113 protein-coding genes and 2 pseudogenes (1 of these 115 only partly in view) are annotated in these 110,569 nt (G+C 69.5%); 64 read left to right on the top strand and 51 right to left on the bottom strand.

Going from position 1 to position 110,569, the window contains the following annotated elements; genetic code table 11:
* Positions 1–222: 222 nt before the first annotated feature.
* Entirely contained in the window at positions 223–591 is a 369-nt protein-coding gene (locus ACL03I_RS19270) for a DUF3817 domain-containing protein (RefSeq protein ID WP_355075568.1), read from the top strand.
* Between the two features lie 61 nt (positions 592–652).
* Positions 653–1,501: a tetratricopeptide repeat protein gene (locus ACL03I_RS19265; protein ID WP_355075969.1), complete on the top strand. Its 849-nt coding sequence runs from the start codon at positions 653–655 to the stop codon at positions 1,499–1,501.
* Between the two features lie 279 nt (positions 1,502–1,780).
* Here ACL03I_RS19265 and glgB read toward each other — a convergent pair whose 3' ends face one another.
* From glgB to ACL03I_RS19245, 4 genes are all read right to left on the bottom strand, one after another.
* A complete protein-coding gene (gene glgB / locus ACL03I_RS19260) occupies positions 1,781–3,934 on the bottom strand; it encodes a 1,4-alpha-glucan branching protein GlgB (RefSeq protein WP_412806603.1) in 2,154 nt (717 codons plus the stop codon).
* Positions 3,931–5,934 (bottom strand): alpha-1,4-glucan--maltose-1-phosphate maltosyltransferase, encoded by a 2,004-nt coding sequence (locus ACL03I_RS19255; protein ID WP_412806602.1) that lies wholly within the window; start codon positions 5,932–5,934, stop codon positions 3,931–3,933. Before ACL03I_RS19255 ends, glgB begins: the two co-directional genes overlap by 4 nt.
* Positions 5,935–6,035: 101 nt before the next feature.
* On the bottom strand, positions 6,036–6,677 hold the full coding sequence (locus tag ACL03I_RS19250) for a LysE family translocator (RefSeq protein ID WP_412806601.1): 642 nt from the start codon (positions 6,675–6,677) through the stop codon (positions 6,036–6,038).
* Positions 6,678–6,820: 143 nt separating this feature from the next.
* The gene (locus tag ACL03I_RS19245; RefSeq protein WP_355075574.1) at positions 6,821–7,264 is read right to left on the bottom strand and encodes a hypothetical protein; all 444 of its coding nucleotides are present in this window, start codon (positions 7,262–7,264) and stop codon (positions 6,821–6,823) included.
* A 262-nt stretch (positions 7,265–7,526) separates the two neighbouring features.
* Between ACL03I_RS19245 and glgP the strand changes: the two genes are divergently transcribed.
* The 3 genes from glgP to ACL03I_RS19230 all read left to right on the top strand — a co-directional run bounded on the left by glgP (position 7,527) and on the right by ACL03I_RS19230 (position 12,268).
* The gene (gene glgP / locus ACL03I_RS19240; protein ID WP_412806600.1) at positions 7,527–10,100 is read left to right on the top strand and encodes an alpha-glucan family phosphorylase; all 2,574 of its coding nucleotides are present in this window, start codon (positions 7,527–7,529) and stop codon (positions 10,098–10,100) included.
* 108 nt (positions 10,101–10,208) lie between these two features.
* Positions 10,209–11,570, top strand: coding sequence for an NCS2 family permease (locus ACL03I_RS19235; protein WP_379254103.1), 1,362 nt, complete (start codon positions 10,209–10,211; stop codon positions 11,568–11,570).
* Between the two features lie 164 nt (positions 11,571–11,734).
* Entirely contained in the window at positions 11,735–12,268 is a 534-nt protein-coding gene (locus tag ACL03I_RS19230; protein ID WP_355075579.1) for a DoxX family protein, read from the top strand.
* Positions 12,269–12,347: 79 nt separating this feature from the next.
* On the opposite strand, the gene ACL03I_RS19225 is transcribed toward ACL03I_RS19230, so the two are convergent.
* Positions 12,348–14,396: an ATP-dependent DNA helicase gene (locus ACL03I_RS19225; protein WP_355075581.1), complete on the bottom strand. Its 2,049-nt coding sequence runs from the start codon at positions 14,394–14,396 to the stop codon at positions 12,348–12,350.
* A 57-nt stretch (positions 14,397–14,453) separates the two neighbouring features.
* A complete protein-coding gene (locus ACL03I_RS19220; RefSeq protein WP_412806599.1) occupies positions 14,454–15,020 on the bottom strand; it encodes an isochorismatase family protein in 567 nt (188 codons plus the stop codon).
* Positions 15,021–15,203: 183 nt separating this feature from the next.
* On the opposite strand from ACL03I_RS19220, the gene ACL03I_RS19215 reads away from it, so the two are divergent.
* A complete protein-coding gene (locus ACL03I_RS19215; RefSeq protein ID WP_355075585.1) occupies positions 15,204–15,395 on the top strand; it encodes a hypothetical protein in 192 nt (63 codons plus the stop codon).
* A 2-nt stretch (positions 15,396–15,397) separates the two neighbouring features.
* Here the strand turns inward: ACL03I_RS19215 and ACL03I_RS19210 are convergent, their stop codons facing one another.
* Entirely contained in the window at positions 15,398–16,708 is a 1,311-nt protein-coding gene (locus ACL03I_RS19210) for a nicotinate phosphoribosyltransferase (protein ID WP_355075587.1), read from the bottom strand.
* A 123-nt stretch (positions 16,709–16,831) separates the two neighbouring features.
* Here ACL03I_RS19210 and clpS point away from each other — a divergent pair, with 123 nt between their 5' ends.
* The 10 genes from clpS to rdgB all read left to right on the top strand — a co-directional run bounded on the left by clpS (position 16,832) and on the right by rdgB (position 24,211).
* Positions 16,832–17,182 carry an ATP-dependent Clp protease adapter ClpS gene (gene clpS, locus ACL03I_RS19205; RefSeq protein ID WP_039796380.1) on the top strand — a complete coding sequence of 117 codons (351 nt, stop codon included), beginning with the start codon at positions 16,832–16,834 and terminating at the stop codon, positions 17,180–17,182.
* Positions 17,183–17,204: 22 nt separating this feature from the next.
* Complete coding sequence (gene aosR / locus ACL03I_RS19200; RefSeq protein WP_355075589.1) at positions 17,205–17,774, top strand: oxidative stress transcriptional regulator AosR; 570 nt, start codon at positions 17,205–17,207, stop codon at positions 17,772–17,774.
* 61 nt (positions 17,775–17,835) lie between these two features.
* The gene (locus ACL03I_RS19195) at positions 17,836–18,900 is read left to right on the top strand and encodes a P1 family peptidase (protein ID WP_412806598.1); all 1,065 of its coding nucleotides are present in this window, start codon (positions 17,836–17,838) and stop codon (positions 18,898–18,900) included.
* A 111-nt stretch (positions 18,901–19,011) separates the two neighbouring features.
* Positions 19,012–19,431, top strand: coding sequence for a M67 family metallopeptidase (locus ACL03I_RS19190; protein ID WP_355075591.1), 420 nt, complete (start codon positions 19,012–19,014; stop codon positions 19,429–19,431).
* 33 nt (positions 19,432–19,464) lie between these two features.
* Positions 19,465–19,737: a MoaD/ThiS family protein gene (locus ACL03I_RS19185; RefSeq protein WP_355075593.1), complete on the top strand. Its 273-nt coding sequence runs from the start codon at positions 19,465–19,467 to the stop codon at positions 19,735–19,737.
* Between the two features lie 8 nt (positions 19,738–19,745).
* Positions 19,746–20,708: a cysteine synthase gene (locus ACL03I_RS19180; RefSeq protein WP_355075595.1), complete on the top strand. Its 963-nt coding sequence runs from the start codon at positions 19,746–19,748 to the stop codon at positions 20,706–20,708.
* A gap of 65 nt (positions 20,709–20,773) precedes the next feature.
* Positions 20,774–21,490: a rhomboid family intramembrane serine protease gene (locus ACL03I_RS19175; protein WP_355075597.1), complete on the top strand. Its 717-nt coding sequence runs from the start codon at positions 20,774–20,776 to the stop codon at positions 21,488–21,490.
* A 69-nt stretch (positions 21,491–21,559) separates the two neighbouring features.
* On the top strand, positions 21,560–22,324 hold the full coding sequence (locus ACL03I_RS19170; RefSeq protein WP_412806597.1) for a cyclic nucleotide-degrading phosphodiesterase: 765 nt from the start codon (positions 21,560–21,562) through the stop codon (positions 22,322–22,324).
* A gap of 505 nt (positions 22,325–22,829) precedes the next feature.
* Positions 22,830–23,600: a ribonuclease PH gene (rph, locus tag ACL03I_RS19165; RefSeq protein WP_355075601.1), complete on the top strand. Its 771-nt coding sequence runs from the start codon at positions 22,830–22,832 to the stop codon at positions 23,598–23,600.
* Positions 23,600–24,211, top strand: a complete 612-nt coding sequence (gene rdgB, locus ACL03I_RS19160) for an RdgB/HAM1 family non-canonical purine NTP pyrophosphatase (protein ID WP_355075603.1) — start codon at positions 23,600–23,602, stop codon at positions 24,209–24,211. Before rph ends, rdgB begins: the two co-directional genes overlap by 1 nt.
* Positions 24,212–24,215: 4 nt before the next feature.
* Here the strand turns inward: rdgB and ACL03I_RS19155 are convergent, their stop codons facing one another.
* The 4 genes and pseudogenes from ACL03I_RS19155 to ACL03I_RS19140 all read right to left on the bottom strand — a co-directional run bounded on the left by ACL03I_RS19155 (position 24,216) and on the right by ACL03I_RS19140 (position 27,875).
* Positions 24,216–24,581: a DUF3817 domain-containing protein gene (locus ACL03I_RS19155; protein ID WP_397077039.1), complete on the bottom strand. Its 366-nt coding sequence runs from the start codon at positions 24,579–24,581 to the stop codon at positions 24,216–24,218.
* The gene (locus ACL03I_RS19150; protein WP_412806596.1) at positions 24,578–25,051 is read right to left on the bottom strand and encodes a transcriptional regulator; all 474 of its coding nucleotides are present in this window, start codon (positions 25,049–25,051) and stop codon (positions 24,578–24,580) included. Before ACL03I_RS19150 ends, ACL03I_RS19155 begins: the two co-directional genes overlap by 4 nt.
* A 424-nt stretch (positions 25,052–25,475) precedes the next feature.
* Positions 25,476–26,351 (bottom strand): annotated as a pseudogene (locus ACL03I_RS19145) (oxidoreductase).
* 114 nt (positions 26,352–26,465) lie between these two features.
* Positions 26,466–27,875, bottom strand: a complete 1,410-nt coding sequence (locus ACL03I_RS19140) for a lipase family protein (RefSeq protein WP_364430138.1) — start codon at positions 27,873–27,875, stop codon at positions 26,466–26,468.
* Between the two features lie 162 nt (positions 27,876–28,037).
* Here ACL03I_RS19140 and ACL03I_RS19135 point away from each other — a divergent pair, with 162 nt between their 5' ends.
* The 5 genes from ACL03I_RS19135 to ACL03I_RS19115 all read left to right on the top strand — a co-directional run bounded on the left by ACL03I_RS19135 (position 28,038) and on the right by ACL03I_RS19115 (position 33,881).
* Positions 28,038–28,697, top strand: a complete 660-nt coding sequence (locus ACL03I_RS19135; protein WP_355075611.1) for a TetR/AcrR family transcriptional regulator — start codon at positions 28,038–28,040, stop codon at positions 28,695–28,697.
* 55 nt (positions 28,698–28,752) lie between these two features.
* The gene (locus ACL03I_RS19130) at positions 28,753–30,786 is read left to right on the top strand and encodes an MDR family MFS transporter (RefSeq protein ID WP_355075613.1); all 2,034 of its coding nucleotides are present in this window, start codon (positions 28,753–28,755) and stop codon (positions 30,784–30,786) included.
* Positions 30,787–30,849: 63 nt separating this feature from the next.
* The gene (locus tag ACL03I_RS19125; RefSeq protein WP_412806595.1) at positions 30,850–31,494 is read left to right on the top strand and encodes a PadR family transcriptional regulator; all 645 of its coding nucleotides are present in this window, start codon (positions 30,850–30,852) and stop codon (positions 31,492–31,494) included.
* Positions 31,495–31,676: 182 nt separating this feature from the next.
* On the top strand, positions 31,677–32,879 hold the full coding sequence (locus tag ACL03I_RS19120; RefSeq protein ID WP_412806594.1) for an FAD-dependent oxidoreductase: 1,203 nt from the start codon (positions 31,677–31,679) through the stop codon (positions 32,877–32,879).
* Positions 32,880–32,957: 78 nt separating this feature from the next.
* Entirely contained in the window at positions 32,958–33,881 is a 924-nt protein-coding gene (locus tag ACL03I_RS19115; RefSeq protein ID WP_412806593.1) for a LysR family transcriptional regulator, read from the top strand.
* A gap of 12 nt (positions 33,882–33,893) precedes the next feature.
* Here the strand turns inward: ACL03I_RS19115 and ACL03I_RS19110 are convergent, their stop codons facing one another.
* The gene (locus ACL03I_RS19110; protein WP_412806592.1) at positions 33,894–34,685 is read right to left on the bottom strand and encodes a helix-turn-helix domain-containing protein; all 792 of its coding nucleotides are present in this window, start codon (positions 34,683–34,685) and stop codon (positions 33,894–33,896) included.
* Between the two features lie 86 nt (positions 34,686–34,771).
* On the opposite strand from ACL03I_RS19110, the gene ACL03I_RS19105 reads away from it, so the two are divergent.
* Complete coding sequence (locus tag ACL03I_RS19105) at positions 34,772–35,215, top strand: hypothetical protein (RefSeq protein WP_397279139.1); 444 nt, start codon at positions 34,772–34,774, stop codon at positions 35,213–35,215.
* Positions 35,215–36,231 (top strand): zinc-dependent alcohol dehydrogenase family protein, encoded by a 1,017-nt coding sequence (locus ACL03I_RS19100; RefSeq protein WP_355075973.1) that lies wholly within the window; start codon positions 35,215–35,217, stop codon positions 36,229–36,231. The genes ACL03I_RS19105 and ACL03I_RS19100 overlap by 1 nt, the downstream gene beginning before the upstream one ends.
* Before the next feature lie 3 nt (positions 36,232–36,234).
* Here ACL03I_RS19100 and ACL03I_RS19095 read toward each other — a convergent pair whose 3' ends face one another.
* Positions 36,235–36,957 carry an HNH endonuclease family protein gene (locus ACL03I_RS19095; RefSeq protein WP_355075622.1) on the bottom strand — a complete coding sequence of 241 codons (723 nt, stop codon included), beginning with the start codon at positions 36,955–36,957 and terminating at the stop codon, positions 36,235–36,237.
* A 531-nt stretch (positions 36,958–37,488) separates the two neighbouring features.
* On the opposite strand from ACL03I_RS19095, the gene ACL03I_RS19090 reads away from it, so the two are divergent.
* Positions 37,489–38,511, top strand: coding sequence for a haloalkane dehalogenase (locus ACL03I_RS19090; protein ID WP_412806591.1), 1,023 nt, complete (start codon positions 37,489–37,491; stop codon positions 38,509–38,511).
* Positions 38,512–38,575: 64 nt separating this feature from the next.
* Complete coding sequence (locus tag ACL03I_RS19085) at positions 38,576–39,436, top strand: RNA polymerase sigma factor (RefSeq protein WP_412806590.1); 861 nt, start codon at positions 38,576–38,578, stop codon at positions 39,434–39,436.
* Positions 39,437–39,453: 17 nt separating this feature from the next.
* On the opposite strand, the gene mmuM is transcribed toward ACL03I_RS19085, so the two are convergent.
* The gene (mmuM, locus tag ACL03I_RS19080; protein WP_412806606.1) at positions 39,454–40,356 is read right to left on the bottom strand and encodes a homocysteine S-methyltransferase; all 903 of its coding nucleotides are present in this window, start codon (positions 40,354–40,356) and stop codon (positions 39,454–39,456) included.
* A 49-nt stretch (positions 40,357–40,405) separates the two neighbouring features.
* Positions 40,406–41,068 (bottom strand): phosphate signaling complex PhoU family protein, encoded by a 663-nt coding sequence (locus tag ACL03I_RS19075; protein WP_412806589.1) that lies wholly within the window; start codon positions 41,066–41,068, stop codon positions 40,406–40,408.
* Positions 41,069–41,589: 521 nt separating this feature from the next.
* Between ACL03I_RS19075 and ACL03I_RS19070 the strand changes: the two genes are divergently transcribed.
* The gene (locus ACL03I_RS19070; RefSeq protein ID WP_412806588.1) at positions 41,590–41,985 is read left to right on the top strand and encodes a nitroreductase/quinone reductase family protein; all 396 of its coding nucleotides are present in this window, start codon (positions 41,590–41,592) and stop codon (positions 41,983–41,985) included.
* A gap of 69 nt (positions 41,986–42,054) precedes the next feature.
* Positions 42,055–43,146: a calcium:cation antiporter gene (locus ACL03I_RS19065; protein ID WP_356966917.1), complete on the top strand. Its 1,092-nt coding sequence runs from the start codon at positions 42,055–42,057 to the stop codon at positions 43,144–43,146.
* A gap of 117 nt (positions 43,147–43,263) precedes the next feature.
* Here ACL03I_RS19065 and ACL03I_RS19060 read toward each other — a convergent pair whose 3' ends face one another.
* Both ACL03I_RS19060 and ACL03I_RS19055 read right to left on the bottom strand, forming a co-directional pair.
* Entirely contained in the window at positions 43,264–43,644 is a 381-nt protein-coding gene (locus ACL03I_RS19060) for a DUF5313 family protein (RefSeq protein WP_364430103.1), read from the bottom strand.
* Positions 43,641–44,132 (bottom strand): MarR family winged helix-turn-helix transcriptional regulator, encoded by a 492-nt coding sequence (locus ACL03I_RS19055; RefSeq protein WP_356966920.1) that lies wholly within the window; start codon positions 44,130–44,132, stop codon positions 43,641–43,643. The genes ACL03I_RS19060 and ACL03I_RS19055 overlap by 4 nt, the downstream gene beginning before the upstream one ends.
* 116 nt (positions 44,133–44,248) lie before the next feature.
* Here ACL03I_RS19055 and ACL03I_RS19050 point away from each other — a divergent pair, with 116 nt between their 5' ends.
* Complete coding sequence (locus ACL03I_RS19050; protein WP_364430098.1) at positions 44,249–45,250, top strand: DUF418 domain-containing protein; 1,002 nt, start codon at positions 44,249–44,251, stop codon at positions 45,248–45,250.
* Positions 45,251–45,252: 2 nt separating this feature from the next.
* On the opposite strand, the gene ACL03I_RS19045 is transcribed toward ACL03I_RS19050, so the two are convergent.
* The 5 genes from ACL03I_RS19045 to ACL03I_RS19025 form a co-directional block, all read right to left on the bottom strand.
* Positions 45,253–46,455, bottom strand: coding sequence for an MAB_1171c family putative transporter (locus tag ACL03I_RS19045; RefSeq protein WP_412806587.1), 1,203 nt, complete (start codon positions 46,453–46,455; stop codon positions 45,253–45,255).
* A gap of 2 nt (positions 46,456–46,457) precedes the next feature.
* Positions 46,458–47,015 (bottom strand): hypothetical protein, encoded by a 558-nt coding sequence (locus tag ACL03I_RS19040; protein WP_412806586.1) that lies wholly within the window; start codon positions 47,013–47,015, stop codon positions 46,458–46,460.
* Positions 47,016–47,018: 3 nt separating this feature from the next.
* Entirely contained in the window at positions 47,019–47,462 is a 444-nt protein-coding gene (locus ACL03I_RS19035; protein WP_355075641.1) for a hypothetical protein, read from the bottom strand.
* A gap of 167 nt (positions 47,463–47,629) precedes the next feature.
* Entirely contained in the window at positions 47,630–48,793 is a 1,164-nt protein-coding gene (locus ACL03I_RS19030; protein WP_412806585.1) for a cytochrome P450, read from the bottom strand.
* A 71-nt stretch (positions 48,794–48,864) separates the two neighbouring features.
* A complete protein-coding gene (locus ACL03I_RS19025; protein ID WP_067802986.1) occupies positions 48,865–49,059 on the bottom strand; it encodes a heavy-metal-associated domain-containing protein in 195 nt (64 codons plus the stop codon).
* Between the two features lie 113 nt (positions 49,060–49,172).
* Between ACL03I_RS19025 and ACL03I_RS19020 the strand changes: the two genes are divergently transcribed.
* From ACL03I_RS19020 to ACL03I_RS19010, 3 genes are read left to right on the top strand one after another with little or no spacing between them, the layout of a single operon-like run.
* Complete coding sequence (locus tag ACL03I_RS19020; protein ID WP_356966932.1) at positions 49,173–49,610, top strand: hypothetical protein; 438 nt, start codon at positions 49,173–49,175, stop codon at positions 49,608–49,610.
* Positions 49,611–49,633: 23 nt separating this feature from the next.
* On the top strand, positions 49,634–49,789 hold the full coding sequence (locus ACL03I_RS19015; protein ID WP_086006372.1) for a DUF6131 family protein: 156 nt from the start codon (positions 49,634–49,636) through the stop codon (positions 49,787–49,789).
* Between the two features lie 9 nt (positions 49,790–49,798).
* A complete protein-coding gene (locus ACL03I_RS19010; protein ID WP_355075646.1) occupies positions 49,799–49,972 on the top strand; it encodes a CsbD family protein in 174 nt (57 codons plus the stop codon).
* A gap of 97 nt (positions 49,973–50,069) precedes the next feature.
* Here ACL03I_RS19010 and ACL03I_RS19005 read toward each other — a convergent pair whose 3' ends face one another.
* The 3 genes from ACL03I_RS19005 to ACL03I_RS18995 all read right to left on the bottom strand — a co-directional run bounded on the left by ACL03I_RS19005 (position 50,070) and on the right by ACL03I_RS18995 (position 51,683).
* Entirely contained in the window at positions 50,070–50,798 is a 729-nt protein-coding gene (locus ACL03I_RS19005; protein WP_355075648.1) for a VIT1/CCC1 transporter family protein, read from the bottom strand.
* A 58-nt stretch (positions 50,799–50,856) separates the two neighbouring features.
* Positions 50,857–51,231 (bottom strand): hypothetical protein, encoded by a 375-nt coding sequence (locus ACL03I_RS19000; RefSeq protein ID WP_379254129.1) that lies wholly within the window; start codon positions 51,229–51,231, stop codon positions 50,857–50,859.
* Between the two features lie 62 nt (positions 51,232–51,293).
* Complete coding sequence (locus tag ACL03I_RS18995) at positions 51,294–51,683, bottom strand: PPOX class F420-dependent oxidoreductase (protein ID WP_412806584.1); 390 nt, start codon at positions 51,681–51,683, stop codon at positions 51,294–51,296.
* Positions 51,684–51,839: 156 nt separating this feature from the next.
* Here ACL03I_RS18995 and ACL03I_RS18990 point away from each other — a divergent pair, with 156 nt between their 5' ends.
* Positions 51,840–52,820 carry a sigma-70 family RNA polymerase sigma factor gene (locus ACL03I_RS18990; protein ID WP_412806583.1) on the top strand — a complete coding sequence of 327 codons (981 nt, stop codon included), beginning with the start codon at positions 51,840–51,842 and terminating at the stop codon, positions 52,818–52,820.
* 65 nt (positions 52,821–52,885) lie between these two features.
* On the opposite strand, the gene ACL03I_RS18985 is transcribed toward ACL03I_RS18990, so the two are convergent.
* Both ACL03I_RS18985 and ACL03I_RS18980 read right to left on the bottom strand, forming a co-directional pair.
* The gene (locus ACL03I_RS18985; RefSeq protein ID WP_412806582.1) at positions 52,886–54,832 is read right to left on the bottom strand and encodes a UvrD-helicase domain-containing protein; all 1,947 of its coding nucleotides are present in this window, start codon (positions 54,830–54,832) and stop codon (positions 52,886–52,888) included.
* Positions 54,833–54,968: 136 nt separating this feature from the next.
* On the bottom strand, positions 54,969–56,042 hold the full coding sequence (locus ACL03I_RS18980) for an AraC family transcriptional regulator (protein WP_356966943.1): 1,074 nt from the start codon (positions 56,040–56,042) through the stop codon (positions 54,969–54,971).
* A gap of 34 nt (positions 56,043–56,076) precedes the next feature.
* Here ACL03I_RS18980 and ACL03I_RS18975 point away from each other — a divergent pair, with 34 nt between their 5' ends.
* Positions 56,077–57,582 (top strand): flavin-containing monooxygenase, encoded by a 1,506-nt coding sequence (locus ACL03I_RS18975; RefSeq protein ID WP_412806581.1) that lies wholly within the window; start codon positions 56,077–56,079, stop codon positions 57,580–57,582.
* A gap of 20 nt (positions 57,583–57,602) precedes the next feature.
* Here the strand turns inward: ACL03I_RS18975 and ACL03I_RS18970 are convergent, their stop codons facing one another.
* Positions 57,603–58,415 (bottom strand): DUF1460 domain-containing protein, encoded by an 813-nt coding sequence (locus tag ACL03I_RS18970; protein WP_412806580.1) that lies wholly within the window; start codon positions 58,413–58,415, stop codon positions 57,603–57,605.
* A gap of 165 nt (positions 58,416–58,580) precedes the next feature.
* Here ACL03I_RS18970 and ACL03I_RS18965 point away from each other — a divergent pair, with 165 nt between their 5' ends.
* Positions 58,581–58,958, top strand: coding sequence for a hemophore-related protein (locus ACL03I_RS18965; protein ID WP_355075664.1), 378 nt, complete (start codon positions 58,581–58,583; stop codon positions 58,956–58,958).
* Positions 58,959–58,997: 39 nt separating this feature from the next.
* Here the strand turns inward: ACL03I_RS18965 and ACL03I_RS18960 are convergent, their stop codons facing one another.
* Positions 58,998–60,161 (bottom strand): sensor histidine kinase, encoded by a 1,164-nt coding sequence (locus ACL03I_RS18960; RefSeq protein ID WP_355075666.1) that lies wholly within the window; start codon positions 60,159–60,161, stop codon positions 58,998–59,000.
* Positions 60,158–60,814: a response regulator transcription factor gene (locus ACL03I_RS18955; protein WP_355075668.1), complete on the bottom strand. Its 657-nt coding sequence runs from the start codon at positions 60,812–60,814 to the stop codon at positions 60,158–60,160. The genes ACL03I_RS18960 and ACL03I_RS18955 overlap by 4 nt, the downstream gene beginning before the upstream one ends.
* Positions 60,815–60,927: 113 nt before the next feature.
* On the opposite strand from ACL03I_RS18955, the gene ACL03I_RS18950 reads away from it, so the two are divergent.
* Positions 60,928–61,338: a nitroreductase family deazaflavin-dependent oxidoreductase gene (locus ACL03I_RS18950; RefSeq protein ID WP_355075669.1), complete on the top strand. Its 411-nt coding sequence runs from the start codon at positions 60,928–60,930 to the stop codon at positions 61,336–61,338.
* Positions 61,339–61,384: 46 nt separating this feature from the next.
* Here ACL03I_RS18950 and ACL03I_RS18945 read toward each other — a convergent pair whose 3' ends face one another.
* Genes ACL03I_RS18945 through ACL03I_RS18935 form a run of 3 tightly spaced genes read right to left on the bottom strand, consistent with a single transcriptional unit; the run spans position 61,385 to position 63,988 of the window.
* Positions 61,385–62,377 (bottom strand): hypothetical protein, encoded by a 993-nt coding sequence (locus ACL03I_RS18945; RefSeq protein WP_364430051.1) that lies wholly within the window; start codon positions 62,375–62,377, stop codon positions 61,385–61,387.
* Complete coding sequence (locus ACL03I_RS18940) at positions 62,364–63,668, bottom strand: hypothetical protein (protein ID WP_412806579.1); 1,305 nt, start codon at positions 63,666–63,668, stop codon at positions 62,364–62,366. Before ACL03I_RS18940 ends, ACL03I_RS18945 begins: the two co-directional genes overlap by 14 nt.
* Positions 63,665–63,988, bottom strand: coding sequence for a hypothetical protein (locus ACL03I_RS18935; RefSeq protein ID WP_412806578.1), 324 nt, complete (start codon positions 63,986–63,988; stop codon positions 63,665–63,667). The genes ACL03I_RS18940 and ACL03I_RS18935 overlap by 4 nt, the downstream gene beginning before the upstream one ends.
* Positions 63,989–64,393: 405 nt before the next feature.
* Between ACL03I_RS18935 and ACL03I_RS18930 the strand changes: the two genes are divergently transcribed.
* The 4 genes from ACL03I_RS18930 (at position 64,394) to ACL03I_RS18915 (ending at position 68,788) form a co-directional block, all read left to right on the top strand.
* Positions 64,394–65,470: a sugar ABC transporter substrate-binding protein gene (locus ACL03I_RS18930; protein ID WP_355075677.1), complete on the top strand. Its 1,077-nt coding sequence runs from the start codon at positions 64,394–64,396 to the stop codon at positions 65,468–65,470.
* A gap of 71 nt (positions 65,471–65,541) precedes the next feature.
* A complete protein-coding gene (locus ACL03I_RS18925) occupies positions 65,542–66,315 on the top strand; it encodes an ATP-binding cassette domain-containing protein (RefSeq protein ID WP_355075679.1) in 774 nt (257 codons plus the stop codon).
* Positions 66,312–67,550, top strand: a complete 1,239-nt coding sequence (locus ACL03I_RS18920) for a sugar ABC transporter permease (protein ID WP_364430040.1) — start codon at positions 66,312–66,314, stop codon at positions 67,548–67,550. Before ACL03I_RS18925 ends, ACL03I_RS18920 begins: the two co-directional genes overlap by 4 nt.
* Before the next feature lie 29 nt (positions 67,551–67,579).
* Positions 67,580–68,788, top strand: coding sequence for an ROK family transcriptional regulator (locus ACL03I_RS18915; RefSeq protein ID WP_355075683.1), 1,209 nt, complete (start codon positions 67,580–67,582; stop codon positions 68,786–68,788).
* Between the two features lie 5 nt (positions 68,789–68,793).
* Here the strand turns inward: ACL03I_RS18915 and ACL03I_RS18910 are convergent, their stop codons facing one another.
* Positions 68,794–70,041, bottom strand: a complete 1,248-nt coding sequence (locus tag ACL03I_RS18910; RefSeq protein WP_412806577.1) for a phthiocerol/phthiodiolone dimycocerosyl transferase family protein — start codon at positions 70,039–70,041, stop codon at positions 68,794–68,796.
* 226 nt (positions 70,042–70,267) lie between these two features.
* Here ACL03I_RS18910 and ACL03I_RS18905 point away from each other — a divergent pair, with 226 nt between their 5' ends.
* The 7 genes from ACL03I_RS18905 (at position 70,268) to ACL03I_RS18875 (ending at position 75,745) form a co-directional block, all read left to right on the top strand.
* Complete coding sequence (locus tag ACL03I_RS18905) at positions 70,268–70,954, top strand: crotonase/enoyl-CoA hydratase family protein (RefSeq protein WP_412806576.1); 687 nt, start codon at positions 70,268–70,270, stop codon at positions 70,952–70,954.
* Positions 70,955–70,960: 6 nt separating this feature from the next.
* Positions 70,961–71,542, top strand: a complete 582-nt coding sequence (locus ACL03I_RS18900) for a TetR/AcrR family transcriptional regulator (protein ID WP_364430029.1) — start codon at positions 70,961–70,963, stop codon at positions 71,540–71,542.
* Positions 71,543–71,829: 287 nt separating this feature from the next.
* Complete coding sequence (locus ACL03I_RS18895; RefSeq protein WP_412806575.1) at positions 71,830–73,182, top strand: flavin monoamine oxidase family protein; 1,353 nt, start codon at positions 71,830–71,832, stop codon at positions 73,180–73,182.
* Between the two features lie 58 nt (positions 73,183–73,240).
* Entirely contained in the window at positions 73,241–73,690 is a 450-nt protein-coding gene (locus ACL03I_RS18890) for a universal stress protein (RefSeq protein ID WP_355075693.1), read from the top strand.
* 60 nt (positions 73,691–73,750) lie between these two features.
* Positions 73,751–74,245, top strand: a complete 495-nt coding sequence (locus ACL03I_RS18885; RefSeq protein WP_412806574.1) for a fluoride efflux transporter FluC — start codon at positions 73,751–73,753, stop codon at positions 74,243–74,245.
* Positions 74,242–74,610, top strand: coding sequence for a fluoride efflux transporter CrcB (gene crcB, locus ACL03I_RS18880; protein ID WP_355075697.1), 369 nt, complete (start codon positions 74,242–74,244; stop codon positions 74,608–74,610). The genes ACL03I_RS18885 and crcB overlap by 4 nt, the downstream gene beginning before the upstream one ends.
* A 133-nt stretch (positions 74,611–74,743) precedes the next feature.
* Positions 74,744–75,745 carry a cation diffusion facilitator family transporter gene (locus tag ACL03I_RS18875; RefSeq protein WP_356966975.1) on the top strand — a complete coding sequence of 334 codons (1,002 nt, stop codon included), beginning with the start codon at positions 74,744–74,746 and terminating at the stop codon, positions 75,743–75,745.
* A 44-nt stretch (positions 75,746–75,789) separates the two neighbouring features.
* Here ACL03I_RS18875 and ACL03I_RS18870 read toward each other — a convergent pair whose 3' ends face one another.
* Complete coding sequence (locus ACL03I_RS18870) at positions 75,790–77,208, bottom strand: amidase (protein ID WP_356966977.1); 1,419 nt, start codon at positions 77,206–77,208, stop codon at positions 75,790–75,792.
* A 229-nt stretch (positions 77,209–77,437) separates the two neighbouring features.
* Between ACL03I_RS18870 and ACL03I_RS18865 the strand changes: the two are divergent.
* The 3 genes and pseudogenes from ACL03I_RS18865 to ACL03I_RS18855 form a co-directional block, all read left to right on the top strand.
* A pseudogene (locus ACL03I_RS18865) lies at positions 77,438–78,547 on the top strand (FUSC family protein); the annotation flags it as partial.
* 399 nt (positions 78,548–78,946) lie between these two features.
* A complete protein-coding gene (locus ACL03I_RS18860) occupies positions 78,947–79,399 on the top strand; it encodes an SRPBCC family protein (RefSeq protein WP_355075977.1) in 453 nt (150 codons plus the stop codon).
* Positions 79,400–79,430: 31 nt separating this feature from the next.
* Entirely contained in the window at positions 79,431–80,084 is a 654-nt protein-coding gene (locus ACL03I_RS18855) for an SDR family oxidoreductase (RefSeq protein ID WP_355075703.1), read from the top strand.
* A gap of 1 nt (position 80,085) precedes the next feature.
* Here the strand turns inward: ACL03I_RS18855 and ACL03I_RS18850 are convergent, their stop codons facing one another.
* Complete coding sequence (locus ACL03I_RS18850; RefSeq protein ID WP_412806573.1) at positions 80,086–81,339, bottom strand: cytochrome P450; 1,254 nt, start codon at positions 81,337–81,339, stop codon at positions 80,086–80,088.
* Positions 81,340–81,445: 106 nt separating this feature from the next.
* Here ACL03I_RS18850 and ACL03I_RS18845 point away from each other — a divergent pair, with 106 nt between their 5' ends.
* Positions 81,446–81,916 carry a winged helix-turn-helix transcriptional regulator gene (locus ACL03I_RS18845; RefSeq protein WP_356966983.1) on the top strand — a complete coding sequence of 157 codons (471 nt, stop codon included), beginning with the start codon at positions 81,446–81,448 and terminating at the stop codon, positions 81,914–81,916.
* A gap of 245 nt (positions 81,917–82,161) precedes the next feature.
* Here ACL03I_RS18845 and ACL03I_RS18840 read toward each other — a convergent pair whose 3' ends face one another.
* Positions 82,162–83,385, bottom strand: a complete 1,224-nt coding sequence (locus ACL03I_RS18840) for a L,D-transpeptidase (RefSeq protein ID WP_412806572.1) — start codon at positions 83,383–83,385, stop codon at positions 82,162–82,164.
* A 194-nt stretch (positions 83,386–83,579) separates the two neighbouring features.
* Between ACL03I_RS18840 and ACL03I_RS18835 the strand changes: the two genes are divergently transcribed.
* The 4 genes from ACL03I_RS18835 to ACL03I_RS18820 all read left to right on the top strand — a co-directional run bounded on the left by ACL03I_RS18835 (position 83,580) and on the right by ACL03I_RS18820 (position 86,615).
* Positions 83,580–83,984, top strand: coding sequence for a GNAT family N-acetyltransferase (locus tag ACL03I_RS18835; protein ID WP_412806571.1), 405 nt, complete (start codon positions 83,580–83,582; stop codon positions 83,982–83,984).
* Positions 83,985–84,056: 72 nt separating this feature from the next.
* On the top strand, positions 84,057–84,353 hold the full coding sequence (locus tag ACL03I_RS18830; protein ID WP_355075713.1) for a DUF6285 domain-containing protein: 297 nt from the start codon (positions 84,057–84,059) through the stop codon (positions 84,351–84,353).
* A complete protein-coding gene (locus ACL03I_RS18825) occupies positions 84,350–85,345 on the top strand; it encodes a phosphotransferase family protein (RefSeq protein WP_412806570.1) in 996 nt (331 codons plus the stop codon). Before ACL03I_RS18830 ends, ACL03I_RS18825 begins: the two co-directional genes overlap by 4 nt.
* 7 nt (positions 85,346–85,352) lie before the next feature.
* Positions 85,353–86,615, top strand: a complete 1,263-nt coding sequence (locus ACL03I_RS18820; protein ID WP_412806569.1) for an acyl-CoA dehydrogenase family protein — start codon at positions 85,353–85,355, stop codon at positions 86,613–86,615.
* A 6-nt stretch (positions 86,616–86,621) separates the two neighbouring features.
* Here ACL03I_RS18820 and ACL03I_RS18815 read toward each other — a convergent pair whose 3' ends face one another.
* Positions 86,622–87,296, bottom strand: coding sequence for a class I SAM-dependent methyltransferase (locus ACL03I_RS18815; protein ID WP_412806568.1), 675 nt, complete (start codon positions 87,294–87,296; stop codon positions 86,622–86,624).
* Positions 87,297–87,410: 114 nt separating this feature from the next.
* Between ACL03I_RS18815 and ACL03I_RS18810 the strand changes: the two genes are divergently transcribed.
* Positions 87,411–87,575: a hypothetical protein gene (locus tag ACL03I_RS18810; RefSeq protein WP_355075720.1), complete on the top strand. Its 165-nt coding sequence runs from the start codon at positions 87,411–87,413 to the stop codon at positions 87,573–87,575.
* A gap of 48 nt (positions 87,576–87,623) precedes the next feature.
* Here the strand turns inward: ACL03I_RS18810 and glpD are convergent, their stop codons facing one another.
* The 3 genes from glpD to ACL03I_RS18795 are packed head-to-tail and all read right to left on the bottom strand — an operon-like array spanning position 87,624 to position 91,723.
* Positions 87,624–89,303, bottom strand: a complete 1,680-nt coding sequence (gene glpD, locus ACL03I_RS18805) for a glycerol-3-phosphate dehydrogenase (RefSeq protein WP_412806567.1) — start codon at positions 89,301–89,303, stop codon at positions 87,624–87,626.
* 51 nt (positions 89,304–89,354) lie between these two features.
* Positions 89,355–90,875, bottom strand: coding sequence for a glycerol kinase GlpK (gene glpK, locus ACL03I_RS18800; protein WP_412806566.1), 1,521 nt, complete (start codon positions 90,873–90,875; stop codon positions 89,355–89,357).
* A gap of 38 nt (positions 90,876–90,913) precedes the next feature.
* Positions 90,914–91,723 carry an MIP/aquaporin family protein gene (locus tag ACL03I_RS18795; RefSeq protein ID WP_412806565.1) on the bottom strand — a complete coding sequence of 270 codons (810 nt, stop codon included), beginning with the start codon at positions 91,721–91,723 and terminating at the stop codon, positions 90,914–90,916.
* A 257-nt stretch (positions 91,724–91,980) separates the two neighbouring features.
* On the opposite strand from ACL03I_RS18795, the gene ACL03I_RS18790 reads away from it, so the two are divergent.
* The 3 genes from ACL03I_RS18790 to ACL03I_RS18780 are packed head-to-tail and all read left to right on the top strand — an operon-like array spanning position 91,981 to position 95,199.
* A complete protein-coding gene (locus ACL03I_RS18790; protein WP_379254154.1) occupies positions 91,981–92,745 on the top strand; it encodes an IclR family transcriptional regulator in 765 nt (254 codons plus the stop codon).
* A gap of 48 nt (positions 92,746–92,793) precedes the next feature.
* Positions 92,794–94,311: a glycerol kinase GlpK gene (gene glpK / locus ACL03I_RS18785; protein WP_356967001.1), complete on the top strand. Its 1,518-nt coding sequence runs from the start codon at positions 92,794–92,796 to the stop codon at positions 94,309–94,311.
* 48 nt (positions 94,312–94,359) lie between these two features.
* The gene (locus tag ACL03I_RS18780) at positions 94,360–95,199 is read left to right on the top strand and encodes a DUF72 domain-containing protein (protein ID WP_412806564.1); all 840 of its coding nucleotides are present in this window, start codon (positions 94,360–94,362) and stop codon (positions 95,197–95,199) included.
* A 43-nt stretch (positions 95,200–95,242) separates the two neighbouring features.
* On the opposite strand, the gene ACL03I_RS18775 is transcribed toward ACL03I_RS18780, so the two are convergent.
* The 4 genes from ACL03I_RS18775 to ACL03I_RS18760 form a co-directional block, all read right to left on the bottom strand.
* Entirely contained in the window at positions 95,243–95,791 is a 549-nt protein-coding gene (locus tag ACL03I_RS18775; RefSeq protein ID WP_364429979.1) for a YceI family protein, read from the bottom strand.
* Positions 95,792–95,862: 71 nt separating this feature from the next.
* Positions 95,863–96,468, bottom strand: a complete 606-nt coding sequence (locus ACL03I_RS18770; RefSeq protein WP_412806563.1) for an FMN reductase — start codon at positions 96,466–96,468, stop codon at positions 95,863–95,865.
* Entirely contained in the window at positions 96,465–97,559 is a 1,095-nt protein-coding gene (locus ACL03I_RS18765; RefSeq protein ID WP_412806562.1) for an LLM class flavin-dependent oxidoreductase, read from the bottom strand. Before ACL03I_RS18765 ends, ACL03I_RS18770 begins: the two co-directional genes overlap by 4 nt.
* A gap of 102 nt (positions 97,560–97,661) precedes the next feature.
* Positions 97,662–98,909, bottom strand: a complete 1,248-nt coding sequence (locus ACL03I_RS18760) for an alpha/beta hydrolase fold domain-containing protein (RefSeq protein WP_412806561.1) — start codon at positions 98,907–98,909, stop codon at positions 97,662–97,664.
* Positions 98,910–99,254: 345 nt separating this feature from the next.
* Here ACL03I_RS18760 and ACL03I_RS18755 point away from each other — a divergent pair, with 345 nt between their 5' ends.
* Positions 99,255–99,623 carry an Rv3235 family protein gene (locus ACL03I_RS18755; protein ID WP_355075741.1) on the top strand — a complete coding sequence of 123 codons (369 nt, stop codon included), beginning with the start codon at positions 99,255–99,257 and terminating at the stop codon, positions 99,621–99,623.
* 9 nt (positions 99,624–99,632) lie between these two features.
* Here ACL03I_RS18755 and ACL03I_RS18750 read toward each other — a convergent pair whose 3' ends face one another.
* On the bottom strand, positions 99,633–100,418 hold the full coding sequence (locus ACL03I_RS18750) for a DODA-type extradiol aromatic ring-opening family dioxygenase (RefSeq protein WP_355075743.1): 786 nt from the start codon (positions 100,416–100,418) through the stop codon (positions 99,633–99,635).
* A gap of 92 nt (positions 100,419–100,510) precedes the next feature.
* Between ACL03I_RS18750 and ACL03I_RS18745 the strand changes: the two genes are divergently transcribed.
* Entirely contained in the window at positions 100,511–100,960 is a 450-nt protein-coding gene (locus ACL03I_RS18745; RefSeq protein WP_412806560.1) for a MarR family winged helix-turn-helix transcriptional regulator, read from the top strand.
* A gap of 1 nt (position 100,961) precedes the next feature.
* Here the strand turns inward: ACL03I_RS18745 and ACL03I_RS18740 are convergent, their stop codons facing one another.
* The gene (locus ACL03I_RS18740; protein WP_412806559.1) at positions 100,962–101,864 is read right to left on the bottom strand and encodes a cutinase family protein; all 903 of its coding nucleotides are present in this window, start codon (positions 101,862–101,864) and stop codon (positions 100,962–100,964) included.
* Between the two features lie 220 nt (positions 101,865–102,084).
* Positions 102,085–102,684 (bottom strand): TetR/AcrR family transcriptional regulator, encoded by a 600-nt coding sequence (locus ACL03I_RS18735; protein ID WP_412806558.1) that lies wholly within the window; start codon positions 102,682–102,684, stop codon positions 102,085–102,087.
* 108 nt (positions 102,685–102,792) lie between these two features.
* On the opposite strand from ACL03I_RS18735, the gene ACL03I_RS18730 reads away from it, so the two are divergent.
* Positions 102,793–103,812, top strand: a complete 1,020-nt coding sequence (locus tag ACL03I_RS18730; protein ID WP_412806557.1) for a crotonase/enoyl-CoA hydratase family protein — start codon at positions 102,793–102,795, stop codon at positions 103,810–103,812.
* A gap of 103 nt (positions 103,813–103,915) precedes the next feature.
* Here the strand turns inward: ACL03I_RS18730 and ACL03I_RS18725 are convergent, their stop codons facing one another.
* The gene (locus ACL03I_RS18725) at positions 103,916–106,483 is read right to left on the bottom strand and encodes an MFS transporter (RefSeq protein WP_412806556.1); all 2,568 of its coding nucleotides are present in this window, start codon (positions 106,481–106,483) and stop codon (positions 103,916–103,918) included.
* Between the two features lie 9 nt (positions 106,484–106,492).
* Entirely contained in the window at positions 106,493–106,990 is a 498-nt protein-coding gene (locus tag ACL03I_RS18720) for a MarR family winged helix-turn-helix transcriptional regulator (protein ID WP_355075754.1), read from the bottom strand.
* Between the two features lie 134 nt (positions 106,991–107,124).
* Between ACL03I_RS18720 and ACL03I_RS18715 the strand changes: the two genes are divergently transcribed.
* Positions 107,125–107,934 carry an APH(3'') family aminoglycoside O-phosphotransferase gene (locus ACL03I_RS18715; RefSeq protein WP_412806555.1) on the top strand — a complete coding sequence of 270 codons (810 nt, stop codon included), beginning with the start codon at positions 107,125–107,127 and terminating at the stop codon, positions 107,932–107,934.
* A 5-nt stretch (positions 107,935–107,939) separates the two neighbouring features.
* Here the strand turns inward: ACL03I_RS18715 and ACL03I_RS18710 are convergent, their stop codons facing one another.
* On the bottom strand, positions 107,940–108,263 hold the full coding sequence (locus ACL03I_RS18710; protein WP_355075979.1) for a YbjQ family protein: 324 nt from the start codon (positions 108,261–108,263) through the stop codon (positions 107,940–107,942).
* 360 nt (positions 108,264–108,623) lie between these two features.
* On the opposite strand from ACL03I_RS18710, the gene ACL03I_RS18705 reads away from it, so the two are divergent.
* Both ACL03I_RS18705 and ACL03I_RS18700 read left to right on the top strand, forming a co-directional pair.
* The gene (locus ACL03I_RS18705; RefSeq protein ID WP_364429950.1) at positions 108,624–109,298 is read left to right on the top strand and encodes a hypothetical protein; all 675 of its coding nucleotides are present in this window, start codon (positions 108,624–108,626) and stop codon (positions 109,296–109,298) included.
* Between the two features lie 110 nt (positions 109,299–109,408).
* Positions 109,409–110,569 carry the 5' portion of a lipase family protein gene (locus ACL03I_RS18700; RefSeq protein ID WP_412806554.1) on the top strand. It continues 114 nt past the right edge of the window, so the window shows 1,161 of its 1,275 coding nt (coding positions 1–1,161); its start codon is at positions 109,409–109,411; its stop codon lies beyond the right edge, outside the window.

Below are 110,569 nucleotides of genomic sequence, written 5' to 3'. Positions count from 1 at the left end.
CCCCCCCCCCACCCCCCCCAGTTATTTCGTGGGGTGAGCCCCCTCGCGGTTCCGGTGGGGGGCCGGGCTCGCGTGTGCGCGGCCGCCGCGTACGCGACGAAGGAGCAAGCGGCGGTCGCGCAAACGCGAGCCATAAGGGGCCGCGAACACGCGGCGCCGCAGGCGCCGCAATTAGACACAGCTCACTACGACAGCCTGTAGTGCATCCGGCAGAATGGGCGCATGGGCAATGTCTTCGACCTGAGCACGGTGGCCAAGCGGTTTCGTTTCATCGCGGTGCTCGAGGCGATCTCCTGGCTGCTGCTGATCATCGGCATGGTGTTCAAGCGGATTCCGGAGCCGGTGCTGTGGCCGGTCAAGGTGTTCGGCATGACGCACGGCATCGTGTTCGTGCTGTTCGTCATCACCGCGATCGTGGCGGCGCGCGAGCTGGGCTGGAACGTCAAGACCACCGTCCTCGCGCTGCTGTCGAGCATTCCGCCGTTCTGCACGGTGCTGTTCGAGGTCTGGGCGGTGCGCACGGGGCGATTGGGTGAGCTGAGCAACGCCGGTTCGGTCGAGTCCGGGGCGCCCGCATCCGCCACGTCGTGACAAACTGGAGGTCGTGAATCGACCAGCCGCACGCCGTCCTTCGCCCGCTGTCGCCGCCGCCATGTCCGGCGCGGTCGATCTGTCCAGCCTGAAGCAGCCCGCCGGTGGCGGGGGCGCTCCGGCCGGTGGCGACTACGCGGTATCCGAGGCCGATTTCGAGACCAAGGTGCTGCGTCGTTCGATGCAGGTGCCGGTGGTGGTCGTGCTGTACTCGCAGCGCAGTCCGGGCAGCGTCGAACTGGTGCGAACGCTGGAGCGACTGGTGGCCGCCGACGGCGGCAGCTGGGACCTGGCGATCGTCGAGGCCGAGGCCAACATGCGCATCGCGCAGGCGCTGCGGGTGCAGGGCATCCCGACGGTCATCGCGATCGCGGCAGGGCAGCCGCTGGCCGATTTCGAGGGCGCCCAGCCGGAGCCGCAGGTGCGGCAGTGGCTGAACGCCGTGGTCGACGCGGTTGCGGGCAAGCTGGAGGGTGGCGGGGAGCCGCAGCCGCAGGCCGAGGACCCGCGTTTCGCGGCGGCCGAGGCGGCGCTCGAGCACGGTGACCTGGCCGGCGCCGAGGCGGCGTACCAGGCGATTCTCGACGCGGAGCCGACGAACGACGAAGCCAAGGGCGCGCTGCGTCAGCTGCGCTTCCTCGCGCGGGCCCAGGAGCTGCCGGAGTCGGCGATCGAGGATGCCGATGCCGACCCGTCGAACGTCGATGCCGCGATTCGCGCCGCCGATCTCGAATTGTTCCAGCAGCGGCCCGAAGCGGCCTTCGATCGGCTGATCGGCGTCGTCAAGCGCACTTCCGGCGACGAGCGCACCAAGGCGCGCACCCGCCTGCTGGAGCTGTTCGAGCTGTTCGATCAGGCCGAGCCGTTCGTCGTGGCCGCGCGCCGCAAGCTGGCCGCGGCGCTGTACTGAGCCGCCGCGCGGGGCGGTCCGCGAACCAGCCGGCCGCGTCACCGCCCCTGGTTGCGCCCAGGCGTCGGGTATCCGATCCGGGGCGGTGTTGTGACCGACCTGCGCTACCGGTCGCGATGACCATCGGTCGCCGCTCATAGGGGGCGTCCGCCGAGTCTGCTCTGGATTCGCGCATCGGACTCGGGTCTCGCACCGAGGCGTCAGCTGCTCACCTGAGTCCGTGCTTCGGGGACCGGCGCACGTCGGGGTCGGGCAGGGCTCGGTTCGCCGGGCGACTCGTCAGGCGGGGCGCAGCCAGACCGCGCCGTGGGGTGCGAGCGTCACGGTGGCCGAGGCGGGACGGTCGTGCCACGGCTCGGCGCTCGCCGTCACCTCGCCCAAGTTGCCGAGACCGGAGCCGCCGTAGTCCGCGGCGTCGCTGTTGAGGATCTCCAGCCATGAGCCCGCGTGCGGCAGGCCGATCCGGTACGCGTCGTGCGCCGACCCGGAGAAGTTGTAGACGCAGGCGACAACGGAGCCGTCGGAGCCGTAGCGCAGGAACGCCAGCACGTTGTTCGCGCGGTCGTCCGCCTCGATCCAGGCGTAGCCACCGGGTGTGGTGTCCTGGCTCCACAGGGCGGGGTGGGCGCGGTAGACGGCGTTCAGGTCACGCACCAGCGTGGTGATGCCTTGGTGCAGCGGGTTGTCCCGTTCGTGCCAGTCCAGACCGCGATCGTGTGACCACTCCCGGAACTGGCCGAAATCCTGGCCCATGAACAGCAGTTGTTTACCCGGGTGGGCCCACATGTAGGCCAGCAGCGCCCGCACGCCCGCGGCTTTGGCGAAATCGTCGCCCGGCATTCTGGTCCACAGCGTGCCTTTGCCGTGCACGACCTCGTCGTGGCTGATCGGCAGCACGTAGTTCTCGCTCCAGGCGTAGACCAGTGAGAAGGTGATCTCGTTGTGGTGCCAGGAGCGGTGCACCGGGTCGCGGCCGAGGAACCCGAGGGTGTCGTGCATCCAGCCCATGTTCCATTTCATGGTGAAGCCGAGACCGCCGACGTCGATGCCGCGGGTGACGCCGGGCCAGGTGGTGGACTCCTCGGCGATCGTCACGACCCCGGGGTGATGCCGATGCAGCGTCTCGTTGAGGTCCTGCAGGAAGTCGACGGCCTCCAGGTTTTCCCGGCCGCCGTGCACGTTGGGCTCCCACTGGCCTTCGGCGCGGGAGTAGTCCAGGTAGAGCATGGAGGCGACCGCGTCGACGCGCAGGCCGTCGATGTGGAATTCCTCGACCCAGTAGCGAGCGTTGGCGATGAGGAAGTTGCGTACCTCGTGCCTGCCGAAGTCGAACACGTAAGTGCCCCAGTCGAGTTGCTCGCCCCGGCGCGGGTCGGCGTGCTCGTAGAGCGGAGTGCCGTCGAATCGGGCCAGCGCCCACTCGTCGCGCGGGAAGTGGGCGGGGACCCAGTCCAGCAGGACGCCGATGCCCGCCGCGTGCATGCGGTCGACGAACGCTCGGAAGTCGTCCGGGGAACCGAATCGCGCCGTCGGCGCGTAGTAGGAGGTGACCTGGTAGCCCCACGAGCCGCCGAACGGATGCTCGGCGATGGGGAGCAGCTCGATGTGGGTGTATCCGGTCGCCCGCACGTACTCGGCGAGTTGGTCGGCCAGTTCGCGGTAGCCGAGGCCGGGCCGCCAGGAACCGAGATGCACCTCGTAGACGCTCATCGGGGCGCGGGTGGGATCGGTGGCCGCGCGCTGCCCGAGCCAGGCGCTGTCCTGCCACACGTAATGGCTTTCGGTGACCACCGACGCCGTGGCCGGTGGTAGTTCGGTGGCGAATGCCAGCGGGTCGGCGTGATCGACGGTCCGCCCGTCGGCGCCGTGCACGCGGTATTTGTACTTGGCGCCCGGCCCGACACCCGGGATGAAGACTTCCCAGATCCCGGACGACCCCAGCGCGCGCATGGGCGCGGTGGTGCCGCTCCAGCCGTCGAAGTCCCCGATCACGGTGACGCCGCGCGCGTTCGGCGCCCATACCGCGAACGACGTGCCCGCGACGTCACCGTCGAGGGTGCTGTAGCGGCGCGGGTGCGCCCCGAGCACGTCCCACAGGCGTTCGTGGCGGCCTTCGCCGATCAGGTGCAGGTCGAGTTCGCCGAGCGTGGGCAGGAAGCGGTAGCCGTCGGCGCCGATGACGGTCTGGCCGCCGGGGTAGGTCGTCACGACGCGATAGTCATCGATCTCCGGGTACGGCAGCACCGCGGCGAATACGCCGTGGCCCACGGACTTCAGCACGTGGTCGTCGCCGCCGACCCGCACCGACACGGTTTCGGCGTGCGGGCGCAGCACCCGCACGGCGGTGCCGTCCGGATGGGGGTGTGCGCCGAGCACGGTGTGCGGGTCGGTATGGGTGCCCGCCGCGAGCAGCATGAGGTCGCGACGTTTCATCGCAGCGTCCTGCGGTAGGACAGCTCGGTGCGAGCCTGCTGGGACACCGGGGGCAGGGCGATGATGTGCGCCACGGCCCGCGCGGGGTCCAATCGCACGTAATTGGTTTGGGCCCAGTGGTATTCCTCGCCGCTGACCTCGTCGTACACCACCGGGTGGTCGTGCCACTCGCGGCCGATCGCGGGCAGGTCGAGCGAGAGCATGCCCCATTCGGCGCCGAAAGGATTGAGATTCACCACGACCAGCACCGCGTCGCCACTGGCGGGATCGAGCTTGGAATAGGCGATCAGCGCGTCGTTGTCCACGTGGTGGAAATGCAGGCAGCGCAGCTGTTGCAAGGCGGGGTGGGCCCGGCGGATCTCGTTGAGCCGAGTGAGCCAGGGTTCCAGCGATTCTCCGCGCGCCAGCGCCTCGGCGAACGGGCGCGGGCGCAGCTCGTATTTCTCCGAATCGAGGTACTCCTCGCTGTCCGGGCGCACCGACTGATGCTCGAACAGCTCGAAGCCGGAGTAGACGCCCCAGGTGGGCGCGAGGGTGGCGGCCAGGACGGCGCGGATGGCGAACATGCCCGGCCCGCCGTGCTGGAGGCTCTCGTGCAGGATGTCCGGGGTGTTCACGAAGAGGTTCGGGCGGGCCTCGTCGGCCTTCGCGGCCAATTCGTTGCCGAACTCGGTCAGCTCCCATTTGGCCACGCGCCAGGTGAAATACGTGTAGGACTGGCTGAATCCGCGCCGGGCGAGCCCGTAGAGCCGGGCGGGGCGGGTGAACGCCTCGGACAGGAAGATGACGTCCGGGTCGGTGCGCCACACGTTCGCGATCAGCCACTCCCAGAAGTCGGCGGGCTTGGTGTGCGGATTGTCGACGCGGAAGATGTTGACGCCCAAGCCGATCCAGTGTTTGACGACGCGCAGCACTTCGGCGTAGAGGCCGTCGGGGTCGTTGTCGAAGTTGACCGGATAGATGTCCTGGTACTTCTTCGGCGGGTTCTCGGCGTAGGCGATGGTGTTGTCGGGCAAGGTGGTGAACCACTCGGGGTGCGCCTCGACCCACGGATGATCCGGCGCGCATTGCAAGGCGAGGTCGAGCGCGACCTCGAGGCCCAGTTCCCGCGCCGCCCTGACGAACTCGGCGAAATCGGCTTCGGTGCCCAATTCCGGATGCACGGCGTCGTGACCGCCGTGCCGCGAGCCGATGGCCCACGGCGAGCCGACGTCGCCGGACTCCGCCGTGAGCGCGTTGTTGCGGCCCTTGCGGTTGACCTCGCCGATCGGGTGGATCGGCGGCAGGTACACCACGTCGAAGCCCATGGCGGCGATGCGCGGAAGGTCCTTGGCCGCGGTGACGAAGGTGCCGTGAACCGGCTCGCCGGTGGCGTCGCGGCCGCCGGTCGAGCGCGGAAAGAACTCGTACCAGGAGCCGTAGAGCGCGCGGTGCCGCTCGACCAGGACGGTGTGCTGCGGCCCGCGGGTGACCAGGTCGCGCAGCGGCGTGGCGCGCAGGATCCCGGCGACCTCCTCGGTGAAGGCCGGGGCCACCCGTGCGGGGAGTTGCTCGTCACCGCGCAGCGCGGCGGCGACCGCGCGCAAGCGCTCGAACTGTTTCTTCGGGACGGCCTGCGCCGCGCGGTCGAACAGGCGGGCGCCCAGCTCGAGATCGTTGGCCAGATCGACGGCGCTCTGCCCGACGGCAAGCTTCGCCTCGATCGCCGATCGCCAGGTCGCGATCGGATCGCTCCAGCCTTCGATCCGGTAGGTCCAGGCTCCCGGCGTGTTCGGTGTGAAGGTCGCGTTGAAGACGTCGGGCTCGTAGTCCGGCGTCATGCGGACGCGGGCGGGTCGCGACGCGCCGGGGGCGCGCACGACGAGTGTGGCGGCGACGGCGTCGTGCCCCTCGCGCCAAACCACGGTGCGCACCGGGAATACCTCGCCGACCACCGCCTTGGCGGGCCGGCCGCCTGGGATGGACGGGGCAGTGTCATCGATAGCGATGCGGCCGGTCACGGACCCCAACCTACCGGCAACCGGCCTTTCGGACCGGACCAGCCGATTTTTCGTGCACGGTTCCTGGCCTCTCACGGTGGCGGGCCAGCTGGGCATTCGCCTCAGCGTGCGTCGGCGGCGAGGCCCAGGCCGAGCGCGACCAGCACCGCGCCGAGCGCACGCTCTACCCGCTGCCGGATACCGGTGCGGCGCAACCAGGCGCCCGCGCGGTCGGCGGCCAGGACCACGCCGACGCACCACGCGGTGTCGATCACCAACTGGATCAGCGCCAGGATCACCATCGTGGGCAGCACCGGCCCCTCGGACGGAAGGAATTGGGGAAGGATTGTCAATCCGAAAATCGCCGCCTTGGGGTTGGCCGCGATCGAGATCAGCGAGGCGCGGAACGCGGCGGCGGGCGTGTGACCCGCCGGGAGCATCCTCGTCATCGCGCTGCCGAACTCCTCGCTACCACGGGCATTCCGCCACGCCTGCACGCCGAACCAGATCAGGACCAGCGCGCCGATGACGTGCACGGCCGTGTTCATGGCGCGGTTCGCGACGAGTAGGACGGACAGTCCCGCCCCGCCCGCCAGCGTCCAGCCGAGTACGCCGATCTCGTTCCCGGTCACCGCCGCCAGGCCCGCGGTGCGGCCGTCCCGCACCGCGCGCTGCAGGAACAGTGCGGTCGCAGGCCCGGGCAGCGCGGCGATGAGCAGGCAGGCCGGAAGGAATTGCGGAAGAACGTCGACCCAGTGCGGCATCAGCCGATGCTGTCATCCCGGTCCTGCTCGGGCTACCGATTTTCCCGCTTTCGGAAGCGAGGTGCCCGGGTGGCCACAGACGGGGCTCGCTCGTCCACTGGGTGGCCACCCGGGCGCTCAACTCGACATGCCCGAACCGTCGATCAGGGCATGACCATGCACGCGAAGCCGAGGTTCATCCCGTTGCCCACCGTCATCACCGGTGAAGTCCAAGCGGGCGTGGCGCCTTGTGTCGCGGAAATGGTGTGTTGCCCGGTCGCCTCGGGGATCCAGACCGTGGTGGCCTGGCTGCCGACCACCGGTGCGGGGTTCGGTGAGAAGGTGCCCCCGGCACTGTCGGCGAACTGAACCGATTCGGTCGAGGGATTGTTGTCCACCGTCGCCGTCACCCGGTACTGGCAGTTGGTTCCGTAGTTTCCGAAGCCGAAACTGGTGCCTTGGGCCGGGCTTGCGGTCGCCGTCGTGACCGCCGCGCCGGCGGCGGGTGCGACGAGAACGAATGCCGCCGCGAGCGCTCCGAACCCTGTGATCGCTGCTCCAGCGCGCGACCAGCGCCGATCGCGGGCGCGATTTGGGTGTGCTGTCATCCACATCTCGATCACTCCCGTACTGATTCGGTTGGTGCGGCCGGTTGGTCCGCACAGCTTGTGGGTTTGCCCCGCGTTCCGGAGTTCACAAGCGAGCGCGGGTCTCGATCGGGTAGCGGGCACGGGGGTGCCGGTGTGCGGCGTGTGGCCGTTCCGTGACGATGAAGAGCGTTATGCTGCCGGGAAACACGCTGGTCGGAAGGTTGTTCCTGGCCGTGGTCGGGCAGGGCGCCTCCCGCGGTCGGCGTGTAGGTTCTACCCAATGAAGGCATTGCGTCGTTTCACCGTCCGTGCCCATCTGCCCGAGCGCCTGGCCGCCCTGGGGGAGCTCGCCACGAATCTGCGCTGGTCGTGGCATCCGCCGACGCAGGACCTGTTCGCCGCGCTCGATCCCCAGCGGTGGCAGGAGATGGGGCACGACCCGGTCCGGATGCTGGGCGAGGTGCCCGCGGCGCGGCTGGACGAGCTTGCCGCCGACCCCGGCTACGTCGCGCGTGTGGACTCCGCGGCGGCGGACCTGCGCGAGTACTTGGCCGCGCCGGGGTGGTTCCAGCGCCGGGCGGGCGAGGAAGGGGTGCGGGGCATCGCCTACTTCTCGATGGAGTTCGGCGTCACCGAGGTGTTGCCGAATTATTCGGGCGGCCTTGGCATTTTGGCCGGAGACCACCTGAAGGCCGCCTCCGACCTCGGCCTGCCGCTGATCGGCGTGGGATTGCTGTACCGCTCGGGCTACTTCCGGCAGTCGCTGACGACGGACGGCTGGCAAGCCGAGCACTATCCGGCGCTGGATCCGCAGGGCTTGCCGCTGCGGGCGCTCACCTCCGGCGGTTCGCCCGTGCTCATCCACGTCGCGATGCCCGACCGCAGGGTGCTGCGTGCTCGGGTGTGGATCGCGCAGGTCGGCCGGGTTCCGCTGCTGCTGCTCGACTCCGACATCGCCGAGAACGACCCGGAGTTGCGTGCGGTGACCGACCGGCTCTATGGAGGTGACCAGGAGCATCGCATCCGTCAGGAGATTCTCGCTGGCATCGGCGGTGTGCGGGCGGTGCGCGCGTACACCGCGTCCGCCGGACTGCCCGATCCCGATGTGTTCCACATGAACGAGGGCCACGCGGGTTTCCTCGGCGTGGAGCGGATCCGCGAATTCGTCGCGGCCGGGCAGGATTTCGATTCCGCGCTCGCCGCCGTTCGGGCGGGCACGGTGTTCACCACGCATACTCCGGTCCCGGCGGGCATCGACCGGTTCCCCATGCCGATGGTGCGGCGTTATTTCGGCGGCGCGCTCGGGGAATCCGAATCCGCTCTGCTGCCGGGGCTTTCGGTGGACCGGATCGTGGCTCTCGGCCGGGAGGCCGATCCGTCGGTCTTCAACATGGCGCACATGGGCTTGCGCCTGGCGCAGCGCGCCAACGGCGTGTCGAAGCTGCACGGCGAGGTGAGCCGGTCCATGTTCGCCTCGCTGTGGCCGGGCTTCGACCCGGCCGAGGTGCCGATCGGTTCGGTCACCAACGGTGTGCACGCCACCACCTGGGCCGCGCGCGAGTGGGTGGACAAGGCGCGCGAACACATCGGCGCGGAGCTGGTCGAGGAGGGGCGCGGCTGGGAACGGCTGCGCGACGTCGATCTCACCGAGTTGTGGTCGACCCGCAACACCCTGCGCGGCATCCTCGTCGAGGAGGTGCGCCGCAGGCTGCGCGTGTCCTGGTTGCAGCGTGGCGCCGCGGAGGCCGAACTCGGCTGGGTGAACGGCGTTTTCGACCCCGATGTGCTGACCGTCGGGTTCGCCCGGCGAGTGCCGACCTACAAGCGCCTCACCCTGATGCTGCGCGATCCGCAGCGGCTGCGCGCCCTGCTGCTGGATCCGCGGCGGCCGATGCAACTGGTCGTCGCGGGTAAGAGTCATCCGGCCGACGACGGCGGCAAGGCGCTGATCCAGCAGGTGGTCCGCTTCGCCGACGATCCCGAGGTGCGGCACCGGATCGTCTTCCTGCCCGACTACGACATATCAATGGCTCGCTACCTGTACTGGGGCTGCGACGTCTGGCTGAACAATCCGCTGCGCCCGCTCGAGGCCTGCGGCACCTCCGGCATGAAATCCGCGCTGAACGGCGGGCTCAATCTCTCCATCCGCGACGGCTGGTGGGACGAGATGTACGACGGCGAGAACGGGTGGGCCATTCCGACCGCGGAGGGCGTCCGGGACGAGCACCGCCGCGACGATCTGGAGGCCGCCGCGCTCTACGACTTGTTCGAGCGTGCGGTGGCGCCGCGTTTCTACGAGCGCGACGCGTCCGGGATGCCGGTGCGCTGGGTCGAGATGGTTCGCCACACGTTGCAGACCTTGGGGCCGAAGGTGCTGGCTTCCCGGATGGTCCGCGACTACGCGGTGGAGTACTACGCTCCCGCCGCCGCGGCGTCGCAGCGGGCGACGGCCGACGATTTCGCGGTGGCGCGCGCCATCGCCGAGTACCGCCACCGGGTCGAGTCGGCGTGGCCCTCGGTCAAGGTGATCCAGGTGGACAGTGCGGGGCTGCCGGACACGCCGGTGATCGGGGCGCGGCTGTCGCTCACCGCGCGGGTCGAGCTCGGTGGCTTGAGCGTGCCGGACGTGGTGGTGCAGGCGGTGCTCGGCCGGGTCTCGTCGACCGACGATCTCTCCGACACCACGACGATCCCGATGACGCACGTCGGGTCCGACGCGGGCGCCGAGCTGTTCACCGTGGACACGCCGCTGCCGCTGTCCGGCGCGGCCGGGTACACCGTGCGGGTGCTGCCGCACAACGATCTGCTGGCCTCCGACGCCGAGTTCGGACTGGTCTCCGCTCCGAGCGCTTGACCCCGGTGGCGCCGGTCACGGTGGCGCCGCCGTGGGTGTCGCGGGCAGTGAACCGTCGGCTACCGTGCCCTTGGCCCGCCCCGAATCGTTCCTGTACTGGAGTCACCCATGGTCACCGACGTTCTGCACCGGACCCGAGGACGCCTCGACGGATACTTCGGGGTTCGCTCGACCGGCTCGACCGTGAAGCGCGAACTCATGGCGGGCACGGTCACGTTCCTCGCCATGTCGTACGTCCTCGCGGTCAACCCCGCCGTGCTCGGCGATCAGGGCGCGCTGGGTGACAAAGGCATCCCGATGCAGGCGGTGTTCACCGCGACCGCTGTCGCCGCGGTATTCGGCACGCTGGTCATGGGGCTGTGGGCGCGATATCCGATCGCGCTCGCGCCGGGCATGGGACTCAACGCCTTCTTCGCCTACACGGTGGTGCTCGGCATGGGGATTCCCTGGCAGGTCGCGCTGTCGGGCACGTTCCTGTCCGGCGCCATCTTCTTCGTCCTGGCGGTGACGCGGATTCGCGAACGCATCCTCAACGCGATCCCGATGCAATTGAAGCTCGCCGTTGGCGCCGGCATCGGACTGTTCGTCGCCTTCCTCGGCTTGAAGAACGCCGGGATCGTGGTGAACAGCGAGGCGACGCTGGTCACCCTGGGCGACTTCACCAAGGGCACCACCTTGCTCGCGCTGTTCGGGTTGCTGGTGACCGTGGTGTTCCTCGTGCGCGGCTGGCACGGCGCCGTGCTCTACGGCATCGTCCTGACCACCCTCGTCGGCATCGTCAGCGGCTTGGTCGCGCTCCCCAAGGGCTTGTTCGCCGCGCCGCATGGGCTCGAGCAGACCTTCGGTCAGGCGATCGTCCATCTGCCCGACGCGTTCACCGGCCAGATGGTCGTGGTGGTGCTGACCATGCTGTTCGTCGACTTCTTCGACGCATCCGGCACGCTGATCGGCGTCGCGAACCAGGCCGGGCTGCTGGACGCGAACGGTAAGTTGCCGCGCGCGGCGAGCGCGCTGGCGGCGGACTCGGTGGGCACCATGGCGGGTGCGGTCATCGGCACCTCGACCACCACCGCCTACGTGGAATCGACCGCGGGCGTCTCGGCGGGCGGACGGACCGGGCTGACCGCCGTCACCACGGCGGGCTGGTTCTTCGTGGCCATGTTCTGTTTTCCGATCTTCGCGGTCGTTGCGGGCTCCAGCGAGGTGACCGCGCCCGCGCTCATCGTGGTCGGCATCCTGATGGCCCGATCGCTGGGGCAGATCGACTGGAACCGCCTGGAGTACTCGGTGCCCGCGTTCATCACCATTGTGATGATGCCGCTGACGTACTCGATCGCCAACGGCCTGGCCATGGGGATGCTGCTGTACCCGGTGGTCATGGCGGCCAAGGGCCGCGTCAAGGATGTGCATCCGGCGATGTGGGCACTGATGCTGGTGTTCCTCGGCTACTTCTTCTTCCTCGCGGAATGACTTTCCGCTCGCCCGAGCGCTGAACCATCCTTCCCGCCCGACCGTGGAATAGACCGAGAGGTTGGGTAGTTGCCCCCGTTCGTGCGATAATCGGACCGCAGTCCGCTTTCTTCGCCGAAGTAACGATCATGTCCGGGAACGACAGCGCAGGGATGAGGACCACCATGACGATCAAATCCGTACTCGACAGAACCGGAACCGATTCCGAGCTGGACCGAATCGCCCCCGACATCGGCCTGCTGGTCGTGCGAGTCGTCTTCGGCGGCCTGCTCGCGGCGCACGGCGCGCAGAAGCTGTTCGGCTGGTGGGGCGGGCCCGGTCTGCAAGCCAACGCCGACGGCTTCGAGAAGATGGGCTACAACCCGGGCAAGGTATTCGGGACGCTGGCGGGGTTGAGCGAATTAACCGGCGGCCTCCTCTTGCTGCTCGGTCTGCTGACGCCGCTGGCCGGAGCGATCGTGCTGGGCACGATGATCAACGCGATCAACGCCACCTGGGCCGGTGGCCTGCTGGGCGGTTACGAGATGGGTCTGCTGTTCGCGGTGGTCGGCGCGGCGCTGCCCTTCACCGGGCCGGGTAAGTTCTCGTTGGACGCCGGGCGTCCGTGGGAGCGACACGGATTCGTGTGGGGTGTGGGAGCGCTGATCCTCGCCGTCGCCGCGGGCGTGCTCACGCTGATCCTGAAGTGGGTGCTCTGAGCCTGCGGCGCAGACGGATTCGCGGCGCTCGCGTTGCCGGCCACGCTGTTCGAGGTGGCGTGGTGGCCGTGCGCCGTTGTCACACCTTCGCCGCGGCGGCCAGCCTGCTCAGTGCTTTTACCACGACCTCAGGGTCGGCCGTCTCCCAGTACGGCGGCAGCGACGCGCGCAGGTATCCGCCATAGCGAGCGGTCGCGAGGCGGGAATCCAGGATGGCCACCACACCGCGATCGTCGACGCTGCGCAGCAGGCGGCCGGTGCCCTGCGCGAGCAGCAGAGCCGCGTGGTTGGCGGCCACGGTCATGAAGCCGTTGCCGCCACGCATCTCCACGGCGCGTTGCCTAGCCGCCAGCAGCGGATCGTCCGGGCGGGGAAAAGGGATGCGGTCGAGGATCACCAGACTCAGCGACGGTCCAGGCACGTCGACGCCCTGCCACAGCGACAGCGTGCCGAACAGGGAGGTCTCCGGGTCGTCGGCGAACTTGCGGACCAACGCGCCCGTCGCGTCCTCGCCCTGGCACAGCACCGGTGTGTGCAACCGTTCGCGGAGTGCGTCGGTGGCCGCGCGGGCGGCGCGCATCGAGGAGAACAAGCCGAGGGTGCGTCCGCCCGCGGCCGTGATCAGTCGTTCGATCTCGTCCAGGTAGGCAGGTGCGAGCCCGTCGCGGCCCGGCGCGGGCAGGTGTTTGGCGACGTAGAGGATGCCGGACTTGGCATGGTCGAACGGTGACCCGACATCGAGCGAACTCCAGCGCACGCTGTCGGCGTCCGACGGCGCCTGCGCCCCATTCGCGGTGGCCGGGTCGGTGCGATTGCCCGACTGCGCGGGCAGGCCCCAGGTGACCGCGAGGCCGTCGAACGAGCCGCCGATCTGCAACGTGGCGGAGGTGAGCACGACGGTCGCTGCGCCGAAGAGCCTGCTGCGCAGCAGCCCGCCCACCGACAGCGGCGCCATCCGCAGCGACCGGCGCACGACGCCCCGGATCTCGTCGGCGGCCAGCCAGATGACGTCGCGGCGGGCGGCGGGATCGGGCTCGTCGAACGCCGTCAGCGCGCGGACCGCGCTGTCGTGCACCTCGTCGAGCGCGGCCAAGGCCATGGTGCGGGCGGCGGAACTCTCCGGGTCGCCCTGCGCGGTGGTGCTGCCAGGGGGCGCGAGCGCGGTGCGCGCGTTCCACGCGCCGTCGCGGACCAGGGCCAGTACCGGGGCCACGCCGTCGGGCAGGGTGTCCCACCGGGCGGCGGGCAGCTCGTCCAGCACGGTGTGCCAGGCCTCTGCGGCGCCCTCCAGGCGGTCGACCTCCTGCTCGTCGATGAGCTTGGCGCAACGCCGGGCTGCCGCGCTGATCGCGGCGGAGGTCAGTTCGGCGGTGGCCACGCCGGTGACCCGGTCGACCAGCTCATGCGCCTCATCGATGACCACGACGTCGTGTTCGGGGAGCACCTGGATGCCGCTGATCGCGTCGATGGCCAGCAGCGCGTGGTTGGTCACCACCACGTCGGCCTGCGCCGACTCGGTTCTGGCGCGCTCGGCGAAGCAATCCTGGCCGAAGGAGCAACGCGACTTGCCCAGGCATTCCCGCGATGACACGCTCACCTGCCGCCAGGCCCGATCGCTCACGCCGGGAGCGAGTTCGTCGCGGTCGCCGGTGTCGGTGTCGGAGGCCCATTCGTTGAGCCGTTGCACTTCGCGACCGAGGCGCGAGATCGCGAACGCGTCGAACAACTCCGCTTCGGCGGGCTCGTCCGGTACGGCGCTGTTGATCTTGTTCAAGCACAGATAGTTGTTGCGGCCCTTGAGGATGGCGAACTTCGGCGTGCGTCCCAACGGGCCGCTGAGCGCCTCGGCCAAGCGCGGAAGGTCACGGTCGACCAGCTGACGTTGCAGCGCGATCGTGGCCGTGGAGACCACCACCGTGCGGCCGGTGCGCACGGCGTGGCGCAGGCTCGGCACCAGATACGCCAGCGACTTGCCGGTGCCCGTGCCCGCCTGCACGGCGAGATGCTCCTTGGTATCGATCGCGTGGTCCACCGCCGCGGCCATCGTCACCTGCCCGGCGCGCTCCTTGCCGCCCAGCGCGTGTACGGCGGTAGCCAGAAGATCGGATACGGGGGGCAGTTCGGGCACGCCAGCAGCCTACTCGGCGCCTCCGACAGGGCAGGGCGGTCGCGGAGACCGGACGGTCTATCGGGTGATGCCGCCTTCCAGGTCGACGCCGGCCCCGCGCATGCGGTCCAGCGCGAGGGCGACCGTTTCGGGTGCGACTCCCGCGGTGAGATCGAGCAGGACGCGGGTGTCGAAACCCTCGATGCGCGCGTCCAGCGCGGTGGCGCGCACGCAGTGATCGGTCGCGATGCCCACCACGTCGACGGCGTCGACGCCGCGGTCGTGCAGCCAGTCGGCCAGCCCGGTGCCGTCCTCGGTCGTGCCCTCGAACCCGGAGTAGGCCGCCGAGTACGCGCCCTTGGAGAAGACCGCATCGATGGGTTCGGTGGTCAGGGCGGGGTGGAAGTCGGCGCCCTGCGTGCCGACCCGGCAGTGCGGCGGCCAGCTGTCGATGTAGTCGGGCGCGTCGGAGAAATGCGCACCGGGATCGACGTGATGATCGCGGGTGGCCACGATCGCGCCGTAGTTCGCCGCCGCGAGGTGCTCACTGATCCGGGCCGCCACGGCGGCGCCGCCCGCGACCGCGAGCGAACCGCCCTCGCAGAAATCGTTCTGGACGTCGACGATGATCAGTGCCCGGGTCATGGCGACCTCCCGCGATGTGGCTGAACAACTGTTTCAGATTCTGCCGCTCGGTCGGACGCTCGTTCAGCCGACTCGCGGGAAATTCACATGCGCGCGATGTAAACGCGGCCTGCGCCCACGGTGATTACCGGGTGCCCCTTTCGTCGGCGGCCGGATGCGCCGCCTTCCAGCACGGAGACCCTCATGAGCCCTGCCAAACTGTTCCGCAGCGTAATCGTCGCCACCACCGTGTTCCTGGCGGTCTTCTTCCTGCTCGGCTCCCGCCCCGCGGAGCCGTCGGCTTGGGTGTGGTTCGGGATCACCGGAGTGGTGTTCGCGCTGCTCTTCGCCGCCGGGCTGCGGCTGGTGACCCGCGTCGACGAGCGCAGGCGCTGACCTCAGACGAAGGTGGTCACCACAGCGGGTTCACCCGCCGACAGCTTGAGGCCCTCCCACGGCAGGCTGATCAGTCCGCGCGCGACCAAGTCGCGGCTCTCGGCGAGGGTGGGCAGGTCATCGACCTGCTTGCCCTCCCGGATCAAGGGGACCAGCAGCTCACGGGATCGGAAGCCGTTGCGGGGCGGCATCGGCCCCGCCGCCGGATAGACGATCTCCTCGACGATCGTGCCGGTGTCGCGGGCCAAGCGGAGCGCCTTCTTCGTACCGCCACGAGACTGCTTGTGACTGCTGCGTTTGGCGACCGGCACCCCTTCGACTTCGACCAGCTTGTAGACCATCCCGGCCGTCGGCGCGCCGGAGCCGGTGACCAGGGCCGTTCCGACACCGTAGACGTCGACCGGCTCGGCGCGCAGCGCGGCGATGGCGTACTCGTCGAGATCGCCGGAGACCACGATGCGGGTCTTGGTGGCCCCGAGCGCGTCGAGCTGGTCGCGCACCTGCCTGGCCAGGACACCGAGATCGCCGGAGTCGATCCGCACGCCGCCCAGCTCTGTTCCCGCGACCTCGATGGCCGTCGCGACGCCCCTGGTGATGTCGAAGGTGTCCACCAGCAGCGTCGTCCCGACTCCCAGCGTCTGCACCTGGCTGCGGAACGCTTCGGCCTCGTGCGCCCCGTCGGGGCCGCTGTGCAGCAGGACGAACGCGTGCGCGCTGGTGCCCGCCCCCGGGATCCCGTAGCGGCGCACCGCCTCCAAGTTCGAGGTGGCGTCGAAACCGGCGAGATACGCGGCGCGCGCGCAGTCCGCCGCGGCCAGCTCGTGGGTGCGCCGCGAGCCCATCTCGATCATCCGGCGGCCGCCCGCGGCGCTGACCATCCGTGCCGCGGCGGCCGCGATCGCGCTGTCGTGATTGAGAATCGAGAGGACCAGCGTCTCCAGCACGACGCATTCGGCGAAGCTGCCGCGCACCGAGAGGATCGGGGAGCCCGGGAAGTACAGCTCGCCCTCTGGGTAGCCGTCGATGTCGCCGGTGAATCGGTAGTCACGCAGCCAGTCCAACGTCCGCCGATCCGAGAACGAGGCGGCGACGGACAGTTCCGCATCGCCGAACCGGAACTGCCGCAGCGCGTCGAGCACCCGGCCGGTACCCCCGACCACGCCGTAGCGGCGACCGTTTGGCAAACGTCTAGCGAACACCTCGAAGGTGCACTGCCGATGCGCCGAACCATCGGCGAGCGCCGCGGCGAGCATGGTCAGTTCGTACTGGTCGGTCAGCAGTGCCGTGCTGGTCACGCCGTCACGCAGGTCCACGCTGTCACTGTAGACAGAACGGTCGGCTCACGCCGTCCGGCATCGGCCCGGTGAACCGGCGAAAACCCGAATCGGGGCTGCGTGGGTGTTGTTTATCCGGTGTCGAGTCGTACCCTTGACCCTATGGCCTTGTGCAACACAGTCCGGGGTGACGTCGTTGTGGACGCCGCGAACGCGACATTGTCGGCGGCACAGGCGACACCCGAAGCGGTGGAGTACACCGAGATCCTGGAGGCGGAGGACCGCCCGTGGGTGACCGTGGTCTGGGACGATCCGGTCAATCTCATGCACTACGTCACGTATATCTTCCAGAAGCTTTTCGGTTACAGCAAAGCGAAGGCGACCGAGCTGATGCTCAAGGTCCACAACGAGGGCAAGGCGGTGGTCTCGTCCGGTTCCCGCGACAAGATGGAACACGATGTTCAGCGGCTGCACGCCGCCGGACTTTGGGCCACCATGCAGCGGGACGACTGACCAGCGCGACTACCCTGACGCCGTGCGCAAGTGGAGCAGGAAGAACTCGCTGAGCGGTCTCAAACTGCGATCCGAAATGGACGCACGTGAGGCCAACGTGCTTCGGTCCCTGGTCGGTGCGGTCTCCGGGCTGCTCACCGAGCGCGCCGGGTCGGCGCCCGACGACGACTTGGCCGCCCTCACCGGACTGCGATCCGGCAACACCGTCCCGCCGGAGGATCCGCGGCTGCGCAGACTGCTGCCGGACTTCCACCGCAACGAGCCCGGCTCGCCGGACGCCGAACGCGCCGACCTCAACAGCGCGCTGCGCGGTCTGCACGAGCCCGACATCATCGACGCCAAGCTGGCGGCGGGCTCGGTCGTGCTGGACACCGTGCCGAGCGCGGGCGGCAAGATCGTCATCACCCCCGAGCAGGCCGACGCGTGGTTGACCGCGCTCACCGACGTGCGGCTGGCGCTGGGCACGGTGCTGAACATCGATGCCGACACGCCCGACCATCTCGATCCCGACGATCCGCGCGCCCCGCACCTGGACGTGTACCACTGGCTGACCTGGATGCAGGACTCGCTGCTCCAGGCGCTGGCTCCCTGACCGGCCGCGCTGCGATGATCGGCGCGAACCGACCAGCAGTCCCGCGCCGTGAGGAGTACCGATGGTGAATGCCGAACCGGGTGAACGCAACTCGCTCGCCGATGTGCCCGGAGTACTGGTCGGTCATCATCACGTCCTCGATCCGGACGCCACGCTCGGTTCCGGATCGGCGACGGGATGCACGGTGGTGCGCGTGCCGGGCGGCGCGGTGGCGGCGGTCGACGTGCGCGGCGGCGGGCCTGGTACCCGTGAGACCGATCTGCTCGATCCGATGAACACCGTCCGGCAGATCGACGCGATTCTGCTCACCGGCGGCAGCGCCTTCGGGCTCGCCGCGGCCGACGGCGTGATGCGGTGGCTGGAGGAGAACGGCGCGGGCATCGTGATGGACCCGGCGGACCCGAGCCGGGTGGTGCCCATCGTCCCCGGCGCGGTGATCTTCGATCTTCCGGTCGGCGCGTGGGACATCCGTCCGACCGCCGAGTTCGGCTACCGGGCCGCCGCGGCGGCGGACGTCGACTTCGCTCGCGGTTCGGTCGGTGCGGGCGTCGGCGCGCGCGCCGGTTCGATCAAAGGGGGGATCGGCACGGCGAGCATCGTGCTGGGTGATGGCGTGGCCGCGGGAATCACCGTCGCGGCGCTGGTCGTGGCGAATCCGGTCGGCTCGGTGTTCGATCCCCGCACGGGGTTGCCGTGGGGGTGCGGCACCGATGGGCCCGGCTTCTTCGGTCTGCGGCAGGCGACCCCGGAGCAACTGGCGGCGGCGAACGCGCTGCCGGTGAAGGGCACCGTGCTCAACACCACGATCGGCGTCGTGGCCACGGACGCACCGCTCGATCCGGCCGGATGCAAGCGCGTCGCGGCCACCGCGCACGACGGGCTGGCCAGGGCGATCCGTCCCGCGCACTCGCCCCTGGACGGGGACACCCTCTTCGCGCTCGCCACCGGAACGGCGGAGGAGGGCGGCGACTTGCCGTTGCCGCCCGCCTTCCCCGCCGATCTGCTTGTCCTGGACCAGATCTGCACCGCCGCCGCCGTCTGCGTCGAACGCGCCATCGTCGACGCGATCCGCTCGGCGCACCCAGTGGCGGGCATCCCGGCCTACAACGACCTGTTCGGTGTTTGAACAGGCGATGCCGGGAACCGGGGGACCGGGCGACGTCGCCGGGGGAATAGCCGAATATCCTGGCTCGTTGTCGACTGCGATGGGTCGGCGTTGTGGAAAGGTGTGCGACTCGTGCTGGTGATCAGGGCCGACCTCGTGGAGGCGATGGTGGCGCACGCGCGCGCCGATCACCCCGATGAGGCCTGCGGTGTCATCGCGGGGCCGGAGGGTTCGGATCGTCCGGAGCGCTTCATCGCCATGGTCAACGCCGAGCGTTCGCCCACGTTCTACCGCTTCGACTCCGGCGAGCAGTTGAAGGTGTGGCGCGCGATGGACGACGCCGACGAGGCGCCGGTCGTCATCTACCACTCGCACACCGCCACCGAGGCCTATCCGAGCCGGACCGACGTGTCGTACGCCTCCGAGCCGTTCGCGCACTACGTGCTGATCTCAACCCGCGATCCCGAGCGGCACGAGCTGCGCAGCTACCGGATCGTCGACGGCGAGGTCACCGAGGAGCCGGTGCGGATCGTCGACGCGTACGAGAACTAGACCGATGCCTGTTCGCGAAACCGAGGAGTACCCATGCCGGTAACCGTCTCCATTCCGACCATCATGCGCGGCCTCACCGGAGGTGAGAAGCGCGTGCAGGCCGAGGGCGCCACGCTGTCGGCGCTGATCGACGACCTGGAGGCCAACCACCCCGGGCTCGCCGAGCGCCTGCTGAAGGACGGCAAGCTGAACCGCTACGTCAATATCTACGTCGACGACGAAGACGTGCGCTTCGCGGGCGGGCTGGCCGCCGAAGTGCCCGAGGACGCCAGCGTCACGATCCTGCCCGCCGTGGCCGGAGGCTGACCCGTCCCGTGGCGCGTTACGAATCGCTGATCGCGACTCTCGGCAATACCCCGCTGGTCGGGCTGCGCACCCTGTCCCCGCGATGGGACGGTGACGATCACGTGCGGCTGTGGGCCAAGCTGGAGGATCGCAACCCCACCGGCTCGATCAAGGACCGGCCCGCCCTGCGGATGATCGAGCAGGCCGAGGCCGACGGGCTGCTGCGGCCCGGTTGCACGATTCTCGAACCCACCAGCGGCAACACGGGCATCTCGCTGGCCATGGCGGCGAAGCTCAAGGGATACCAGCTGGTCTGCGTGATGCCCGAGAACACCTCGGTGGAGCGGCGGCAGTTGCTCACCATGTTCGGGGCCAGGATCATCGATTCCCCGGCCGCGGGCGGCTCCAATCAGGCCGTCGCGCTGGCGAAGAAGATCGCCGCGGAGAACCCCGATTGGGTGATGCTCTACCAGTACGGCAATCCGGCGAACACGGCGGCGCACTACGAGACGACCGGCCCGGAAATTCTGGCCGACCTGCCCGAGATCACCCATTTCGTCGCGGGTCTCGGCACCACGGGCACGCTGATGGGGACCGGCCGCTTCCTGCGGGAGAAGGTGCCCGGCATCGAGATCGTGGCCGCCGAACCGCGTTACGGCGAACTGGTCTACGGCCTGCGCAACATCGACGAGGGATTCATCCCCGAGTTGTACGACGAGAGCGTGCTGACCACCCGTTTTTCGGTCGGCCCGTACGACGCGGTGAAACGCACCCGCGAACTGGTGCTCGAAGAGGGCATCTTCGCCGGGATCTCCACCGGCGCCATCCTGCACGCCGCGCTCGGCGTCGCCCGCAAGGCGGTCAAGGCGGGCACGCGCGCCGACATCGCGTTCGTGGTCGCCGACGGCGGATGGAAATACCTGTCGACCGGGGCCTACGACGGCACGCTCGAAGAGGCGGAAGAGCGGCTCGACGGCCAGCTCTGGGCCTGATTCCCGGCCGCGCCGGTACCCTCGGTGAGGCGGGGCCACGTCCCCGCCACGGCGAGGAGGTGGCCATGACCGGCGCGGGACTCGGGCCGTCGTTCGACCCTGATCGGCCGGCTGCGCTTCGTGCGCAATTGGGCAAGCCCGCCGGTGTGCCCACAGCGCCCGCCACCGCGGGCTTCGCCGCGATCAAGCAACTGTGGCTGCGGGCCGGCGTGCTGATCGCCGGATTCGTGGGGGTGCTGTACGGCGTCGAAGGGGTCGACACCGCCGTCGGTGGCCGGCTCGACCACGCGGGCATCGAGCCGCGCCGCGCCGACGGGCTGACCGGCATCCTGTTCGCCCCGTTGTTGCACGGCGGCTGGCCACATCTGATCGGCAACACGCTCCCGGTACTGGTGCTCGGCTTCCTGGTCCTGGTGACGGGCATCGGCCGCGGGCTGGCCGCGACCGCGATCATCTGGCTGGGGGCCGGGCTCGGCGTCTGGCTCACCGGGGCGACGGGGAGTACGCATATCGGCGCGTCGTCGCTGGTGTTCGGCTGGCTGACCTTCCTCATCTCCCGTGGCTGGTTCGCGCGCAACGTCGGGCAGATCGTGCTCGGTCTCGTGGTGCTGGCCCTCTACGGGTCGCTGCTGTGGGGCGTTCTGCCGGGACAGCCCGGAATCTCTTGGCAGGGGCATCTATTCGGCGCGTTGAGTGGATTGCTGGCCGGCTGGGTACTCTCTGGAGATGCACGACGAAACCGCCGCGGGGACCGAGCCGGAATCGGCGCGTCGCCGCGGTGACCGGGCGGCCCGCCGGAGATGTGGGGGGATCCTTTCTTGAGTGAGAATTCCGCGTGGCAGCATGGGGGAATGCGCCTTACCGTCCTCGGGTGCTCGGGCAGTGTGTCCGGCCCGGACTCTCCCGCGTCGGGTTACCTGCTGACCGGCCCGGACATGCGGCCGACGGTGATCGATTTCGGTCCGGGAGTGCTCGGCGCGTTGCAGCGCCACGCCGATCCCGGTGAGGTCGACATCTTCCTGACCCATCTGCACGCCGACCACTGCCTGGACCTGCCCGGTTTGCTGGTATGGCGCCGCTACCACCCGACGCCCCCGGAGGGCAAGGCGATCGTGCGCGGCCCGTCGGACACCTCGTTGCGCATCGGCAACGCCTCCGCCGAGGTCGGCGGCGAATGCGACGACTGGTCCGATGTGATCGACATGCGGCCCTGGGTCGAAGACGAGTCCATCTCCTTCGGGCCGGGTCACACCGTCACCGCGCGCCGGATGTACCACCCCCCGGAGTCCTACGGTCTGCGGATCGTCACCGCCGCGGGACGCACTTTCGTCTACACCGGCGACACCGCACTCTGCCCTCAGGTCCACGAACTCGCGCAGGGCGCAGACATCCTGATGGCGGAAGCGTCCTGGACCCACGACCCGGCGAATCGCCCTCCCGGCATCCACCTTTCGGGCACCGAGGCGGGCCGGATCGCCGCCGAGGCAGGCGTGAAGGAACTGCTGCTCACCCACATCCCCCCGTGGACTTCCCGCGAGGACGTGATCGCCGAGGCGAAAGCAGAGTTCACCGGCCCCGTGCATGCGGTGGCTCCGGGCGAAACCTTCGATCTCTGACCGAATCCCGGGTAACGCCGGGCATGACGCGAACTTCACGAGCGGAACCGCGTCACCGGCCTTGTACAGCACACCGGTCTGCCGAATGACGCGCCGATCCCCGAGTCCGTACGTCCCCTTCGACGACCGATTCGCGGCCTGACTCGACCCGGGTGCCGACCATCCCGCGCAACCGTGACAGGCCTCGCCGATCCGCGTTCCCGCTCGCGGTGCGATAACGGCGGTATCCGCGTGCGGAACCACGGCGGGCACACGGACCGAATTTGCGCCGCATCCGCTCAGCCATGGGTAGCGACCGTCGTCCCCAACGCGCCCAGCTCGCCTCAACCACGGGTTTCGAGCGAAGCGAGAACGAGCATGCGCCGTTCGCGGCCCGGCTCGCGTTTGCGCGACCGTCGCGTACGCGACGAAGGAGCAAGCGGCGGCCGCGCAAACGCGAGCCATGAAGGGGCCGCGAACACGCCGCGACGAAGTCGCGGCAAATTGAACACAGTAGGCTGTGGCCGTGTCGAGACGAGCCGATGGCAGGGCGGACGATGAGCTCCGCGAGGTCCGGATCACCCGTGGTTTCACCACGCATCCAGCTGGTTCGGTGCTGGTGGAGTTCGGGCAGACGCGGGTGATGTGCACCGCGAGCGTCACCGAGGGGGTGCCGCCGTGGCGGCGTGACTCCGGGTTGGGCTGGCTCACCGCCGAGTACGCGATGTTGCCAGCCGCGACGCACACTCGCAGCGGGCGGGAATCGGTGAAGGGCCGGATCGGCGGACGGACCCAGGAGATCAGCCGTCTGATCGGCCGCTCGCTGCGCGCCTGCATCGACCTCGCCGCGATAGGGGAGAACACCATCGCCATCGACTGCGATGTGCTCCAGGCCGACGGCGGTACCAGGACGGCCGCCATCACCGGCGCCTACGTGGCGCTGGCGGATGCCGTGACCTATCTCGGCGCGGCGGGCGCGCTGGCCGACCCGCAGCCGATCTCCTGTGCGATCGCCGCGGTGAGCGTCGGCGTGGTCGACGGCCGGGTGCGGGTGGATCTGCCCTACGAGGAGGACTCGCGCGCCGAGGTCGATATGAACGTGGTCGCGACCGATACCGGAACGCTGGTGGAGATCCAGGGCACCGGCGAGGGCGCCACCTTCCCGCGCTCCACGCTGGACAAGTTGCTCGATGCCGCGCTCGCGTCCTGCGAGCAGTTGTTCGTCGTGCAGAAAGAGGCGCTGGCGCTGCCGTATCCCGGCGTGCTTCCCGAGCCCGCCGAGTCGAAGAGGAAGTGATGACCCGCCGTCTGCTGGTGGCCAGCCGCAACACCAAGAAACTGAACGAACTGCGCCGCATCCTCGACGAGGCAGGCATCGCCGGAATCGAGATCGTCGGATTGAACGATGTTCCCCCGTACGACGAGGCGCCCGAGACCGGCGCGACGTTCGAGGAGAACGCGCTGGCCAAAGCGCGCGACGGCGCCGTGGCCACCGGATTGGCTTGCGTCGCCGACGATTCCGGTATCGAGGTGGACGCGTTGAACGGCATGCCGGGTGTGCTGTCGGCGCGCTGGTCGGGCAAGCACGGCGACGACGCGGCGAACAACGCGCTGCTGCTGGCACAGCTGTCGGATGTGCCGGACGAGCGGCGCGGCGGGCGGTTCGTGTCCACCTGCGCGCTGGTGGTGCCCGGCGGCGCGGAGACCGTGGTGCGCGGCGAATGGCCCGGCTCGATCGGGCGGAAGCCGGTGGGCGACGGCGGTTTCGGCTACGACCCGCTGTTCGTCCCGGAAGGCGGCGATGTCACCGCGGCCCAGTTGACGCCCGCCCAGAAGGACGCGGTGTCGCATCGCGGGCGGGCGCTGGCCCAGTTGACGCCCGCGCTGGCTGCGCTCGCCGAAGGCTGACGCCTCAGACGCCGAAGGTCTGCTTGACCTGCTTGGCGTTGACGTGTTCGACGAAGAACGACAGCAACGGGATGGTGCCCGCGAGCAGGGTGCCGACGGTGCGCAGGACCGGCCAGCGGACCTTGACCGCGAGGTCGGCGGTGACCAGCAGGTAGACGAAGTACACCCAGCCGTGCACGACCGCGATCCAGCTGGGGGTGGCCACGTCGAAGCCGTACTTGGCGATCATCTCACCGGTGAGCAGCAGCAACCAGAGGCCGGTGATCCAGGCCAGCGCCCGATAGCGCAGCAGCGCCGGACCGATCTTGGCGGCGTTCCCGGCCCTGGCCGGGGCAGCGGTGGTCTCGGTGGAATTCTCGCTGGTGGTCAACCGGCGCTCCTCTCGCGGGTGTGCAGGCCTGCCGTGCGGACCTGTTCTTCGATGTCGTCGGCGTGCAGCGCGGCGAGGTATCGGTTGTACTCGGCGAGCACGGGGTCATCATCCCGGACGGCCTTCGGGCGCTCGGGCAGCAGTCCCGCCGGGAGTTCGGTCGGCGCGATCGGCTTCGCGGCGCGCTTGGCTGTGGGTGCATCGCGCCGCGAAGCCGCGGCGGACTCGTTCTTTTCCTCTGGTTCGCCTGCCTCGCGTTCCAGCCGCACGAACCGGAAGTAGGCGAAGACGGCGAAACCCGCGAACAGGGGCCACTGCAGCGCGTAGCCGAGATTCTGTGCGGTGCCGGTCGCGGACTCGTACCGTTCCCACTGCCACCAGGCCAGCCCCAGGCAGCCCAGCGCGGCGACGATCACCAGCGCGATGAGGGCCGGGCGGTTGTGTGCCGAGCGGCGGGGTGAGGCGGACACGGCTTCTACGGTACCCGTTCTACTACGCGGGCCGTAGAACAAGGTGCGCCGTCCCGCGCCTGCTGTGACCACGGTCATCGAGGCGACGAACGGTGCGGAGCGGACCGGCGCTCGGGGCGGTGTCGGATGCCGAGACGAGCGGCCGCGCGCCCGCTGCCGGATGTGGCTTCCGATGTGGCAGCGGGCCGCTGCAAATCACGCAGTCGTCACGAGTGGTGCCGCTCGCCGCCATGTGGCAGCGCGCATCGGGCGTCCGCTCCGGCGCGTGCCACCGAGCGCGCGGCCGGACTCCGCCTGCGGTGAACTCGACGAGTCGGCCCGGTTCGACCGCAGGTGCCGCGCGCACGACGCGGACCCTTCCGGGCGCATCGACAACCGGGCCCCCGGCGTGCAGTTGCCGCTGACTGCTCCGGTGTTGCTCCGCTCAGAACGAGTAGGTGACTCCGGTCTTGCGCTCCGACTCTGCCCACAGCCGCTGCCACAGGTCCTTGTTCTGCGACAGGCGGGTGGACGACGAGGGTTTCACCGGGCCCTGGCTGCCGAAGAGCCGGGTCGGGCCCCAGTAGGTCTCGGGATCGGCGTCCGGCATGGTGGCGGCGAACAACGTCGAGTGCGCGGCCTTGGCGGGCGAGTGCCCGATCAGGCGGATGAACGGCTTGGCGATGTGGTCGAGCGGGGTCTCGGTGTGCGCGAAGAGGTCGGTGGCCGAGACACCGGGGTGCACCGCGTAGGAGCGCTTGCGGGAGCCGGATTCACGCAGCCTGCGCTGCAGTTCACGGGCGAACATCAGATTGCACAGCTTGGCCTGCGCATAGGCGAGATTGCGCTGGTAGCGGCGCTTTTCGTAGTCGAGGTCGTCGATCCAGAGCTTCGGCGTCTGCTTGTGCGCGATGCTGGAGAGGGTGACCACCCGATCGGTGATCCGGTCCAGCAGGAGGCCGGTGAGCGCGAAGTGCCCGAGGTGATTGACGCCCCACTGGGTCTCGAAGCCGTCTTTGGTTCACGAGAACGGGATGTTCATCAGGCCGGCGTTGTTGACCAGGACGTCGAATTCGCCGCTGTCGTCGGCGAACTTGCGCACCGAGGACAGATCGGCCAGGTCCAGTTCCGCCACACGGACATCGCCGTCGATGCCCGCGGCGACCTCTTTCGCCTTGACCGCGTTGCGGCAGGCCATGATCACGGTCGCGCCCTTGGACGCCAGGACTTTCGTGGTGACGGCGCCCAAGCCGCCGTTCGCGCCGGTGATGACAAAGGTGCGTCCCGTCTGGTCCGGGATCTCAGCTGGTTTCCACGCCATGCGCCAACCTTACTCTGGAGTAAGTTTCCGGGGAAGATATCGGCATCGATCGTCTCAGACGCAAGGGCTCGTGTCGCGGAACGCGCCCGCGACACGAGCTGTCGGCCGGGTCGTTCAGCGGCCGCTGCCGATGGGTTGCCCGAAGGCGGCCGCGAGTACGGCACCCACCGTGTCGCTCCACACCTGCCAGGTGGCGGGGTCCAACGTCATCGAGCCGACATCGGTGATGGTGACGCCGCCGGCCACCGGCGCGCCCGCGAAGCGGTCCTTCAGCCACAGCAGCGCGCGCGGTGCCGCGATCGGGTCCAGAGTCAGGTGCTCGCTGAAGTGGTCGCGGATGTACTCGACCCGCGCGCCCGGGTCCTCGGCATAGGTTCCGACGAGCTCGTTGACCGGTCCGACCGGGATCAGCCAGTCGGCATTGGCCTGGTACATCAGCATCGGCATGTCCGGCACGGCCTTGCCGAGCTTCGTCTTGTGCAGCACGTCGGCGACAGCGGGGTCGGTGAAGGGATTCTTCGCCAGCATCCCGAGGTTGTCGGCGAACGGGAACAGCGCGGCCTGGTAGCTGGCGCAGAGTTGTTCCTTGCCCGCGATCATGAGCTTGCCCAGGCCGTTCGCGTTCTCGTCGAGGAATTTCCGCAGCTCGGGATATTCGCGCGAGACGCCGAGCGCGCCCGCGAAGATCAGCCCGGCGGAGAGATTGCCGTTGGCCATCCGCAATGCGGCCGACAGGTCGGCGGGGATGCCGCCCTCCGCGGTGCCGACCACGTTGAGTTCGGGTGCGTAGTCGCGCTTCAGTTCGGCGGCCCAGCCGGTGGCGATCGCGCCGCCGGAGTAGCCCATCATCCCGACCCTGGTCCCGGTCCCGGACAGTTGCATCGGTGCGAAGTTCTCCGCGGCGCGAATGCCGTCGAGCGTGATCCGGCCCGCCAAAGGACCTGCGGCGTAAGCCGAGTCGGGCCCCTGGTGGTCGGGGATCACCGCGGCCCAGCCTTGGGCCAGTGCGGCCTGCACCTCGAGGAACTGGGCCGCCACCAGGGTGGAGCCGGTCAAGGTCGCGGGGATGGAACCCATCTGGAGTTGATACGACGGCATGCAGTAGTTGCCGGTCGAGTCTTCGGCGATCTGGTAGGAGAACAGCGGCCGGTCGGCGACGTAGCCGCGCGGCTTGATCACCGTGGCCACGGCGGGGATGGCCTCGCCGCGGGAGTTGGTGGAGCGGTAGGACAACTGCCAGGCGTCCACGTTCACCGGGAGCAGCGACAGGTTCGCCAGATTCACCTGGCGTGCGGCGATGATCTGGCCGGGGGACAAGTCGGTGTAGGTCTGCGCGGGCGGGCGATAGAACGCCGGGTCGAAGCCCGGCGGCAGCGGCGGAAGGGGGAACGGCAGTGCGGGCTGGACCACCGGATCGTCCGGCGCGGGCTCGGCGGCTGCCGAGGCGGGGAGGAAGGGCAGTCCCACCGCCACCACGGCGAGCGCCGCGAGCAGCTTCGGTGCGTGCTTGCGCGAAATGACCACGCGAGAACCTCTTCGTTCTGTGAGCCACATTTGTGAGCCCCATCGGTTTCAGACTGGACCCGAGTATGCGGCGTCATGACCCGGATCACAAGTACGAATCGGGCGGCGGCCAAGGCATGCGGGGTAGTTCGTGGTCGCCGGGATTTCGCTACGGTGAGAGATATGACGGCGACAGTGGGCAGGCAATACGGCGGGCGTGCCGTCGTGGAGCGGAAAGCCGAGCGGCGTCAGCGGTTCCTCGACGCGGCCACCCGGATCTTCGCCGAGCGCGGTTACGCCGATTGCTCGCTGGCCGACGTATGCGCCGCCGCGGGTCTGTCCAAGCGTCAGTTCTACGAGGAGTTCCAGACCAGGGAGGACGTTCTGGTCGCCGCATACGACCGGATCCAGAACGAGGCCGCCGCGGCCGTGGTCGCGCGGATGGACGCGCTCGACCCGCGGTTCGACCTGCGCGCCGCGATGACCGCCGTGGTGACCGCTTATCTCGAGTCGATCGGCGCCGATCCCTACCGCGCCAAGGTCGCCTTCATCGAAGTGGTGGGCGTGAGCGAACGGATGGAGCGGCACCGCCGCGAACGCAGGCACGCGTGGGCTTCCGTGCTGGAAACCCACGTGGTTCCGGTGGTTGCTCCCGGTTCGCGGGTGCGCGGCACGCCGGGGTGGGGGGCGAGCGCCTTGATCGGCGCGATCAACGGGCTGGCGCACGAGTGGGTGCTCGCCGATCCGCGTCCGTCGGTGGCCGAACTCGTCGATCTGCTCGTGCCCATCGCGATGTCGCTCATCGAGCGGCCGGAGGAAGCGCCGGAGGGCGAACCCGGCTGATTCGCTGCCGTGTCGCTGGATATCCATCGACGCGGCAAAAGCCCATACTGGGCTGATGGCCGGTTCGGTTGCTGTCGCCGCGGACCCTGTTGCCCCGATGGGCAGGGCCAAGACCAACATCGTATTCGGCACCATCGTGCTCGGCATGCTCATGGCGGCGCTGGACCAGACCATCGTGTCCACCGCGCTGCCCACCATCGTCGCCGACCTCGGCGGGGCGGGGCACATGGCGTGGGTGGTCACCTCGTACCTGCTCGCCGAGGCGGTGGCGACCGCCCTCGCCGGAAAGCTCGGCGATCTGTTCGGCCGCAAGCTGGTGTTCCAGATCAGTGCGGTGATCTTCATCGTCGGCTCGATGGTCGCAGGCCTGGCGAACGGCATGCTGGTGCTGGTCCTCGCTCGCGGGATCCAGGGCTTCGGCGCGGGCGGACTGATGGTCACGTCGATGGCGCTGATCGCCGACATCATCCCGTTGCGGCAGCGGGGTAAGTACCAGGGCGCGCTGGGTGCGGTATTCGGCGTGACCACGGTGATCGGTCCGACGCTGGGCGGCCTGTTCACCGACCACGCCAGCTGGCGCTGGTGCTTCTACGTCAACGTGCCGGTCGCGGTGGTGATGATCGCGTTGGCGGCCCGCACCATCCCACGGGTGCGCGCGGCGGCCAGGCCGATCATCGATTACCTCGGCATCGGCTTGGTGGCGCTGGGCGTCTCCTGCCTGATCCTCGGCCTGGAATGGGGCGGGCAGCAGTACGCGTGGGGCTCGCCGACGATCGTCGGCCTGTTCGCCGCGGCGGCTTTCCTGCTCGTCACGTTCGTCGGGGTCGAGTTGCGCGCAGCGGAACCGATGCTGCCGATGGGGTTGTTCCGCAGCCGGGTGTTCACGGTGTGCTCGATCCTCAGTTTCATCGTCGGCTTCGCCATGCTCGGCTCGATGACCTACCTGCCCGCGTATCTGCAATACGTCGACGGTGTTTCGGCCACCATGTCGGGTGTTCGCACACTGCCGCTGGTGGTGGGCCTGTTCACCACCTCGATCCTGTCCGGGCAGGTGGTCGGCAAGACCGGCCGCTACCGGTACTTCCCGATCGCGGGCACGTTGGTCATGGCGCTCGGCCTGTACTTGATGTCGACGATGGGCCGGACCACCGGCACATTGCTGGAGTCGCTGTACATGCTGATCCTCGGCCTGGGTATCGGACTGGCGATGCAGGTGCTCACCATCGTCGTGCAGAACACCGTGCCCTACGCCCAGCTGGGTACCGCGACCTCCGGTGTCACGTTCTTCCGCACGCTCGGTAGCGCCTTCGGGACGGCCATCTTCGGCACGCTCTACAGCAACCAGATCGGCCCCAACCTCGCCGCCGCGCTGGCTCAGGTGCGCGTGGTGCCACCCGGGGTCGCGGCGGACCCGCAGGCGTTGCGCGCGTTGCCCGCCGAACAGTCGGCGCCGATCATCGATGCGTACGCGGACTCGATCGATTACGTGTTCTTCTGGGTCGTTCCGATCGTGTTGGCCGGATTCGTGGTCGCGTGGTTCCTGCCCGAGGTGCCGCTGCGTGACAGCGCGCGGGCGGGGGCGGGCGATGTGGGCGAAGGGTTCTCGGTGCCCGACTCGCCCGATCGGCTGGTGCAACTGGAACGCGCCATCGCGGGCACCATGCACCGAGCGGGGGCGGAGGATCCGATCGGCGCGCGCATCCTCGCCGACGCGGACAGCGACCTCACACGCGGTGAGGCATGGGCGCTCGGCCAGGTGTATCTGCGCGACCGGGTGCGCGGTGACGCCACGCTGGCCGGAATCGCCTGGGCGCACCGAGTGCCCCAGGAGGTGATCGAGCCGATCTACGACCAGGTCGGCGCGGAGGGCTATCTGACGCGAGAGGGTAAACGCTTGCGGCTCACCGATTCCGGTGCGGCCGAGATGGATCGGATCAAGGCGGCCTGGCGGCGCTGGCTCGACACCAGGCTCGACGACTGGAACGAGGCCGACCCGGCCGATCGCGCACTGCTGGATCAGGCGCTGACGAACATCGCCACGAAGTTGCTGGAGGACCACGCGCGCGAGCAGGAAACGGTGCCCGCCTGACCGCTCTTGCGGTCGATTACTCGTAGACGTATATTCGTAGACGAGTAAGAAGGAGGTGCCGCGATGAAGAAACGCAAGGTCGACAACCTGTTGGCGCTCGCGGTGCTGTCCGTGATCGTCGAGCGCCCCATGCATCGCTACGAAATCGCCCAGACCCTGCGTGACCGGGGCAAGGACCACGACATGGCGATCAAATGGGGTTCGCTCTACACGGTCGTGCAGAACATGGCCAAGGTCGGGTTCCTCGAGGTCGTCGGCAGTGAACGGGCGGGCGCCCGTCCCGAGCGAGTCATCTATCGGATCACCGACGAGGGTCGCGCCGAGATGGCCGATTGGACCAGGGAACTGCTGTCGACTCCGGAACCGGAACCGCACCGGTTCGTCGCGGGGCTGTCGATTCTCGCTGTGCTTCCGCCCGCCGAGGTGGTCGAACTGCTCGCCACCCGCCTCGAAGCGCTGGATCGAACCATCGAGACCGTACGTCGTGAACTCGGCGAACTCGCGGGCGCGTTGCCGCGACTGTTCATCGTCGAGTCCGAGTTCGGACTGGCGATGCTCGAAGCCGAGGCGGCGTGGACGCGCTCGCTGCGCGCGGAACTGACCGAGGGCACCTTCCCCGGACTGGCGCAATGGCGCGAGTGGCACGAGCGCGGCGCGCTGCCGGCGGAGGTCGCCGAAATGGTGGAGAGGGGGATGGCCGAGGACTAGCCGAGAAACCGGGCCCGGCGAAGGTGCGGCAACACCGCCGCCGGGCCCGATCGAACAGTCTCGAACCGCGCCCGCGAACGCGCACCCGGCTACAAGGCTGGCAACCACAGGATAACCGGGTGGGTGGCGCGTGTGTCGGTCCGGGAACCGAAACCCGTATCGCACGAATCCTGGAGACACCCATGTCCACAACACGTACCGCCCTGGTGATCGGTGGCGGCATCGCCGGCCCCGTCGTCGCGACGGCCCTGCGCAAAGCGGGCATCGACGCCCGCGTCTACGAGGCCTATCCCGGCCCTTCCTATGGCATCGGCAGCGGACTCGGGCTCGCGCCGAACGGCGTCGCCGCGCTCGACATCATCGGGGCGGGCGACCCGGTCCGCGCCATCGCGCTTCCGGTCCGCAACATGAACATGTCCGTCGGCGCGAAGGTGCTGGCGATGCCCGGCATCCCCGATATGCCGCCGCTGCAACTGGTCGATCGCAGCGAGCTGCACCAAACGCTGCACCGGCACGCGGTCGCGGCGGGCGTTCCGTTCGAGTACGACAAGCGCCTGGTCGATGTGCGCGAAGACGCGTCGGGCATCACCGCCCAGTTCGCCGATGGCGGCACAGCCACCGCCGACGTGCTGATCGGCGCGGACGGCATCCGCTCGCGGGTGCGCACGCTGATCGACCCGAAGGCGCCCGGCCCCGACTACACCGGCATGCTCGGCTTCGGCGCGACCACCGAGTGCGACGCCGACATCCCCCCGGACACCATGACCTTCGCGTTCGGCAAGCGGGCCTACTACCTGTACTGGCCGCTCGGGGACGGGCGGGTGGCATGGGGAGCGAACCTGCCGCACAAGGAGTATCTGTCGCTCACCGCGGCGCGGGCGGTGCCGAGCGCGCACTGGTTGCGCATCTTGCGCGAGGTCTACGGCGACGACACCCCTGGCGGCGAGCTCGCTCGGCGCACCACCGAGGAGCAGTTGGAGGTGGTCGGCGCACTGCACATCATGCCGCCGGTGCCGCACTGGTATCGCGGGCGGATGGTGCTGGTCGGCGATGCGGTGCACGCTCCGTCCAACAGTTCCGGTCAGGGCGCGTCGCTGGCCATCGAGAGCGCCGTGCAGCTGGCCCGCTGCTTGCGTGATCTGCCCGCTCCGGAGGCGTTCGCGGTCTACGAGCGCTTGCGGCGCGAGCGGGTGGAAGGCGTCGCGGCGCGCGCGGCGAAGATCAATCACAGCAAGACGCCGGGGCCGGTGGGACGCAAGGTCATGCAGTTGCTCATGCCGGTCATGGCCAAGACCGTGATGAAACCGGAGAAGACCATGGGACCGGAGCAGCGCTACCGGATCGACTGGGACGCTCCCGCCGAGCACGAGCTCGCGTCGGTCTGAGTCGGCCGGAGGTCCCTCGGGTCCGAGCGACCCGGGGGTCCTCCGGTGCGGCTATCGGCGGCGGAATAGAGTTGCGTGGTGAGCGATAGGGATTCCGATGGAAATCTGGATCTGAACCAGTTGCGCACCTTCCTGGCCGTGCACCGGGCCGGTTCGATCACAGCCGGGGCGCGGCTGGTCGGCTTGTCCCAGCCGACCGTGACCGGCCAATTGCAGGCGTTGGAGAAGCGGCTCGGCGCGCGACTGTTCGACCGATTGCCGCGCGGCGTCGCGCCGACCACGGCGGCGACCGAGCTGGCGGCGCGCATCGCCGCGCCGCTGGACGCGCTGGACACCGTGGCGGGTCCGGTCCACCGGGCCGAACCCGCGCCACAGCCCGCCGTTCGTCTCGCCGGACCCGCCGAGTTCCTCGCGGTGCACGGGCTCCCCGCGCTGGCGCCACTGGTCGAGCGAGGGGTTCGACTGGCGGTCCACGCGGGGCTGACCGACGACTTGCTCGGCGGGCTGCGGGCCGGGCACTTCGACCTGGTGGTGTCGACGGTCCGGCCCAGAGGCCGGACGGTGGTCGCCGAACCGCTGGGTGACGAGGAGTTCGTGCTCGTCGCCGGGCCGCAGGTCGCCGCGCGCGTCGACGGCGACCTGTTGCGGACCAAGGGCCCGGTCGCGTTGTCCGATGTTCCGCTGGTCAGTTACGCCCCGGATCTGCCGATCCTGCGCCGGTATTGGCGGCACGTCTTCGGCGTCCGGCTCGCCGCCGAGGCCGCGGTGGTCGTCGCCGATCTGCGCGCGGTCGCCGCGGCGGTCGCGGCGGGCGCGGGGATCAGTGTGCTGCCGCGATATCTCTGTGCGGCCGAACTGGATTCGGGATCGCTCGTCGCGCTGTTGGAACCGGAGGACCCGCCGATCAACACGGCATTCCTGGTGCGTCGGCCCGGACCCGCTGTTCGCCCGCACGTCGAGCTGGTCCGTCAGCGGCTGACCGCCGCGGCGCTGCACTGGTGAGCGCGGGCCCGCTCAGTATCGCGCCGCGCGGTCGCGCAGAATTCGCGCGGTCCGCTCGTCGCTGGGCAGGAACGCCTCCAATTGCAACTCGGCGAGCGTGACGTCCACCGCGGTGGCGAAGGAGGTGAGCGTGGTGATCAAACGCAATTCCCCTTCGGCGCAGCGCAGGCGCAGCGGCACCGCGAAACCGAGATGGTCCGGTCCCGGTTCGGCCTGGGGCAGATACGTCTCCAGCTCGGCGATCAGCTCGTCCAAGGCGGGATCGGGGCTGCGGGCCATCCGGTTGCGCAGCGCCTCGGTGACGTGCCGTCCCCATTCCGGCAGGTTGACCACGCGGGCGGCCAAGCCGTCCGGGTGTAGCGCGAGCCGCAGCACGTTGACCGGCGGCTCCAGCAGCCACGGCGCGGCGCCCTCGGTGAGCACCTCGAAGGCCGAGTTGGCGGCGAGCAGGACGCCGTGCGGCCGGACCACCAGCGCCGGGTAGGGCAGGTGGCCGTCCAGGATCGCCCGCAACGCCTCCAGCATCGGCGCCAATTCCGCGGTATCGAGCGCCGATTCGGGGAAGACCGGCGCGTAACCCGCGGCGAGCAGCAGTCCGTTGCGCTCACGCAGTGACAGCTCCAGTGATTCGGCCAACCGCACCACCATCGTGCGTCCGGGGCGTGAGCGGCCCTGTTCCAGGAAGCTGAGATGACGCTGCGTGGTGTCGGCGCGGATCGCGAGATCCAGCTGGCTGACCCGTCGCAGCGTGCGCCAATGCTTGAGCTGCCGGGCGAACCCGGTGGACTCGGCCGCCGTCGTCATGGCAGCAGTATCGGGCGTCGGGCGGCGGCTTCGCCATACCTTGCGGGGAATCGCACAGGCTCCGAACGACGGCAAGACTCCGTCCCATGAGCAATCAACTCGATGCACGGGAACTGTCCCGATTCGCCGATCGCTACATCGCGCTGTGGAACGAATCCGACGCGCAGGCCAGGCACAAGCTGATCCGGGAACTGTGGTCCGAGGACGGCGCCCAGGTGCTGGTGGATCCGCCGCAGGAGATGCGGGAGGCGCTTGCCCGACTGTCCTTCCCGATCCCGACCGTGGAGATCCGCGGCTACGAAGCGCTGGACCGGCGCGTGGATCGCGCCTACGAGGAATTCGTCGCCCCTGGTGAGCACGTGTTCGTACCCAAGGGGCAGGCGGTTCGTCTGTCACTGAACCTGATCGGCCTGACCTGGCACATGGTGACGAAGACCGACGGGGCGGTCGTCGGCGGCGGATACGACGTCATCGCGCTCGACGACGCGGGCCGGATCCGGTGGGACCACCAGTACATCGGTGTCGCGTGATGCGGGCCGTCGCCTACCATCTCGACCCCGCGCGCGGGGCGGACGCGCTGACCGTCGCGCCGCAGGAGATGCCAGAGCCAGGGCCACGCCAAGTGGTGATCCAGATGCTGGCGGCGTCACTGAATCGTCGCGATCTCATGTTGCTGGACGGAACGTATCCGCTGCCCGCGACCCCGGGCGTCGTCCCGCTCAGCGACGGTGTCGGCGCGGTGATCGCCGTGGGCGAGGAAGTGACGCGCGCCGCGCTGGGCGACCGGGTGACCGCCTCCTACTTCGTCCGCTGGATCGACGGGCCACAGCGCCAAGCGCACGTGGTCGAGCAGTACGGCGCCACCTATCCCGGCATGCTCGCCACGTACGCGGTGCTGGAAGAGGATTCGGTGGTGCACGTGCCCGACCATCTCACCGACGTGGAGGCCGCCACGCTGACCTGCGCCGGAGTGGTGGCGTGGGCGGCGCTGACCACGCCGCTGCCGGTGCTGCCCGGCGAGACCGTCTTGACCGTCGGCAGTGGATCGGTGGGCCTTTTCGGTGTGCAGCACGCGAAAATGCTGGGCGCTTATGTCATCTCGGTGACCTCGAGCGCGCGAAAGGCCGAGCGGCTGCGCGCGCTGGGAGCCGACGAGGTGATCGATCGGAGCCGGACACCGGACTGGGAGCTGGCCGTGCTGGACCGCACCGGAGGCGACGGTGTGGAACACATCCTCGACGCGGTGGGCATGCCGACCCTGGCGAAATCCGTGCGGTCGGGCGGATACAACGCGCGGATCACGATGATCGGCGCGTTGCCCGCCACCGACGCGCCCGTAGGCAACCCGTTCGGGACGTCGTATCTGTCGATTCGCCGCATCGCGGTGGGCAGCCGGACGCAGTTCGAGGCGATGAACCGAGCGATCACCGCCCACGGGATGCGTCCCGTCATCGACCGCGTGTTCGCGTTCGAGGAAGCCGAAGCGGCCTACCGGTATTTCCGCACCGGAGACCCCTTCGGGAAGGTGGTGATCGAGTTCCCCTAGGACTCAGGGGCAGGCGGTGAGAATCCGCGTCATGGCGTCCTTTTCGGCCGCGGTGACCCAGAGTTGGTAGGCCGTCTTCACCTGGATCTGCCTGGTCACGTAGGCGCAGTGGTAACCCTTGTTCGGCGGCAGCCAATCGGCCGCGTCGGAGTCGCTCTTGGACTGGTTGGTCGGACCGTCCACGGCCTGCAGGTTCAGCGGGTCGTTGGCCAGATCGCGGCGGCGTTCGGCGGAAAGCTTCTGTGCGCCTTTCTGCCACGCGTCCGAGAGCGCGACGACATGGTCGATCTGCACGTCGTCGGAGGACTTCGTGCCGCGCTTGAAGTCGATGGTCTTTCCGGTGTAGAAGTCGGCGAGCGTTCCGGTCGCGACGATGCACTTGCCCGACTTGAACGTCACGTCGGTCATGTCGCGCTGGAGGATGTCGTTGCGGGTGTCGCAGCCGTTGTTGCCGCCGGGCACCGAGACGTTGTCGGACCAGGGCGGCCCGAATTCGTCACGGCTGTATCCGGTCTTGGGCGCACGGTCGGCCACGCGCAGCGCGTTCAACAGCGCGAGCGCGTCGCGCGAGGGAATCGGGGCGGGCGCGTCGGCGCAGGCCCGTCCGCCGGAACCGCAGCCCGACGCGGTCGACTGGCCGGGCGGAACGGTTGTGCAGGAGACCAGTCCGATGGAAGTCGCCACCATGATGCCGATCAGAGCCAGCCGTTGCACTGTGGACTTCATCGAACTTCCTAACGCCGAATCCACTTGAAACTGTAACCGGCGAAAAGGTATCCAGTGACCGGCTTCGCGCAACCGATCGGCGCGTATGAGATTCGGCACAGCTGGCCGGTAACGGGCCGTGCGCCAGAGCTGCCGAGCCGGAGAACGGGGCCGCCCCCGAATCGCCGTGCCGGCGCCGATTCGGGGGCGGTGATCACGAGGAGGCCGGTGGAGCCGCGCGGTTGTGCGGATGGTTGTCCACTCCGAAGCCCGCACTGGGACGACACCACGGGGCTGATGAGGGGGAGGTCCCGAGGTGTCGAGCCGCGCCTGCTCCGGACTCACTCGTGATGATCAGGGGTGATCGATGTCCGGCGGGCGCCGGTGACCAGGGAAGCCGCTCTCCGGTTGCAGCACGCATCCGCTCCGTCTCGATCACGCTTTGTTCTACGTATCAAGACAGTAGATAGATGCCGCGCGAATTGGCAAGTTCGTTCGCACGGTTCGAAAAGTTTCTCAGCCGATCTTCAGTTTCGGCCACACATCTACTGCATGAGTACGGATGTATCCGAGAGTTGCCGCCCTCGCGACGACCGGTTCGACGGGCCTGTGACGATGCTCACTCCACATCCGGTCACAGGCGGTGTGATTCCTGTGTCCAAACGGGTGCAGGCGAAAAGCCGGACCCGAAAGGACCACATCATGCCCACCGTCGACGTCATCGACTCGTTCATCAACTACCGCGACACCGGTGCGGGAGAGACCCCCGTCGTGTTCCTGCACGGCAATCCGACCTCCTCGCATCTGTGGCGCAACGTCATTCCGCACGTGGCCGACCGGACCCGAGTGCTGGCGCCGGACCTGATCGGCATGGGGGAGTCGGGCAAGCCGGACAGCGCCTACCGTTTCACCGATCACGCCGCCTACCTCGACGCCTGGTTCGACGCGCTCGGGCTGGACCGAGTGGTGCTGGTCGGACACGACTGGGGCGGCGCGCTGGGCATGGACTGGGCCGCGCGGCATCCCAGCCGCGTGCGCGGGATCGCGCTGATCGAAACGTTCCTGCGGCCGATGCGCTTCGACGAGCTGCCTCCGCTCGGCGCCGAGCTGTTCCGGAAGTTTCGCTCGGCGGAAGGGGAGCGGATGATCCTGGAGGAGAACATCTTCATCGAGTTCAACCTGCCGAAGGGCGTCGCCGACCTGTCGCCCGAGGACCACGACGTGTACCGGGCGCCGTATCCGACCCCGGCCTCGCGCAAGCCGCTGCTGGTGTGGCCGCGGGAGTTCCCGCTGGACGGCGAGCCCGCCGACGTGGTCGCCCTGGTGCGGAACTACGACGATTGGGCGGCCGCGACGCCCGAGGTGCCCAAGTTGCTGATGGCGTTGGAGAACGGCGTCGGGCTGGGATCGGCGGAGGCGATCGACTGGGCCGCGAGCACCTTCGCGAGCGCCGAGGTCGTCGCGATCCCTCCGGCCGGCCACCACGCGCCGGAGGATCGGCCGGACGAGATCGGCCGGGCGGTCGCGCAGTGGCTCGATCGGCACGCCTTGGTCGGTGCCGCCGCTCGCGCGTGATCTCGGCCGCGATGTGACCCGGCAGTGCTTGCGCCGACCGCGGCGCGGGCCGAATGATGGCCGGATGAGCACGGAGCACGAGCGGGTCGCGGCGGACGAGAAGGCCATGGTCGCCAGCGCGGTCGCGGGCGACCGGGACGCCGTCGCCGAGGTGGTGCGCCTGTTGCAGGACCCGCTGTACCGGCTGGCGCTGCGCATGGTCTGGCGGCCCGCGGAGGCCGAGGACGCGACGCAGGAGATCATGGTGCGCGTCCTCGATCATCTGCACACCTGGCGCGGCGAGGCGAAGCTGCTCACCTGGGCCTACCGCATCGGCGTCAACCACCTGCTGAATCTGCGGCGGCAGACCCCGCAGGAGGCCGCGGAACTGAGCTTGGACGCCTACCGGGACGGACTGGCCGACGGTCTGTCGGAGGCGGACTATCGCGGACCGGAAGCGGTGCTTCTAACTGCCGAGGTGCGGCTCACCTGTAGTCAAGGCATGTTGCAATGCCTGGCCCGGGACGAACGGATCGCGTTCGTGCTCGGCGACGTGTTCGAGCTGAACTCCACCGAGGCCGCCTGGATCCTCGACATCACCCCCGCCGCCTATCGAAAGCGGTTGGAGCGCGCCAAGAAACGGCTCGGGAACTTCCTGAACTCGACCTGTGGCCTGGTCGACCCGACGGCGTTCTGCCGCTGCTCACGCCGCGTGGACAAAGCTCTGGCGCTGGGACGGGTCGACCGGAGCCGTCCGGTGTACGCGCGCCATCCGGTCAGCGCGGGCGGGCGCACCGCGGCCGAGGCCGAACGGCAGATGATCCGGCTGCACGACGCGGCGTCGGTGCTGCGCGCGCATCCCGACTACGCCGCGCCGCAGGCGAAGATGGACGCGATCGCGGGGCTGCTCGGTTCGGGGCGTTTCCCCATGCTCGAGGAGACGTGAACCCGCCGCGTCGGTGATCAGCCCGGTGCTTCCGCGTCGGGTGAACCGGTGGCGGGTGAGGTTCCTCGTAGTTCCGTTACCAGGCGTGTGATCTGCGCGGGGCCGACCCGGCAGCAGCCGCCGATGATCCGTGCGCCTCGGGCGAACCAGTCCCTGGCTTGCCCTGCGGTGAACCGGGTGGGGCCGGTCCAACGGCGGCGCGCCGCATCCCAGTCCTCACCGCTGTTCGGGTAGGCGACCACGGGCTTGCCGGTTCCCGCGGCGAGTTCGACCGCGGCGGCGACATCGGCGGGCGCGCAGCAGTTCACGCCGATCGCGACGATCGAGTCCGAGCCCGCGGCCACCGCGAAGGCGTCGGTGAGCGGTTGCCCGGCTCTGGTGCGCGCGCCGTCGACGGTGTAGCTCAGCCATGCGGGCACGCCGAGGTCGTTCACCAGGTCGACCAGCGCTTCGGCTTCGTCGACGTCGGGGACGGTCTCCAGGGCCAGCAGGTCGGCGCCCGCCTCCGCGAGCACCTCCATGCGCGGTCGATGCCAGGCCCGCAGTTCGGCCACGGTGCGCCCGTAGCGGCCACGGTATTCCGATCCGTCCGCCAGCGCGGCGCCGTAGGGGCCGACCGAGGCGGCGACCCAGCGGCGTCGATCAGCGGTCTCGGCGTCGCACGCGGCACGAGCCAGCGCCACGCCACGTCGCCACAGCTCCACCGTCTGCGCCTTGGTCAGCCCGCGCGCGGCGAAGCCATCGAAAGAAGCCTGATAGGTGGCGGTGGTCGCGATGTCGGCGCCCGCCCGGAAATAGGCTTCGTGCACGGACCGGATCGCGGCGGGATCGTCCACGAGCAGACGGGCCGACCACAACGCGTCGGACAGGTCGTGGCCGCGCGCCTCCAGCTCGGTGGCCAGTCCACCGTCCGAGATCAGTGCCCCCGCCGCAGTGTCGAACAGCACGGCTCCACTGTAGGACGCGGATTCACTCGTCGTCGGTGGGCTGGGCGGTCGGGGGTACCCCGGTGTCGAGGAAACGGATGAGCCGGTCGATGCGCGCGGTGTGGTCGGCACAGCGCTCCAAGTGGTGTCCCAGCAGTGCGTTGTCGATCGCGACTTCGGTGGACGGCTGGGACGCGGGGTCGCGCAGCGCGGAATGCAGTTGCCGGTGCAGCGTTTCCATCGAATGGTCCGCGGGCGTCTCCTCCTCCGGCAGCGGGTGCCGACCGGCGACCGCTCGCCCGGCCGAAGACGTACGCTCGGCCGCCAGCTTGCCCATCGCGGCGAGGATGTCCAGGATGGGTTGCTCGGCAGCGTGTCCGGGGTGACTCTGATACACCTTGTCGGCGACCCGGCTGGCGAGCCAGCCGATGCGGGACAGCTCACCGGCGATCTGGATCGCGGTCACCACATGCCGCAGGTCGCGGGCCACCGGAGCCTGTAGCGCCAGTAACACCACGGTGCGCGCCTCGCAAGCGCCGTACATCTTCTGCAACTGCTCGTCGAGCGCGAAGACCTCGTATGTCGCGGTGAGGTCGGCGTCGACGAGCGCGTCGGTGACACGCTCGACGGCGTCGTGGGCCAGCGTGCACATCAGCGTCAGATCATTGGTCAACGCGATGAGCTCGGCAGTGAACTGGGTGCGCACCGCCAAATTCTCACCTATCGACCGGGGCGGGGTCGATTCCTTGTCGGATGTTCTTCGGTAACGACATCGCCTCGACATGCCGTCGCGGACGGGAACGCTGGACCACGCGCGATCGCTTCGCCAGCAAAACGACGGGAAAATACAGTTGAGGCAGTGCTTTTCGCGGCCGGAACACGATGGCGGATCGGGCGCACCGGCGCGCGCGACGGCGGGCGGCACTCGCGCACGCATGCCGGCCGGGGCAGCGGAGGAGATGCATTGCCCGATCGGGGATCTATGGCGCGCATCACATTGCGCTGTTGCGGCGCATGGCGACTCGCGTGGTTGCTCGTCGCGTGCCCTGTTCGGCTCCGTGCGGCGGCGTGGACGGTCGATACTGCGCGACGTGATGGGCGGGCGTTTGCGTCCCGGTTCCTGTGGCTGCCGCGGTCCGCCGCGTGCGGGTCCGTGCCCTGGTCAACGCCCGAATCGCACACGCGGCGAAGCCAGCCGACGGGTGCGCCCGGTGTTACGGTCGCGGCATGCCGAACTTGCGCGATATCCAGCATCGTGTGGTGACGACGTTCCAGCGCCGACTGGGCAATCCGATCCTCAGTACGCTGCCCGGGCAGACTCTCCTGGAGACCACCGGCCGGGTGAGCGGTCAGCCGCGGATCACTCCGATCGGCGGACGAAGGATCGGCCGGGAATTCTGGCTGGTCTCCGAGTTCGGCGAGCGATCCCAGTATGTGCGGAACATCAAGGTGGACAATCGAGTCCGGCTGCGGCTGCACGGCCGCTGGCACGCGGGCACCGCCCACCTGCTGCCCGACGACGACCCGCGTGCCCGGTTGGCGGCCCTGCCGCGCGCCAACAGCGCGGCCGTCCGGTTGGTCGGCACCGACCTGCTCACGCTGCGCATCGATCTGGACGACTGAACCCGCGGCGGGGCGGGGACATTGGTCGCCTGACCTGGATGCGAGCGATTTGCTGGGACCATGGTGGGCATGATCCGTCTGTTCATCGCCCGTTGGACCGTGCTCGTACCATTGCTCGCCGTCGTCGCCCTCGCGGTCACCTGGGGCCGAAGTCTGCCCGGTGTCGCGGTGACGGTTGTGGTGGTGGCGTTGATCGGGGCGGTGCTCTCGGCGGTTCATCACGCGGAGGTGGTGGCGCGCCGGGTCGGTGAGCCGTTCGGCTCGCTGGTGCTGGCCATCGCGGTGACCGTGATCGAAGTCGCGCTCATTCTCACGCTGATGACCCAGGGCGGTGACAAGACCGCGACCTTGGCCCGCGACACGGTCTTCGCCGCTGCGATGATCACCTGCAACGGCATCCTCGGTCTCTGTCTGCTGGTGGGGGCGTTGCGCAGGCGCGTGGCGGTGTTCAACGCCGAAGGCACGGGTGCGGCGCTGGCCACCGTCGCGACGCTGGCGACGCTCAGCCTGGTGTTGCCGACCTTCACCACGAGCAAACCCGGCCCGGAGTTCTCGCCCGCGCAGCTGGCCTTCGCCGCGGTGGCCTCGCTCGCGCTGTACGGCTTGTTCGTGATGGTGCAGACCGTGCGCCATCCGGACGACTTCCTGCCGGTGGAGGCGGACGGCGTCGTCGCCGAGGACGACGAGCGCGTCGAGCCGCCCACCGTGCGCGACGCCGTCACCAGCCTCGGTCTGCTGCTGGTCGCCCTGGTCTGCGTGGTGGGGTTGGCGAAGGTGGTCTCGCCCGCCGTGGAATCGGCGGTCCAGTCGGCTGGTCTGCCGCAATCGGCGGTCGGCGTGGTGATCGCGTTGCTGGTGCTGCTGCCCGAGACGATCGCCGCGGTGCGGGCCGCGCGCCGCGACCAGGTGCAGATCGGTCTCAATCTGGCGCTGGGTTCGGCCATGGCGAGCATCGGCCTCACCATTCCGGCGATCGCCGTGGCCAGCATCTGGCTGGACGGCCCTTTGGTGCTCGGCTTGGGGGCGACGCAGATGGTGCTGCTGGCGCTGACCGTCGTCGTCGGTGGGCTGACGATCGTTCCTGGGCGGGCGACGCTGCTGCAGGGCGGCGTCCACCTGGCCGTGTTCGCCGCCTTCGTCGGCCTCGCCGCCAGCCCCTAGCGGGCGGCTCAGACGAGCGCCTCGACCGGTCACCGCCGAATCGGTGCGGCGCCAGCGGTGCGAACACGGGGACGCCGGACGGGCGACACCCCGCCTCGGTGGTCGCGAGCCGCGCGCTCAGTGTGGGTGCTGAGCCGCGTATCTGGCTCGTTCCAACGCTCGGCGCCGCGCGCGCTGCGGATTCTCCAGATCCGCGGGCAAGCCGTGCTTCGCGAGCCGATGCGCGCGGTTCATCGGCATGAAAGCGATCGTGTAGAACAGGGCCAGCAGCAGCGCCAGCAGGACCATCGCGCCGCGCAGCCACAGCTCGCCGGGGAAGAGCAGGAACACCGCGAACAACGGTGTGAACGGCACCAGTCCGCGCAGCACGTGCCGGGTGGCGGCGAACCTGCCGGTCAGGTCGTCGCGCACCCACTCACGCATCGAATCGGGCAGGCGGCGGCCGAAGGCGTAGCCGATCCACTGGATCGGACCGGGCCGTCGTTGCTCTCGGGTCATGACCGGGCTCCTGGGTTCGAGGACGGGGCGTGGGGCTCGGCGAGCACCGACCGGCGGGCCGCCTCGTTCACCCGGGTGAGGACATCGCGCAACTGCTCGAGGTCGGCCAGGGTCACGCCGAGGCGTTGGACGACGGCGGGCGGTATCCGCTCGGCCTTCGCGCGCAGTTCGGCTCCGGCCGGGGTCAGGTTCACCACGAGGTTGCGCTCGTCTCGGCTGTCGCGTTCGCGACTGATCAGTCCGGCGGCTTCGAGGCGTTTGAGCAGCGGGGACAGTGTGGGGGAGTCGAGCTGGATGGCCTCGGCGATCGCTTTCACCGACATCGGCGCCTCGCCCCAGAGCGCCAGCATCACCAGATACTGCGGGTGGGTGAGCCCGAGCGGTTCGAGCAGCGGACGGTAGACGGCCAGCACCGCGCGATTGGCCACGGCCAGCGCGAAGCACACCTGCCGGTCCAGGCGCAGCGGATCCTCGATCTCGGTCTCCATCGGTCCTCCTTGTCCTCCCTTAAATTAGCGCATGAATAGTTAGTGCGTTAATCAATGTGGGCGACATCTCGGCGCGAGATACCGGCTTCGGGGCCGCCGCTGGATACCGTGAATCCATGCACCACGACGCGGGTCCGCTACGCATCGAGGAACTCGACGCGGTTCGTGGCTTCGCGCTGTGCGGCATGCTGGTGGTGAACATCTGGCGGATCACCGACATCGCGGCGACGGACGAATCGGGCGTGGTGCTACCGATCCGGCACACGCTGTCGGTGGTGTTCGAGGGACGGTTCTTCCCGATCTTCTCGTTCCTGTTCGGAATCGGCTTCGCACTGCTGCTGGACAGTGCCGAGGAACGGAGCGAGCGCCCGCGACTGGTCCTGATCCGCCGCTTGCTCGCGCTCGGGGTGATCGGCCTGGTCCATCAGCAGTTCCAGCCGGGTGAGGCGCTGCTGCCGTACGCGTTGGCCGGGCTGGCGATCCTGCTGCCCGCCTCGGCGCTGCCGAACTGGGCGGTGCTGCTGGCGGGACTGGTAGGGACCTTCGGCGTGGCGCTGGCCCTCGGCGGCGGGCTGGCCCTGGCGCCAGGGTTGTTCCTGCTCGGCCTGGCCACCGCGCGCGCCGGGATCGTGGACACACTCGATGAGCGGGGCTGGCAGATCGCCGCGGTCTTCGCCCTCGCCCTGCCCGCCGCGATAGTGGCGGGCAGGTGGGAATACCGCACGCCGTATCTGGAGCTGTGGTCCACTCCCGCCGTGGCTGTCGCTGGTCTACTGGGCGCGCTGGCCTATGTCACCGGGCTGCTGCTGTTGCTGCGCATCGAGCCGGGCCAGGTACTGGCGGAGGTGTTGCGGCCGCTGGGTCGCCTGGCTTTGACCAACTACGTCGGCGCCACCGCGCTGATCCTGCTCGCGGCACCGCGTCTCGGCCTGTCCGGCTCCGGCAGCTACGCGGCGGTGCTCGGGTTGGCGGTCGGGATCATCGCGGTGCAGGCGGTGTGCAGTGCCGTGTGGTTGCGGTTGTTCGAGTACGGCCCGCTGGAATGGGTGTGGCGTTGCGTCACCTGGTGGACCGTGGTGCCGATCCGGCGGACGCGCGTGCCGAGCCGCCCGTACTGAGTTCAGCGCGGGGCCGCCGGATCGCCGGTGTTATCCAGCTCGGCCAGGGTCGCCGAAACCAACGGCCCCGTCTCGAATTGGACGGCGACCTCGACCAGCCAGGCCGACTCGGCGGCCAGCGTGGGTCGACTCGGTTCACGGAACGACTGGTTGTCGCCGGTGGGCGGCAGACCGAGCCGGTGCGCCCGTAGCGCCGCGGCGATGCGGGCGGCCTCGATCGCGGCGGCTCTGCTGCGATCCGGGATCGCCAGTTCGGTCGCCAAGCGCTCGGCGATCGCCACCGCTTCGGCGGACAGATGCGGTCGCAACCGCAACAGCCAGTCCCGTATCTCGATCACCCTGCGGTACACCCGATCTCGGGCCGCCGTGCCGCGCCGGTCCGGCGGATGCGCCAGTTCCGGGTCCACCTCGCGCAGGGCCAGCCACAACGGGCGCAGCCGCGGCAGCGCCCGCAGCCGGGCGGTGGTGTGCAGCAGCCACGGCCCCAACGAGGGGCACAGGTAGCCGACCAGCATGACGGTGGCGCCCAGGCTCGCGAACGCGGGCGCGATATCGGTGTTGAGGAGACGCAGATCGATACCGGCCCACGCCGCGCCGATCGCGATCACCTTGCCCACGCTGTAGCCGAGCGCGACGGCGCTGCCGAGCGCGAGCAGCCGCAGGCCGCGGCGCAACCAGATTCGATCGACCTCGCCCATCCACCGGCGGCACAACACGATGATGCGGATCAGCGCCGCCGAGTAGACGGTGAGGTAGACGCCGAGGAACGCCACCGCCAGCGGGACTTTCGCGTAGTGGTCGTCGAAGTCGGTGGGATGACTCTCGTCGTGCACCGGCGCCGCCGTGAACAGCGCCGCCAGCACGACGGGCACGAGCACCGGCGGGACGAGCACGCGCCGTGCCGCGCTCGCGTCCGGTTCCCGCTCCGCCACCATGAACCCCGTCCAGACCACTTGGGCGAGCACCGCGCCCGCGATGGCCCCGTACACCACCAGAGACGCCAGGTTGGGCACGCCGGAGACGTCATCGATCCAGGTATAGGTGCGCGGCACAGCCGCTTCGAACCCGATGCCCGCCGTGAGGATGGCGAACGCGACCGCCCAGCGCGCGGGGTTGCCCGGGTTGCGCAGGGCCAGACCGGTTCGCCACAGGAACGCCGCGAAGGCGAAGACGCCCACGCCGCCGTACACCAGCGCGAACCACATGCTCAGCTCTGCCCCGGCCCCAGCGCGTCCAGCAGTCGGCGCGCGGCGACCGGCGCGGAATCGGGCAGGACCCACTCCTCCCGTGCCGTCCACTGCGTGATGTGGTGCGTCATCAGCATATTCGCGAGGTGTTCGGCCTCGCGTTCCTGCGGCTGCGCGTAGCTGGTGCGCCCGAGCATGCGCCGCACGACCGCGGGGTCGATGTTCGGCGCGAGCAGCCGCACGGCTTCCGCGCCGCGCACGTCGACGGTGCGGTGGCCGGCGAGCAGATGGCCGAGTTCGTGACAGACGATGTGATCCTGATGCATCTTGGAGGTGTTGCGCTGATAGGCGATGAAATCGATCGCGTCGGTGACCAGCAGGCCGCCGGTGAGGCCGGTGACCGGGAAGCTCTCCGGGCGCAGCCGCAGGGGACGGGCGCGCCGCTCGGCGACGGCCTCGGCCAGCTCGCCGACGGTGAACCGGCCGGTCAGTCCCATGGCGCGCAGCTCCCGGCGCAGCCAGCGACGATCCAGCACCGGCTGGTCACCTCCGTCCTTGCTCCAAGCCGCGATCCGCATCGCTCACCCGTTGTGCTCGTTCTCGATGCGTCGCAGGATGTCCAGCATCGCCAGCACCGATTCAGCGCGGACCGTACCCTGTTGCAGCCCGTCGCGCAGCACCAGTTCGAGTACCTCGTGTTCGGCATTTCCTTTGAGCGCGTTGATCAATGCCAATTCGCTGCCGCGCGCTGCCGCCAGTCGCGGGTCGGTGAACGGATCCAGGCTGTCGAGCCCGAAGTAGCCGCGCAACACCTCCAGCGTCTCGTAGGACGGGTTCACTGCCTGCCCGGTGCGCAGCTTCCAGAGGTAGTTGGCGGACAGGCGCGTTCCGGTGGTGCGGTGGATGTCTTCGGCGAGCGCCCGGTGGGTGATCTCCTGCGGTCGCCCGTCTTTGCCTGCGGGCGGGTGTATTCCGTTGATGAGCGTGTTGAGAGCCCGTGTAAACGGGTGTAAGCCGTCCCCCATATCAGCGTGTCTCCTGTGGTTGACAGGGCCTGTGGCGTAGATCATACTCGTCCCTGCTCCGCCAGCACATGCCGGTGTGGTCGCCCTCGAAGGGGCGTCGGCCACGAGAGGCCCGGCATCCCAGAGCGGTAGCAGGTGGGGCGATCATCGTCGCTCGCCCCATTTCATCAGAGCCGCACCGGTAGTGTCAGTGGTCCGCGATGGCGGAAACCGGAGCGCCAGGCGATCTCTCGTTCGTCCACCGCGAGCGCCGCATCCGGCCATCGCGTGAGGACGTGCTCGAGAGCGGCCGCGGTGAGGGTGTGTACCAGCGCGTTCCCCAAGCAGGCGTGCATGCCGTAGCCGAGCGCGAGCTGGTCCGCGCGGTCCCTGGCGAGGTCCGGTACCGCTGGGCGCGGGAAGATTTCGGGATCGTGGTTGGCCGATGCCAGGCACAGCAGTACCGTCTGTCCCGCGGCGATCGTCGTGTCGCCGATGACCAGGTCGGTGGTCGCGAAGCGCGGTCCGGCCAGCACCTGCGGGGAGAGGTGCCGCAGCAGCTCGTCCACGGCTGATCGCTTGTCGCCCAGGGCGTACCACGTCTGCCGCAGGCCCGGACTGCCGAGCAAGGTGAGCACCGAACCGGCGATCAGATCGGCGAGCACTTCATACCAGACGAACAGCAGGTAGAACAGCAGCCCGGTCAGCTCAGCACCGGTCGGCGACCCGCAGGCCCGGTGTGCGCCTACCCAGCGCCCCAGCGCGGTGTCGGAGCGCGGTGCCCGCGCGGTGGCGTCCGCGATGATCGCGAGCATGGTGGCCAGGGTGTCGCGGGCGCGCGGTGGTGCGGCCGACGGCAGTAGCGTCGAATTCGCCCAGCCGCGAAGGCGTTCGGCAGTGTGGTCGTCGAGGCCGAGTAGTTCGCCCAGCACGGCGGCGGGAAGCGGCACGGCAAGACGCTCGACGAGATCGACGGTCTCGCCCGAATCATCCTCGTGCAGCAGCGAATCCACCAAGCGGGGCGCGCGGTCGGTCCACTCGGCCAATCGGCGTGGCGACAACTCGGAGGTCACCAGACCGCGCAGGCGTGCATGGTCGGCCGGCGCGGCACTGAGCATCGCGTCCAGCGGTGGCGGCACCGAGAAGCCCCGGTAGTCGTCTCCCTGGGCATACCGGACCCGAGTGGAGAGCCGCTCATCCAGCAGCCCGGCCCGTACGTCGCGGTATCGCGTCACCAGCCAGGCCGGTGGCCCATCGGGCGTGCGAACGCGGTGAACGCCCCCTTCGATGCGCAGTCGCTCGAGCGTGGGCCACGGGTTACGGGCGAAGTCGGAGTCGAACACATCCGTCACTCGCCCATCATCCCGCACTGTGTCCTGGGGACGGTGGCTGCCGAGGGCTGCCGGTGCGTGCTGCGCGCCGATCAGGAGGCGGCGGCTCCGGTCTGCCGGATCGCGTCGAGGACTTCACCGTAGGTCAGCGTGGTCGAGTTCACGAGCGCGCGCTCCGAGGCCACGTCGATGTCGACGGAATCGATACCGTTGACGCCGCGCAGTGACGATTCGATCGCGGACGCGGACTCGCGGGTAACGTTGTGCAGAGTAACCGTGTACGTCATGTAATTCGCATTGACCGATCGCGCTCGCTCAAACTTTCCTTTCCGTCCCGTTTGATCGTGGAGACCCCGGGAATAGCCGGGTTGTCAAACGACTCGACGCAACAGGGATTGCCATGATCATCATCATCGGGCTCATCGCCTTGATCGCGGCCGTGATTATCGGAGTGGCCGCGGTAGTGGGCAACACCGGCCCCGCTCAGCAACTGACGAGCGATTTCGCGGTATTCGACTATCACTTCCACGGTTCCACCGGAGCACTGTTCGGTTACGGAGTAACGCTCGGTGCGATCGGGGCGTTCGGACTGGCCCTCGTCCTATCCGGCGCCTGGCGGGTCACCCGCCGCGGCGTGGCCGCGCGTCGTGAACTCGCACAGTCCCGTCGCGAGATGGCGGCGGTGCGGCGCGATCTGGCCGCAGGCACTACCGCGCCGGTGGAACGCACCTCGCAGGAGCCGGCTTGGCGGCGGTGGTTGCGCACAGGCGGTTCGGGTACTGCCCGCACCGATCGCGGCGCCACGGTATCGACCTCGAAACCCGTGACCGCGAAATAATTGAGAAGAAAAGGAATACGACAATGATCATTCTCGGCCTCATCCTCCTGGTCTTGGGTTGGCTGCTCGGAATCGGGCTGCTCACCACGGCGGGCATCATCGTGCTGATCATCGGGCTCGTGCTGCTGGTGGCCGGTTCGGTGGGCCGTCCGGTGGGTGGCCGCCGCTGGTACTACTAGGGATTCCGCATGAAGTTCGAAGATCGCCTCGCGCATCAAGTGCAAGCGACCAGGGGCAGCGTGAAGAAATTCGTCGGCCGTGCGACCGGCAACTCCCGGCTGGAGGCCGAGGGGCGGCGGGAGCAGGCCCGCGGCAATCTGAAACGCGCCGCGGACAAGGTGCGGGACGCGTTCAAGCGCTGACCGCGCACCGCTCGACCGGTGCCGGGCGAAGGCCGATGGCCTCCGCCCGGCATTGTCGTGTTCTCGCGAAGGAAAAGTTCGAATTCTCGCGTGCGCGTCAGACTCCGGCGATTCCGGCGAGTTGTCCGATGCCGTAGGTGACGGCCATCGCCAGCGCGCCGCCGAGCACCACCCGGACCACCGCCCGGCCACGGGCACTTCCCCCCAACCGGGCGCTGACCGACCCGGTGAGCGCGAGCGCGGCGAGCACGGCCGCGAACGTCACCGGAATACGCGCGTCGACCGGCGGCAGGAGGATGGCCAGCAACGGCAGCAGCGCGCCGAGGGTGAAGGCCACCGCCGAGGAGAACGCCGCCAGCCAGGGGTTGGTCAGCTCGGCGGGATTCAGGCCCAGTTCGGCCTCCGCGTGCGCGGTGAAGGCGTCGTGCGCGGTGAGTTCCTCGGCGACCTTGCGCGCCGTTTCGGGCGTCAGCCCTTTTGCCTGGTAGATCCCGGTGAGCTCGATCAGCTCGTAGTCCGGCTCGTCGCGCAGCTCCCTGCGCTCTTTCGCCAGCAGAGCCCGCTCGGAATCGCGCTGAGTGCTGACCGAGACGTATTCGCCCACCGCCATGGAGATCGCGCCAGCCGTCAGACCCGCGATGCCCGCGGTGAACAAGGCCGGTGTATCGGTGGTGGCCGCCGCGACGCCGACGACCAGACCCGCGGTGGACACGATGCCGTCGTTCGCGCCGAGCACACCGGCGCGCAGCCAGTTGAGTTTGGACGCGAAGCCGTTGCCGTGCGGTTCGTGCGGATGTGCGCCGGAGGCGTCGGTCGTGCGATCCATGAAACGCACCCTAATCACCACCGTGTGACGCGGGCGGGAATCGCGACAGCTCGAACGGTTAAGCGCGGGGTTGGCGGGGAACCGCCAACGGATGCGGCGGCATCGTGCGGTGGATGATCTGGAGAATCAGCAGGAACAGCACCGAGAGTCCGGCGGTGGTGAAATCCCCGACCAGAACCGCCAGTACGGCGAACGCGCCGAACACCGGAAACTCCAGCACGGCGCACCAGCGCAGGATCCGCAGCCGCCTGGCGTTGGCGGCCAGCCGTTGCACACCGTCGTCGATGATGGTCAGCGCCGTCTCGTAGCGCACCATGCCGTCGCCGACCTGGACGAACATGTGCACGGCCTGGTCGCGGCTGAGCTCGCCGAGCCAAGCCCGGTCGATCAGCCGCTTGCCCTCCTCGGCGACCTCCTTGATAACCGCGTCCATGCGGCCCCCTTCCCAGTCGTCCGGAGAGTCTAGCGGCCGAATCGCGCCTTCCCAGTGACGATTCAAGCGGGCGGGAAGACGTAGACGCGCTCCGGCACGATCCGCACGATCACCCGCCGCGCCTCCGGTTCCGGTGGCGGCGTCGCGCCGCCCATGTACTTGGCGTACATCGCGGTGAGCAGGGTCTTGTCCGGGTCGTCGGTGAGCTCCACCCGGCCGCGCACCTCCGCGTAGCGGCCGTTGGCGCGGCTGAGCACCAGCAGGCTCACCCGCGGATCGCGCCGCATGTTGCGGGTCTTCAGGCGTCCTTCGATCGTGCTGAACAGCAGGGTGTCGCCGTCGTGGTCGACGAAGATCACCGAGGACTGCGGGCGGCCGTCCGCGTTCGCGGTGGCCAGTACGGCGGCGTGCGGGCTGTCGATCAAGGTGCGCACGATGTCATCGAGTTGCATCGGAAGTCTCCTCGGTCGGTGCGGAATCACGGTGATTCCCGTAATGCGGACTTCCGCCGCGATCGGAAGGAATCGCCGAGAGCGATTCTTTTTCGAGTCCCGCCCGGTCCATATCTGCGACGGCTCACGCTTCGTGAACCGGGAAAGGACCCGCGGATGACCTCGACCAGTGCGCTACCGGACGCCGAATTCACTCGCCGTACTCAGCCGTATCGCCGGGAACTGCTCGCGCACTGCTATCGCATGCTCGGCTCGATCCACGACGCCGAAGACGTGGTGCAGGAGACCTATTTGCGGGCTTGGCGTTCGTTCGGCGCCTTCGAGGGCCGCTCCTCGGTGCGGACCTGGCTCTACCGGATCGCCACGAACGCGTGCCTGACCGCGCTCGAGCACCACGGTCGGCGCGTGCTGCCGTCCGGTCTCGGCGCTGCGGGCACGGACCCGTCGGCGCGGCCCGTGGCCGCGGCGGGCGTACGGTGGCTCGAGCCGCTGCCGGACACCCTGGTGACGCCGGACTCGGCGGACCCGGCGGGTGTCGCGGTGGCTCGCGACAGCCTGCGCCTGGCGCTGATCGCATGCCTGCAACACCTGAACGGCAGGCAGCGTGCGGTGCTGTTGCTGCGCGACGTGCTCGGTATGCCCGCGGCCGAAGTCGCCGGAGTGCTCGAAACCAGCACCGCGGCGGTGAAGAGCACATTGCAGCGCGCGCGAGCCCGGTTGACGGAGGTATCGGCGGCGGCCGAGCAGGCGGTGCCGCCGAGCGAGCCGGGGCAGCGCGCGCTGCTCGAGGAGTATCTGACGGCCTTCCGACGCGCCGACCCGGCCGCCATCGAACGACTGCTGCACCGGGACGCCGTGCTGGAGATGCCGCCGTCGGCCACCTGGTTCTCGGGTAAGCGGACGTGCGTCGCCTACCTGGCCGAGCACGTCCTCGGCGCTCCCGGCGCGTGGTTGCTGTTCCCGGCCGCGGCGAACGGGCAGCTCGCCGCGGTCGCCTATCACCGGCAATCGGATTGCGTCTACCGCGCTTTCGGCGTCGCGGTGCTCACCACGACCACGGACTCGATCATCCGGATCACCGCGTTCGGCGACCCGGATCTGGTCACCGCGTTCGGATTCGCCCCGGTCCTCGGGTGAACGAAGGTCGCGATACTCGCACGTGCGCGGTACTTCTTGCCGGGAGTCGGATCGGTCGTGGAGCGCTATCGGCCGCGCTGGATCTCCGGCCGGTCGTCTCGAATTCCGATCCAGGCGTAATCCCGCGCCCTGGTGATCGCGACGAGCTTCTGCCGTTCGGCGAGTTCGGCTCGTTCGCGTCCCGCGCCGGTGCGTGAGTCCGCGCCCGCGGGCCAGGTCGGATGGAAGACCGCCGCGAAATCGAGCCCCTTGGCGCGATGCACCGCGCCGACCTTGACCGCCGCCCGCGGTGTTCCGTCGTAGTCCTCCAGGGGCAGTGTCGCGATGCCGACGGCCTCCAGCGCCCCGGCGAGCCGCCCGGCCTCGTGCCGCGTCCGGGTGAGTACTGCGATATCCGACAACGGCTTTCCGCATCCGCGAATACCGTCGACCAGCGCGGCCTCCAGGTACTGATCCGGTCCACGCCAGATCCGCACCACGCCGTCGGGCAGGGTGACGTCGGCATCGCGCAGCGGCACGCCGGGCGCGTCGTCGAAATCGCCGAGCTCGTTCACCGCATCGATGCCCGCGGCGTTCTCCCAGACGCGGCGGCGGTTGCGGTAGTTCACCCGCAGGATCTCGCCGCGGCCGCGCAGATCGATGCCCGCCTCGGCCATGCGCCAGCCTCCGGCGTACACCTGCTGCTGGCCGTCGCCGAGCAGCAGCAGCGGACTCGACCCGTTGCCGCCCGCGATGGCGTGGGCCAGCCGCAGCCCGGCCAGCGTGATGTCCTGCACCTCGTCGACGACGACCGCGTCATAGGGTTCCGGGAGCGGTTCGTTGCGGATCTCGGCCAGCGCGATGGCGATGACGTCGCTGTAGTCGGAGATGCCCCGCTCGCGCATCTCGCTGACGTACGGCACGTACAGCTTGTGCCACACGTCGGCGCGCCGGTCGTCGCCGAGACGAACACCGTTGCGCCCGTATCGGTCCGCGCGCTGGTAGACGTCCAAGTCGTCGATCTCGCGCCCCTTGATCACCCGGTCGATCTCCTCCCGCCAATAGCTCGCGCGCGGCTCGATGTCCTCGAAGTCGGCCCTCGCCCGTTCCCAGACGCGGCTGAACACGCGGTCGGCTCCGTGCGGGTCGAGTTTCGGCGCGGCGATCCGCTGTGCGAGGAAATCCAGGGCCCAGGCGTGCAGACCGGCGAACTGGACGCGGCTCTCGGTTCCCGGGGCGAGCCTGCGGAAGTAGGTCTCCTGGCAGTTCGCGAGCGTCTTCACGAACGTCGTGTACAGCTGACGGCCGGTGGATCGCCGCGCCTGCCTGGCCATTCGGTGCAGCGCCACGACGGTCTTCCCGGTGCCCGCAGGGCCGGTCAGCCGCGCGGGGCCGGTGTAGTTGCGCGCGACCAGGATCTCCTGTTCGGGATCCAGGAAGGTCATCCAGTGCTGGAACGGCCTCTGCAACGCCGTATTCCGCTGCGGCGCAAGCACCTCCGACCGATCGAGCAGAGCGGGATCCGCTGCGCCCTGCGCCGCTTCCTCGAACTCCAGCAAGTCGTATTCGCGGGCCGACTGGTGGGCGACGGTGTTCGCGATGGCCTGTACCCGGGTGGGTCGCAAGTGCCGCTGCCGTGCGCGGATCACCCGATCGAGCTCGCCCGGCCCGGCCACGGCGAACCGGCCGTCCACGCGCACCCCGATTCCGGCGGGTACGAGCAGGACGAGCTGCACGTCATGGGGGACCAGCTTCTCGCGCCCGAACTGCAATCGGCCGAATCGCGCCTCGACGTCGCGGTGGATCTCGTCGAGTTCGGCCGGGACGCCCTCGGCGAAGCGCAACGCGAAAAGTCCTGTCCCGCAGAACAGCAACGCATGGGCGTGCGTGGCGGGCAGGTCCACGGGGTCGCGATGGACGAGCAGGTATCGGCCCGGTTCGGCCAGCGCCTCGGCGAGAAATGTGCGCTGGTGCGATGTCAGGCCGGGAATGCGGGTCAGCGTGTCCGTGACACGCGAAAGCCAGGCGTTCATGGAGTCCCCCTTCCGGTGCACACCTACCCCGTCTTCGACGGTAAAGACACCGCGTCGAGGAGGGAATGCGCCGAGGGCTTTCCGGGACAACCGTTATCGAAACGGGCGGATCGGACACCGGACCGTTGTCGGCCTGTCACCCGAAAGTGTTGTGCTGCTGTGTTCTTCCATCGGATTCCACGCGGCGCAGGGTGGTCGGCGTTGTGCCCCACCATCTTCGGGCACATCGGGTGAAGGTCGCTTGTTCCGACAGCCCGATCAGCGAGGCGACCTGACTCATCGGCATATCCGTCGTGGTCAGATAACGCCGGGCCGCGTCCCGGCGGACCTCGTCCAGGATCGCGGCGAACGAGGTGTGTTCGGCGGCGAGGCGTCGTTGCAAGGTGCGCGGGTGCACCGTGAGCAGCCGTGCCACCGCGCCTATCTCGGGCGCGGATGTACCCAGGAGCTGCTGGACGGCGGCGCGCACCTGCGGGGCGAGCGCCGCCGCCGCGTCACCGGACTGCTCCGCGAGGAAGGCCATCGCCAGCCGGTGCAGATTCTCGTCACCGCCGGTGAGCGGCCTGCCCGCCAGGCTGCGCGGCATACGTAGCGCCGCGAAGGGCCGCTCGACCCGCACCGGGGCGCTGAAGAATTCTTCGTAACCGGCGAGCGCGGCCTCGGGCCGATAGGGCAACTCGACCGAGCGCAACCCGTATCGGTCGCCCACCAAGCGCTGAATGGTGCGATGCACGAACGCCAAGCCCAGGTCGGTGCCCTGGACGGGGGTGGGAAGTCCCGGCCGCACGCTGTAGCGCAGCGCGATCACGCCGCGATCCCCGTAGGGGTCCGGTTCCAGCGTCAGGCTCAGCGACCGCGCGTGCAGGAACAGGTACCGCGCCGTGCACTCGAGCACGTCGGCCAGCGACGGCGAATTCCGGATGGCCAGCGCCAGCGGGCCGAGCATGTCCAGATCCTGCCGCTGGGAGATCCGCAGACCCAGGTCGGGGCAGCGCAGCTGGTGCGCGGCCAGTTCCAGGACGGCCGCGACGCGCTCGTCCGGCACGAGCAGATCGTCGGCGTCCAAGGCGGCCACCGGCAGCCCGCACGCCGTGGCCAGCGCCTCCGCGTCGCCACCGAGTTCGGCCACGGTCGCGCGGAAACCGCGCAGCCCTGCGGATCGAATCACCGACATGTCGTCGAGGATCAAATAGTTGTCGCGCAAAGTCAAGATAGCGACCCCGTGAGGCTCGCACACTGGACACATGACGCAGACCGACACAGCACCGGAACACCTCGATGTCGTGATCGTCGGCGCGGGACTATCCGGTATCGGCGCTGCCTACCGCTTGCAGACCGAGTGCCGTGGCAAGACCTACGCCATCCTCGAGGCCCGCGACACGCTGGGCGGCACCTGGGACCTGTTCCGCTACCCGGGCATCCGCTCGGACTCCGACATGTTCACCCTCGGCTACCCGTTCAAGCCGTGGCGGGACGCCAAGTCGATCGCGGACGGTCCGTCGATCCTGCGCTACATCACCGAGACCGCGACCGAGAACGGCATCGACCGGCACATCCGCTTCCGCACCAAGGTCCTCGCGGCCGATTGGGACAGCGGCGCCGCGCGCTGGACGCTGACGCTCGAGCAGCGCGACGCGACCGGCTCCACCGAGACGCGCACGCTGACCTGCGGCTTCCTCTACGCCTGCGCCGGGTACTACAACTACGACCAGCCGCACGCACCGGAATTCCCCGGCATCGCGTCGTTCGCCGGCGAGGTGGTGCACCCGCAGTTCTGGCCCGAGGACTTCGACTATCGCGGCAAGCGCGTCGTCGTGATCGGCAGCGGCGCGACCGCGGTCACCCTGGTCCCGGCGATGGCGGAGCAGGCGGAGCTGGTGACGATGCTGCAACGCTCGCCGACCTGGATCAGCGCCGTCCCGGGGCGGGACAAAGTGGCCGACAAGATCCGCGAGCTGCTACCGCCGCGGCCCGCGCATCGGCTGATCCGAACCAAGAACATCCTGTTCGGCATCGGCTTCTACCAGTACTGCCGTCGCAGGCCGGAGGCGGCGCGCAAGCTGCTCACCGGCCTCACCACGCGCATCCTGAAGGACGAACAGGCCGTCGCCGAGCACTTCACGCCCAGCTACAACCCCTGGGACCAGCGTCTGTGCGCGGTCCCGGACGCGGACTTCTTCAAAGCCATGAAGAAGGGCAAGGCCGAGGTCGTCACCGATCACATCGACAGCTTCGTGCCGGAGGGCATCCGGCTGAAGTCCGGCCGGGTGCTGAAGGCGGACGTCGTGATCACGGCGACCGGGCTGCGACTGCTCGCCTTCGGCGGCATCGCGCCCAGTGTCGACGGCGTGCGGGTCGACTTGTCCGAGCAGTTCGTCTGGCAGGGAGCCATGCTCACCGGCGTCCCCAACTTCGCCGTGTGCATCGGGTACACCAACGCGTCGTGGACGTTGCGCGCCGACCTCACCTCTCGGCTGGTCTGCAAGGTGCTCAACCACATGGACCGCAAGGGTTACGCCTCCGTGGTGCCAGAGCCACGGGGCACGCTCGAGGAGCACCCGCTGCTGGATCTGGCCTCCGGTTACGTCCAGCGCTCCATCGGCGACTTTCCCCGGCAAGGCGGCCGTCATCCGTGGAAGGTGCGCCAGAACTACCTGCTCGACTCGGCGACCACGCTGCGCACCGACTTGGACAAGACGCTCACCGCGACGCCGAAATCGGCCGTCCGGCGGCCGGTGCCTGTCGCCTGACCCGTCACGGAGGAGTGGGGTCAGCGCGCCCGGAGTACGACGATGCCCGGTGTCGACCGCACGTACTCGGCGAAGGGCGAGTCCACCACCTTGTCGTTGCCCGCGAGCGAGGACGCGTTGCGGAAGACCGGACCGGCGTCGGTCATGACGAAGATGCCGACGTGGGTGACGTCCAGGCCCGGTTGGTCGGCATAGGCGCCGATGTAGTCGCCGGTGCGCAGCCCGCTCACGACGTCCTGGCCGACGGCGGCGCTGGGAATGTAGGTGATCGCGCGATCGACCACGGGCAGCCCCGGAAGATAGGTGCCGCCGTCGGCTTTCGCGTTGAGGTGTTCGGTGACGGTCACCGCAGCGGTGCTCAACGTCGCCGTGATGTCGGTGGCCGCGACGTCGGGGACGTTCGACCAGTCGGTGAAGAAGTGCTTGCGCTGCTGGAAGTCCACGCGGCCGCCCGCGTAGCGCGTGCGGATCAGGTTCGTCGTGAACTGCTCGCGGTCGGTGGAGCGGGTGAGCGCCTCGACGTAATCGAGGAAGGTGAAGCAGTCCACCCGGCGCAAGTCGATGACCAGCTGTTCGGGCTGGGTCGCCGATCCGACGAGCATGTTCGCGCCGTAGGGCGTGCCGAGGAACCGGCGCGACAGCAGCTCGATCAGTTCCGCCTTGCTCGCCGCCGCGGGCGCCTGAGCGCGCAGCGACAGCAATTCGTCGAGCTTTCTCGCGGTGACGTCGTCGAGGCGTACGGCCTCCGGAGCGCCGAGCGCCACGGTCGGTGTGGACACCGCGGCGCAGACAAGGGCCACGAGGACGAGCAGTACACGAGCGATGGTGCGCAAGACGCCTCCAGCGGAGTGGGCCGGCCGATCCGTACACGACAGCGACACCAACGGTAGGTGATGAGGGTCGGCAAGACCTAGCGCCGTCCAAACACCCCTTCTGCTGGACTGAACGCCGGGTCACGAGGTGGTGGCCCCACGTCCCCACCGAAAGGGTTATCCGACATGACGAGAATCGTTCGAGCCACCTTCGCTCTGGGCGGTCTGCTCGCCGCGGGCGCGCTGCTGGTTCCGGCGACCGCCTCCGCGCAGCCGCAGCCGGGCGGACTGCTGGAGACGACGTGCAACTTCGCCCAGATCGATGCCGCCGTCCATGCTCAGTTCCCCGACGCCGCCGCCCGGCTCGACGCGCACCCGGACCGGAAGGCGAAACTCCAGGAACTCCTGAGTCTCCCGGTCGAGCAGCGCAAGCAGCGCGCCAAGGAATTCCTGGACAAGCACCCGGAGGCCAAGGCCAGGTTCGAGGAACGCCGCAACTCGCCGGAGGCGCAGCAGCACCGCGAGAAGCTGCGCGTCATCGCCGACACCTGCCACAACTACTGAGCACGCTGCGGGCGAGGTGTCGGACTCGCCCGCACCTCGCTACGCCCGCGCGCGGGGGAGGTCGACGGTGACCGCCAGACCGCCCTCCGGGCGGGCCGTCGCGTGAACGACGCCGCCGTGGGCCTGTGCGACCGAGCGCACGATCGACAGGCCGAGCCCGGCGCCGCGGGTATCGGAATCGGCCGAGCGTTCGGCGGTGGCGAGTCTGCGGAACGGTTCGAAGAGACTGTCGACTTCGAACGCGGGCACCGGGGGACCGCTGTTCGCCACGGTGAGCACCGCGCGCTGGCCTGCCGTCCTGGTCCGGATGCTCACCCAGCCGTTCTCGGGCAGGTTGTAGCGCACGGCGTTGTCGAGCAGATTGTGGACGAGGCGTTCCAGCAAGAGCGGATCTCCCTGCACGGGCGCGGTTTCGAGATCGGCGGTGATCTCGGCCCCTGGCCGTTCGGCTCTGGTTCCGACCGCATCGGCGGCGAGGTCGGCGAGGTCGGCGCTGCGGTGTTCGGTCAGCCGCTGTTCGCTGGTGGCCAGCACCAGGAGGCCGTCGATGAGCCGTTCGTGACGGCGGTTGACCTCGAGGAGCGTGGCGCCGAGCCTGCGGGTGGACTCGGGAACCTCGGGGTCTTCCAACGCCACCTCGATCAGGGTCCGGTTGATGGTCAGCGGTGTGCGCAGTTCGTGGGAGGCGTTCGCCACGAATCGGCGCTGTCCGTCGAACGCCCGGTCCAGGCGCTCCAGCATCGCGTCGAAGGTGTCGGCCAGATCCTTGATCTCGTCCTGCGGACCGTCGAGGGCGATGCGCTCGTGCAGGCTGGTGTCGGCCACGCGCCGCGCGGTCGCGGTGATCCGCTGCAAGGGATGCAGGGCACGTCCGGCCAGCAACCAGCCGAATCCACCCGCGGCGATCCCCACCGCGCCCAAAGAAACCAGCGACCACACCAGCATGGCGCGCAAAGTATCCCGCCGATTCCGCTGGGCTTGCTCGCCGAGCGCCTTGAACAGTTCCGCGGACACCGGAGCACGGTTGCGCTCCGCCCGCTCGAGGAGATACTCCCGCACCACTTGCTGCGCACCGCCGCCGGGCCGTCGCTCCAGCGACTGATTCAGGTAGAAGTACATCAACGCGATCAGTACCGCGCCGGCCAGGAAGAACGCCGTCGCGTACAGCAGCGTGAGCCGCAGCCGGATCGTGCGCCCGTTCATCGGATCCGGTATCCAACGCCGGGCTCGGTCTCGATCAGCCGCGGGTCGCCCAGCTTCCGCCGCACGTTCATGATCGTGTACCGCACCACGCCGGTGAACGGGTCGATGTGCTCGTCCCATGCCTTCTCCAGCAGCTGCTCGGCCGAGACGACGCCGCCGTCCGCGCGCAGCAGTTCGGCCAGCACCGCGAACTCCTTGCGCGACAGGGTGACCGGTTCACCGTTCCTGGTGACGGCGAACCGGTGCTGGTCGAGCCGGATGCCGGACCGCTCCAGCACCGGGGGAGCGGCGCTGCGTGCCCGCCGCCCGAGCGCCTGGATCCGGGCGACCAGCTCGGCGAAGGCGAACGGCTTGGTCAGATAGTCGTCGGCGCCAAGCCCCAGACCGGCTACCCGCTCCGCCACCGCGCTCGCGGCCGTCAGCATCAGGATCCGGGCCGAGCCGCCGGACTCGATCAGCGTGCCGCACACCTCGTCGCCGGAGACGCCGGGCAGATCCCGGTCGAGTACCACCACGTCATAGTCGTGCACGCCGGTACGTTCCAGCGCCGCGGTGCCGTCGTACACCACGTCGACCGCCATGGCATGCCTGCGCAACCCGTCGGCGATCGCGTCGGCCAGCAATCTCTCGTCCTCGACAACAAGTACCCGCACCCCGCCATCGTGCCCTCTACCGCTGTTGGGTGGACGTTAGTCCGGCCCCGGCGGGCAGATCTGGGTAGGCTCGCGGACGAACCGGCGCACCCGACTCCCAGGAGAGACAAGCCATGGCAGGCGACTGGAACACCCAGATCATCGAGGAATTTCGCGCCAACCAAGGCAAGGTCGGCGGCCCCTTCGCCGGTCGCGAATTGCTGTTGCTGACCAGCACCGGCGCGAAGTCGGGTCGCCCGCGCACCAATCCGCTCGCGTTCGTTCGCGACGGCGACGACATCGTGGTGATCGCCTCCAAAGCGGGCGCTCCGACCAATCCCGACTGGTTCCACAACGTCCGGGCGAACCCGGAGGTCACGCTCGAGATCGGCACCGAGACCCTGGCGGCGACCGCGACTCCGGTCACCGAAGGCGCGGAGCGCGACCGTCTCTACGCCGCCATGGTCGAGGTGATGCCCGGCTTCGCCGAATACCAGGAGAAGACCGACCGGGTGATTCCCGTCGTCAAGCTGACGCCGCACTGAGCGGAGCTGGGGCGGCGCCGTTCCCGGTCGTGGCCGAACGGAAGCGTCAGCCTGCCGTGATTCCGGTGATCAGCGTTTGATCCGTGCCGGTACGGGTCGTGATGAACTGCGTGAAGGTGTTCGCCTCCTCGCCGGGGAACTGCTGCGTCAAGCGGACTTCCCACCGTGCCTGGCCGTCGGGTCCGTCCCCGGCCCGGGAAATCTGCACGCAGTATCGGGTGCCCGCAGGCACCTGGTTGATGCCGCGCTGGATCTGATCGGCGGGCGATACCGCCGCGTCGGGGGCGACCACCGCGCGAGCCCGGTACCCGGATCGTTCGGCGTAGTAGGCGTACTCGAAGGCGAAGATGGCGTCGGGGCCGTTGCCGGTGCCGCCCGGATCGGTGCCGGAGACGACGTCGGCGGTGCGTTTCTGCTCGCATCCCGGCGTGGCGATGGCCCACGGCGGCCTGACCCGTGAGGTGGACGTCGAGGTGGTCGGCGCGGGTCCGGCCGCGCGCGGCGGTGATGTCGCCGCCGCTGTGCGCGAATTCGCCTCGGAGCCATAGATCATGGCCAGGCCGATCGAGACGGTGGCGATCACGATGGCGAGCACGATCAAGACCGTCAGCGAGCGGTTGCCGCGTTGCTGTTCGGTGCGCCGCGGGTGGCGCACCGGGGTGCCGGGATGAATGCCGGATCGGTTGACGATGGCGGGCGCCGTGACGTGGCCGTCCTCGGGCTCGGCCCGCACCGGCTCGGTGGGTGCGCCGCGCTGCTGCGGGGCAACGGGTTGCGGCGGTCGCACCGCGGCGGGCGCGGGTTCGAGCCATTGCTCCCACTCGCCGAGGCGCGGCCGGGTGTCTTGCCGCTCCGGCGGGCGCGGTGGCTCCGGCGCCTCGTACTGCGGCTCACGACGACGAACCTGTTTGCGCCGACCGGGTGAACGACGTCGTTTGGACGGCTTGCCTGCCGGAATGCGCAGCATCGGCAGACCCGTGTCGAACGGATTGGCCTGGCTCGCGCCCTGACTGGGATGCTCCCGGTCAGGGGGCGTCATCGTCGAATTCGCCCAGCACCGGTACGACCGCTGTCACGGCGGACGGGATGGTCACGCCGAGTTGTCCGTCGCGCGGCTTGTGCTCCTGGTCTTCGCCGCCCGGCGGCGGAGCGGGCGGTACCACCATGCCGCCGGTCGGGCCGGGATGAGCGGGATGGTCCGGGCTGGTCGCGGGCGCGGGTGGCGCGGAGTCGACGGCGGGCGGCGCGACCGCGGGCGCGGGCCTGCTCTCCGGTTTCGGCGCATCCGCTCGCGCGGCGGGCGACGAATTGCCGGGCGGGATCAGCGAACCCGGGCCGCTGGTCGACGACTTGTGCTCCGGCGATCCACCGAAGTCGAACAACTTCGAGGAATTCTTCGAGTCGTCGCCGGTCGTGCCGGAGTTGGTGGTGGAGCCCGGGTTGATCAGCTCCGGGATCGCCTTGTCCGCGGCCGCGGCGACGGTGTCGATGCCGTGGATGCCGACTTCGGCGATCTTGTCGATGATGTGCGTCCCGATGTCGACGCCCGCGTTGATGGCCGTGGTGCCGAGGTCCACCCCCGCGGAGATGAGCTGCTGCTGCAATTGCAGTTGCGCGACCATGGCCGGGTCCATGGGCTGTGTGGTGGCGGGTGTCGTGGTGCCGGGCACGACTTGCCCGGTGCTACCGGGATAGACGGCTTGCCCCTGGCTGACGCCGGACGGCGTGGTGACCGTGAGCGGTCCCATCTCGTCGAGTTTCCTGGTGTGGTCATCCATTTCGGTGCGCGCGGCCGTCACGGTGGTGAGCGCGTCGCGCAGCGCCTGGGTGGCGCGGGTGATGACGGCGTCGGTCTCCGGTGCGGAGGTCGCGTTGTCCAGGATCTCCCGCGCGTCGCGCCGGAAGTCGGCGATGATCTGGTCGACGCGCCGCGCCGCGCGCCCGGAGGTGGCGTGCGCGTCGGCGAGAACGGACAGGTAGGCCGGACCTCGGTCGGAGATGTCGCCGATCTGGGTCTGCGTGGTGCGCATCGCGGGCACCGCGCTGTCGGCGGCCTGGGAGGCCCAGGTCGATTCCAGGGCGTGCAGCCCTTCGCGGTGCGGGCCTTCGGTGTCGGCCGCCTGGGCGGATGCGGCCGAGAGCGCCCCGGTCGCGGCCGCGCTCGGCACGCCGACACCGGTGCCGAGTGCGGAGCGCAGCGTCAGCAGTGGCTTGACCAGCGCGGCGACGATCGGCGGATCGACGCCAGGTTCGGTGCTCACCGGCCTGGTGGTCTCGGCGGCGGGCTGGGTGGTGTGGGTGCGTTTGCGCAGTCCCATCAGGCTTCTCATGCCGGTGCCTCTCCGGACCGCGTGATCGCGCTCGCCGTCGCGGCGTCGACATCCTGCGCGTTCTCGCTGTAACCGCGCAGCACTCGGCCGTATGCGCTGACCAGCTGTCCGGCCGTCGACAACGCTTCGGCGTGTTCGGACACGGCCGCGGAGAAGCGCGCCGCGAATTCCGCGCCGACGACGCCGAGATCGGCGGCCAGTCGTTCCGGATCCACCGCGCTGGAGGCGACCGTGGCCGCCGACGCCAATTGTTCGGACACCGCGTCCGCGATCGCGGTGTAGGCGGCCACCGCCGCCGGGTCGAGCCTGAGCGTATCCACTGTTCCCCTCCCGGATCCCAGTCTGTCGCTACCGCGCCATGATTCACCGCCAAGGGTACTGTGCCGAAGCCCCGCCATGCGCCTGTTCCTCGGTGGTCGGTTTCGCGCGTAGGCCACGCTTTCGCGTGTCCGACCGTCCGCGCGGCGTGGGCGGCATCTCGAAGCATCCGCGGGCGCGTCCTGGCGCGACGGCCGACCTCCCTGTTCACGAGCCCTCCTGTGTCCCTTGCCGATCCGGCCGGAGTGGCGTCCACCCGAGCGAACGCGTGCGTGTCGAGATTGTTATTCGGAACAACAAATTAGCTGTTGTGCGCTGCGTCACAGTCCAATATGTTGCTGTGAACAACATTTGTTCCACTCCGACCGGCCGGGGGATCGTCCCGGCCGGTGATGAAAGGCCCACTTATGCGTAAGGGCATCCTCAGCGCCGCCGCGCTGTCGTTCGCGCTCCTGGCCGCCACGCTCACCGCGTGCGGCGACTCCGGGGACTCCGGCGGCAAAACCCAGATCGGCGTGATCCTTCCGGACAGCAAGACCTCCGCCCGCTGGGAGACGGCGGACCGCAAGTACCTGCAACAGGCGTTCGAAGCCGCTGGCGTCAAGGCCGATATCCAGAACGCCCAGGGCGACAAGAACGCCTTCCAGACCATCGCCGACCAGATGATCACCAACGGCGTCTCGGTCCTGGTGATGACCAACCTGGACAGCGGCACCGGCAAAGCGGTGATCCAGAAGGCGAAGTCGCAGGGCGTCACCGTGATCGACTACGACCGGCTCACCTTGGGCGGCGGCGCGCAGTATTACGTCTCCTTCGACAATGTGAAGGTCGGCAGCTTGCTCGGTGCGGGAGTCGCGCAGTGCCTGACCGATCGCAACGCGGTGCGCCCGGTGGTCGCGTACCTGAACGGCGGACCGACCGACAACAACGCCGCCCTGCTGAAGACCGGCTACGACGGTGTGTTGAAGCCACGATTCGACGCGGGCCAGTACGTCAAGGGCCCCGATCAGGCTGTCCCGGAGTGGGACAACACGACAGCGGGCACCATCTTCGAGCAGATGCTCACCGGCAGGCCGGATATCGGAGGCGTCGTCGCGGCCAACGACGGATTGGCCAACGCCGCGATCGCGGTGCTGAAGAAGCAGAAGCTCAACGGTCAGGTGCCGGTCAGCGGGCAGGACGCCACGGTGCAGGGACTGCAGAACGTGCTGGCGGGCGACCAGTGCATGACCGTCTACAAGGCGATCCAGAAAGAGGCCGAAGCGACCGCGAAACTGGCGGTGGGCCTGGTGAAGGGGGAACCCGGCACGACCAACGGCACCGTGCGCGATCCGGAGTCGAACGCCGACGTGCCGTCGGTGCTGCTGGAACCGAAGGCCATCTACCCGCGCAACGTCAAGGACGTGGTGGCCGACGGCTATGTCACCAAGACCGAGTTGTGCACCGGCGAGTTCGCGAAACTCTGCGCGGACAACGGGATCTGATATCGCACGCCCCTTCCGCGGTTCGATGAGGGGATTGCGGAAGGGGCTCCATTCTTCGGAGGAGCCACCCCATGTCCGAACTGCCGGTCATCGAATTACGCGGATTAGAGAAAAGTTTCGGTCCGGTCCACGTCCTGCACGAGGTCACCTTCAGCGCCTTCCCCGGCGAAGTGACCGCACTTGTCGGCGACAACGGCGCGGGCAAGTCCACGCTGGTCAAATGCATCGGCGGTACCCATCCGATCGATGCGGGCGAGTTCCTCTTCGAGGGCGCGCCGGTGCAGGTGCACAGCCCGCGCGACGCGGCGGCGCTGGGCATCGAGATCGTCTACCAGGACCTCGCGCTGTGCGACAACCTCGACATCGTCCAGAACATGTTCCTCGGCCGGGAGCGCAAGCGCGGTCTCGTGCTCGACGAGTACGCGATGGAGGAACTGGCCGAGAAGACGTTGGCGAGCCTGTCGGTGCGCACCGTCAAGTCGGTCCGGCAGCAGGTCGCCAGCCTGTCCGGCGGCCAGCGCCAGACGGTGGCCATCGCGAAAGCCGTGCTGTGGAACAGCAAAGTGGTGATCCTGGACGAGCCGACGGCCGCGCTGGGCGTCGCGCAGACCCAGCAGGTGCTCGAACTGGTCCGCAAGCTCGCCGACCAGGGCCTGGCGGTGGTGCTGATCTCGCACAACATGAACGACGTCTTCGCGGTGTCCGACCGGATCGCCGCGCTCTATCTCGGCCGGATGGCCGCCCAGGTACGAACCTCCGACGTGACGCACGCGCAGGTCGTCGAATTGATCACGGCAGGCCGTAGCGGCGCGCTCGGCCTCGAGGCGAGCGGAGCGACCCGATGACCGCGGTGACCACCGAGCGGCGACCGGTGGCGGCGCCGGTGACCGACCTGATGAGCGACTACGTCGGCCGCGTGCGCGGCGGCGACATGGGGGCGTTGCCCTCGGTGATCGCGCTCGTCGTCCTGTCGGCCGTCTTCTGGGCGGCGCGCCCGGTCTTCATGTCCGAGGCCAATTTCGCCAATCTGTTCACCCAGGGCGCGGCGATCGCAGTGATCGCGATGGGGTTGATCTTCGTGCTGCTGCTGGGGGAGATCGACCTGTCGGCCGGGTTCACCAGCGGGGTCTGCGCCGCCGTGCTCGCGGTGCTGCTCACCGACGAAGGGTGGCCGTGGTATTCGGCGGTGCTGGTCTCGTTGCTCACCGGGATGGTGATCGGACTGGTGATCGGCACGGTCGTGGTGAAGATCGGGATCCCGTCGTTCGTGGTGACGCTGGCGGCATTCCTCGCGTTGCAGGGTGTGGCGCTGAAGATCATGGACAACGGCCGCAACATCTCCATCCGCGACGAGACGATCGTCGCCATCGCGAACAAGAACGTGCCGCCCTTGCTCGGCTGGGCGCTGTACGCGGCACTGGTCACGGGTTTCGCCCTCGTGCAATACCGGAAGTGGCGGGCGCGCACGAAACTCGGGCTCACCGGCACGACGGCGCGGGTGGTCGTGGTGCGAGTCGTGCTGCTGGCGCTCGTGGCCGGCGCGGCGGTGCTGGTGCTCAACGGCGAGCGCAGTCGCAATCCCGCGGTGCACTCGCTGACGGGGATGCCCATCGTGGTGCCGATGATCGCCGCGCTGTTGCTGCTGTGGACGTTCGTGCTGGACCGCACCGCGTTCGGGCGGCACGTCTACGCCGTCGGCGGCAACGCGGAGGCCGCCCGGCGCGCGGGCATCGCGGTGGATCGAGTGAAGATCACCGCCTTCGTGCTGTGTTCGACGATGGCGGCGGTGGGCGGACTGATCGCGGCCTCGCGCGCCAACTCCGTCGACCCGAACACCGGCGGCAGCGACGTGCTGCTCACCGCGGTCGGCGCGGCGGTGATCGGCGGCACCAGCCTCTTCGGCGGCCGCGGGCGGATGCTGGACGCGGTGCTCGGCGCCGCGGTGGTCGCCGTGATCAACAACGGCATGGGGCTGATGGGCTACAGCGCGGGCACGAAATTCGTTGTGACAGGATTTGTGCTGCTCTTGGCGGCCGGAGTGGACGCCCTCTCCCGTAAGCGTGCGCTCCCGCGGCGATGAATCCCAGCCCTGTGACGAAAGCCCGGTGAATGCGAGCAGCACCTTCGCCCGATGAGATCCGCACGCGCAACCTCGCCGCGCTGCTGCGGCACGTCCACCGTGACGGGGCGGTGTCGCGTGCCGCGCTCGCCGAGCGAATGGGATTGAATCGCAGCACGATTCTCGCGCTCACCACGGATCTGGCGGCGGCAGGCCTGGTCAGCGAGGAATTGCCGGGCCAGACCGGACGGGCGGGCAGGCCGTCGCTGGTGGTGCGTCCGCAGGCCGAGCGGGTCTACGTCGTCGCGCTGGACGTCGGCGCGGACCGGCTCGCCGCCGCACGCGTCGGGCTGGGCGGGTCGGTGCTCGAGCGCACCGCGACCGCCCGTCCCGGCGGCGCGTTCGACCCGGACGACGTGATCGCCGCGCTCGCGGCGATGGCGCGGGAGATGATCGCGGCGGCCGCGCCGGACGCTCGGTGCGTCGGCGTCGGAGTCGCGTTCTGCGGCATGGTCCGCGAGGCGGACGGCGTCGTGCGGTACGGGCCGAATCTCGGCTGGGTGGACGTCGCGTTCGGCGCCGAGCTGACGCGAGAACTCGCACTCGGCCTCCGCGTCGCGGTCGGCAACAACGCCAACCTCGGCGCGCTGGCCGAACGCGAACGCGGTGTGGGCGAGGGCTTGGCGAACCTGATCTACCTGCACGGTGATGTCGGCATCGGCGGCGGCATCATCGTGAACGGCGAATTGCTCGGCGGGGAAGGCGGTTACGGCGGGGAAGTCGGGCACATGATCGTGAATCCCGGTGGGCGGCCGTGCGCCTGCGGTTCCCGCGGCTGCCTCGAGGCCGAAGCGGGTGAACTCGGGTTGATCGCCGCGGCGGGACGGACCGATCCGGCGGGACAGGCGGCGGTCGACGCGATCGTCGAGTCCGCCGCCCGTGGCGACGCGGTGGCCCGCGACGCGCTGCACCAGGTCGGTGAATGGCTCGGCTACGGCGTCGCCAATCTGGTGAACATCTTCAATCCGTCGATGGTGGTGTTCGGTGGCGTGCTGCGGGAGATCTATCTGGCCTCGGCCGCCCAGGTGCGCAGCCGCGTCGCGGTGAACGGCCTGCAAGCCGTCCGCGAGCGGGTCAGGTTGCGCACCAGCGCGCTGGCGGGCGACGCGACCTTGATCGGAGCCGCGGAACTGGCCTTCACCGACGTGCTCACCGATCCGTTGCAGACCTTGTCCCGCAAGCAGGCCGCGCGCGCTTGACGGGTTCAGGCGGCGCCCGCCGCGCTGAACTCCGACAGGTGGGTGGTGAGCAGTCGTACCCGCACCCGCTGTTCCTCGGTGGTTTCCTCGGGGTGGTGGATCTCTATGCTCAGCCGGTCGTCGAAGGTGCTGATGATGATGGTGCCGCTCGGCTGCTGGAGCCGGTGCCCGGTCTTGTCGGGCTTGCCGAGCATGATCGAGCGGAAGTCGGTGATCCGCAACTCGTCCGGCACCTTAGGCCTGCGCACTCGTCCCCAATTGGTGGCCAGCACGATTCCCGGTGCGCGCGGCGGGGGACCGGCGGCGATCTCGGGTATGTGCAGTGGGGTCTGCTGCACGATGCCGGTGTCCAGGCCGGCGCGCAGCGTGTCGCTGATGCCGCGGGCCAGTTCGACCAGTGTCGTGCCGGTCCGCGGCGCGGGGATGAAATTCGCGAAGCCGAGCACGTTGGTGCCTTCGGTCATCCCGATCGGCGGGGACACCCGGGTACGCAGGTCGACCGAGTAGGTGTAGGCCAGCTCGGTCAGCGGCAATCCGCGCAGCTCGGCCTCGGTGAGCAGGATCGCGGCCGAGGCGAGGCCGTTGATCGTGGTGTGCTCCCGGTGCCCGAGTTCGATCAGCGCGGTGGTCTGCTGTCGGGTCAGTCTGCAGCGCGCGGTGCGCGGGACGAGGTAATCGGGATCGTCCGGGCCGGAGTAGCTCCGAGCGACGCCCACCGGGCGGTGCGGCATGACCGGTGTGTCGATCTTCCGCACGCCGCGCTCGCGCAGCAGGTCCTCCACCGACCGCGGGAAGCCGTGCGGCGGCAGTTCGGCGGATCGCCTCTCGGTGCGGTCGGTGTAGCACGACCACAGCTCGCCGAACACGGCCAGCGAATGATAGGCATCCGCGACGCTGTGGTGGGTCACCAACGTGATTCCGGCGGTATCGCCGTCCCGCACCACGCACAGCGAGGAGAGCGCCCTGCGCTGGTCCAGCCTGGCTCCGGTGAGCAACCGCTCGGGATCGCCCGCGGCGACCGTCAGCTCCGGTGTGGCGCCGTGGGATTCGAGCAGCAGGTGGCCGCCGCGGCCGTCCGGCTCGAGGTGGGCGCCGAGGATGGGGCGGGAGCGAACCACGGCTTCGAACGCCGCCGACAGCGCGGCGAGATCCAACCGACCCGCGACCCGAATCGAGTAGCCGACGAGTACTTCGCTGTTGGCGAAGATCGCCTCGCTCGGCGCCAGCGGGCGGATGACGGTTGCTGCGGTCATGTCGCTTCCTTCACCTGAGCCTGTCCAGAGGCTAGCCCGAAGCCCGGACGCGCCAGGCTTTTTCGACAGCATCGTGTGTTTCCTGTATCGGGCGACCGTTGGCCGCTGTTTCGCGTCGTTGTCACAACGACACCTTGTTCGGGTCCGGTCGTCCGACCCCGCAGCTCGCGGTTAGCCAGCGGCCACTAGAGTGATACTCTAGAGTTCTGCTCTAGAGGAGGCTGCCATGACCGAACTCGTCACCTACCGGCTGGACGGCGGCGTCGCCACGATCACGCTGGACGACGGCAAGGCGAATGTGATGTCCGAGGACATGCTCGGCGCCATCGCCGCCGCCCTGGACCGGGCCGAGGCGGACCGGGCGGTCGTCCTGTTGACCGGCCGCGCGCGCGTTTTCTCCGCCGGCTACGACCTGGCGACGTTCTCCCGATCCGCCGACGACATCCGCCGCACCTTGCGTGCCGGCGGCAACCTGGTGCACCGGCTGCTCGGCTTCCCGTATCCCGTCGTGGCGGCATGCCCTGGGCATGCCATCGCCCAAGGCGCGTTCACGCTGCTGGCCACGGACGTACGGTTCGGCGTAGCGGGGGATTTCAAGCTGGGTCTCAACGAGGTCGCGATCGGGCTGACCATTCCGCACTACGGTGTGGAGCTGGCGCGGCACCGGCTCACCGCGCCTGGCTTCGACCGGGCGGCGAACACCGGGATCCTGGTCGCGCCCGAAGAAGCCAGAGAACTGGGCTTTCTCGACGTGCTCACCACCGATGCCGACGACCTGCGCACGCGCGCGACGGCCGAAGCGCACCGGTTGACCGGAATCGACTTCGCGGCGCACACGGGTACGAAGCTGCGTGTGCGCGCTCAGGTGCTCGCCGCGGTCCGTTCCGGCATCGATGCCGAGTTCGGCGGGTAGCTCGCCGTGCGCACCCGCGAGCGCATTCTGGCCGAAGCCACGGAACAGCTCCTGGCCAAGGGGTATGCGTCGTTCACGGTGGCCGGTGTGCGGGATCGGCTCGGTTTGTCCAGCGGCAGCATGTTCCACGCGTTCGGTTCGAAAGCCGAATTGGCCGCCGCGGTCTATGTCTCCGGGATGCTCGACTACCAGCGGACCATGCTGGCGTGCCTCGATGCGCCGGATGTCGGCGCCGAGCAAGCGATCCGCGCGATGCTCGCGGCCCACCTCGGCTGGGTGGAAGACCATCGCGACCTGGCCCGGTTCCTGTTCGCCACCTTGCCGGACGAGGTGACCGGATTCGCGGAACCCGAACTCGCCCAGCACAATCGGGTCTTCTTCGATGCGCTGGCACGCCGGTATCGAGAGTTGCTCGGAACCGCGGAACCGGGTGGCGGCGGCTATCCGGTGGCCCATGCGATCTGCGCCGGACCGGCGCAGGAGTACTGCAGGCAATGGGTGCGCGGACGTGTCACGGCGCGACCGCGCACGCTGACGGCGATCTTTCAAGAGGCCGCCATCGCCGCCCTCGCCACGCTGACTCGCTAGGCGGCGGCCGCCGTAGGCCAACCGGCGCAGCGGGTTCGGGTGGCGATGCGGCGAACACCGCGATTCCCACGGCTTCGGCCGAGTGGCGCGTCCCGCCTCGGCGAGCCCGAGATGTCAGCCGTCGATGACACCGAACCGCCGGTCGGTCTCGCGTGCAGTCGGACCGCGCCGGGCGGCGGGGAGTCGGGCGCGTCGGGGCCCGGTCGATGAGCGGCGAATCGGTTGCGGAACGGCGACGGGTGATCAACAGTGGTTGTCGAGTTTCGGTGCGGCGACGGGAGGCCACCATGGACCGTACGGACGTCGTTGTCGTCGGTGCGGGATATGCCGGGCTGTGCGCGGCGCGGGCATTGCGAGCGGTAGGCCGGGATGTCGTCGTCCTGGAGGCGAGCGATCGCGTCGGCGGTCGCACCCGGACCGCGCGGGTCGGCGCCGGATGGGCCGTCGACCTCGGCGGCCAGTGGATCTCGGGCGCGCACACGCGATTCGCCGCGCTGGCCGAAGAGTACGGGGCCGCGACGTACCCACCGCCGGAAGGAGTCGACCTGCTGGTCGAGGGCGTGGTCCGGCGGCGCTTCACCGGAGCCCGCCCACCGCTTCCGACGTTCGTCCTCGTCGTGCTCGCCCAGGCGATGTGGCGGCTGGAACGGATGGCCGCACGGGTGGATCTCACGCGGCCATGGGCCGCGCCGGGCGCCGATCGGCTGGACGCGATGACGGCGGCCACCTGGTTGCGCCGGAATCTGCCGGAGCGGCGGGCGCGGAACCTGGCCGAGGTGATGATCGGCGAGGAGTTGTGCGTTGACGTCGGCAGCATCTCGATGCTCGGTCTGCTCACCACGATCCGTTCGGCGGGCGGCGTCGAGGCCGGGGTCGCCGCCGAGACGGTGAACCGCCTGTTCGTCGACGGCGCCGACGGGCCCGCGCTGGCCGTCGCCGCCGAACTGGGGGACGCGGTGCGTCTCGGTGTGCCGGTGACGCGTATCCGCAGGCGAGCGCATGGCGTTGTGGTGAGTGCCGACTCCGGTGACGTGCACGCCGAGCACGTGATCGTGGCGGTGCCGCCCACCCTCGCCGGACGTATCGCCTACGATCCGCCGCTGCCCGCCGCGCGCGACCAATTGACCCAGCGCATGCCGATGGGCTCGGTGCTGAAAGCGTTCGCCGTCTACGAGCGGCCGTTCTGGCGGGACGACCTGCTCACCGGCCAATCGCTGAACCTGCACGATCCGGTGCCGGTCACCTTCGACGCGACCCGGCCCGGCGGTCCTGGCGTACTCGGCGCGCTGGTGCCCGGCCGGGCCGCTCAGCGGCTCGCCGCCCTGCCCCCGGCCGAGCGTCGCGCCATGATCATCGGTTCGCTCGTCCGAGCCTTCGGGCACGCCGCCCGCGAGCCGATCGAGTGGCACGAGAAGGTATGGGCGGACGATCCGTACACGCGCGGCGGCTACGGGGCCTTCTTCCCCCCGGGTGTCCTGACCACCGCGGGCTCCGCGCTGCGCGACCCGGTCGGTGCGATCCACTGGGCCGGAAGCGAAACCGCGACGGAGTGGTCGGGCTACATCGAGGGAGCGATCCGCTCGGGCGAGCGCGCGACCGCCGAAGTGCTCGCGTCCGATCGCTCCACGGCCACGGCGTGATTGCCGCGGTGTTGCTGGAACGCTGGCTCTGACCCAGCCGAGGGCTCACAATGGAGAGGTGTTCCAGCGGATCGTGGTGGGTTACGACGATTCACCCGGCGCCAGGGCCGCCTTGACGATGGCGCTCGAGTTGGCGACGGTGCACCACGCCACGCTCACGGTAGTCGCGGTCGAGGAGTACCTGCCGCACTACGGACCGGTGGTCGGCGAGATCGAGGACGAACGCTCGATCGGCGAGGTCACCTGCCGCCGCTGGCTCACCACGGCGGCCGAGACCGCCGAACAGCACGGCATAGCGGTGCGGGCCGAGGTGCGGGCGGGTCAGGCCGCGCGCGAACTGGCCACGGCCGCCGCCGATCACGATGCCGACCTGCTGGTGCTTGGGCGCACCGGGCACTCGGGCATCTGGGGACGGTTCATGGGCAGCACCGCGGAGAAGGCCGCCCGGCACGTCGGTTGCTCGGTTCTCGTCGCGCACGACGGCGACGCAGGGGCCGAGCGCCGGTGAGTGCGGCGGCAGTGGTGCCCGGCGGTGGCGCCGCCGCGGACGGTCGGGTAGAAGTTCTGCGTGGCGGGTGAACTGACCGAGGAACCGACCGGCATCGCCGATCGCGCGGCCGGCCGCGCTCGCCGGTGGGAATTCTGGCGTACCCACGGCCCGGTATCGGTCGTCGTCGCCTTCGGCGGGGCGCTCGGCGCGCTCGCCCGCTACGGCCTGGCGCAGGGGTTGCCCGCTCGCCCCGGGCACTTTCCGCTGGCCACCTTCATCACGAATGTCGCGGGCTGTTTCGCGATCGGAGTGCTCATGGTCGCGGTAACCGAGATCTGGGCTGCTCATCGGTTGCTGCGTCCCTTTCTCGGAGTGGGTGTGCTGGGCGGGTTCACCACCTTCTCCACCTACGTCAACGAGATCCGCGCCCTACTGCGGTCCGGCACGATCGTCGTCGCGGCCGGTTACCTCGCGGGCACGCTGATCTGCGCCCTGTCGGCGACCCTCGCCGCCATGTGGCTCACCAGGGCGGGATACGAACGTCTGCGACGCGCGCGAAAGGCGGCTCGATGACGGTGTTGCTGGTCCTGGTGGGCGGCGCGATCGGCGCACCGCTGCGGTATCTCATCGATCGCGTGGTGCAGGATCGCCGCGACAGCCTGTTCCCGTGGGGCACCTTCGTGGTCAACCTGATCGGGTGTCTCGTCCTCGGCGCCCTCAGCGGAGCGGGATCGGCGCTGTCCTCGCCGCTTTTCCTGCTGCTCGGCACCGGGTTCTGCGGAGCGCTGACCACGTACAGCACGTTCAGCTACGAAACCGTGCGACTGGCCGAGCGGGCCGCGTATTTCTACGCGGCGATGAACGTGGTCGTCAGCGTCTCCGCGGGGTTGATCGCCACTGTGTCGACTTATGCGTTGGTGCACGCCCTGGTCGGGTGAGGCGTTCCGTCGATTACCTCCGCGACGTGATCCAGCTCACTCGGCTGCTCTGTCGCCCGCCGCTGGTGGTGGGTTAAGCTGGCGGAACAGATGCAGATATGCGCATACATCAGATGTGGGAAGGGCTGGGTCGATGGGACACGAACACGGTCACGCGCACGGGCACGCGCTCTCCGGTCAGGCCGATCGCCGGTGGCTGACCATCGCGCTCGCCCTCATCGTCGGCTTCATGTCGGTCGAGGTCGTGATCGGTCTGCTGGCCAACTCGCTGGCCCTGCTGTCCGACGCGGCGCACATGCTCACCGACGCCGCGTCCATTGTCCTCGCGCTCGTCGCGATCCGGCTCGCGGCGCGTCCGGCGAACGGCAAGTACACCTATGGCTACAAACGCGCCGAGATCCTCTCGGCGCAGGCCAACGGCGTCACGCTGCTCGTGCTGGCGGGCTGGCTCACCTACGAGGCCGTGCGCCGCCTGCTGGAGCCGCCCGAGGTAACCGGCGGGCTCGTGCTGGCGACCGCGCTGGCCGGTGTGGTGGTCAACATCGCGGCCACCTGGGCGATCAGCAAGGCCAACCGCGCCAGCCTCAACGTGGAAGGCGCCTTCCAGCATGTGCTCAACGACCTGTACGGGTTCATCGCCACCGCCGTGGCCGGCCTCGTCGTGCTGACCACCGGCTTCGCCAGGGCGGACGCTATCGCCACGCTCATCGTCGTCGCGCTGATGGTCAAGGCGGGGCTCGGGCTGGTACGCGAATCCGGCCGGATCTTCCTGGAGGCCGCTCCCGCGGGCGTCGATCCGGACGCGTTGGGGCGCGGGCTGGTGGGCATCGACGGCGTCGACGAGGTGCACGATCTGCACGTCTGGCAGATCACCTCCGGTGACATCGCGCTGTCGGCGCATGTGCTGGTCCGGCCGGGCGCCGACTGCCACGGCCTGCGCCAGCGGATCGAGCACCTGCTCGACCACGACTACGGCATCACCCACACCACGTTGCAGGTCGACCACTCCCATGCCGTCGCCTCCTCGCCCGCGGTGGACGCGCAGCGCCTGCTGCCGGTGCTGGAGGACCACTGCGACGACGCCCACGGCCCGGTGCACCGCGACCGTCCGTCGTCCGCGGCGAATGTCGTCTGACCCACCGACCGCCACGCGCACGGACGACGCGAACATCGGATGGCTCAGCGATCCAGGCGGGGGAACGGTCGTTCGGCCTCGATCAGGTAGGCCAGCTCCAGCAGGGTGCGCTCGTTGCCGCGGGTGGCGGCGAACTGTACGCCGATCGGCAGTCCCGCGTCGGTCAGGCCCGCCGGAACCGTGATCGCCGGCGTTCCCGTGATGTTGTTGATCGGCGTGAAGCAGACGTAGGCGCGCAACCGCTCGATGAGTTCGTCGAATGGCACGGTCGGGCTGAGATAGCCGAGCTCCGGCGTGGTGTGACCGAGCGTGGGGAGCAGCACCGCGTCGTAGGGTCCGAGCGCCCGCTCGTAGGTGGCCGCCGCCGCGCGGAGCCGGTAGAGCGTGAGCGGGGCGTGCAGTGCCCGGCGCAGGAACAAGGCGCGCAGGCCCACGGTCAGGTCGTCCACGCGGCGCGCGTCGAACCGGCGGTCGAGGAACCGGCCCGTCGTGGTGATCGCGGCCGCGAGCAGGCCCCAATAGTGCAGGAAGGCGCTCTCGATCGCGGCGTCGAACGGCAGCGGCACCGGCTCGACCGAATGGCCGGCTGATTCGAGTGTGCGCGCGACATTTTCGACGGCCGCCCGGGTGGGCCCGGCGGCCAGCGGCCCCGCGAGATTGTCGAGCACCAGCGCTACCCGCATGCGCCGGGTCGGGGGACCGTCGACGCGGCCGATCGGCCGGAGCGCGGGATTGCGCCAATACTGTTCGGCCGCAGCGGCGTACGCGGCCGTATCGCGCACCGTCCTGGTCAGCACACCTTCGCTGACGATGTCGACCGGCAGCGTGCGGGCCAGCCCGGACACCACGTGCCGCCCCCGCGTCGGCTTCAAGCCGACCAGCCCCGCGCACGCCGCCGGAATCCGGATCGAACCGCCGCCGTCGTTGCCGTGCGCGATCGGGACGACACCCGCCGCCACCAGCGCGGCCGCCCCGCCCGACGAGCCGCCCACGGAATGGCCGGTGTGCCACGGGTTGCGCGTGGGCGCGAGATGCGGGGTCTCGCTGCTGGCGTTGAAGCCGAATTCGGGCATGGCGCTCTTGCCGAGCACGGTGAGGCCGGTGCTGAGGAACTGCCGGGTGTAGCCGCTGTGCGCGCGGGCCGGCCGCGCGCGGAACGCGGCCGTGCCCTGATTGGTCGGCATGCCCGCGACGTCCGTGTTGTCCTTGACGAAACTGGGCACGCCGTAGAAGGCGCCGGTCCGCTCGGCGGGCAGCAGCGGCTCCGCGTAGCTCCGGTAGGCGACGGCCGCCAGCTGTTCCACCCGCTCGGCGCGCGCCACCGCGGCGGCGGCGAGTTCGCGCGGCGACACCGCACCGTCGCGCACCAGTGTGGCCAGGGCGACGGCGTCGTGATCACCGAGTGCGTCGTCGGCGAAGGCGTGGACGCGCGAGGGTAGCGGAAGATGAGCGTCGGCGGTCATGACCCGAATCTAATGTGTCCAGCAGGTAGATCGTCCAGAACAGAAAGGACAGCAGGTGGCCGCGACATACCCGGATCCGGTGCCACCGAAGGGCCGAGTCGGCTCGCTGTTGTTCGCTTTGCCGCCCGCGGGCCGACGGTGGAGCGTGGCGTTGCGTGCCGCGCTCGCGTTTGCCGCTCCCGCCACGATCATCACCGGTCTCGGCCATCCGGATGCGGCGGTGTTCGTCATGTTCGGCGCCTTCGCCGTGCTCTACGGCGAAGGGCGGCCGTTCCGGGTGCGCGGCCGGGTGGTCCTCGCCGCGGGCTCGGCGCTGCTGGCCGCCTGCGGTGTCGGTGCGGTGGTCGGCAGTCTGCTGGACACCGGGTTCGGGTCATCGCTGCTCATGGTCGTCGTGGTGTCGGCGATCGCGGTCGTGGCCGTGTTCGTCATCGATGCGCTGCGGCTCGGTCCGCCCGGTGCGCTGTTCTTCGCGCTCGTCTGCGCGGGCGCGATGAGAGCCGCCGAGGTCGGGACCTCCGTGCTGACATTGTTGTTCTGCACGGCCTGCGGTGTCGTCGCGTCGATCGTCGTCTCGATGGCCGGGGTGCTGCGAGATCGCCGCAAGCCCGAACGGGTGGCGGTCGGCGCGGCGGTCCGGGCGGTCGACGCCTATGTCGCGGCGCGGGAGGCCGGAACGCCCGCTATCGACCTGCGCCACCGGGCGGGATCCGCGATGGCGGACGCGTGGGCCGCGGTCTACGACGCGGGCCTGCCCTCGGACCCAGGGGAAGCCGAGCTGCTGGCGACCTTGCAGGAGGCGCGGCGCAACCTCGCCGGGCACGCCCCCGACGACGACACCGACGATCTGCTGGTCGATCCGTTGGTCTCGTTCGCCCGCCCGGGCATCGGGTTCCGGCTGGAGCGTTCCCTGTCGTTCTCCTCGCACGCGGCGATCAGCGCGATGCGCGTCGCCGTGGGCTGCCTTGGCGCGGGTGCGCTGAGCGCGCTGCTCGGTCTGGAGCGGCCGCACTGGGCGGTGCTCAGCGCCCTGATCGTCTTGCAGACCGGACCGGATCGAGTGCGCGGACAGGTGCGGGCCATCCACAGGTTCGTCGGCACCATCGCGGGCCTCGGTCTGTTCGCGCTCATCTACCAGCTGGGGCCGACCGGTTACGCGCTGATCGCGCTGGTCGCCGCGCTGCAGTTCTGCATCGAACTGTTCGTGCCGCGCAATTACGCGCTGGCCGTCGTCTTCATCACGCCGGTCGCCCTGATCGCGGGTGGAGTCGCCACGACGGGCGGGCCGATCGCACCCGTGCTCCGTGATCGGTTGTGGGAGACACTGCTCGGTGTCGCCGTCGCCGTGCTCGCGCTGCACGGCGTCGCACCCCACGGCCACCGGCGCACCTTTCGCCGGCTGGAACACCGGGTGCGCACCACCGCGCGTACCCTGCTCGACCGGCTGCGCCGTAAGCCGATGGACGCCGAAGCGTGGGTGCTGGTCCAGCATCTGCAATTCGAGTTGGTCGGCGTGGTGCGCAGCGGCATCGACTCGGCGACCGACGATCCGGAGTGGACCCGCGAATACTGGCCGGAGCACACGGCACTGGCGCACTTCGGTCATGACCTGCTCGCCGCCTGCTGGGTGCTGCGGCCGGGCCAGCGGCTGGCGGACGTGGACGGCTGGGCGGCCCGCTTGGCCGCGGCCCGGTCGGAGCCGGGAGCGGCGTCCGGACCGCCTGCTAGCGTTCGGCGCATGCACGACAGCGTCACGGTCCGGATGGCCGCCCCGGCCGACAAGATCTGGGAACTGGTCAGCGACATCGAGAACACCGGGCGATTCAGTCCGGAGACGTTCGCCGCCGAATGGCTCGGCGGCGCGACAGGGCCCGCGGTCGGCGTGAAGTTCCGCGGCCATGTCAACCGCAACGGCTGGGGACTGAAATACGCGACGGTGTGCCGCATCGTCGCCTGCGAGCCGGGTCGCGAGTTCGCCTTCACCGTGCTGGGACCACAGGGCATGCCGATCAACACGTGGCGCTATGTTTTCCGGCCGGTGGACGGCGGCACCGAGGTCACCGAGTCGTTTCAGCTGCACAGCAATCCGGTGCTGCGGCTGTATTGGTTGCTGGCCGGGTGGGCGCGCGGCAAGACGAACGTCGAGGGAATGCGCGAGACCCTCAACCGGATCAAGGCCGTCGTCGAATGATCGGGACGCGCGAGACCCGAGGCGGGAAAGCATGACCGCTCCCGTGCTCCTCGTGCTCGGCGCCGGTCCCGGCGTCGGGCTGTCGGTCGCCCGCCTGTTCGCAGCCGACGGCTTCACCGCCGTGCTGGCCTGCCGGTTGCCCGAAGACGCCGAGCCTCTGGCCCAACAGTTGCGGGAGCAGGGGTTCGACGCGGAGGGCATCGGCGTGGATCTGCGTGATCCCGCCGACGTGGCCCGAGTCGTCGCGGGGGTGGGTGAGCGGCACGGCCGCATCGACGTGCTGCACTTCAATCCCAGCGTCTTCCGTGAGGCCGATCCGTTGCGGCTGTCGGTCGCCGAGTTGCTCGAGGACCTCACCGTGGGCGCCGGGGCGCTGCTGCCCGCCGTGCAAGCGGCGCGTCCCTTCCTGTCCGAGGGCGCCCGCGTGCTGGTCACCGGCAGCGCGGCAGCGGACAAGCCCTGGCATCGGGCCGCTTCGCTCGGTGTCCAGAAGGCGGCGGTGCGCAACCTGGTGACCAGTGTGGACGCCACCCTCGCGCCCGAGGGCATCCGAGCGGTCGCGGTGCAGATCAACGGCGTTCTCGGCGAGGGAGCGTTCACCAGGGACCGGGTCGCCGGGGCGCTGTACGCGGCGGCCACCCGCCCCGCCGAGGGATGGACGCCACACGTCTCCTACGACGGCTGACCTACCTGGGCCGGATCGCCGTGAACTCGATGGGCAGGTGCGCGGGCCCGCGCAGATTGACGTGCTCCCGATACGGTGGCGGGTCGACCGTCAGCCTCGGTGACTCGACTCGTTGCGCGAACCGGGTCAACGCCACCCGCGCCTCCAGGCGGGCCAGGGGAGCGCCGACGCAGAAATGAGCCCCGAGGCCGAAGGCCAGATGGCGGTTTTCGCGCGCCGGGTCGAATCCGTCGGGGTCGCCGAACATCGCGGGGTCGCGGTGCGCGGCGGCGATCAGCAGCACAACCAGATCGCCGCGCTGAATGTCCGTGCCTCCGATGGTCAGATCGTCGGCGGCGATGCGCGGGATCAACTGGACCGGCGGGTCGAAGCGCAGCGTCTCCTCGACGACGCCGGCCGCGCGGTCCGGTTCCGCGCGGAGGGCGGCGAATTCGTCCGGCCTGCGCAGCAGGGCGAGGGTCGCGTTGGCGATCAGGTTGACCGTCGTCTCGTGTCCGGCGACCAGCAGCAGCGCGCAGGTCGAGATCAGTTCCGCATGGGTGAGCACGTCTCCGGCGTCTTCGGCGGCGATGAGTTCGGACAGCAGATCGGGGCCGGGAGTGTGGCGGCGGCGGTCGGTGAGTTCTTCGAAGTAGGCGTACAACTCGGTTCCGGCGCGCTGGATCTCCGCCGGGTCGGCGCGGAATTGGGCGGCCGCGCGAGAAGTCGGGTCGAGCGTGCGGGACAGCAGGGCGGACCAGGCGCTGAGCTTGGCTTCGTCCGCCAGCGGGACGCCGAGTAGTTCGCAGATCACGGTCACCGGCAGGGGATAGGCGAAGTGATCGACGGCGTCGAAGCTCCCCGCGCGGGCGCGCTGGTCGAGCAGGTCGTCGACGATCTCGATGATCCGAGGCTCCAGTTGCCGCACGACGCGCGGGGTGAACGCCTTGGACACCAGGCGGCGCAGGCGAGTGTGATCGGGCGGATCCAGGAACAAGAACGAGGGTTTCGCTTGGGCCGCACCGTCTTCCCGCGTGCCGTCGTGGATCGGCATCGAGCCCAGCTGCAACCGGGCCAGCGACCGGTCGACGCTCGCGCGCGGATCGCGCAGCACGGCGGCGCAGTCGGCGTAGCGGGTGAGCACGACGACCGGAGCGGTGCCGATCCGGAACGCGCCGGAGTCACGCAGCCGCGCGAAGACGGGGTACGGGTCCGGCCGCACGGCGGGGTCGAGCAGGCGCACGTAGTCGTCGGTCGGGTGGTTCGTGGTCGTCATCGACACTCCCAGCTGTCCGGCCCGGAGCGGGCACCGGTCTTGCTCGGTATTATTCCGATACCATCGGTAGGAAAGCAATACCGATGCGGGATGCGAAAATGTCGCCATGACACTGCGGCGCCCGGTCGACGATTCGGTCACCCGCGTCGTCGAACTACTCGGCGACCGGTGGACCATCCTGCTCATCGCCGAGGCGTTCTTCGGGGTGCACCGCTTCAGCGATTTCGCGCGCAATATCGGCATCACCAACCGCAACCTGCTCACCAGCCGCCTGCGCATGCTGATCGACGCGGGCATCTTCACCCGCACCGACCACGGCGGCGGCCGGGTCGACTATCACCTCACCGCAGCGGGCCGCGAACTGTATCCGATCGTCACCGCGATGATGGTGTGGGGCGACAACCACCTGACCGGGCCGGAGGGCAGGCCGATCGTCCTGGAACATCGCACCTGCGGACACGAGACCTCGCCCATGCTGGTCTGCGACCACTGCCGCGAACCGATCGATCCGCGCGATGTGGAACCCAAGGCCGGGCCCGGCTTCCACCAGCCACCCGGGGCCGAACAAGCAGGTTGAGGGATGCGTGAACCCGGACTTGCTCCGCGCTCAATCCAGCTGGTTGACGAACGCCTCGGCCAAGTACAGCGGTAGGAGTAGGTAGTACAGCAGCATCGCCATCGAGCCGGCTCCGATCGTCAACGCGGGTCCCACGCGGTGCCGTCGCGGGAACGTCGCGCAGGGATGGGAGACCGGGTGGTCTCGCGAGTGCAGGAATGTAGTGCAGCTTCCCACCATCGGCAACACCGGGCAGCGTGTCGGCTCTAGTGGAGCGCGCTGCCCTGCACCCACTGCTCCCAGGGCACACCCCAGTCACCGTTCTGCCAGACCTCCAGCGGGGCGCCGCCCGTGTTGCGGATCTCCACCACGTCACCGGGGACGGCGAAATTGAAGAACCACTGGGCGTTCTCGCCGCTGAGGTTGAGGCAGCCGTGCGAGACGTCGGTGTTGCCCTGAGCCCAGACGGTGGAGTCGAGCTGGTGCAGATAGATGCCGTCGGTGCTGATCCGGGTGGCCCAGCCGATGGCCTCCTTGTAGCCGAGCCGGGAGTTGATCGGCAGTCCGTAGGTGGAGGAGTCCATGATCACCGGATTGGCCTTGTCCATCACCGTGTAGATCCCGGGCTGGGTCCAGAACGTGATCGTCTTGCCTCCGACGACCTCGCTGCCGCCCCTGCCCATCGAGGTCGGCATGGTGCGGATCAGCCTGCCGTTCTCGAAGACCTGGACCTGTTTGGTGTTGTCATCGGCGATCGATACGTGCGCCGCGCCGATGGTGAACGTGGTCTTGGTGTCCTCCTGGCCGTAGAGCCCGCGGCCGAGTTCCTGGCCGTAGACGTTCGCCGCCACGCTGACCTTGGTGCCCGGCGCGTAGTACTCCCTCGGACGCCAGTGCGCGTTGCGGTCGTCCAGCCAGTACCAGGAGCCCTCCACCGGCGGATCGGTGGTGACCGCGAGGTGCTTCTCCGCCGCGGCGTGGTCGGGAATGTTCTCGTCGAAGTGCGCCACCACCACGGTGCCCACGCCGAACGTGCCGCCGTCGGACAGTGGCGTGCCGCCCGTGGTGGTCAGTGACACCTTTGTCTGGTTGTTGGGGGTCAGCGTGGAGAAGGTCGAGGTGGTCGGGCCGGTTCTGCCGGTGATGCTCAAACCCTCCGCGGTCACCGTGTAGGTGCGGCCGTAGCCGAGCGGCTCGGTGGGTTTCCACGCCGTCTTGTCCGGCGTCATGATCCCGTCGACCGTCTTGCCCTGCTCGTTGGTCATGATGACCCGGGCCAGCTGGCCGTCGGCCGTGCTCACCTGCACCGGCGCCAGCGGATCGACATTGCCCGCGCCCGAGGAGGGCGTGATCGTGATCGGCGCGGGCGCTGGGCCCGCCGCACCCGGTGTCTTCCCCGGCCCCGACGAGGACGAGCACGCCGCCACGAGCACCGCCATGATCAGGGCGAACCCCGCGACGATTCCGGATCGGACGCGACTGGTCGCCATGAAATCTCCTGTATCCGCCCAGCGCAACGAATGGCGCACCCGCGCCTGTCTATCCCCCTCGCAGTTTACCGACCCGTTTCGCGCGCGAACCCGTGCGGAGCGGGCCCACGGCAGACTCCCAGCCACTACACAGGAAGGGCCTCGGCGGAAAACCGCTGGCTCCCGGGCGGCCGACCTTTCTACCGTCGCGGCGTATGGAGATCGACTACCGATGGCGAGGCGCTCTGACCGACAGCGAACTGGCCGACTTGACGAGATCGCACGGCGGCGACGCGGACCCGGGATGGTGGGACCGCGCGGCGCGGCACAGCCTCGGCTGGGTCACCGCCCGGACCGGCGATAACGCGCTTGCCGGTTTCGTCAACGTGGCGTGGGACGGCGGCGACCACGCGTTCCTGCTCGACCCGAAAGTGCGGTCCGAATGGCAGCATCGAGGCATCGGCACCGAACTCGTCGCCAGGGCCGCGTATGGCGCCAGGACGGCGGGCTGCACCTGGTTGCACGTCGATTTCGAGGATCGCCTCGCGCCCTTCTACTTCGATGCCTGCGGTTTCCGCGCCACGACAGCCGGACTTCTGCGACTGCGCGGCCACGGCTGACGGCCGAAAGTACCGATCGGGACCGCGCCGGCGCGTGCCATGCTGAGGGCCGGAGTCGACCGAGGGGAACGAATGCAGAATCGCCCATCGGCAGCGGAGTTGCTGGACTCGCTCGCCGAGCTGCTCGAGGAGACGCTGCTACCCGCCCTGCCCGCGGAGTTGCGGCACAGGGCGCGGGTTGGGGCCAACCTCGCCAGGATCGTGCGCAGGGAGATCGAATCGGGCCCCGGCGCCGCCGAGCGGGAGCGCGAGCTGCTCGCCGCGGTGGCCGAGGGCGATGACGAGCGACTCTGGGCGGCCCTGGTCTCCGTCGTGCGGGCGGATCTGGCGATCGCCAAGCCGGGCTACGACGCCTGGGCGGCCGAGTGAGCGCCGATCCGGCGCGCGGCTTGGCCGAATTCCTCGGGTCGGGAACCCGCGAGGTGACGGTGTCGAACCTCGAATACCTCTCCGCGGGCGCCCGCCGCCGCAACGTCGCCTTCGAGGCCGATCTGGGCGGCGGGACGCGTCGCCTGGTCGCGACCATCGTGCCGAGCGCGATCGAGCTGGTTCCGGTGGACGTGGAGGCCGCCGTCCGGGAACTGGCGCGCACGCACGGTGTTCCGGCGCCGCCCGTGGTGGCGATCTGCACCGACGCCGCCTTTGTCGGGGGCCCGTTCGTGATCTCCGAGCGCGTCGATGGAGAAACCGTGCCGCGCAAGGTGTTACGGCTGGTCGAGGCGTCGGGCATCGGCGAACGGGTCGCCGAGCAATTGGGCGAGGCCATGGGGCGCCTGCACGCGATCGACCCGGCGGACGCGCCCGCACGGCTGCCCGTCGCGGCGGCCGATCCCGAGCGCCAGCTGATCGAGGCCGACGAGCAGGTGCGCGCGCTCCTGCCGGACCGTCCGGTGTTCGCCCTCGCGCTGCGCTGGCTGGAACGCCACTGCCCGCCCGCGCCGCCCCGCACCGCGCTGCTGCACACCGACCTGCGCAACGGCAACATCGTCGTCGGTCCCGACGGCCTGCGCGCCGTGCTCGACTGGGAAGGCGCGCAGCGTCAGGGTGATCCGATGCGCGACGTGGCTTGGCCCGCGCTGCGCATGTGGCGCTTCCGCGCGGACGACCGCGAATTCGGCGGCCTGGCGGGCCGCGAGGCGTTCGTGCGCGGCTACCACCGCGGTGGCGGGAGCTTCGACGAAGACCGGTTCCGCTGGTGGAAGGTGCTGTGCACGCTCGGCTGGGGCGTCGGACTGGCGGGGCAGGCCGCGGCCTATCTGGACGGCAGCGTGCGCGACATCGTGATGGCGGCCAGCGGACGCCGCGTGTCGGAAATCGAATGGGACCTGCTGATGCAGATCCGACCCACTGCGAAAGGCTGAATGCCCGATGGATTTCGAGCTACCTGCGGAACTGGTCGATTACCTCGCCGAACTCGACGCGTTCATCGATCGGGAGATCACCCCGCTCGAGCAGGCCGACGACAACATCCGCTTCTTCGACCACCGCCGTGAGGACGCCCGCACCGACTGGGAGCGCGGCGGCCTGCCGAACGGGGAGTGGGAGGAACTGCTGGCCGAGGTCCGCAGGCGCGCCGACGCCGCCGGTCACCTGCGCTACGCGTTCCCAGCGCGCTACGGCGGGCGGGACGGCACGAACCTCGGCATGGCGGTGATCCGCGAGCACCTGGCCCGGCGTGGCCTCGGATTGCACTGCGATCTGCAGAACGAGCACGCCATCGTGGCCAACAATGTCGGCCTGTTGCTCATGCTCGAGTACGGCACGCCCGAGCAGCAGGCGGAGTGGGTGGACGGACTGGCCTCGGGAACGAAGTTCTTCGCCTTCGGCATCACCGAGCCCGAGCACGGCTCGGACGCGACGCACATGGAGACCTCGGCGGTCCACGACGGCGACGGCTGGGTGATCACCGGGCGCAAGACCTGGAACACCGGTGTGCACATCGCCGACGCCGACCTGATCTTCGCGCGCACCTCGGGCGGCCCCGGCGACGCGACGGGCATCACGGCGTTCCTGGTGCCCACCGACGCACCCGGGTTCATCGTCGAGGAGTACCTCTGGACCTTCAACATGCCCACCGACCACGCCCGGGTCGCGCTGGACGGCGTCCGGCTCCCGGGCTCCGCCGTCTTCGGCGGCGAGGGACGCGGCTTGGCGGTGGTCCAGCACTTCTTCAACGAGAACCGCATCCGCCAGGCCGCGTCCAGTCTGGGCGCGGCGCAGTACTGCATCGACCAGTCGGTGGCCTACGCCAAACAGCGCAAGCCCTTCGGCAAGCCGCTGGCCACCAACCAGGCGATCCAGTTCCCCTTGGTGGAACTGCACACCCAGTGCGAGATGTTGCGCGCCCTCATTCACAAGACCGCGTGGTCGATGGACACCTACGGCACGTTCGCCGTCTCCGAGCAAGTCTCGATGTGCAACTACTGGGCCAACCGGTTGTGCTGCGAGGCCGCCGACCGCGCGATGCAGGTGCACGGCGGCCTCGGCTACTCCCGGCACAAGCCGTTCGAGCACATCTACCGCCACCACCGGCGCTACCGGATCACCGAGGGCGCCGAGGAGATCCAGATGCGCCGCGTCGCGGGCTACCTGTTCGGCTTCATGGGCAGCAAAGCGCCGAAGGGCGTATGAGCCGGGTCAGAGGCGGCGGATCCGGGCCAGCCACGCGGCGGCGTCGACCTGGCCGGACTCGGAGATCTCCAGGTCCGTCGCTTCTTGCGCGACCAAATCGGTGACCCGTCCGCGGTACTGGGTCGCTCGTAGGTCCTCCACCGACCAGCCGTCGCGGAACGACTCCCGGATCAACGTGTCGCTGATCCGCGGCCCGAACCCCGGCTCGACATCCGAGAGCGCGAGAACGTAGAGCGTTCCGCCCGGCCTGCAGACGGCGTGCAGGCTGCGGACGTACGCGGCGCGCGCCTCGTCCTCGGTCCCGAAGACGTGGAACAGCGCGCTGTCGACGACGGTGTCGAACGCGGGCGCGGAGCCGGGCGGGTCACCGGAGAAGTCCGGCCGGTCGCCGAGGGCCAGCGCGTCGGCCACCTCGAACACGGCCGACGGCACACCCTGTTCGGCCGCGTTGGCGCGCGCGTACGCCACCGCGCTCGGCGACATGTCGATGCCGCGTACGTCGTATCCCAGGCGGGTCAGCAGGATCGTGTGCTCACCCGCGCCGGAGCCCGGGTCGAGCACGCGTCCGGTGATGCCGCCGTCCCGCTCGAGCGCGACGATTGCCGGTTGCGGCTCGCCGATCACCCAAGGTGCGGTGTCGTTGTCATAGACGGTGTTCCAGAAATCAGCTGGACGAGTCATGCCACCATGCTTCATCCTCAACCGCCGTTGAGGTCAACCCGACGCGGCCGGGATTGTGCGAGGTCCGGACCACGTACGCTGCGTCGACGCGATGGTCGCGGGTACGCGCCGGGTATGAGCACACCGAATATCGATCCCGAAACGGCGGAGTCGATGCAGCAGGACGCGGATTTCGCCGAGGAGCACACCAAACCGACGCACGCCGACGAGCACCCGGCCGGTGAGCAGCTCGAGACCGACGAATCGACCCCGCGCGGCCACGGCGGAATGGATCGGTGAGCACGGCGTGGCACGGTTCCACGCGGAAACCGTGCCACGCGACCGCGCTCAGGCGACGGCGACCATCCGAGCCGCGTTGGCGGACTCGTCGTCGGCCGCCTGGTTGGCGGCCAGTTCGGCGCGCACCCGCTCGCGGTACCGGGTGATCTCCCGCTCGGTGGCGGCGGCGTCCCAGCCGAGGTGCGCGCCGATCAGCCAGGCCACCTCGGGCGCGGCGGCCAGACCGCGGTCGGCGGCCTCGATGGAGACGCGGGTGCGGCGGGTGAGCACGTCGTCCAGGTGCAGCGCGCCTTCGTGCGTCACCGCGTACACCGCCTCCGCGCCGAGGTAGTCCGGCGCGCCGGTGAGCGGACGGCCCAGGTCCGGTTCGCGGGCGATCAGGTCGAACAGGTCGGTGATCGCCGAGCCGTAGCGGCCGAGCAGACGCTCGACCGTCGCCCGCGGCAGGCCCGCGCGCTGCGCCAGGCTGTCGAGGTCGGCCGCGAGTTCCTGGTAACCCACCGCGCCGAGGATCGGCAGGTGCTCGGTCACCGACGGCGCGACCGCGCGGCCGAGTCCCGCCACCGCCGCGTCCACGACGTCGGCGGCCATCACCCGGTAGGTGGTGTACTTGCCGCCCGCGATCACGAACAGACCGGGAGCCGGTTCGGCGACCGCGTGCTCCCGCGAGAGCGTCGCGGTGTCGGCCGACGCGCCGGACAGCAGCGGGCGCAGCCCCGCGTACGTGCCGACGATGTCGTCGCGGGTGAGCGGCTCGCGCAGCACCTGGTTGACGTGGTCGAGCAGGTATTGCACGTCGGCGTCGCTGGCGGCCGGATGGTCCTTGCTCAGCGACCAGTCCGTGTCGGTGGTGCCGATGATCCAGTGGCCGTGCCACGGGATGACGAACAGCACGCTCTTCTCGGTGCGCATGATCAGGCCGGTGTCCAGATGCAGGCGATGACGCGGCACCAGGATGTGCACGCCTTTCGACATGCGGACGTGGAACGGGAACTCGACGCCGGTCATCCGGTTCATCTCGTCGGTCCACACGCCGGTGGCGCTGATCACCCGGCGCGCGCGCACCGTGTGCACCCGGCCGGTTTCCAGGTCGGTGACCTCCGCGCCGACGACGCGCTCACCGTCGCGCAGCAGCCCCGTCACCTTGGTGCGGGTGAGCACGGTCGCGCCGTGCTGGGCGGCGGTGCGCGCGATCATCATCGTGTGCCTGGCGTCGTCGACCTGCGCGTCGAAGTACCGGATCGCTCCGGTCAGCGCGTCCTCGCGCAGCGCGGGCGCCAGCTCCAGCGCGCGGGTGTGCGACAGGTGCCGATGCATCGGCAAGGCGCGAGCACCGCCGATCGTGTCGTACAGGGCGACGCCCGCGCCGATGTAGGCGCGTTCCCAGACGCGATGGCGTAGCGGCAGCAAAAACGACACCGGCCGCACCAGGTGCGGGGCCAGCCGGCGCAGCAGCAGGCCGCGTTCCTTCAGCGCCTCCCGCACCAGCCAGAAGTCCAGCTGCTCCAGGTAGCGCAGCCCGCCGTGGATGAGCTTGCTGGAGCGGCTCGAGGTGCCTGCCGCGAAGTCCCTGGCCTCCACCAGGGTCACGGTGAGGCCGCGGGCGGCGGCGTCGAGGGCGGCGCCCGCGCCGACCACGCCGCCGCCGATGACGAGTACATCGATCTCGGTGTCGCCGAGTGCGTTCACCGCGCGGGCGCGGTACTGGGCGTCCAATCGTGCGGACACAGCGGTATCTCTCCTTGTTTCGGGGTTATTCGGGTAGGACGGCGTCGCCCCTCATTCGTCGACGTCGATCCAGTCGAGGGTGCGGGCGACGGCCTTCTTCCAGCGCGCGTAGCCACGCTCGCGCTGTTCCTCCGACCAGGTCGGATGCCAGCGCTTGGCTTCGTTCCAGTTCCGTTCCAGCTCGTCGGTGTCGTTCCAGAAGCCGACCGCGAGCCCCGCCGCGTAGGCCGCGCCGAGCGCGGTGGTCTCGGCGACCACCGGACGCGACACCGGCACACCGAGGAAGTCGGCCTGCAGCTGCATGCACAGCTCGTTGGCGGTGACGCCGCCGTCCACCCGCAGCACGTCCAGCCGTACGCCGGAGTCGGCCTGCATCGCCTCGACCACGTCGCGGGTCTGGTAGCAGATCGATTCCAGCGTCGCCCGCGCGAGATGGGCGTTGGTGCTGTAGCGGGACAGACCGACGATCGCGCCGCGCGCGTCCGAGCGCCAGTACGGCGCGAACAGTCCGGAGAACGCGGGCACGAAATACACCCCGCCGTTGTCCTCGGCCTGCCGGGCGAGCGATTCGCTTTGCGCCGCGCCGGAGATGATGCCCAGCTGGTCGCGCAGCCACTGCACCGCCGAGCCGGTCACCGCGATGGAACCTTCCAGCGCGTACACCGGCTTCTCCCCGCCCAACTGGTAGGCCACCGTGGTCAGCAGGCCGTGCTGCGAGCGCACGATCTCGGTTCCGGTGTTGAGCAGCAGGAAGTTGCCGGTGCCGTAGGTGTTCTTCGCCTCGCCGGGACGGAAGCAGACCTGTCCGACGGTGGCGGCCTGCTGATCGCCGAGCACGCCCGCCAGCGGCACCGCGCCGCCGAACGGTCCGTCGGCGCGGGTGGTGCCGAACAGTTCCGGGTTGGCCGAGGGAGCGATCCGGGGCAGCATCGCGCGCGGCACTCCGAACAGGGACAGCAGTTCGTCGTCCCAGTCCAGGGTCTCCAGATTCATCAGCATGGTGCGGCTGGCGTTGGTCGGGTCGGTGACGTGCACGCCGCCGTCGACACCGCCGGTCAGCTGCCACAGCAGCCAGGTGTCGGTGGTGCCGAACATCGCGTCGCCGCGTTCGGCGTCCTCCGCCACCCCGGGGACGTTGTCCAGGATCCAGCGCAGCTTGCCGCCGGAGAAGTAGGTGGCGGGCGGCAGGCCCGCCTTGCGCCGGATGATGTCGCCGTGCCCGGCTCGTTCCAGTTCGGCGGCGATCCGGTCGGTGCGGGTGTCCTGCCAGACGATCGCGTTGCAGTACGGCCGCCCGGTCTTGCGGTTCCACACCACCGTGGTCTCGCGCTGGTTGGTGACGCCGACCGCGGCCAGGTCGCTCGCGACCAGATCGGCCTTGGTCAAGGTGGTCTGGATGACCGCGCGGGTGCGCTCCCAGATCTCGGTCGGATTGTGCTCCACCCAGCCCGGGCGCGGCAGGATCTGCTCGTGCTCGAGCTGGTGGCGGGCGACCTCGTTGCCACCGTGATCGAACACCATGAAGCGGGTGCTCGTGGTGCCCTGGTCGATGGCGCCGACGTACTGGCTCATCGCGGTCCTTTCGGGAAATTACTGGGAAAGAGCAGGATTCAGAACAGGAACTGCGCGGCGAGTCCGGCCAGCGCGCCGCCGAGCAGCGGGCCGAGCACCGGCACCCAGGCGTAACCCCAGTCGGAGTCCTTGCCGTGCGGTGCGGCGTCGGGCGATTCGGCCGGAGCGGGCGCACCCGCGCCCACGGGGACCAGGACCGCGTCGGCGGGGGCGGGCTTGCTCACCGGCAGCAGCGCGTGCGCGATGCGCGGACCGAGATCGCGAGCGGGGTTGATGGCGTATCCGGTCGGCCCGCCCAGAGAGGCGCCGATGCCGACGACCAGGAGCGCGGCGGCGGCCGGGCCGAGCCCGCTCGGGGTGTGGCCGAAGGTGAGGATCACCAGGACGAGGATGAAGGTGCCGATCACTTCGGTGACGAAGTTCCAGCGCAGGGCGCGAATCGCGGGGCCGGTGGCGAACACCGCGAGCTTCTTCTCCTCGTCGATCTCGGCGTCGAAGTGGCGCTTGTAGGCGACGTAGGCCACGGTCGCGCCGAGGAAAGCGCCGGCGAATTGGCCGCTCAGGTACGCGAGTGTCGTCGAGCCGGAGATCGCGATGCCGGGGGCGAACTCGTCGGCCCCGCTGAACAGGATGCCGACGGTGACCGCGGGGTTGAGATGGCCGCCGGTCTTGTAGGCGACGTAGACGCCAGCCAGGACCGCGAACCCCCATCCCACGTTGATCAGCAGCCAGCCGCCGTCCAATCCTTTGGACTTCGCCAGCAGTACGTTCGCGACCACACCGACCCCGAGCAGCACCAGCACGCCTGTGCCGAGTGCTTCACTGAGGAAGATCGAGCCGAAGTTCATCGTTGAGCCTCCGTTCGCCCCCGCAGGTCGCGGACGCGACCGTGCGTGAAACGGAAACTACGACGGGATGCGGAACCCGGATACAGCTGCCGTTCGACAATGTCGAACGCCTCGACTGGTTGCCGGAAGGCGGCGACGCTACCGTCCGACGCGCGAGGAGGATGTATGGCGCAGCTCACACTGGGTTTCAATGATGTTGCTCAGGTATCACCAGCCGTTCGACATTGTCGAATCACGACACGGGTAGGTTCCCCGATATGCCAGGTGCGATCCAATCGATCGAGCGGGCGGCGGCCGTTCTGCGGCTGCTGGCCCGCGGCTCCGGGCGGCTCGGCGTCGGCGACATCGCGGGCGCGCTCGACCTGCCCAAGCCGACCGCGCACGGCATCCTGCGCACGCTGCAAGGCGTCGGCTTCGTCGAACAGGATCCGGCCACCGGCAAGTACCAACTCGGCGCGGCGCTGCTGCACCTGGGCACCAGCTACCTCGACGCGAACGAGTTGCGCTCCCGCGCGATCAACTGGGCCGACGCGCTGGCGGCGCGCACCGGCGAATCGGTGCGGATCGGCGCGCCGATGGACGGCGCGGTGGTCGTGGTGCATCACGTGTTCCGGCCGGACAATACCCAGCAGGCGCTCGAACTCGGCGAACTGCTGCCGCCGCACGCCACCGCGCTGGGCAAGGTCCTGCTCGCCTACGACGCCGAGCTGGCCGCCACGACGCGCCGCGCCGAGCTGGCCCCGCTCACACACCGCACCCTGGTCGACCGCACCGCGCTCGCCAGGGCGCTGGGCGGCGTCCGGCAGGCCGGATGGGCGGGCGACACCGAGGAATTCCGGACGGGCGAGGCGGGTATCGCGGCGCCGATCCGGGCGCCCGGTGGCCTCGTGGTCGGCGCCATCGGCATCACCGGCGCGGTGGACCGGCTCTGTGACGCCCAGTTGCGGCACCGGCCCGCGCTGGTCGGTCAGGTGCTCGACGCCGCACGGGCGGTGTCGCGCGATCTCGGTACGAGTCACTGACTTTCGTCCCCGCGGTGACCGTCCGATGTCGATCAGGAGCAGCCGAGCATGAAGCAGCGTTACGTGCTGGCCATCGACCAGGGCACCACCTCCACGCGGTGCATCCTGTTCGACCAGCGTGCCCGGCTCGTCGGCGTCGCGCAGCGCCCGCACCGGCAGCACTATCCGCGGCCGGGCTGGGCGGAGCAGGACGCGCTGGAGATCTGGCGCAATGTCGAGCGGATCGTGCCGCAGGCCCTGCGGGATTCCGGTGTGACGGCCGACCGGATCGCCGCGCTGGGCATCGCCAACCAGCGCGAGACCACCGTGGTGTGGGACCGCCGCACCGGCACGCCGATCGGACGCGCCATCGTCTGGCAGGACGTGCGCACCGAGGAACTGGTCCGCGAGCTCGGGGACAAGCCGGGCGCCGACCGGATCCGCGAGCTGTGCGGCCTGCCACTGGCCAGCTACTTCGCCGCGCCGCGGCTGCGCTGGATGCTGGACTCGGTGCCAGGTCTGCGCGAGCGCGCGGAACGGGGCGAGGTGCTGTTCGGCACCATGGAGACCTGGCTGATCTGGAACCTCACCGGAGGCCCCGACGGCGGGCTGCATTGCACCGACGTCACCAACGCCAGCCGCACCCTTCTGATGAACCTGCGCACCCTCGCCTGGGACGACGAACTGCTGGAGTTCTTCGGCATCCCCGCCCGCATGCTGCCGCGCATCCAGCCCTCGATCGCGTCCTACGGCAACACGCGCCGGGTCGTGCCCGGCATCCCGATCGCCGCCGCCCTCGGCGACCAGCATGCCGCGTTGTTCGGCCAAACCTGTTTCGCGCGTGGGGAGACCAAGTGCACCTACGGCACCGGTGGCTTCCTCATGATGAACACCGGACGCGACCTGGTGCGTTCCGAGCACGGCCTGCTCACCACGATCGGCTACCAGATCGGCCCCGAGCCGGTCTACGCGCTGGAGGGGCCGATCGCGGTCACGGGATCGCTCGTGCAATGGGTGCGCGACAACATCGGACTGGTCACCAGTGCGCCGGAGATCGAAACCCTCGCGCGCACCGTCGAAGACAACGGCGGCTGCTACGTCGTGCCCGCATTCTCCGGGCTGTACGCGCCGCATTGGCGCAGCGACGCGCGCGGTCTCATCGCCGGGCTGACCTCCTACATCACCAAGGGCCACATCGCGCGCGCCGTGCTGGAGGCGACCGCTTGGCAGACCCGGGACGTGGTGGAGGCGATGAACGCCGACTCCGGCCTGCAAGCCGCGGCACTGCGCGTGGACGGCGGGATGACCTCGAACAACCTGCTCATGCAGATCGTGTCCGATGTGCTGGATGTTCCGGTGCTGCGTCCGTTCGTCGCCGAGACGGTCTCACTGGGCGCGGCGTACGCCGCGGGTCTCGCCGTGGGGTATTGGCCCGACCTCGAGGGATTGCGCAACAATTGGCGCCTTGCCGCCCAATGGGTTCCGCGCATGGACGCGGAGCTGCGGGAGGACGAGTACGAGAACTGGAAACGCGCGGTCGAGTTGACCTTCGGCTGGGTGCGGTCGAAGAAGCGGGCGCGGCGGTGAGTCCGGGGCCCGGCGCTCGTGTCGGGAGCGTGGGTTAGCGTCGAGAGCATGCGGCTTCACGTGGGATGTGCGATGTGGACGCACGCGGCCTGGCAGGAACGTCAGCTCTCCCCGGGGGAGCGGTTGCGCTGGTACGCCACGTGGTGCAACGCGGTCGAAGGCAATACGACGTTCTACGCAACGCCGTCGCTGCGCACAGTCGAATCATGGGCGGCGCAATGCGATCCCGCGTTCCGCTTCGTGCTCAAGTTGCCGAAGCCGATCACCCACGAACGCAGACTGACCGGCGTCGAGCAGGAGCTGCGGTCCTTCCTCGCCGCGATGGAGCCGCTCGGCGAACGCATCCACGCCCTGTGGATCCAGCTGCCGGGTTCGTTCGGACCCACCGATCTCGGTGTGCTGGCCGGTTTCCTGCGCGACTTCCCGCGCTCGTACCGGGTCGCCGTCGAGGTGCGTCACCCCGCGTTCTTCGAGGACGAGCAGGCGGCGCGCAGGCTGGAATACGTACTGTCCAGGGTCGGCGCCGAATGGGTGCCGTTCGACACCACCGTGCTTTTCGACGGTCCGCCCGCCAGCGCGGCGGAACAGGAGGCGGCCGCGAAGAAGCCGCGGGTGCGGCGCAGGATGCGCGCGCTGACCGAATACCCGATCGTGCGCTATCACGGCCGCGACGACGTCCAGCGCACCGTCGACGGCTGGCGGCCGTGGGTCGGCACGGTCGCCGAATGGCTGCGTGAAGGCCGCTCGCCCACCGTGTTCCTGCACACGCCGGACAATGCGGGCTCGCTGGAGCTGGCCCGCCGTTTCCATGACGCGGTCAGGGCCCGGCTGCCCGGGCTCGAGCCGCTGCCCGAGCCCGCCGCCGCCGAGCCCATGACGCTGTTCTGACGGAAAACGCCTCCCGCGGCATCGAGCCGCGGGACCGCGCGGATCAGGCCTGCAGGCCGACCTCGACCTCGAGGGTGAGCGTGATCTTGTCGCCGATCACCGCGCCGCCGTCGGGCAGCGGCATGTCGATGGTGATGCCGAAGTCGCGGCGGTTGATCACGGTCTTGGCCTCGAAGCCCGCGACCGGCCCCTGGCCCATGCCGGGGTTGACGCCGAGGAACTCCACCTCGAGCGATACCGGCTTGGTGACACCGCGAATGGTGAATTCGCCGTCCACCACGAAATCGTCACCCTTCACCCGGAAACCGGTGGACTTGAATGTGGCCACCGGGAACTGCTCGGCCTGGAAGAAGTCCGCGGTGCGCAGGTGGGCGTCGCGCTGTTCGTTGTCGGTGGTGACCGAGTCGACCCGGATCTCGGCCTCGGCCGAGGCGCTGCCGTCCTCGCCGATCACCAGCTTGCCGGAGAAGTCGGTGAAGCGGCCGCGCACCTTGCTGACCATCAGGTGGCGCACCGAGAAGCCGAGCGTGGAGTGGGCGGGGTCGATGGCCCAGGTGCCCGCGGTGAGAGCGTTGGTGGTTCCGGTCGACATGACGTTTCTCCTTGATAGTTGAGATTTGAACTAGTTGGGTGTGAATGGGGGTGGGATCGGTCGGGGGAAGATCAGTGAGTGCCGAGCAGCTGTGCGAACGGTACCGGGTCGTCGTACGGATCGGTGCCACGCGCTCGCGGCGTGTTGGTCAGCGCGGCGGTGAATTCCGCTGCGGCGCGGTCGATCCGAGCGCTCAACCCCTCGGTCGCCGCGGACGCCCAGTCTTCCGACGCCGCGTACACCGCGGTGGGCGCGACCACCGCGTGCAGGTAGCTGAACATCGGTCGCAGCGCGTGTTCCAACGCGAGGGAGTGGCGCGCCGAGCCGCCGGTCGCGCCGAGCAGCACCGGCATCCCTGCCAGCGCGTCCGGTTCCAGTACGTCGAAGAACGTCTTGAACAGGCCGCTGTAGGAGGCGTTGAAGATCGGCGTGACGGCGATCAGGCCGTCGGCGCCTGCCACGGTGTCGAGCGTCGCGCGCAACCCGGTCGGCGCGAATCCGGTCAGCAGGTTGTCGGCCAGATCCCGCGCGTGCTCGCGCACCTCGACCACGTCGACGGTCGCGTCCGCGCCGGACGCGGACAGCGCCGCCGCGGTGGCCGCGGTGAGCCGGTCGGCGAGCAGCCGGGTCGACGAGGGCTGCGACAGGCCCGCGGAGACGACGGCGATGCGGGTCATCGGGTCGCCTCAACGGCAGCGTCGCGGGCGGCGACCAGGCTCGCGTGCGTCGGGGCGTCCGGCACGTGCGCCGGGCGCAGGGCCGCGAACTCTTTGCGCAGCACCGGCACCACTTCCTCGCCGAGCAGGTCCAGCTGCTCCAGCACGGTCTTCAGCGGAAGGCCCGCGTGGTCCATCAGGAACAGTTGGCGCTGGTAGTCGCCGAACGTTTCGCGGAAGGTGAGCGTCTTGTCGATGACCTGCTGCGGGCTGCCCACGGTGAGCGGGGTCTGCTCGGTGAATTCCTCCAGCGACGGGCCGTGTCCGTACACCGGCGCGTTGTCGAAGTAGGGGCGGAACTCGCGCACCGCGTCCTGGGAGTTCTTGCGCATGAACACCTGTCCGCCCAGGCCGACGATCGCCTGGTCGGCGGAGCCGTGGCCGTAGTGCTCGTAGCGCTGCCGGTACAGCCGGATCAGTCGCTGGAAGTGCTCTTTCGGCCAGAAGATGTTGTTGGCGAAGAAGCCGTCGCCGTAGTAGGCCGCCTGCTCGGCGATCTCGGGGCTGCGGATCGAGCCGTGCCAGACGAACGGCGGAACGTCGTCCAGCGGGCGCGGCGTGGCGGTGAACGACTGCAACGGCGTCCGGAATTTGCCTTCCCAGTCGACCACGTCTTCGCGCCAGAGCCGGTGCAGCAGGTGGTAGTTCTCGATGGCCAGCGGGATGCCGTCGCGGATGTCCTTGCCGAACCACGGGTAGACCGGGCCGGTGTTGCCGCGGCCGAGCATGAGGTCGACGCGCCCCTCGGCCAAGTGCTGCAACATCGCGAAGTCCTCGGCGATCTTCACCGGATCGTTCGTGGTGATCAGGGTCGTCGCGGTGGAGAGCTGGAGCCGCTCGGTCCGCGCCGCGATGTAGCCGAGCATCGTCGTCGGCGACGACGGCACGAACGGCCGGTTGTGGTGCTCGCCGGTGGCGAACACGTCCAGGCCGACCTCCTCGGCCTTGCGCGCGATCGTCACCATGGCGGTGATGCGTTCGTGCTCACTCGGCGTCCGGCCGGTCGTGGGGTCGGTCGTCACATCACCGACCGTGAAGATTCCGAACTGCACGACGCCTCCTTCGTTCTCAGTCTGACTCAATTTGGTGGATATGGCAACCAAAGGAACCGGGTGGGGTGCCCGAGTATTCCCCGCGCGGCGGTGTGACGCCGGTTACGGCAGGTATTCCGCCAGCCAGGTCCTGGTGAGTTCGCGGGTGACCCGCGCGCCCGTGTCGAGTTCGGTGGTGCCGAAGGCGTGTTCCACGTAAGGCAGCTCGACGTAGCGCTGCGGGACGCCCGCGGTCTCGAGCGCGGCGGCGTAGGCCGCGGTGTGCTCGGCGCGCACCAGATGATCGCTGGACCCCTGGATCAACAGGGTGGGTGGGGAGGCTGCGCTGACGTGCGGAGCGGAGCTCGTCGCGGTGTAGCGCTCGGGATACTGTTCGGGCGTACCGCCGAGATACTGCCGGGCCGCGTCGACGCCGAGCGCGGTCTCGGTGCCGGAAGCGGTGAGATCGACCGCCGGGTACAGCGCGACCGCGGCGCGCACCTCGGGCAGCTCCTCCGCGCTGCCACAGCTGGGCCGCAAGGCGCTCGCGTTGATCTTGTTCGCGACGTTGACGGCCAGATTGCCGCCCGCCGACTCGCCGAACGTGGCGATCCGCCGCAGGTCCCAGTTGTACCGCTGCGCGTTCGCGGCGGCCCAGGTCAGCGCGCAGGCGACGTCGGCGTCCGCGGTGTCCCAGCGGTGCTCGGTCGCGCCGGAGAGGCGGTAGTCGACGTCGAGGACGGCGTATCCGTTGTCGGCCAGCCAGGTCGTGTAGGCGTCGGTGCCGCGGCTGCCCGCGACGAACGCGCCGCCGTGGATGCTCACCACCAGTGGGGCCGGGGCCGGTCCCGGGGCGGGCAGATACAGATCCGCCTGGATCGGCTGCCCGTCGACGGTCGCGTAGGTGACGGTCTCGTCCGGCGCGTCACCGACGGTGCTGAACGGGACGGCCGGGGCGAACGGAACCCAGACGCCCGCCGCGTCGTGCGCCGCGAACACCAGCGTCGCGCTCGTGACTACGGACAGCACCAGGCCGACGACGGCCACGCCGGTCACCGCGGCCGCCGGGCGCCGTCCCCGCTCGCCGGAGCGAAGCGCGGTGAGCGCGAGCCCGGTCGCGGCCACCGCCAGCACCATGTTCCACGAGCCGAGCGCGTCACGGACCGAGCCGAGCAAGAGCACCGCCGACTGCACGATCGCGTTGCCCAGCAGCGGCATCATCCAGGAAACCGGCAGGATCGCGATCAATTGGCCGAGCGCGAGATACCCGGCGAGGACTCCGGCGGATACCAGCAGCGCGAGGCGGGCCAGGCGACGCGGGGTCGCGGATTCTCCGGGCACGGTCACGTCCGCTCCTGGCTCGTCGGCCATCCAAGGTCTCCGTTTCCGGTCGGGGCTGCCCTCCAACCTAGGTCGGTCTTCGTGCGTGCCGGATGCGGGTGCTGGTGAGTCGGGGCGGAATCGGGTAGCCGACTACGCGCGTTTTCCCGTGTCTCGTCCGCAGAATCGGTCGTCACAGGGTTTCGACATCGGGGTTTCGAAGGGATTTGCATGGCTGGTTATCACGATTGGTTGGCGCCTGCTCCGAATCCGGAGCCGCCCTTGGACAGCCGCGGGCGCGCCGAAGTTCGCGATCCCGCGCCGGCACGGGCGCTACCTTGCCGCACGCGGACGCGCGCCGTGTCCGGCCGGTCGAGTGCCGGGATCCGTAGCGCGGTGCGGCGTAGTCATGCGTCCGCCGCGCAGGCGGGGGACGAAACCCGCTCGGCGGCACGCCGGTTCGCCGAGTCGGCGGTGCGCATCGTCCTCGAGGTACTCGACCGTAGGAGACCCGTACCGCAACTGGCCGCGGTCGCCGACGCCACGGTCGTCGCCGCGGTGCGCACATTGCTCGACGCCGGTCTGGTGCCCGGTCACGCACTCGGCGTCGCGGTGCCGATCCGGGTGAGCGTGGCGCTCGTGGATGCCAGGACCGCCGAGGTCTTCGCCGCATATGCCCGTGGCGGTCGCCGTTTCGCCGTGGCGGCGAGGATCGTCCGGACGCGCTCGGCGGGCTGGCGGCTGACGGCGCTGCGCATCCGATGACGTGGTGCGTCAGCCGAGCTGGACGGATCGGCGCGCCATGCCGAACCAGTAGCCGTCGATGACGGTGCGCAGCGCGCCGAGGTCGTCTTCGCCCGCGCCGAGTGCGACGAACAGCGGTGCGAAGTGCTCGGCGCGGGGGTGGGCCAGGCGCGCGGCGGGAGCTTTCCGCTCGAAATCGAGCAGTGCGTCCAGGTCGTGTGCGGCCAGCGCGTCGCGGCCCCACTCGTCGAATTCGGCGGTGAAGGAGTGCACGTGTTCGTCGTCGGCCGTCAGGGCGCGCAAGTTGTGGGTGAAGAAACCGCTGCCGACGATCAGCACGCCCTCGTCGCGCAGGGGCGCCAGCTTCCGTCCGATGTCCAGCAGCGCCCCAGGGTCCAGCGTCGGCATGGACAGTTGCAACACCGGGACGTCGGCGTCCGGGTACATCTCCTTCAGCGGCACGTAGGCGCCGTGGTCGAGCCCGCGCTCCGGGACGTCGGCCACGGCGACGCCGGGTCCGCGCAACAGGTTTCGCACCTTCTCGGCCAGCTCCGGCGCGCCCGGCGCGGGATAGCGCACCTGGTAGTACCGCTCGGGGAAGCCCCAGAAGTCGTAGACCAGCGGCACCGTCTCGGTGGCGCCGAGCGCGATCGGCGCGGCCTCCCAGTGCGCGGAGACGATCAGGATCGCCCGGGGGCGCGGCAATGCGCCCGACCACGCCGCCAGTTCGGTGGGCCAGCTCGCGTGATCGGCCAGTGGCGGAGCGCCGTGGGAGAGATAGAGCACCGGCATTCTTCCGGTGTTCACGCTGGTCATGGCGCTCCTCCTTGTTCGGCCGCAGGTAGTTCGAATTCGAACTAAACGGTAGCTGATTGTTCAAATTTGAACAATATGGTTAGGGTGGAGCTGTGGAGACCAGGTGGCTGAACGCGCGCGAGATGCAGGTGTGGCACAGCTTCCTCGCGGCGGGCGCGCTGGTGGGCCGTGAGGTGGAACGGCAGCTCAAGCGGGAAGGGCTGTCGCACACGCAGTACGAGGTGCTGGTGCGGCTCGCGGACGCGCCGGAGGGCCGCCTGCGGATGGCCGAACTCGCCGACGCGCTCTACACCTCCAAAAGCGGGCTGACCTACCAGGTGACGCAATTGGAGAAGGCCGGGCTGCTGGTGCGCGAGGCCTGCCCGACCGACGTGCGCGGGGTCATCGCCGTGCTCACCGGCGCGGGCCGGGAACGGCTGGCGCAGATCGCGCCGGACCATGTCGCGACCGTCCGCCGCGTCCTCGTCGACGTGCTCAGCGCCGCTCAGCAGAGCGCCGTCGCGGAGGGCCTGGGCGAGGTCGCGCGGCGGCTCGCGCCCTGACTCAGGCCAGCGACGCCAGCCAGTCGTGCATCCACGACAGCGCGGTCGCGCCGCCGCCGACGCGGTAGCTGCCGTAGGCGGTGTGCGCCTCGGAGCGGTAGAACTGGTCCAGCAACCGGGCCCGTTCCTGGTTCGCCGACTCCGACAACTGGCTTTGCAGCAACGGGATTCCGCCGTTGGACATCAGATCGCCGACGATGGCGCCCATTTCCATCTGGTAGCGCCAGAGATCGGCCGGGTCGGGATGGGAGGTCTGGGCCAGGAAGCCGGCGAACCGGGTCACGAAATCGTCCGACGCCGTGGTGCAGTACAGATCGCCGACCGCGCAGATGGTGCGGGTCTGCGGGCTGACGAAGCCGAAGCCGCCGATGCGGGGACCGCCCGCGCCCGCGCCGCCCACCGGCGGACCGACCAGCGCGTCGGTGGGGGAGCGGCGCGGATCGGAGATGAGTCCGACCGCCGCGATCCGGTACGGCGGCACGACGCCGATCCCGGTGCCGATCTCGGCGGCCAGATCGCCCGCGGCGTCCGCGCCCTGGCTGTAGCCGAGCAATGCGATCTTGGTCGCGCCGCACGCCCTGGCCATCGCTCCGATCATGCCGCGCGCGTTGTCGACGGCCTCGCGTTTGGACGCGCCGTAAACCTCGGTCTCCCAAGGGAAGGCGGTCGCGGCGTAGCTGACGTAGTCGACCCGCACCGAGGACGGCAGGCCGTTGGTGACTCCGGCCAGCATCCCGGGGCCGGGGCGCTCGCCATCGATGGTGGTTTCCCAGGTGCCCGGGATGGCCACCACGTACATGCTCGGGCACTCGGGCTCGGCGACGGCGGGCCCGCTGCCCGGCCCTACGCACGACAGCGCCATCGCCGTGAAACCGATGGCCGCCGAGATCCACTTCGATCGCATGGCGTTTGCTCCTGGTAGTACAGGCGCCGCAGGCGCTCCCCGGCAGGAAAGGCCTTCGCCGGCGCCGCGCGGTGGTCGAACCCGGCCCCGTCGAAGGCTGCATTGAGACTCGGTGGTCTCAAAGTGCAGCCAGGATAGCGAGAGTGTGTGAGACGGCACAATCCGGGGCGCAAGTGACGCGTATCACAGCGAGTTCGGTCGCCTCGACGCTCCTTGATTGCTAAATGCCTGATGCGAGCAGAACTGCGATGGCCTGTGCCCATCGGTCGATGGTTGCCGTGGCGGCGCGCTCCGAAGTGCGCAGCGGACGGGACATCGCGGTGCCGCGCAGGATCGCGACGGTGAGATCGCGGACGGCCGGATAGCCGGGGTGGGCGACGAGGCTCGGGCCGAACAGCGCGTCCACCACGCGCCGCAAGTCGCGCCCGGCTTCTCGTTCGGCCACGCGCAACGCCTCGGCAAGCGCCGGATCGGTCCGCGCGGCCGTCCACAGTTCGAACTCGGCTTGCGCCGCCGGTCGCGCCATCGATTCGTAGAGGGCGGTCAAGGCGCGCGGCACGGGATCGGCTCCGTCGCCGAGTCCGGCCGCGATCTCTCGTACCGCCGCTTCGTTGCGCGCGACCAGATGGCCGACCAGGTCGGTGATCAACGCGCCGAGGGTCGGGAAGTGATGCAGCAGCGCTCCGCGGCTGACCTGCGCGGCACGCTGAACGGAGAGGGTGGACAGTGCCCGGTAGCCCTGTTCGGCCAGCAGGTCGGCGGCGGCGTCGAGGATGCGGGCGCGGGTCGCCCGTTTCTGTTCCTCGCGTAGTCCGGCCATTCCGGCTCCCTCCGTCGGCGCGACATTTTCACAGTCAATGTTGACTGTCAATCGGCGTTTGCGCCAGACTGCGGAGACGGGTTCGGGACCAGCGTCGAAGGGAAAGCGATGACCGACAGTGACATCAGGGCCGATGGCGACTCGGGCGCGTGGTATCGCGGGTGGACCGAGCAGCCGGACTCGCCGTGGGCCGGACGCCCGGACCCGGACGACGCACGCGAGTACCGGACGCTGACTTACGAGCGGGACGGCCGCATCGCGCGCATCACCTTCAACCGGCCGGAGAAGGGCAACGCGATCACGCCCGACACACCGAACGACCTGGCGCACGCGGTGGAACGCGCGGATCTGGACCCGCGGGTGCACGTGATCCTGTTGTCCGGGCGCGGCAAGGGATTCTGCGGCGGATACGACCTGAGCATGTTCGCCGAGCAGAGTTTCGCGGTGGCAGGCGGTCCCGGCGACGCGGCGGGGACGGTCGTCGACCCGGTGGTGCAGGGCCGCAATCACGATCCGGCGCGGACCTGGGACCCGATGATCGACTACGCGATGATGAGTCGGTTCAACCGCGGTTTCGCCAGCCTGATGCACGCGAACAAGCCGACCGTGGCCAAACTGCACGGCTTCGCCGTGGCGGGCGGCAGCGACATCGCCCTGTTCGCCGATCAGATCATCTGCGCCGACGACACCAAGATCGGCTACCCGCCCACCCGGGTCTGGGGTGTCCCGGCGGCGGGCATGTGGGCGCATCGCCTCGGCGACCAGCGCGCCAAGCGTCTGCTGTTCACCGGCGACTGCCTTACGGGCAGGCAAGCGGTGGAATGGGGCCTGGCGATCGAATCCTGGCCGGCCGACGAACTCGACGCGCGCACCGAGGAATTCGTCGCGCGGATCGCGCGCATGCCGATCAACCAGCTGATGATGGCCAAACTGGCGCTGAACTCGGCGCTGTACGCCCAGGGTGTGGCGAACTCCGGCATGATCAGCACCGTCTTCGACGGGATCTCCCGGCACACCACGGAGGGTTACGCCTTCCAAACCCGCGCTGCTACCGCCGGTTTCCGCACGGCGGTCCGGGAACGCGACGAACCATTCGGCGACCACAAACGCGGCCGGCCGGAGGAATGATTCGCTTCTGAGCCGAGTGAGAATCGGCCGAATCCACCGGCGCGAACGGCGAGGGGCGGTGGTCCGGTGACCACCGCCCCTCCTCCGTACGCCGGAAAATCCGTCAGCGGACGGGCGGGACCTTCCCGGTCGCCTCGTCCTCGAGGTCGTAGCCCAGCCGCACGTCGTGGGCCACCTCGCCGCCGCTCACCGTGATCCGGCTGGTCACCGCGGGATAGCCCCGGGCGACGACCGTGTAGTCGCCTTCGGCGAGATCCGCGACGACATAGCGGCCGTTCTCGTCGGTGCGCGTCGTCGCGGTCAGCACGCCCGCCGCGTCGAGCACGCTGATCTGCACGTCCGCGACCGCCCGGCCGCCGTCCGCCCACGCCGACCCGGCCAGCACCGCCATCGGCGTGAGAACGATCTCGTGGTGCAGCAATCCGCTGTCCGGCACGGTCAGCGCGGTCGCGCTGGGACGCATGTGCTCGGCGACCGCCACGACGGTGTACGTGCCTGGCACCACGCCGTGGCAAACGTAGCCGCCGTCGCCCTCGGCGGTCGCGGATCCGACGACCTCGCCGTCCAGATCGGTCAGCGTGATGGTCGCGCCCGGCAGCGGCTCGCCCAGGGTGCTGGACCGGACCACGCCGGACACCTCGCCGGAGCCGAGCAAGGTGATGTCGAATTGCTGCGGCCGGTCTGCGACGGTCACGTTGACCGCGGCGGGCTGATGTCCCGCGGCCGACACGATCAGCACGTAGTTGCCCGCGTCGGGCACGCCGACGAGGTAACTGCCGTCCGCGCCGCCGTTCGTCCGCGCGGCCTGCCGCCCCTGATGGTCGATCAGCGTGAGTGCGGCGGCGGGCACCGGCCTGCCGTCCTCGCGATGGACGTAGCCGTTGAGCGAACGGCCTTCGTGCTCGGCGCCGTCGAAATTCGCCCGCGGCTCGCGCAGGTACGCGCCGTTGGCCGCCGGTTCGCCCGAGGCGTAGCCGCCCGCGGCCGCGGCGAGCACCGGTTCCGGCTCCGACAGCGCCTGCGCGGCGCCCTCCCAGACCTGATCCGCGTCCCAGTGCGACTCGGCGGCCTCGGTCTGCTCGACCGGCGTCTGCGCGGCGGGCGCCGGAGTGTCCTGGAGCGGGATCTCTTTCATGAACATCAGCACCACGCAGGCCAGCAGCGCGACCGCGCCCGCCGCGTAGAACACCCCGTGCATGGAGTTGGTGAAGCCGGTGAGGATCGGCACCTTCAGCGCGTCGGGCAGCGCCGCGATGCCGCTGGTGTTGGACTGCATGCCGCTGAGCTGCTCGGTCCCGAACCCGGGTGGCAGCGCGCCGCCGAACGCGTCGGTGATCCGGTGCGGCAGCAGATTGAACAGAATGGTCAGGAACACCGCGACGCCGAGCGTGCCGCCCATCTGCCGGAAGAAGGTGGCCGACGCGGTGGAAACACCCATGTCGGAGCGCGGACCGGCGTTCTGCGCGGCGATGATCAGCGTCTGCATACAACAGCCGAGCCCGAGCCCGATCAGTCCGCCGATGGCCAGCGGCTGCCACAGCGGGCTGTCGTAGTGCACCTGCGCGTACAGGACCGCGCCGACCGCGACGATGAACGTGCCCGTCACCGGCAGGATCTTGTAGCGGCCCGTGCTCTTGGTGATCCGCCCCGCGGCCTGCGAGCCGATCATGATGCCGAGCACCAAGGGCAGCATCAGCAGACCGGCCTTGGTCGGCGAGTAGCCGCGCACGACCTGGAAGTACTGCGGAACCATGGTGATCGCGCCGAACATCGCGACGCCGACGATGAATCCGCCCGCGATGGTGACGCTGAAGGTCGAATTCTTGAACAGCCGCAACGGGATCAGCGCGGAGTCCTTCATGAAGAACTCGACCAGGAGGAACAGCACCAGACCCGCCGCGCCGATGCCGTAGCAGAGCAGCGAGCGGTGCGAGGACCATCCCCAGTGCCTGCCTTGTTCGGCGACGATCAGCAGCGGCACCACGCAGATGGTCAGCGTCAGCGCGCCGAACCAGTCGATCCGGTGATGCTGGCGCTGGTGCGGCACGTTGAGCACCTTGGCGACCACGAGCAGGGCGAGCACGCCGACCGGGACGTTCACCAGGAACACCCACCGCCAGCCCTCGATGCCGCCGAGCTGTTCGTAGTCGGAGAAGAAGCCGCCGAGCACCGGGCCCAGCACCGTGGCCGTGCCGAAGACCATCATGAAATAGCCCTGGTAACGCACTCGTTCGCGCGCCGGGACGATGTCGCCGATGATGGTGAACGCCAGCGACATCAGGCCGCCCGCGCCCAGGCCCTGGAACGCGCGGAACGCGGCGAGCTGGTACATCGAGGTGGCGAAGGTGCACGCCACCGAACCGATCACGAACAGGCTGATCGCCGTGAGGTAGAACGGCTTACGGCCGTAGATGTCGGCCAATTTGCCGTACAGCGGCGTGGTGATCGTGGCGGTGATCAGGTAAGCGGTGGTCGCCCAGGCCTGTTCGTCGAAACCGTGCAGGCTGTTGGCGATCTTGACGATCGCGACGCTGACGATGTTCTGGTCGAGCGCGGCCAGGAACATGCCGAGCAGCAGCCCGGACAGGATGGTCAGGATCTGCCGGTGCGACAGTGACGTGTCCGCGCCTGCGGCCGGGTTCCGCGGAGCCCGGGTGGTGGAAGTCGTCATGAATGAGCCCTATTTCGGATCGGCTGGGTGTCGGGTGGTGGTCTCTATTCCTGCGGTGAGCCGGTCGAGCAGCGCGGTCAAGGTGTCGCGGTCCGATGCGGGCCAGTCGGCCAGGATGTCGGCCAGCCACCGGTTGCGCTGGGCGCGATTCTCCTCGAAGACGCGAACGCCTTCCGCGGTGGCCGCCAGCACGCACGCCCGGCCGTCGACCGGGTCGGCCCGGCGCTCGACCAGGCCGTGTGCCACGAGTTGTCTGCTCTGTCTGCTGATGGTGGATGCCTCGGCGTGCAGCAGTTCGGCGAGCCTGCCCGCGCGCTGCGGTCCCTCGTGCACGAGGGAGAACAGCACGGCGTAGGCGAGTCGCTCCAGTCCGTCCGGACCCGGCCGGACGGGCTGCCATTTCGCCCGGTTGACCGCGCGCATGAACCGGACCAGCCGCTGACCGAGTTCGTCGGCGGCCGCGAGTTCGGCCGCCGTGATCCGGCGCTCGCGAGCGGTTGCGGACATGACACTCACCTCGATGTTCCCCACCAGCACATTGATTGGCAACCACAACTAGTTGCTTTAAGCAACTATACATCCGGGTTGCCGGGGGTCTGCGAGGTGGGTCACGCGCCGGTTCCGTTGCTACCGTCGATGGCGTGTCCGAGTCGCTTGTCCGCTTCCGTGCTGCCTTGCTGTCCGATTGCCGATGGGCGCCGGTCGGCAGCGGGGAGTCCGGCGCCGAGGTGTTCCGGTCCGCCGACGGCTCCCGCTACGCCAAGTGTGCCGATCCCGGTGGGGTCGCGGACCTCGCGCTGGAGCGGGACAAGATCGTCTGGCTCGGCAGCCACGATATGCCCGGCCCCCGGGTGCTGGACTGGCGGGACGGCGACGATGGCGCCTGCCTGGTGACCAGCGCGGTCCCGGGCGTGCCCGCGGACGCGGTATCCGGCGAGACACTGGGCCGCGCTTGGGAATCCATCGCGGACACGGTGCGGCGCCTGCACGAGGTGCCCACCGAGCAGTGCCCGTTCGATCGTGGCCTGGCGCGGATGTTCGCGATGGCCCAGGACGTGGTGGTCCGGGGTGCGGTGCACACCGAGTTCCTCCCCGAGGAACAGCAGGGCACTCCGCCCACCGTCCTGCTCACCAGGCTGGCCGGTGAGCTGGAGCCGAGGATGACCCAGGAGTTCGCCGAAGCCGTGGTGTGCCACGGCGATCTGTGCCTGCCCAACATCATCCTCGATCCGGAAACGCACACGGTGGCCGGTTTCGTCGACCTCGGGCGTCTCGGCATCGCCGACCCCTACGCCGATATCGCCTTGCTGCTCGCCAATTCCCGGGAGTCATGGCAAGACGAGCGGCGCGCCGAACAGGCCGACCGGACATTCGCCGCCCGCTACGGCATCGAGCTGGATGCCGATCGTCAGCGCTTCTTCCTCCATCTGGACCCGCTGACCTGGGGTTAGCTCGATCAGGCAGAGGGTTTGAGCAGAACGGCGGTGCCGTACGCCGCCACCTCGCTCATCGTCCCGGCGATCTCGTTGCAGTCGAAGCGCATCGCGATGACCGCGTTCGCGCCGAACGACATGGCGTGCTGACACATCCGCATGATCGCCTCGTGCCGCGATTGGTAGAGCAGCTGGGTGTACTCGGGGATCTCCCCGCCGCCCAGCGAACGGAAACCGGCGCTGAAGTTCGAGCCGAAGCTGCGGCTGCGCACGGTCAGCCCGGCGACCTCGCCGAAGACCCGGGCGATCTCCTGTCCGGGAACGTCGTTCATGGTCGAGACCAGGATGGGGAACTGCGGTCCCGGCGGCGGGGGCGGAGGATACGGCTGCGGCGGCTGGTGCGCGGGATGTTGCGGATAGGGCGGCGGCATCGGCTGGCTCATGTGCGGGATGCTACGGCGGCAGGGCGGCCGCGTCGCTTCCGTCCGCGGCGAGATCGCCCGGAGGCCCGGAATCGCACCGACCGCCCGGTCCCGATCGGCCGGTTTCGCGTGTTCCGGGACTGTCGTGGCGGAGTTCGTCCTTGCCTGTTGAGCATTCGACCGACAGAATCCGAAGAGATATGCAATGTTGTTATTGCGCAACGGCATTGAGAGGGAACCCACGGTGGCCGAATAGGCACCGGTAAAAGGGGGTGCGGCGAGATCATGTCGTCGAACACGTCCGAGCCCGGCGGCCGACGCGCCCGCCCGGGCCAGGTCGGGGCCGGACGCGTGCCCACGTGGCCCGGGATGATCTCCGCCGACGAGCCGCCGCCGCGCCGGGAACGCGACCGGCATCGGACCCACCGCGATCGACGCCGTGCCCGGCGCGGCGCTCGGCGCGCGTGGCTGGTCGGCGGTGCCGGGCTGGCCGCCTCGCTCGCCGCGGCCGCGCTGGTCCTGGTCTACACCGACGCGGCGTCGGCTCCCCGGCAATCGGCCACGGTAGCGGACCCGGTGCTCGGCGGCGGTCCCGGCTGTGAGCCGACCCGGGGCGCACAGTTGGTGCGCGGCAACGGGACCGGCTCCACGGCCTCGGGGCCGGACGTGATCCTGGCCTTCCAGCACGCCTACTACGCGACCCGGTCCGGAGCGGTAGCGCGATCGTTGACGGCGCCCGACGCCGTGGTGCCGCCGGTCGCCGTGATCGATGCAGGCATCGCCTCCGTCCCTACCGGAACGCAGCACTGCGTCATGATCACCCCCATGCTCGACGGACGCTACGACGTGGTCATCACCGAGTTGCGACCCGACGCCACGAGCCGCACCTACCGGCAGTTCGTCACCGTGGTCACCGCCGACGGCGGATCCACCATCGCCAAGATCACCGCACCGAACTGAGTCCGATCTCCCGTTCGAGCGCGGGGACTTTCGTTACGATGCCACTGCCGGGGCGGTCGATCGGCGCGAAATGCGGTGCATAAGCGATCGATTCCAAGGGGAGGTCGTCGGTGGTGTTCGCACGGTGGTGCGCGGTTGTCGGAACCGCTCTTTCGGTGCTGCTGGCGATACCGGGCCCGCCGTCACAGGCGGAGCCGCGACTCCCGGCGGTGGCGGATCCGGCGCCGCCGGAGCAGGACCCCTTCTATCGGCCGCCCGCCGAGCTGATCGGCGCCCAGCGGCCCGGCGGAATCCTCGCCGCGCGGCCGGTCACCATCGCGAACCAGGCGCCTGGGGCGCTGGATGCCGAGGCATGGCAGATCTCCTACCGGTCGAACAACAGCGCCGACCAGCCCATCGCCGCCGTCGCGACGCTGCTGAAACCGCCCGCGGCGAACGGGAAGCTGGTGTCGCTGCACGCCGCCGAGGATTCCACCGGACTGTTCTGCGCGCCGTCCTATACCGTGCGCCGGTCGATGGGGGCCGGTTTGGTGGACGGGCAGATCGACCCGTTGCGCAGCGCTGCGGCGCTGTTGGCGCAGGGGTGGACGGTCGTGGTGCCGGATCATCAAGGGCCGAACTCGGCGTTCGCCCACGGCCCGCTGGCCGCGCGGATCGCCCTGGACGGCATCCGCGCCGCGGAGCGGTTCGGTCCGCTGGGACTGCCTGGACCGGATACCGAGGTGGCGATGTGGGGCTATTCCGGAGGTTCGGTCCCCACGTTGCACGGCGCCGAGTCGCGCAGCTCCTACGCGCCGGAGGTGAACCTGGTCGGCGTCGTCTCCGGCGGTACCGACGTCGACCTCGAGGCGCTGTCGCTGGCGGCGAACAAGGGGCCGGGCGCGGGCCTGGTCGCGGCCGCCATCATCGGTCTGGCCCGCGAGGAGCCGGAATTGGACGCCTACCTGCGGGCGAACGCGACGCCGACGGGACGGCGGTTGCTCGACGCGAAGGACAGCGGCTGCGTGCTGTATCAGGCCGCGACGGAACCGTTCCTCGACATCGACAGCCTGGTCCAGGGCGGTCTACTGCACACGCCGGTGCTGCGCGCGGTCTTCGACCGCACCAGAATGGGCAAGTCGGTGCCCGACGCACCGGTCTTCCTCTACCACGCGACCGCGGACTGGCTCGTCCCGATCGGTCCCGCCGACGCACTCGCCGCCGCCTACTGCCGCGACCCCGCCGCTCGCGTCACCTACATCCGTGACCACGCGAGCGAACATCTGACCCTC

This window comes from Nocardia sichangensis, from assembly GCF_047200615.1.
Lineage (GTDB): Bacteria > Actinomycetota > Actinomycetes > Mycobacteriales > Mycobacteriaceae > Nocardia > Nocardia sichangensis.
Note: the sequence above shows the minus strand (reverse complement) of the source record. Positions and strands in the feature narration are given on the sequence as shown.

Excerpts from the sequence above, each read along its gene's own strand:
- ACL03I_RS18920 (WP_364430040.1), top strand. The coding sequence starts at position 66,312 with ATGACCGCGGTGACCACCGAGCGGCGACCGGTGGCGGCGCCGGTGACC.
- ACL03I_RS19065 (WP_356966917.1), top strand. The coding sequence starts at position 42,055 with ATGATCCGTCTGTTCATCGCCCGTTGGACCGTGCTCGTACCATTGCTC.
- ACL03I_RS18780 (WP_412806564.1), top strand. The coding sequence starts at position 94,360 with ATGCGGCTTCACGTGGGATGTGCGATGTGGACGCACGCGGCCTGGCAG.
- ACL03I_RS19040 (WP_412806586.1), bottom strand. The coding sequence starts at position 47,015 with ATGCGGATCGCGGCTTGGAGCAAGGACGGAGGTGACCAGCCGGTGCTG.
- ACL03I_RS19070 (WP_412806588.1), top strand. The coding sequence starts at position 41,590 with ATGCCGAACTTGCGCGATATCCAGCATCGTGTGGTGACGACGTTCCAG.
- ACL03I_RS19005 (WP_355075648.1), bottom strand. The coding sequence starts at position 50,798 with ATGGATCGCACGACCGACGCCTCCGGCGCACATCCGCACGAACCGCAC.
- ACL03I_RS19050 (WP_364430098.1), top strand. The coding sequence starts at position 44,249 with ATGCACCACGACGCGGGTCCGCTACGCATCGAGGAACTCGACGCGGTT.
- ACL03I_RS18960 (WP_355075666.1), bottom strand. The coding sequence starts at position 60,161 with ATGAACGGGCGCACGATCCGGCTGCGGCTCACGCTGCTGTACGCGACG.
- ACL03I_RS19235 (WP_379254103.1), top strand. The coding sequence starts at position 10,209 with ATGGTCACCGACGTTCTGCACCGGACCCGAGGACGCCTCGACGGATAC.
- ACL03I_RS18905 (WP_412806576.1), top strand. The coding sequence starts at position 70,268 with ATGACCGAACTCGTCACCTACCGGCTGGACGGCGGCGTCGCCACGATC.
- ACL03I_RS19195 (WP_412806598.1), top strand. The coding sequence starts at position 17,836 with ATGGTGAATGCCGAACCGGGTGAACGCAACTCGCTCGCCGATGTGCCC.
- ACL03I_RS18895 (WP_412806575.1), top strand. The coding sequence starts at position 71,830 with ATGGACCGTACGGACGTCGTTGTCGTCGGTGCGGGATATGCCGGGCTG.
- ACL03I_RS19170 (WP_412806597.1), top strand. The coding sequence starts at position 21,560 with ATGCGCCTTACCGTCCTCGGGTGCTCGGGCAGTGTGTCCGGCCCGGAC.
- ACL03I_RS19035 (WP_355075641.1), bottom strand. The coding sequence starts at position 47,462 with ATGGGGGACGGCTTACACCCGTTTACACGGGCTCTCAACACGCTCATC.
- ACL03I_RS18995 (WP_412806584.1), bottom strand. The coding sequence starts at position 51,683 with ATGCAACTCGATGACATCGTGCGCACCTTGATCGACAGCCCGCACGCC.
- ACL03I_RS18990 (WP_412806583.1), top strand. The coding sequence starts at position 51,840 with ATGACCTCGACCAGTGCGCTACCGGACGCCGAATTCACTCGCCGTACT.
- ACL03I_RS19230 (WP_355075579.1), top strand. The coding sequence starts at position 11,735 with ATGACGATCAAATCCGTACTCGACAGAACCGGAACCGATTCCGAGCTG.
- ACL03I_RS18775 (WP_364429979.1), bottom strand. The coding sequence starts at position 95,791 with ATGTCGACCGGAACCACCAACGCTCTCACCGCGGGCACCTGGGCCATC.
- ACL03I_RS18870 (WP_356966977.1), bottom strand. The coding sequence starts at position 77,208 with ATGACCGCCGACGCTCATCTTCCGCTACCCTCGCGCGTCCACGCCTTC.
- ACL03I_RS19135 (WP_355075611.1), top strand. The coding sequence starts at position 28,038 with ATGACGGCGACAGTGGGCAGGCAATACGGCGGGCGTGCCGTCGTGGAG.
- ACL03I_RS18945 (WP_364430051.1), bottom strand. The coding sequence starts at position 62,377 with ATGACGCCCCCTGACCGGGAGCATCCCAGTCAGGGCGCGAGCCAGGCC.
- ACL03I_RS18760 (WP_412806561.1), bottom strand. The coding sequence starts at position 98,909 with ATGGCCGACGAGCCAGGAGCGGACGTGACCGTGCCCGGAGAATCCGCG.
- ACL03I_RS18850 (WP_412806573.1), bottom strand. The coding sequence starts at position 81,339 with ATGACGACCACGAACCACCCGACCGACGACTACGTGCGCCTGCTCGAC.
- ACL03I_RS18940 (WP_412806579.1), bottom strand. The coding sequence starts at position 63,668 with ATGAGAAGCCTGATGGGACTGCGCAAACGCACCCACACCACCCAGCCC.
- ACL03I_RS18810 (WP_355075720.1), top strand. The coding sequence starts at position 87,411 with ATGAGCACACCGAATATCGATCCCGAAACGGCGGAGTCGATGCAGCAG.
- ACL03I_RS18720 (WP_355075754.1), bottom strand. The coding sequence starts at position 106,990 with ATGTCCGCAACCGCTCGCGAGCGCCGGATCACGGCGGCCGAACTCGCG.
- rdgB (WP_355075603.1), top strand. The coding sequence starts at position 23,600 with ATGACCCGCCGTCTGCTGGTGGCCAGCCGCAACACCAAGAAACTGAAC.
- ACL03I_RS19120 (WP_412806594.1), top strand. The coding sequence starts at position 31,677 with ATGTCCACAACACGTACCGCCCTGGTGATCGGTGGCGGCATCGCCGGC.
- ACL03I_RS19045 (WP_412806587.1), bottom strand. The coding sequence starts at position 46,455 with ATGTGGTTCGCGCTGGTGTACGGCGGCGTGGGCGTCTTCGCCTTCGCG.
- ACL03I_RS18875 (WP_356966975.1), top strand. The coding sequence starts at position 74,744 with ATGGGACACGAACACGGTCACGCGCACGGGCACGCGCTCTCCGGTCAG.
- ACL03I_RS19265 (WP_355075969.1), top strand. The coding sequence starts at position 653 with ATGTCCGGCGCGGTCGATCTGTCCAGCCTGAAGCAGCCCGCCGGTGGC.
- ACL03I_RS19220 (WP_412806599.1), bottom strand. The coding sequence starts at position 15,020 with ATGACCCGGGCACTGATCATCGTCGACGTCCAGAACGATTTCTGCGAG.
- ACL03I_RS19185 (WP_355075593.1), top strand. The coding sequence starts at position 19,465 with ATGCCGGTAACCGTCTCCATTCCGACCATCATGCGCGGCCTCACCGGA.
- ACL03I_RS18770 (WP_412806563.1), bottom strand. The coding sequence starts at position 96,468 with ATGACCCGCATCGCCGTCGTCTCCGCGGGCCTGTCGCAGCCCTCGTCG.
- ACL03I_RS18860 (WP_355075977.1), top strand. The coding sequence starts at position 78,947 with ATGCACGACAGCGTCACGGTCCGGATGGCCGCCCCGGCCGACAAGATC.
- ACL03I_RS18910 (WP_412806577.1), bottom strand. The coding sequence starts at position 70,041 with ATGACCGCAGCAACCGTCATCCGCCCGCTGGCGCCGAGCGAGGCGATC.
- ACL03I_RS19025 (WP_067802986.1), bottom strand. The coding sequence starts at position 49,059 with ATGACGTACACGGTTACTCTGCACAACGTTACCCGCGAGTCCGCGTCC.
- ACL03I_RS18705 (WP_364429950.1), top strand. The coding sequence starts at position 108,624 with ATGTCGTCGAACACGTCCGAGCCCGGCGGCCGACGCGCCCGCCCGGGC.
- ACL03I_RS18730 (WP_412806557.1), top strand. The coding sequence starts at position 102,793 with ATGACCGACAGTGACATCAGGGCCGATGGCGACTCGGGCGCGTGGTAT.
- ACL03I_RS18790 (WP_379254154.1), top strand. The coding sequence starts at position 91,981 with ATGCCAGGTGCGATCCAATCGATCGAGCGGGCGGCGGCCGTTCTGCGG.
- ACL03I_RS19250 (WP_412806601.1), bottom strand. The coding sequence starts at position 6,677 with ATGCCGCACTGGGTCGACGTTCTTCCGCAATTCCTTCCGGCCTGCCTG.
- ACL03I_RS19060 (WP_364430103.1), bottom strand. The coding sequence starts at position 43,644 with ATGACCCGAGAGCAACGACGGCCCGGTCCGATCCAGTGGATCGGCTAC.
- ACL03I_RS18750 (WP_355075743.1), bottom strand. The coding sequence starts at position 100,418 with ATGACCAGCGTGAACACCGGAAGAATGCCGGTGCTCTATCTCTCCCAC.
- ACL03I_RS18965 (WP_355075664.1), top strand. The coding sequence starts at position 58,581 with ATGACGAGAATCGTTCGAGCCACCTTCGCTCTGGGCGGTCTGCTCGCC.
- ACL03I_RS18835 (WP_412806571.1), top strand. The coding sequence starts at position 83,580 with ATGGAGATCGACTACCGATGGCGAGGCGCTCTGACCGACAGCGAACTG.
- ACL03I_RS18855 (WP_355075703.1), top strand. The coding sequence starts at position 79,431 with ATGACCGCTCCCGTGCTCCTCGTGCTCGGCGCCGGTCCCGGCGTCGGG.
- ACL03I_RS18830 (WP_355075713.1), top strand. The coding sequence starts at position 84,057 with ATGCAGAATCGCCCATCGGCAGCGGAGTTGCTGGACTCGCTCGCCGAG.
- ACL03I_RS19010 (WP_355075646.1), top strand. The coding sequence starts at position 49,799 with ATGAAGTTCGAAGATCGCCTCGCGCATCAAGTGCAAGCGACCAGGGGC.
- glpK (WP_356967001.1), top strand. The coding sequence starts at position 92,794 with ATGAAGCAGCGTTACGTGCTGGCCATCGACCAGGGCACCACCTCCACG.
- glpK (WP_412806566.1), bottom strand. The coding sequence starts at position 90,875 with ATGAGCCAGTACGTCGGCGCCATCGACCAGGGCACCACGAGCACCCGC.
- clpS (WP_039796380.1), top strand. The coding sequence starts at position 16,832 with ATGGCCTTGTGCAACACAGTCCGGGGTGACGTCGTTGTGGACGCCGCG.
- ACL03I_RS18975 (WP_412806581.1), top strand. The coding sequence starts at position 56,077 with ATGACGCAGACCGACACAGCACCGGAACACCTCGATGTCGTGATCGTC.
- ACL03I_RS18820 (WP_412806569.1), top strand. The coding sequence starts at position 85,353 with ATGGATTTCGAGCTACCTGCGGAACTGGTCGATTACCTCGCCGAACTC.
- ACL03I_RS18740 (WP_412806559.1), bottom strand. The coding sequence starts at position 101,864 with ATGCGATCGAAGTGGATCTCGGCGGCCATCGGTTTCACGGCGATGGCG.
- ACL03I_RS19125 (WP_412806595.1), top strand. The coding sequence starts at position 30,850 with ATGAAGAAACGCAAGGTCGACAACCTGTTGGCGCTCGCGGTGCTGTCC.
- ACL03I_RS19085 (WP_412806590.1), top strand. The coding sequence starts at position 38,576 with ATGAGCACGGAGCACGAGCGGGTCGCGGCGGACGAGAAGGCCATGGTC.
- ACL03I_RS18725 (WP_412806556.1), bottom strand. The coding sequence starts at position 106,483 with ATGACGACTTCCACCACCCGGGCTCCGCGGAACCCGGCCGCAGGCGCG.
- ACL03I_RS19100 (WP_355075973.1), top strand. The coding sequence starts at position 35,215 with ATGCGGGCCGTCGCCTACCATCTCGACCCCGCGCGCGGGGCGGACGCG.
- ACL03I_RS19245 (WP_355075574.1), bottom strand. The coding sequence starts at position 7,264 with ATGACAGCACACCCAAATCGCGCCCGCGATCGGCGCTGGTCGCGCGCT.
- ACL03I_RS18845 (WP_356966983.1), top strand. The coding sequence starts at position 81,446 with ATGACACTGCGGCGCCCGGTCGACGATTCGGTCACCCGCGTCGTCGAA.
- ACL03I_RS19015 (WP_086006372.1), top strand. The coding sequence starts at position 49,634 with ATGATCATTCTCGGCCTCATCCTCCTGGTCTTGGGTTGGCTGCTCGGA.
- ACL03I_RS19175 (WP_355075597.1), top strand. The coding sequence starts at position 20,774 with ATGACCGGCGCGGGACTCGGGCCGTCGTTCGACCCTGATCGGCCGGCT.
- glgP (WP_412806600.1), top strand. The coding sequence starts at position 7,527 with ATGAAGGCATTGCGTCGTTTCACCGTCCGTGCCCATCTGCCCGAGCGC.
- ACL03I_RS19000 (WP_379254129.1), bottom strand. The coding sequence starts at position 51,231 with ATGGACGCGGTTATCAAGGAGGTCGCCGAGGAGGGCAAGCGGCTGATC.
- crcB (WP_355075697.1), top strand. The coding sequence starts at position 74,242 with ATGACGGTGTTGCTGGTCCTGGTGGGCGGCGCGATCGGCGCACCGCTG.
- ACL03I_RS18950 (WP_355075669.1), top strand. The coding sequence starts at position 60,928 with ATGGCAGGCGACTGGAACACCCAGATCATCGAGGAATTTCGCGCCAAC.
- ACL03I_RS18915 (WP_355075683.1), top strand. The coding sequence starts at position 67,580 with ATGCGAGCAGCACCTTCGCCCGATGAGATCCGCACGCGCAACCTCGCC.
- ACL03I_RS18795 (WP_412806565.1), bottom strand. The coding sequence starts at position 91,723 with ATGAACTTCGGCTCGATCTTCCTCAGTGAAGCACTCGGCACAGGCGTG.
- ACL03I_RS19130 (WP_355075613.1), top strand. The coding sequence starts at position 28,753 with ATGGCCGGTTCGGTTGCTGTCGCCGCGGACCCTGTTGCCCCGATGGGC.
- ACL03I_RS18985 (WP_412806582.1), bottom strand. The coding sequence starts at position 54,832 with ATGAACGCCTGGCTTTCGCGTGTCACGGACACGCTGACCCGCATTCCC.
- ACL03I_RS19055 (WP_356966920.1), bottom strand. The coding sequence starts at position 44,132 with ATGGAGACCGAGATCGAGGATCCGCTGCGCCTGGACCGGCAGGTGTGC.
- ACL03I_RS18735 (WP_412806558.1), bottom strand. The coding sequence starts at position 102,684 with ATGGCCGGACTACGCGAGGAACAGAAACGGGCGACCCGCGCCCGCATC.
- ACL03I_RS19090 (WP_412806591.1), top strand. The coding sequence starts at position 37,489 with ATGAGTACGGATGTATCCGAGAGTTGCCGCCCTCGCGACGACCGGTTC.
- ACL03I_RS19020 (WP_356966932.1), top strand. The coding sequence starts at position 49,173 with ATGATCATCATCATCGGGCTCATCGCCTTGATCGCGGCCGTGATTATC.
- ACL03I_RS18925 (WP_355075679.1), top strand. The coding sequence starts at position 65,542 with ATGTCCGAACTGCCGGTCATCGAATTACGCGGATTAGAGAAAAGTTTC.
- ACL03I_RS19110 (WP_412806592.1), bottom strand. The coding sequence starts at position 34,685 with ATGACGACGGCGGCCGAGTCCACCGGGTTCGCCCGGCAGCTCAAGCAT.
- ACL03I_RS19215 (WP_355075585.1), top strand. The coding sequence starts at position 15,204 with ATGAGCCCTGCCAAACTGTTCCGCAGCGTAATCGTCGCCACCACCGTG.
- ACL03I_RS19095 (WP_355075622.1), bottom strand. The coding sequence starts at position 36,957 with ATGAAGTCCACAGTGCAACGGCTGGCTCTGATCGGCATCATGGTGGCG.
- ACL03I_RS19270 (WP_355075568.1), top strand. The coding sequence starts at position 223 with ATGGGCAATGTCTTCGACCTGAGCACGGTGGCCAAGCGGTTTCGTTTC.
- ACL03I_RS18815 (WP_412806568.1), bottom strand. The coding sequence starts at position 87,296 with ATGACTCGTCCAGCTGATTTCTGGAACACCGTCTATGACAACGACACC.
- glgB (WP_412806603.1), bottom strand. The coding sequence starts at position 3,934 with ATGAAACGTCGCGACCTCATGCTGCTCGCGGCGGGCACCCATACCGAC.
- ACL03I_RS18930 (WP_355075677.1), top strand. The coding sequence starts at position 64,394 with ATGCGTAAGGGCATCCTCAGCGCCGCCGCGCTGTCGTTCGCGCTCCTG.
- ACL03I_RS18840 (WP_412806572.1), bottom strand. The coding sequence starts at position 83,385 with ATGGCGACCAGTCGCGTCCGATCCGGAATCGTCGCGGGGTTCGCCCTG.
- ACL03I_RS19105 (WP_397279139.1), top strand. The coding sequence starts at position 34,772 with ATGAGCAATCAACTCGATGCACGGGAACTGTCCCGATTCGCCGATCGC.